This is a genomic window from Streptomyces sp. NPDC031049, from assembly GCF_055571015.1.
In genome coordinates this window covers 51186-166528 of sequence record NZ_JBVIGC010000014.1, presented here as the reverse complement: position 1 = coordinate 166528, position 115343 = coordinate 51186, and the positions used below count along the sequence as shown (strand labels likewise).

Below are 115343 nucleotides of genomic sequence, written 5' to 3'. Positions count from 1 at the left end.
ACACAGAGCAGGACGCCGAAGCCCGACGCACCCGGCAGGACACCGAACTCGCCGCGGGATACAACACGATCGCCACCACGCGGGACCTCACCTCCGGCGACCAGATCAGCTTCCGCCACCAGGTCACCGCAACCGACGTGGCCGACAGCCTCCTGCGGGGCGAGACGGCGCCCGCCGAGGGGGAGTGGGTGACCGTGAGGGGCACCGTCACCGCGGCCCCGAACCTGCGCGAACGCACGGACGAGCATGGCCAGCCTGTCGACCTGCACAGGGTCATCAGCCTGGACGACGCCACCTGGAGCGACCACCAGGGACGCAGCGGACCCGCGTCCTGGCTCCATGGGCCCGCTCCCCGGCACCAACTGCGGCGCCACGCCCGCATGCCTCACCTCCTGCAGGAACGAGCCACTGCATTCCTCAACCGGCTGCCCGACAGCCCGGCGCCGGACGGCGACGACGATCGCCGCCTGTTCAAGAAGGTGCGGCCCAGCGCCCCCTGGCGCCTGGCTCAGGACGCCCTCACCCGACTGGCCCAGGGCGCCAGCTACAGCGGCGATCCCTCCCAGGACCTGCACCTGATCGGTGACCTGCTCCGCGACTTCGACAAGCGCCTGAGGACCGGTTCTGGTTCCTATGCCCAGACACGGCAGCACGCGCGGCAGCTGGCCGACGACATCACCGCGGCCGCCGACCTGTACCCGCCCAGCGAGAGGGCTGCTCGGGGGCGCGGCCGCCACGGCTGGGACCTTGTCTACCCCTGGGAGCTGCAGCCTGGTGACGAGGTCTGGGCGGATGGCTTTGAGAGCTCCGCCTCGCAGCGCACCAGCAACGTCCACGGCCGCGTCACCGCACCAGGCAGCTTCACCGCCGCCAGCGACAGGCTGAGTGTCTTCCGCAGCTGGCACGGCAAGGGACGCAACTACACGCTCGCACACAGCATGAGCCGCCCGTTCAGTCAGGTGCTTGTGCCGCTGACCGGGCTGGTCGAGCGGGCGCCGCGGCCCCTGCGAATGCCAATGTCGCCCGACCGAGCGCACCAGCCCGCCCAAAAGAACCCTCCCGTCGCAGCCCCCGCACCTGCGATGCAACCGCAGACAGCACTGGCCGCTCAGGCGCAGTCCGGTGCCAGCCCCGCGGGCGAAGCACCCCCCAGCCCCGCCGCCGGGCCCGGCGAGGGCCAACGCAGCGACCACGACCAGCGGACCGCCGAGCTGCTCTCCGGGCGCGGCGCCGGCCCCGGCACTCCGCCGCCCCCCGCACCTGGCGGCAACGACGAGGCCGACCAGCCCGCCGAACAGCCAGGGGGCAAGCAGCCGCAGGCCAGGGCCTTCACCCACTTCAAGGAGATCAGCGCACCGCGCCGCGCCCTCAACCAAGCCGTCCGCGCAGTGGCACGCACCGGCCACTTCAAGGAGCGGGCATCCCAGAGCGGTCCCGAGACGGCGCTGAGCGACGCCCTCGCGACCTTCACCCGGGTCTCCCTGCGCGATCCCGCAGCCTTCCACGCGGCAGTCGAAGGCGTCCACGCGGCCGTCACCGCCGTGACCAACGCCTGGCGGGACACGACAGTGCCCGACGACGCCGCCCAGGCCCTGTCCGACCTGGTGCATGCAGCCGACTCCTTCACCGCCGCCTGGCGGGCCACCGCCACCTCGGACGCCTGGGAGACCCTGTTCGACGGCGCGCCGCGCCCCACCGGTGCGCAGGCACAGCCGGCGCCGGCCGCCGCTTCCGCGCCCACCGGCCCGGACGCTGAACCCCTGGCCGAGCCGGACGGCTTCGAGACCGCCGATTCCGCCGTGCCCGGCATCACCCTGGCCGAACAGCACGCCGCCCTCCGCGCCATGATCAATGACTTCGGCGCGCTCACCCCCGCTGCCCACCCGGCCGGATCCGGACTCGCCGCCTACGTGCGACGGATGGCCGACCCCGCCCAGATGAACGCCTGGCGCAACGAGCTGGTCGCCTCCGGCCGCGGCATCTGGATCGGCGGGTACAGCCGCGGCAAGGAACTGCGTGGCATCGCACGCCTTGACCCCGCCCCCGAAGGCATTTTGATCACCACTCAGGGGGCCGACGACCGGCCCGCGATGAGCATGGTGATGCGGTGGGAAGAACTCCCCGCCTGGCTGGACCTCGGCCTAAACGAGCAGACGCGCCGCGAACTCCTGGCCGCCGAGGATGCCCTGGCCGCCGCACCCGGAAATGAGGCGGCGCGCGCGCGACTCGGCCAGACCCAGCTGACGGTCTGGGACGCTCTGCAGGCCGCCGGGGCGCCCACCGCCGAAGCCCTCGCCGCCTCCTGGAACCGCTACCGCGCCCGCGACCCGAGGGCCGAAGCAGAGTCCCTGTTCGACCTGGAGCCCGCCACCCTCGCGGGCGGTCCCTACACCAGCCTGGAGGAGTTCACCCGCGCCACCGCAGACCTCATCAGCGAGGCCTGGGGGCTGCACGTCCACCCGCAGTGGTCCGCCGCCGATCCGCGCACCCGGCAGCTGCGCGAGGCGATCGCGGCCGTGCGGGCCTCCAGTACCACCATCCCCTCCGAAGCGGTCACCGCGGCATTGCGGCTGGCCCGGGCTGCCCAGCAGGCCACCGACCGCCTTGAGGACTTGCCCCGGGAGGTGCGGCCCACTCTTGCCACCTTCGCCGATAGTGCCCGACGGCACGCCGACCGTGTCGCCGCCACCGCGTGGGGCGAGGCGTGGCGGCAGGTGTTCCCCTCCGCGGCGGAACCCTGGAGCGAGGACCCGTTCCTGCTGCCCCGCCTCGGCTACCCCGACCCGCGCCCGATCACCACCGCGGGCCAGGCCATGGAGCCGCTGAGCGAGTACGAGGCCAACGGCAACCAGACCTACTCGCAGATCACCAACGCCGATCACCCTGACCGGCTGGCGTACGCGGTGCCGGGCACCGACGGGTTCACCGTGCTGGCGGCGCCGGGCATCTTCCACGGCCCTGCCTACACCCTGCGCACCCCCAACGACACGATCGTCGCCACGCTCGTGAAGGACCGCTCGGGCTGGCACACCGTGATGGGGGAGCACCTGCCCGGCCACACCGACCAGGCGCTCACCATCCTGCCCCCGCAGCCGTACGGGCAGGACCACTTCCACCACGCGGTCCTCAACGCGCTGCGCGTCTGGGCCGAGGAGGCCGCCCAGCCCCTGCCCGGCCACGCCACCTACCCCGATGCGATGCGCGTGTCCTGGGCCTTCGCCGAACTCGAGAAGTTCACCGCCGCACTGCGCACCGCCGGTCGCCACGTCTGGCCGCTCACCCACACCCAGCAGCCCACCCTCATCCGTGTCCTTGACGCACTGGACCAGGTGAAGGCGCACGAGCGGGCCCAGCTCGGCGACGAGCAGATTCGGACCAAGGCCGACGCCATCGAGTGCCTCGCCCCCGCCGTGGAAGCGCTGCGCACCCAGCTCGAGAACGAGCAGCAGCACTCCAGCGACCTGTATGGGCTGGTGCGGGTGCTGTCCGGACACGCACACGAGATGCCCGGACGTCTGCGCACCTTCGCCGGCAGCCGCACCACCTCCGCACCCGAACCTGCACCTGCTGCTGCGCCGACGCCCCAGACGGCGGCCCCAGCACCGGAGGCCACGATGACCACCACCCCCGTGCCCGGCGCGGGCTCAGAGGAAGCACCGGTGACGGAAGGCGGTTTGTGGGATCCCCACTACCCCGTTCCCGAGACGATCGCTCAACTGTGGAAGACGGCCCAGGCCCAGGGCTGGACCATGACCCGGAGCACCGACGACTCCGGCTACGGCAGCCAGCTCCTGAACGTCGAACTCGAAGCCCATACCGTGGTCGGCTACTGGCGCTTTAGCCTTGAGTGGCACCCGCGCAAGGGGCGGTTCCGCGCCGACAAGGAGCGGTCCTTCGCCGACTGGCCCGACGGACGCACCGGACGGCGCGGCGGCACCATCCATCCCACGGTCGCGGACGCGCTGAACGCCATGCAGCGCTACGCGGCGATTCCCGCACCCGTCGAGAAGCCCGGAGACCCCACCGAGCAGGCGGTTGCGGCCGAGGCGACGGCTGCCGCTCCGGCGGCCGCGGCCGACCAGCCGGAAGCCACGCAGCCGATGCTGGCCGGGGCCCCGAGCGCAGCCGCCGAGCCGGACACGAGCGTCGATCTGCCGTTCGACGCGCAGGAAGTCGCGGGCATGCCCGGCTACTGGTGGCGGCTGGAGCCGCCGCGCGAGGGCGACAGCGACGACGTCGAACGCATCACCGTGGGCCATGGCACCGAGCGGATCGGTCACGGGCACGGCCGCAAGGGCTCGGGCACGGACAAGGGGACGATCGTGGTCGGCACCGACTACATGCCTGGCGAGCGCACCCCGTCCGCCAGCGCCAAGAAGATCGCCCAACGTCACCAGGCCCTGCAGGAGGCCGCTCGCCTCACCGGGCCCCGGCCCGCTGAGACGGTGTGGGTCCACCACGAGCGGGAGCATGGAGAGGAGACCCGTACCTACGTCTTCGGTGTAGCCGAAGGGGACAAGGACGCCCTGGCAGCGCTGGAGGCCGAGGACTTCATCCGCATGCCCAGCGCCGGCGCATGGGTCCAGCGCAAGGGCACCCGCCCGGAGACGCGGGCCTACAAGACGGGCCGGTTCGTCCGCCGTATGCTCAAGCACGGCCGCTCCATCGCCGTCCACTACCACCGCGACGGCGCACCCGCCGACACCAACCTGCCCGAACTCGACGACGGCAGGGTCGGAGAACTCGCCGCCCTCACACAGACGGAGCGCAGGGACTGGAGCCCGATCGAGTTCCAGACCGGGGACCAGGTACTCCTGAAGGGCTCGCACAGCTGGTGGCACACCGTCACCGACGTCCAGCCCCGGCAGCTCACTGTCGAGCTGGAGACCGCCGTGTACGGCGATGTCCTGGCCCGCCGGCGGGGCCAGGACCTGCTCACTGCCGCCGACCCGGTCGGTGAGGTCACCACCGCCCGCCCCGGAACCTTCGACCTGCGCGGCAAGGCCCCCGAGGTCCTCGAAGCCGAACAGGCCCGGTTGGAGCTGCCGTTGGCCGACGACGCGCACGCTCCCTTCGTCGAAGCGCGCCGTGCCCAGATCGCGACCGAGCGGGAGCGGGTCTCGGGCAACCTTGCGGCCACGGAGAAGCGGCGGGCCCGCCTGCAGGCGGTCCTCACCAATCCCAATGCGCTCAAGGAGCACGGCGGGAAGCTGCTGGCCAACGAGTGGGGCGAGCCGCTCGGTGCCGTCGTCAAGAAGGAGTCCATCGAGAACCTGCCGCGCATGAAGAGCGCGTACAAGTGGTTCTTCATCGACCTGGACGGCAACCCCCTGTTCCCCCTGGACCGCAAGGGCGCGGCCCAGGGGGACGCGATCCGCCGCGAGGACCGTCTCAGTGCCAAGGCACCGGCCGGCTGGCGGCGCAGCAGCTGGAGCCAGGTGGAGCCCGGCACCGTCATCCGGCTGCCCGAGACCGCGGAGAAGGACCTGTCGCCGGAGAACTGGTCCCAGCCGCTCACCCTGATCGGCATGCACCGCGGGGCTGACGGCTCCCTCACGGTGGAGGGCACCCGCGACGGGCAGACAGTCCGGCACGAATTCAGCCGCGTCGATGCTCTGCCGGGCCCGGTGCGGGAGGCGATCGGAACATGGGCAGTGCGCCCCGAGACCGTCGTCGCCCGCGCCGCCCGCCCCGCGCTGATCGAGGCCCTGCGGCACACCCACACCAACGTGGTCCTCCCTGGCAGCAGCCTCGAACTCGCCGACGCACTCCGCGCCATCCGGCGTGCGGAGCAGGCGCTCGACGAACGGCCTACCCCTATCCCCGCCCTGCGCCAGCAGATCGCCACCGCCCGGGACGCTGCCGCCCGCCTGGCGGCCGATGCCGAGCGGACCGGGTGGCCCGAGGTCGCCAAGCGGGCACAGTCCGCCCACGCGGTGGCCCAGTACTGGGCCGATGCCTTCGAGGACGTCGAGACCACGGCCCAGCGACTGCAGGGAACCGGGACCGCCCCGGCACCGGAGCCCGAGCGCGCGCCGGAGCCTGCTGCAACCGCCCCTACCGCCGACCCGCAGCCCGCCGAGCAGGCGCCGGTCGGCCGGCCCTGGACGAAGATGCGCCGCGAGGACTTCGACAGCACCCTGGCACCGGCCGCACCGGAGAGCGGGGCCCTTCCGGTAGGCCAGCTGGACCTCGACGACTCCGAAGCCAACCCCCCGCGCGACGACAATCAGTCCGCGCAGGAGGCGGCAGAACCGGATCAGGGCACATCCGGGACGGCCGCAGAGTCGGGGACGCAGCCGGACGAGTCCGCTACCCGGGACGACCCGGCCCGAGACCTCCCGGATGACAGCCCGGTCTCGCTCTATGACGCCATGCGGCTCGGCGGCCAGGAGGTGGCCCGTGCCCTGATGGCACGCGTCACCGTAGGGGAGTTCGCGGCCGATGGAGAGTTTCTGCGCGCCCCGGTTCTGCTGGACGGCGAGGACATCGGCTCCGTCGTCACTCGCCCCGACGGCGGATACGCGGCCACCACCATCGAGAACTGGACGTCGAGGCATCCGTACGAGACGGTGTCTGGCGCGGTCGCCCAGGTTGTCCAGTCCTACGACGAGTGGGTCGCCACCGGCGCGGAGCGAGAGGCTCGTGCCCGCGAACTCGGGCTCGACCCGAGGGCTGCCGCGCCCGAGGGGGAACTGCCCGAGGGCGCCGTGCCCGTGCCTGGCTTCCCCGGCTACCACCAGGTCAGCGCCTACCCCGGCACCGTGGTGTACGGGCCGGGCAACCGGAAGATCGGCTCGGTCGAGAACCGCACCTACAACCAGGGCAAGCACAAGACCCTGTACGGCGACGACAGCCCCATCAAGGGGCACGACACCATCGAGCGTTCCGTCCGCCACCTGGTGGAAGTGCACGCCGAACTCAACGACCTGCCCAACGACCAGACGTGGCTGAACGTATGGATCGAGCACCACCCCGACCACACCCACGTGTGGGGGACCTCCGAGCAGTACCGCGAGCTCATCTTCGCGCTCGAGGTCGCCGGCGGTCCGCGCGGCTTCAACCGGCGCAACGTGGACGGGGCGCACCGTCAGCACGGCATGTACTGGCACGCAATGCCGAAGAACCTGACGTACGAGACCCGCACCGAGAAGGTCAACGCGTTGCGGGCGATGCTGTCGGCTCGCGGCCGCAAGATACCCGTCTTCGGGAGCCTTGAAGCCAAGCAAGCAGCCGAAGCCGCCGACAGAGCACAGACCGCTGCGCCGGCTCCCGCGGCACTTGGAAGGGCGGCCGGCGCCAGTGAGGAGGACGGCGCTGCACCGGCGGCACAGAGGGAGCGCCTCGCCCCGGTGCGCGGGCACTCTGGCCAGCTGGCCCAGGGCGAGGCTGCGCACGGCATGGCGATCGAGGCAATGGACATCGATGACCTCGACGAGACCCTCGATGCACTCAGGGACGCCACCGATCCGCTGTCGCTGGCCTACCGGCTGCGCGCGGAGCGGCGCCGCTGGGCTCTGCTGCGCCAGGAGGCCGAAGACTGGGTGCCGCAACCGCAGTATGACGCCCAGGGCAACCTGGTCGAGCCGTCCCGTGGGCAGATCCTGCGTGAACGAGCCGACGGCTACCGGCTCAACCCCAACGAGGCCCAAGGCGCCGTCACCAGCGTGGACGACCTACCGCCCGCGAAGCCCGGCGGGTACAGCGATGCCCGGTGGGCGGAGATCGTCGCGGCCGCCGCAGCGGCGGAGGCATTCCCGCCCACCGCTGAGCAGGACGTCATCATCGAGGCCGCGGCCCGGCGCGGCTTGGACCTGCGGGTGATGGCACTGGCCGGCACCGGCAAGTCCACCACCTTGAAGATGTTGTCGCGGCGCATGCCCGGCAAGCGCATCCTGTACCTCGCCTTCAACCGGTCGGTCGCCGACGAGGCGATAGAGGCGCAGCAGCGAGGCGAGTACAGCGCCAACCTCACCCCCACCACCGCGAACGCCTACGCCAACAGCATGGTTGACGAGGCCCTGCTGACCCGGCTGAACTGGCCGAAGCTCAACGAGCAGCAGATCGCCGACCGGATGCGCTGGCGCTCCCGGATCACGGCCGGAGGCGAGTCGCTGACCCCGCAGCGTGCCGCGTACCTGGCCAACCGGCTGCTGTCGGAATGGGTGAAGTCCGCAGACGACGACTTCGCTGTCCACCACCTGCCGGACGGCATCTCGCACAACCGGGATGCGATTTTCGCCGCGATCCGGCCCCTCGCGCGGGAGATGTGGGAGAACCTCACCGATCCGAAGGCCATCGACAAGGACCGCGATCTCCCGCTGTCCTTCGACCACACCGTCAAGATGTGGGCGCTCTCCGGCCGGGTCCCCGACACCGACGTGCTGATGTGGGACGAGGCACAGGACGTCAACCCGGTCATGGAGTCGATCGTGGCCAACGTCCGCGAAGCCGGCATCCAGGTCGTGGCGGTCGGCGACAGCAGCCAGGCCATCTACGGCTTCCGCGGAGCGACAGATGCCCTGGGGCGGATGCCTGCGGACGCGAGCTGCACGCTCACCCAGACCTTCCGGTTCGGCGATGCCGTCGCCGACATCGGGAACCGCTTCCTGCGCCTGGGCGGCACCCGCATGCGGCTGGCGGGCTGGGACCGCAAGTCCTCCCGCCTCGAAGAGATCGACCCGGGTGACGAGACGATGCTCATCGCCCGCACCAACGCGGGCGTGGTCCTCGGCGCCGTCGAAGGCCTGCGCGCGGGCCGCAAGGTCGCGGTGTCCGGGGGACTGGCTGACCTGCGTAAGTTCCTGGAAGCTGCGGAAGCGCTGCGCGAGGGTGAGCGCACCAGTCATCAGGAACTGGCCCGCTTCAACGGCATGGCCTGGGACGAGATCCTGGAGACCGCCGAGAGCGAGCCCGAGCTCAAGCAGCTCGACTCCATGTTCAAGCTGATGGAGCGGCACAGCGAGGAGCTCGACGCGCTGCTGGAGTCCGTGCGGATGCCGCGGCCGTTCGTCGAAGACGACGGCGAGCGCCTTCACGTCAAATTCGCCCACGGAGACGGCAACTTCCGGGCCACGAAGGAGTGGCTCAAGAGCAAGGGCGTCGGCTTCGGATGGGATGGCGAGGCCAAGCGGTGGAGCTTCCCGCCGCCCAGGAAGCCCGCCACCTCCGCGACCGAGGCACAGCGCTACCGGCTGCGCGAGCGGGTCGAGCAGTACATCACCGACCACTACACCGCCCCCGCCAGCGACAACGGCGGGCAGGTCGTCGACCAGTCCGCGTCGCATGACCTCCTGGTGTCCACCGCGCACAAGGCCAAGGGCATGGAGTCGCCGCGCGTCCGGATCGCCAGCGACTTCAGGGGCCCCAAGGAGAGCGCCAGCGGCGGCATCGACTGGGACACGATTCCCGAGGACGAGGAACTGCGCCTGGCCTACGTCGCGGTCACCCGCGCCACCGACATCCTGGATGCCGGCTCGCTCGGCTGGATCTTCGACGTCACCCGCGACGACGACCCGATGCAGGAGCCGGACGGCATCTACCGGCGCGCGTGGCAGGTCGACGACTTCGAGCCCGGCAGCCGCCTCACCTTCTGGAGCGAGGACGGAGAGAGCCTCCTCGACGGGCATGTCGCGGAGCGCGACGGCACCGCGCTGATCGTCCGCACCGAGGACGGCAGCACCCAGACAGTCGTCGCCGGTCAGCTCGTCCGCCGTGACGGGCAGGACGGCCCGCTGCTGCCCGTGGCCAGCGACGAGGAACTGGACGAGGCACTGGCCAGCGGCTTCGGCCCGCTGTCGGCACCGAGCCCGAGCGGCGCGGCCTCGCCGGACCCGCAGACCTCGCCCCGTCCTACCACCGCGCCTAACACCGGCGGCCAGGCACCGCATGCACCGAACACGCCGCCCGCTGCAGACGGCACCTGGGAGGAAGCCGCCGTGGACACACCGGACGCGGCCGAGCAGCAGGCTCAGACGGCGCCCACCATCGCAGATGGTACGCCGCAGACAGCCCCTGACCGGGAGACGTTCACCGCGCTCAAGCCGCCCGAGACCAGCGCTCTGACCCGGGCGGATGGCACCCTGTGGTGGGGCGGGAGGGCAGCCGGACGTAAGAAGGCGATCACGCAACCTGTCCTCGTCCGGCTGAAGTTCGGGCCGCGCGGCGTCGTCGACGTCGAAGACGCCGTCACTGGCACGCGCGTCGACCGCATCCGCACCGGAACACCGTTCTTCGCCGCCGCGCCACTCCTCAATGAGAAGCAGGAACAGCCGTCCCCCGCGGAGGCGCATGGCCAGGTCGCCGCCGCCGACCGGGAGCAGGGCTCCGCAGCGCCGCCTGTCGCCACCAGTGACGCCCCGGCTGCAGCCGAAGTCCCGGGCCGCGCCTCGACCGACGCGTCGGCGCAGTCGTTCAAGGTGATCGCCCGGGCCACGGACGCCGGCCGGCGCTGGGCCGTCGTGGACCGCGCCAGCGGGGACGTCGTCTGGATCCGCGACCAGGACCAGCACTCCGTCGAGGCCGTCTTCGCGGCCAAGGAAGACGCCGAACGCATCCGCCACCGCCTCGCAAGCGAGCCCGGGCTGCGTGTTCCCGCCCCTGAGCCGGCAACCACTGCCCGGGCAACGGGCGAGGCCCAGCGGCACCAGGCGGGCCCGGTCCTGGATCCAGTGCTGGGCACGGTCATTGCCAAGGACACCCGCGGCACCGACCAACTGGTGAAGGTCCAGGTCGGCGACGAAGCCAGCGGCCTGCGGGTCTACGTCGCCTGGAACCCCGTCGGCGCCGACCAGATCCAACTCCACCAATCGGTTTACCTCTCCGGCACCCTGGGCGCCGAGACCGCCTTCCACGGACGGCTCGAAACCCCCGTCGAGGGCGGCACCGTGGAAGGCGAAGCCGCCGCCCACGACCGCCGCCACATCACCCAGCCCACCCCCGAGGGCTGGATACCCGCAGACCCAAGCGCCCCGACCCTCGACGTGGGCCAGCAGGTCCGCATCCTCGACCCGCACCACCACGCGCACGCGGCCACCGACCAGCCGGGCACCCAGCAGCTCTACAGCACGGTCACCGTGGAGCTGGTCGAGGCCGGCACCAGCTTGTACGCCGGAACCAGCGCGGACGGCCGCGTCCTGGTCTTCACCCGCGACCAGGTCGTCGCGGTACCGGGCGCAGGCGCAGCCCAGCCGCAGCAGACCGCCCCGGCTCCGGCGCCGGTTGCCGAGCAGGATGCCGTCTCACGGGAGGTCTCCGCTGCCCTCCTCGCCACGCTGAGGAAGGACTACTCCTACGCCCAGCGGGCCGGCCGCTGGACGGTCGCCGATCTCGAGCCGCGCCCGGACGGCACCCGGGTCGAAGTCCTGCTGCGCAAGAGCGGTGAGTGGGCTCAGGCCGTCGAGGTCGGACCGCATACCCTGCGCGACGAACGCGGCCACTTCCACGGGCTCGAAGAGGTACTGGCCTGGCGGGACGCCACCCGGCTCGTCACCCTCCAGGACCGTCCCGAGCGCACCCCGCGCCCGGGCGCGGTGGCACCCGTGCTGGTGCAGGACCGCACGCCCAAGCCCCCGCTGTTCTCCAGCCCGCCGCAGAGCCTGAAATCCGCCGAGCTCGAGAGCCGGGCCACGGCCCTGGACCAGTGGCTCAACGCGTACGCGGCACAGGGCGACACCGCAGACAGTGTCCGCGCCGTTGCGCTGCGCGACGCCCTGCGTGCCGAGCTGGAGCAGCGCCGCCTGCGCCGGACGGATGCCGAACAGCTCGGCGGCATGGACGCCTTCCGCCAGGACCTGGCCGATCTCACCCTGGAGGCGGCCGACCCCAGTGGTGCCCGGGGCATTCTGCGCAACGGCACCCGGCTCGGCACCGTCGTGGCGAGCGCCGCGGGCTTCCACTTCGTCCCCGAAGGCCAGCTGGCCCTGGCCGAGGGCACCGCCTACGCCAGCCCCGAAGGTGCCGCGGTCGCGCTCAGCCGCTTCCTCGCCGGCATCCCCGAGAACCAGCCGTTGAAGGCGCCCGCAGGGCCCGCCCCGATTCCGGCGCCGCGCTTCCTCCTCACCCCAGAGGAGAAGAAGGCCGATCCCACGGCCGACTCCAACATGCTGCTCAAGGCCCACCTGAGCAGCGTCGTCCACTACAAGGCCGACCCGGACCAGCGCAGCCAGCAGATGATCGTCGAGCTGTGCCGCAAGCACGGCAAGACCGAGGCCGGAACCCACCTGAGCTCCGGCGGACGACTCGCGATCATCACCGTCGCCCCCGAACGCTACGAAGTGCGGGCACCGGACCGGCTCACCAAGGTTTTCGGGCCCTGGGGTGAGCAGATCAAGACCCGCGAGCGGGCCAACCGGATCGCGGACGCTCTGGAGAGCATCCGAGACGAACAGGGCCGCCCCTTCCCCTGGGACATGCCCAACCCCACCCTCCGGGCCCTGCCCATGAAGGCCCTGCACTGGAAGGACCAGCACGGCCACGACATCAAGCAGGCGATCCTGCACGCCCTGGTCACCCAGGGCCTCGACGAGCGGGACCGGCGTTACGCCAAGGAGTACTACCAGAGCACCGGCCGCCGCCTGACCGCGCCTGCTCCTCAGACCGCGCCCCGGCCCGCCCCCGAGCCGGCCGACCCCTCCATGCCCGCGCCGGGCAACTTCCTGATCACCACAGTGAAGAAGGTCCTCGGCGAGGTGGCAGCAGCCGACGGCACCTTCTGGTGGAAGGGCGAAGTCAACAACCCGCAGGCAACCCAACTGCGCTCCAACCTGGAACCCCTGGACGTCCCGATCCTGGTAAGGATCGAGGAATCCGCCGATGTGAAGGGCGCGAGCATCGGCTGGGTCCGGGTCCTGGATGCCGCCACCGGCAACCTGATCCAGAACATCCGCTCCACGAGTCACGTCATGGTTGCCACCCCGCTTGCACCCGCGACCCCGGCAGGGGAGACGGGCATGGTGCAGCGGCGCTTCGCCTCACTCGGCCAGGTCCGCACCCACCTGATGGCCGCGAAGATCCCGGGACTGAGCCCCGAGCGCCGCACCGAAGTGCGCAAGCTCGCCAAGGACCGCGAACTGGTGGAGCTCACCGACGACGGCCAGTTCGTCATCCGCCGGAACGACGAGACCTTCGAGGTGCTCCCCGCCGGCAGCGGCCTGCCCTTCGACGGCCTCCTGCCCGAAAACCTTTACCTGAGCCCCGAAGCCGCCCGCGACCTCGCCGTCACCCCCCAGCCGCTGGAGGGGCTGCCCTCCCTGGAAGAAGCACGCGACTTCGCCGGCCGCCTCACCGAGCTGCGGACCACCGACGGGGAGCCGATCGACTGGAGCGACCCGCAGCTCGGCACGCGCTTGTCCGCAGGTGAGTTTGTCCGCCTCAACCACACGGTCCTGGAGGAGCGCGCTCACCACGACCGCGCGCACGACAACGCCAACTCCCCCAGCGACGCCATGTGGCAGCTATTCGAGGACCAGCGCCAGCGCCCCGAGCACGACACCGCGACCATGCGCTGGGCGGACGCGCTCACCCCCGGCGACTGGGTATGGCTGCGGATTAACGACGAGGACAAGGCCTGGGAAGTCATCCAGCGCGCCGACACCGAGTTCGGCACCGTCGCGATCACCCTGGACGACGACAGCACCTGGCACCTGCCCCGCAACCTGCCCGTACAGCACCCGGGCCCGGACACCATCCTCGACGCAGACGGCGAGCCCATCGGCCTGCGCCTGGACGCCGACTTCGTCGTCAACGACGACGTCATCGAATTCGACCTCGATGCCGACGGCACACCGCTCGCGCCGAGCGGCACAGTGGGGACACCAGATGCCGGCACCCTCCGGATCCGCGGCCGCGCCATGGTGACCCACAACCACCCCCACGGCGCCGGCGAGCGGACGTACCTGATGGACGCCACGATCGTCAACGGGGCGGACATCCAGCCAGCCTCCGTCGAGTTGAAGGCCACGGCCTTCGAACTGCCCGAAACCGTCTACCGGCTCTCCCTGCGTGCGCCACTCGCACCGCAAGAGGCACAGCCGCGGCCCCCCGCCCTGGCCCGGCCGGCTCCTCAGCCGTACACCGCACCCGAGTCGGCACCACAGGCTGGGCCGGACGTGGGCGCGGAGCTGGAGGCGGAGCTGACAGCCGAGCTCAAGGCAGAGCTTGCATCCGAATTCGAGGCTGATGCCGACCAGGAGGTTGACTTCGAGGCGGAGCTCGCAGCTGTGCTGGGACTGGCTTCCGAGCTCGAAAACGAGGCCGCTGCGGATCTGGAGGCCGAGCCGGAACCGGAACATGAGCTGGTGGCCGACCCGGGGTACGAAGCCGATGATCTGGAGTCCGAGTACGAAGCAGACTTCGAACCGGAAACTGAGCTGTACGAGGAAGCCGAGGCGGAGCCGGAGCTGCAGGAGGAAGCCAAGCCGCAGAACGTGACGGAGCTGCCCACCAAGCTGTCCGAGGGCGAACAGCTGCGCCGCAGCCTGCTGCGGCTGTTCAACGCCCCGGACGCGCCCACCACGCCCACCGAGCACACGATCGTCGGCGGCGCGCCGCTGTACGTACGGGTCGCACAGAGTGCCCGGTACGGGCAGGTCGTGCAGTTCGGGTTCGATCCCAACGCCCCACGTGCGGCCGCGCAGTTCACGGCCGCCGAGCTCGAAGGCGCCTCCGGGGAACTGGTACTGCGAGGTGTGCTTGCCCGTCTTCCCGCATCCCAGCGTCAGCCGAGCCCGAAGGATCCCGGACCCATCGTCCCGGACCGGCTGCGCGAGGACCTCCTGCAGCTCATGGACGACCCGCACGCGCCCAGCGTGCCCACGCTCCAGAACACGATGAGCGCTCTGAACCTGTACGTCGCGGTGACCGGCCACCCGCAGCACGGGGACGTGCTGCGCTTCGGATTCGATGCCAAGGCGGCGCCCGCCGGCCTCTTCACCCGGGACGACCTCCTCGGTGCCACCAGCGCCAAGGTAGTGCAGATCGTGGAGCGTTATGGAGAAGCGTTCGTTCAAGATCGCCTCAACGCTGACCGTGCACGCCAACTCCGTGACCGCCTGCAGGCCGGAGCCCGCCAACGGCAGATACCCCAACCGTCTACCACTGCCGCGTGCTCCGGACGACCACAGCAGCCGCGCCCTGATGAGCCGGGACGCCCGGTCGCGCCGACCGTCTCCCCGACCCGGTGATCGGGGGCATGGACCGCCTGGGGGAATCGGCGACCAATTTTCCGGGCCGCGCATCCCCCCAGGCGGGAGGGGCACAGGGAGGCGGCGCCCTCGAACGCCCGTGATCCCTAGCGTCGAGAGGCACTCGATCTGCCCCAGGGACTGCAGGCGGCCCGGCCGCCACCCGTGATCGTCAACGAGGTGACGAATTGGCCACCGCCCCGGAGGAATTCCCGGTCCCGCCCCGCAGCGCAGCAGGCGGCTGGGGAGACGAGGACGCCCCCTCCACGCCTGACGCTGCCGCCGAAGGGTGGACGGACGCGGACGATGCGCCCCAGGTTCTTCCTACCGAGGCAGGAAGGGCCGTGGAGGAGGAACCTCCGTCGGGTCTGGCGGTGCCTGGCGAGGACCCGGGTTGGTCTGCTGCGCACGACGCTCCCCGGGTGCTGCCCCCTGAACAGACCGCCGGGGGAACCGCAGGTCCCGCCACCGTGAGCGGTGGCAGCGGTGCGTGGGCAGACGAGGACGTCCCCTCCGCTCTCGGTGCTGTTGCCGAGGGATGGGCGAGTCACGAGGATGCCCCGCGCGTGCTGGACACGGCGGCGACGCAGCAGGTGTCCCCCGCCGCAGGCTCAGCGGTTGGTTGGACGGGGGACGAGGAACCGCCGTCGGGCCTGGCCGTTGCCGATGAGGCTGGCCTCTGGTCTGCCTCGGACGACGTACCACGGGTCCTGGCATCCGAGTACGACGACGCAGGGGAAGCAGTCGGTCCCGCCGTGGGCACGACTGCCGCCGAAGCGTGGAGCCAGGGGGATGCGCCCTCCGCGTTTGGCGCTGTTGCCGAGGGATGGGCGAGCGACGACGACGCCCCGCGCGTCTTGGACATGTCCGTGCCTCGGACTGTTCGGGAAACCGGCTGGACGGCGAGCGAGGAACCTCCCTCCGGACTGGCACATGCTGATGCGCATCCGGGATGGTTGGCCACGGAGCATGCACCTCGCCCGCTGGCACCCGAGCACGACGCGGGTGAAGTAGTCGGTCCGGCCGCCCCGAGCAGTGGGGACGGCGGGTGGGGTGATGAGGACGCTCCCTCTGCCCTCAGCGCGATGGCCGAGGGAGGGGGGAGCGGTGATGACGCCCCACGCGTCCTGCAGAGACCCGCGACGGATCCTGCCGTCCCGGCTGCGCCAGGTCTGGGCTGGACAGCGGATCAAGAACCGCCGGCAGGGCTGGCGCTCCCCGACGCGGCCCCCGGTTGGTCTGCAGCCGACGATGCGCCTCGCGTTCTCGCACCCGGGCAGGACGGCGCGTGGGGTGACGAGGACGCCCCCTCTGCCCTCAGCGCGATGCCCGAGGGATGGGGGAGCGATGATGACGCCCCGCGTGTTCTGGACGCATCCACGGCGGCGCCGGCTTCCCCGAGCACACCCGATGCGGGGTGGACCGCGGAGGGAGAGGTGCCGTCCGGGTTGGCAGTCCCGGCACCGGCTGCGGGCTGGTCGGCAACGGACGACGTCCCGCGTGTCCTCGCACCTGAGCGCGACGCTGGGCAGGCCGACGGTTCAGCCGACACCACCAGCGGGGACGGGGCGTGGCAGGAGGATGCTCCGTCGGCGCTCGATGCCGTAGCCGCGGGCTGGTCCGCAGCCGACGATGCCCCCCGCGTTCTCGCACCCGGGGGGGACGCCGTGGCGGCGGACGGTCCAGCCGTCCGTCCCGGCGCAGACGGGGCCTGGGGTGATGAGGACGCGCCCTCGGCTCTTGGCGCTGTGGCCAATGGGTGGGCGAGTAGCCAGGACATACCGCGCGTCCTGGACCAGTCCGCCACGGAGACGACATCCCCGACTGCGCCTGGCCCTGGTTGGGCGGTGAGCGAGGAACCGCCGTCAGGCTTGACCGTTCCCGAGGTGGCCCCGGGGTGGTCCGCAGCAGACGATGCTCCTCGCGTTCTCGCGTCCGGGCATAACGCTGGGGAAACAGACGGTCCCGCCGTGACGAGCGGCCCGGGCGGCGCATGGAGTGACGAAGGCGCCCCCTCGGCTCTTAGCCCCGTGACCGCCGAGGGGTGGGGGAGTGACCAGGACGCCCCGCGCGTCCTCGACGCATCCCCAAAGGGGCCCTTCGCCCCGACGACGCCCGGCCCGGATTGGCCAGCGGGACAAGAGCCGCCGTCGGGGCTGGTGGTTCCGGACCCGGTTGCGGGCTGGTCCGCGACAGACGACGTTCCTCGGGTACTCGCGTTCGGGCAGGACGGCGGGGAAGTGGGCGGCCCCGCCGGCACGAACAGCGCGGGGGATGCTTGGGGTGAGGAGGACGCACCTTCGGCTCTTGGCGCTGTGGCCGAGGGGTGGGCGAGCGGCGAGGACGCGCCGCGTGTGTTGGACATGTCCGCTGCGGAGCCGGATTCCATGATTGCGGCCGGTTCCGGATGGACGGCGGAGGAGGAACCGCCGTCCGGGTTGGCCACCCCTGCATCAGCCCCGGGCAGGTCCGCAGACGACGACGTGTCTCGCGTCCCGGCCTCCGTACACAGACCTCCGAACGGACCCGAATACTCCAACCTGGCCGGTCAGGACCGGTCCATCGGCGCCCGCACTACAGCCCAGACGAATGGTCGTGCGGCCGCTGGGACTCCCCGAACCGCAGCGCACAGCCCTCGCAGCACTGGCAGCCAGGGCACGGACGCCGACGCACGCGGTGACCCAGACGCACCCGCCCGCACCACCGCGCCCGGGCCTGCCGACGGCGACATCCCCGGACCCAACATCCCCAGAAGTCGCCCCGCGCCACCTGACGCTGCCACAGCAGCCCCTTTGCCGACAGAAGAGGCGAAAGGGGAGGCCCCGCCCGCGCTCGAGGAACCGCCTAGGCATCCCACGACGGACGCGAGTAACGAGACGCCCCGCGCCTTCGACACCAAGCCGGATAGGCAGGGCACCGCGCCGAAGCAGCAAGCCGACGCCCAGCAGACGCAGTACACCACACCCATGTCCACAGGCACCGGGGAGGCGAGCGACGTGCCCTTGGCTCTGGGCCAGGGGGCGGAGAAATACGACGAAGAACGCCACATCGCAGCCCTCTTGGACGTAGCCGACCGAGCCTTCCGGTACGCGGACGAAGCAGCTGATGGGGCGCAGCGCGCTGCGTCGCGGTCCTCGACCCGCAACGAGGAGCGCTTGGAGAAGGTGATGCACGCCGCTCACGCCCACTGGCTTGATGCCGAGCGCCATCACGGCAGAGCGCGGGAGGCGCACGCCGACGGCCAGAAGTCGCGGCTGGAGTACCACGTGACCGAGGTGATCAGCGCAGCAGTGGAGACCCAGCGGGCGGCGGGCGTCGCCACTACCGCAGATGCCCTGAAGGAGGTTCTCGAAGGGCTCAAGCCCGCTACCGAGCAAGCCCGACTGGCGGAAGCGCGGGCACAGCTGGAGGCGGAGCTCGACGAGCTGAAGGCGGAGGAAGACAGGCAACTGACCGCTGTGACACGCATGGAGGCAGCCAGCCGTGAGCGGCTGCAACGCGTTCGGTGGCGTGCCGAGAGCGCGGTGCCCGAACTGGGCTGGTGGCCGGCACTCGCCCAGGACATGGCTCATGCGTACCAAGGTCGCCTGTGGCTGGACGAGACCGGCACCCCGCGTCTGCTGAAGAAGACTGCTGACAGTGGCGTCGTGGCAGGACGGAAGGTGAACGCTGATCGGGTTGCGATGCTGCGCGCGGCCGGGTTCCTGGTGACGGGTACGGACAGTGAGACCTCGACGCCCTTGCACCCCTCGGGCATGGGGCGAGAAGCGTTGTACCTCGCGACGCTGTATCCGGAGGGGCTGCACGCGGATGCACGCACCGCCTACGAGGTGCGGTATCAGGCGTCGCGTCGGCCGTGGATGAACAACGAGGAACGCAAGTCGGCGGCGCGGCGTCTGCCGCCCTTGGACCCCCACGCGATGCGGGCTGTCCGTGAGAAGCCGGTGCTCTTGGAGGATGACCAGGTCCCCCAGATCAGCACGGAGATTGTCGCCCGGCACGCGGACATGGCGGAGCTGGCGCAGCGGTTCGGGCGCTGGGCGGCGATGAGCCGTGGCGAGATGGTCGACGCCATCCAAGCCCCCGGCGCGGCTGGAGCCCAGGAGCCGGAAGCGTTTGCCGGCGGAGCGGGGCCGGATAACGTCGGTGAAGAGGAGCTTGCTCCTGCGGCGCCCTTGAGTGAACTGCCGCCGCCGGACCAGAACGCCCCACTGTCGGGCACAACCTCTTCTGCCATGTCTCCCGATGAGGCGAGCGAAGGTACACCTCCCACCGCTCAGGCCGGCCCGAGCGCCGAGAACAACCCACTCGTCCCCGACGAGACGCCCGCGCAACCTCTCAACCAGGAGTCCGGCGACCCAGCCGCGGAACCGGAGGGCTGGTCGGCCGACGTTCCCTCCGCCCTGACCGAGGCCTCCTCGGTCGCATCCGGGGACGACGAAGTCCCCGCAGCGCTCCCCGTAGCGCCTGGTTCGCAGGACGAGCCTGCCCCCGAACCGGCGGTCACCCCTGCTGTTCATGCTCTACCGGCTCCCGGCGAATCCGTCCCGGCCACTGGCCCGGCGCCGACCGCCGACGAGACTGGTGAGGAGGCCGAGGCACAGGCCACCGATTTCGAGGCACGCTGGCGCGAACGGCTTGCACAGAACGCAGCAGCAGGCGAAGCCCTTGGGATCGACCCGAGCGCGGGGGAGAGCTTCGAGGGGTACGCCGGCCGGCTCGACGGCGACTACGACATCACCCTGCCGAGCGGGCGGTACTGCTATCGCACACCAGGGTTTACCCGCAAGAAGTACAGCGTCCGGTACATCCCCGATCCGACCCGCGACTGGGAATCGAAGCAGATCGGAACAGTCAGCCGCGAGCGCGACATCATGCCCATGGTGCGCAAGCACGCCGCCAAGCATGCCGATCAGCGCGACCCGCTCACGGTCGAACTGAACGAGCACGAGCAAAAGGCCCTGGCCGACGTGGCCCGCGGGATCATCTCCCGCTCCCTGGGCGAGTGGTACCGCCACAACCCCGAGGGCAGGGGCAACGCGCCCACCTACGACCGGACGACACACGCCTTGTGGACGCTGAGCGCGCTCGGCCTCATCCAGGTCCCCCCCGCCCGGCCTGACCACCCCGACGACCGCTTCGCGCGGCTCTCCGAGCTCGGTGAGCAGCGATGGAACGGGCTGCACAGCAAGCCGCTCACCGACACGGTCCAGCCGGACATCCAGGGACAGACCGCACTGTTCGCCGCGCCAGGTTCGGCTACGACGCCAGCGCCCGACGACCAGGCCTCCGAGACGGTGGAAGCCTCCCCCTCAATGGGCGAAACGGACACGGCTCTTCCGCGGTACTCCAGGGAACGCCACCAAGCCCTCGCCGCAATCGCACGCGGCACGATCAGCGTGGTCGACGGCGTGTTCATGCAGACCAACCCGCGACGTCCCACCAAGCGGGCCCCCTCGCAAAAGTACATCCGCGATGTCCTGACCGAGGGGCTAGCAGAAGACGCAGGCGGACAGATCCGACTCTCCGAGCGAGGCTTCAGCTGGTACACCCACCACGAACTCACCCTGCCCGAAGTCCCTCGGGATATCGAAACCGTTGAGCAGGCGCCACTGCCGCCCATCGACTACGCGCCCCTGGGCGCCCTCCCGGTGCCCGAGGAGAGCGGGAGCGCCCCACTGCCACCCGCCCCCGCACCCCTTCGGGACGACTGGCACAAGACTGGCAGGCGGACCAAGAAGGAGATCGAGGAAACCTTCGCCATGGCGGCCGAGGCCGCCGCGCGGGCCGCCCAGTCGACCGCCCGTGACGTCGCGGACCTCACGGCGGGCCCGGACCGCACGTACTGGACCTACCAGTATCCGCTGGCCCAGTACGACGAGAACGCCGCAGCCGCTCTCGAGACGCTGACCGACCCCGTCGCCTTCGAGTACGCCGCCCGCGCCGTACTGAACCTGCGCGCCGCTCTGGAGGAGGCGGGAAAGGAAGCAGCCGACCACTACGTGAGCAACGTCCGCAACCCTCAGTGGAAGACCGCCAAGGGAGTACAGGCGGACGACCTCCACCATGTCCGTGTGCGTGGCATCGTCATCACCTACCTCGACGCCGTCCGTGACCACGCGACAAAGTACGGCCTGGACGCTGAAGCGATCGTCAACGTGCTGGAGGATGCGGCGGGTTGGGCGGGAGAGTTGGTCCCGCTCGGCAACAAGCAAGTCAAGTTCCCGCGGCTGCCCGCGGCGGAACATGTGGCCGAAGCCGCTCAGCATGTGGCCAACCAACTGAGGGCATACGCGCTGGGGGAGACAGACACGGTCGACACCGTGGCCGACCGCCGCGCGACCTGGCGCCTTCTCGAGCCCCGGCCCACCCCGCTCGCACCCACCGGTGAGGCACCCGGCCCGGTTCCCGGCGACAGGGCCCAGGTCGAGGCACCGGCACAACCCGTCCCGGCTGCGTCCGACCAGGTCCGCTCACCTGCTGGGCCGCCTGCGCCCGCACCAGCGGGAGACGGAGAGCCGCTCGATCCATCGGCTGTAGGGCCGCGACACACCGCCGTGGACCCGACGTCCCCCACCCGAGACGGCGCCGCCGGCAGCCAGACGGCAGCACCCCCTGCGGCTGGTGCGAGCACCAGCAGCCCGCAGCCCATCCGCCACGGCCAGGTCCAGCGGGAGCAACCCGCGCGCGAAGAAGACGCGCTGCCGCCGTTGGAGCCGGCACGCACTGACGACGCTGGCGCTCCTGAACCTGCCCTCGACGTCGCTCCGGCCGCCTCGAGCGAGGCCGCGACCGTGGTGGCGCAGGCGCCGGACAAACCGGCCCTGCCGGCGGCGGCCCCTCCAGATGCCGCCGCAGGACGCACGGCCGACAGCGCTCAGGAGCCCGGGCGCGCCGCAGCTGTGCCGGTCGAGGTCACCCCCACCGCCAGTGCAGCGGACGCGGAGCCACCCGGTGTCGATCACGCTGCCTCGGCAGAGCAGTCCGCGGATGAGGTCGACGGCCGGGCGCAGAGCACCGGCCCCGAAGGCGGTAGCAGCCCGCATCCCCAACCGGCCGCAGCGCGTCAGGAGGGCACCTTGGCCACCAGTGCACCGCCGAACTCCTCCGCAGTCGAGCAACCACTCGCCGCCGGCCCGCAGGCGGGCACCGAAACTGCCGCGCCCTACCCAGACGCCGCCGCGTACACGGCTGCCCACCGGGCTCTGCTGCGCGAGCTCGACCAGCACGAACAGTGGCTGTCGGACTCCCCGGCTGCCTCCCGGGCGGCAACGGCTCTGACCGACGTCGACACCCTCGGCGTGCCCGGCCTCACCGGCTTGCTCGCCTTGCAGGCCGTGCTGGGCGCAGACGCCAATGACAGCGGTCAACGCGTGCAGTTGGCACAGCGGTTGGGACACCACATCCATCGCGCGCAACTGACCCTGGCCGAAAACTTCCATGGCCAAGCGGCGCGGACGACCGACACGGCGAAGCTACGCGACTTGCACCAAAAGGCCTTCCAGGGGCAGTTCATCACCTTCGCCCAGCCGACCGAGGACGGCGAGATGGAGCTCGGCCAGTACATCCAGCACCGCGCCCAGAAGGTCGCCCCGCACCCCGACGGCACACCTGACTCGACCGAGCCGATGCACGAAACGGCACAGGAGCCCACCACGATGGCCGTGGACCCCGACGACGACATCCAGATGCCCGTATTCGAGCTTCCCGGCGAGATCCTCATGACCGCCGAGGAGGCGGCGCCGCGTCTGTTCGCCCAGGTGCAGGCCCAGCTGGCCGACGGCGGCGCTGAGGTCACGCTCCTGGCCCACATCCACGGCCGCCCGGTATACGCGCTGGTGAATCGCCCAGCCGAGACGCCCGTGCTCATGCTCGGGCTCACTGCCGTGGACGAAGCAGGCAGCGCGCGGGCCGTCGCCCTCCCGGCCGTCGACCTCGACGCGGTCGATGCGCAGACGCTGCTGGCCGCGGTGACCGCGTGGATGAACGCGAGTGACGGCGGCGGTCGGCCCGTCCTGGACTACATACCCACCACCCCTGCACGAGCTCCGAGCCAGCCGACACCCGCCGAAGCGCCCCAGGCGGCCCCCGGGCCCGCGGCCCTGGCGCCACCCGCGGCGGCGCCGGACACCGCTCAAGAGGCCGCCGTCCCGCCCGTTCCCCCGGCGAAGGAGCCCGTACCCGCCACCGGGGCGGCAGAGCACAAGGGCTCCGACGGCCCCGCCGCGCAGCCCGCAGCGCCCTCGCCCGCCGCCGAGGACCACCAGGCCGTGACGGAGCCGGAAACGGCAGCGGTCGAAACCGCGGCCGCCACCACCGAGACGGACGGGGAGGGACGCCAGGGCAAGGAGCACCCGGAGCAGGACAGCACCAGGCGGACGAGGCCCACCGCCACCCCAGCCGACCCTGTCGACCAGCTCACGGCACTGGCCCGCACTGCCCTCACCGACCTCGGTGTCACGCTGAAGGCAACCGGAGTCCTCATCGCCGAGCGCACCGTCGTGATTACTCTGGAGACCAGCGGAGATGCTGATCGTGACCGCGAGCTCGCGGAGAATCTCCGCCCCATCCTGCACGAGGCAGTACGCGCACACCCCGACAAGACCCTGGCCGCCTACCGCATCGACTTCCAGCACACCCCCCAGGGAGGCCAAGGCGCCCTGCAGGATGACTCTGGCGCTCAGATCGGTGTGCCGCGCGAGCGGCTGATCGCCGCCAACAGAGCGGCCGCCCAGATCTTCGCCGAGCGTCTACGCGACGATCCGAACGCCGAGCTGTCCCGTACCTACCTGACCGACGAACGCCGGCTCCCGGCCGATGTCCAGCAGGAGTGGGGCCTGGGTTACGCCCCCAGCGACCGCGGCGCCGGCCGCTGGGACCTGCTGACCCGCGAGCTGATGGCCCAGGGCTTCAGTGAAGAAGAACTCGTTCACGCAGGCCTCGCCACCACCAGCAGTCGCGGCACGCTCATCGACACGTTCACCGACCGGATCATGTTTCCGATCCACGACGAGAACCAGAACATCCTCGGCTTCAGCGGACGGCGCGTCGACCGGCCTGGCGAGACGGAAGAACAGGCCAAGGAACGCGGGGGACCGAAGTACCTCAACACGTCGAACGACGCGGAGCTCTTCAACAAGAGCGAACTGGTCTTCGGGCTCCACCATCCCGCCCAGGCCGAGGCCCTGGCCAGCAGCAGCGGGCCCCGGGTCAGTGTCGAGGGCTACCTCGACGTGATCGCTGTCGCGCGAGCGGCCGCCACCCTGCCGATCGAGCAGCGGCCCGTCGTCGGTGCCCCGATGGGCACCGCGTTCACCGAACGCCAGCTCACCACGCTGCGAGGCCTCGACCCCGACAATCCGCGCCCCCACATCATGTTCCTGGATGCGGACGACAGCGGCCGCAAGGTGCTGCTCGACAAATGGGACCTGCTGGTGAGGGCCGCAGGGCCCACCACGGTGACTACCGCACCGGATGCCAAGGACGCGGCGAAGCTGTGGGAAGACGGCATCGACGCCGGCGGTGACGGCGCCGCACCCGTGCTACTCGCCCTGGAACAGCGCCAGCCGCTCCTCGACGCCACGGTCGAAGCAGTCCTGGTGAAGAACGCCGACGAGCGCGAGCGAGCCAACCACGCCTTCGACTCCACCAGGTTCTTTCCGCGCACCCGGGCCATCGCAGCCGAGGCCGCCCGCTACATCCACCAGGCGGTCCAGGCCGAAGCCCCCGGTGACACAGTCGCGCTCGAGCAAGCCGCGCTCAGCTGGGCCAAGCGACTTGACCAGGAGTGGAAGATCCCCGGCCACATGACCGCCACAGCCGTGCTCCTCGGCCCCGGCAGGCACCACGAGGACTACGAGAACGAGGTCTACGAACAGGCCCTGGAACTGCTCGCCGCCGACCCCGAGGGCTACTTCGCGAACGACTCCCATGTCCGCAGCCGCCAGTCCGCCGCCGAGGCCACGTCCGTGCCCACCGCGGCAACCTCAGCCGAGGGCGCAGCATCCGCGCCGCCCCGGCCCGGGCAGTGGCCCACTGGGCGCGCCAGCGGCCCCGTCCCCCCGACCGCCTCTGCCGACGAACCGGCAGCCGAGCAGGAGCCGTTGGCGTTCAGCATGATCTTGTCCTCCCCGGTCGAGGGACGGCCAGAGGTCGAGTACACCGACCGCACGGCCGCGGCGTACGCCCTACACGTGGCCGTGCATGACCGCCTCGGTCAGCACACCATCGAGAGCCCCGAGCCCAACCGGCTGCCCGAGCCGCTGAAGCTGGGCACCGTCTACGGCGTCGATCTGAGCACTTCAGGAGACGACCAGACGAGCGACGACCCCACCGTGGTGGTGTGGCTCGGAACTGCTCGGTCCGACTCGCTGCGCATGTCGCACAGCCGCTTCGTGGCGATGAGCGGCCCGGAACTGCTCGCCGCCATCGAGTGGCGCGCCGCTCAGGCCGCCGGACTCCTCGGCACCCCCTTGAGCCAGACCTGGCGCACAGCGGTGCGCAGCATCCTGCCGGCCGCGTTCCCGGCCCAGCCCACCCCCGCCCAGCTCGCTGACCTCCTCGACACGATCGCCCAAGGCCCCGACGGCAACCAGGAGCACACCAGGCGCCGTGCCGAACAGGCCCTCTCCGCGTACACGGCCGGACACCCCGACCTGGCTCTGGACGTCCTGGCGGCCGACGATCACATCTGGGTCCTGCGCAACGACGGCTCCTGGACTCAGGAAGAGGCCACACAGCAGACCTGGGAGGAGCTCGACAACGGGTTCAGCCAGGAGGCAGTCGAACTCGCCGACATCACCCGCGCCGCCGCTGAACTTCCGCCCGCCGACGAGACACCGATGGCGGCCGATCTCACCGTCGCCCACCACAGTGCGCACGAAGCCCTCGCCGCCCTGCGCCCATACTCCATCGGCCTGCCCGGCACTCTCTACGAGAAAATCACCGACCTGGTGGCCCAGATGGATGCCGGCGAGCCCGCGATGCGCCGACTGCACGGCCCCGGCGGCGAACAGCTGATGAACCGGGCCAAGAGGTGCGTCGTCCGCATCCTCGAGGGACTCGCCACCGTCGCCTCCAAGATCCGGCTCACCGGCCTGGGTAACCGTCTGGAACGCACCGTTGCCCGCCTGCGCGGCCAAGACCCGGACGAGCACACTGTCCCGCGCGCGGTGCGTACCGACCGGCGCATGCAGGACCTCTCCCACATCGAGCGCGACCTCGAACGCCGTATGGCGTCCCCCACCACCACGCTCGCCGAGCGCGGTGAACTCCAGGAACAGTGGATCATCAACCGGGCACGCTGGCGTGCCCGCTACGAACAACTCGACGGCCAGCCTCCGGGCGGGGACTTCCTGCCCGACAACGGCCTGGTCGCGGGAGCCCCGCCCGTCCCGAACCTGATCGCCGCACACGAACTGCTGCTGGACCGGCTCGCCGTCCGCGTCGCCGAACTGCGCGACACCGACCCGCACACCGGCGAGGACGCCAACCCCTACGAGCCCACCGCCGACCTCCTCAGCGGTGTCGCATGGGCCTACCAGCAGCGTCTGATCGGCATCGTGCCCACCGGCGACGACCCGCAAGGTCCCATTTCCCCGGCCCAGTTGCGGCAGGCCGCCCTGACGGTCACCGCCCACCAGAACGCCTCCCCGCTCACCCTGCGGCGCACCATGAACGTCACCGCCGAGCGGGCCGACCGACTCCTGCACCGTCTGGAGGAGCGGCAGATCCTCGGCCCCTACCGGGCTGACGCACCGCGCACCGTCTTGGCCCGCGCCGCCGACATCGATACCCTCCTCGCCCGGCCGGCAACCCCGACCGGCCCCCGCACCCCACCCGCCGAAACCGCCCCCGCCCCGACCGCGAAAAGCCCCGCCCCTACATCGGCGGACGCTCCGCAGGCGGAGGTCGACGACCTCGTCATGGCCCGGCTCCGCGAACTCGTAAGCAAGATCATCGCCGACAAGGAGACGCGCAGCGTGACCAGTGGCGAGTCCGACCCGGACGACGGCGCCGCGCCTGCATCCCGTGTGCGCAAGAACCTGCGCAAGACCGCACACCAGGAAGCCGAAGGCAACGCCCTCGCCGCAGGTCAGTCCACCTCACTCGCACAAAGCCAGTCCTGACGCGGAGACCGTGATGACGACACCGACCCCACTGCAGACCGAACCGACTCCACCCGTTCCGAAGTTGTCCTCCGACGTGACTGCGGGCATGAACGCCGAAGCACTCGTACGCTACGCGCGCCTGGTCAATCTCCAGCACGGGATGCGCCGTGCCCGGGCGCTGGATGCCGCGGATGCGCCTCCAGAGGCGGGTCCCCGCGACCTGGCGGGCCTCGACGCAGCGATGGCTGCCGCGCAGGACAGCCAGGCCTTCTACTTCAGCCACCCCGACTGGCACGCCATACGCGACATCCGCCAGCAGGTCGACGACGTACTGGCACGCCTCAACGAACAGGCGGCGATCACTCCCCAGACCGCAGTCCAGGCCGCCAAGATCACCACGCTGGCGGCGAGCCTCATCGCCCGCCACGCCGCCAAGGTCAGCGCCCACCTCGACAAGTGGGAGCAGCGCAACACGGCAGGCGGACAGGCCATGCGCACCCTCACCCGAGTCGCTGAGGACCACGCGGCCCGGGCCTCCGGGCTCGACTCAGTAGAGGCCCTGGACAGTCCGCGGCTGCTGATTGCGCACGTCCACAAGCTCAACCGTGAGCTGCGTAGCGCCGAGCCGGACGACCCCGAGACGGACCTCGGCCTGGACGATGCGGACGACCCGGAGTTGGAGAGCGCGCTGTCCACCGGCGCCAAGACCGACCCGGAACTTGCCGAGGCGTCCCAGCTGATGGCCGCCCTGACTGAGATGGCAGGCCGGGCTCGGCGTGCCGGACACCGCCTCACCCTCGACGTGCGCCTGCACGGAATGGTGGAGACCGCTCAGCTCCGCGGCTTCGAGATGATCTCGGGTATCGCGCGGACCGTCATGCGACGCTACGACAACCAGGGCCAGGGCACCTCCGGACGCCGCAACATCGCCGCCATGGTCCTGCACTACGCAGAGCAGCGCCTGGAGCGCATGCGCGGCTCCCTCGGCGCGGAGGAGCAGCGGGACTTCGGCCACTACGAGGCGGAGCCGCCCGAGCGGTACCTGGACGCGCTCTTCGAAGAGTCACGCACGGCCGTCCAAGAGCTGCGAGCCAAGCACATCACCCCCCAGGACCGCACGGACGCGCAGATCCGTTTCCTCCTCGCTCAGAAGGAGATCGCCGCCGCCGGACCCGATGGCGACCCGGACTGGGGCACTCAGCCCCAATACTCACCCTTCGAGTACGTCGCCGGCATGAAGACCGACACTCCGGTGGAAACCCGCCTCGCCCTCATTGACGCACTGCGCCGCCGGGTAGAGAACAACCCCTTCCACCGAGACGCCCATTTCCTCAACAAGGTCGCTGACCGCTTCGCCCAGGAGATCGCTGGACCGCCCGAACTCACCGCCCGCGCCCTGGCAGCCGACCTCAGTGCCGACCAGGTCCGCGCCGTGGCTGCGCACCTGGTCGAGAAGGGAACGGTCGCCTCACCGCTCGCACTGAGCGAGACCGCCGAGCTGGACCTCACCCACGCGCAGGCGGAACGGGCCCTGGCCGTGCTCCAGGCCCTCAATATGGTCGGCCCGCCCAACGGTCTCAAGCCGCGCGAGACCCTGACCGTCTCTCGCAAAGACCTGCCCCCCCAACTGGAGTTGCTTGAGCAGCGCCTGCCGAATCTGCTCGAAATGCAGAAGGGCGCTGCGGCCATCTCCGCATCCGCAGCACCCGAGGCACCGGCACCAGCGCTGGCCGTGCAGCCGGAAGCCGTCCCGGCGCCCGAAGCCGCCGCCCCCTCACCGGCCCCCGTCGAGCCGGAACAGAACGTGGCACCGGCTGCACCCGCGTCATCTGCGCCCGCCGAGCCGGCCCCGGCGGCCAGGGCGCGCGCACTTCCGCGCCGGGACCGCACGGTCGAGCGGCGCCACCCGGGCAACCTCACGGCTCGGCCGGCGCCGCGAGCGGAGACCGCGAGCGACCAAGATCTCGCCAAGCTGTTCGAGGGCCAGGCGGACCGACTTCTGGAGGCGAGCCAGAAGCTGATGGCCGGGACCGAAGCCCGCGCGGCCGCCCATCCAGCACCCGCCGAGACCACGCCCGCCAAGAACCCCAACGCGGACGAAGCACAGCACCACGCCCAGCAACCCCAGCAGAACGTCGGCGTCGGCATCCGCTGACAGCCCACGTACGGAACCGGACACGGAGGGACGCCCCGAATGGCCCACGAACAGCACGCCGAGCACACGCGGCTGGCGCAGTTGCGCCAGCTCGACGAGCAACGCCGCACGCGAAAGGTCGCGGAGGACCTCCGGCTGAGGCAGCAAGAACGCCAGTACCAGGACGAAGCGGCCATGGCCGCGGCGCCTGCCGCCGAGGAGCAGCGCTACGCGCAGCTGCCCCGGCACTCCCACACCGGCATCCGCTGACCTGGGCGGCAGAGCCGCGCCCCCACCACACGGCTCTGCCCGGCCGCCCCCGTAGCTCGCGTACTCAGTTCAGAGAAGGGGGCCCCGCCGTGTGGCCGGGGCTCTTCGCTTGGTTCCCGTATCTGTGAGGAAGCAGCCCTCACTTACGGGGGCTGCCGTCCTGGTCAGGGGCGGTAGTCGGGGGATGCGACCCAGCGCGACATGGCCTCGTAGGCGTCGATCGATGGCACTGGGGTCGAACCGGCCGCACCGCTGTTGGATCAACTTGCCGAGCTGGTCGTAGGCGTGGGCCGCTCCGCGGGCGTCGCCGCTCTTGCCGAGCGCTTCGGCGGCGGCCGTGCGTTGCTGGATCTTGTCCGGGGTAAGGGGGTCGGTGGGCATGGGTGAACTCCCGGCGGTGGGTGTTGGCTCGTGTGTGGCCCGGTCAGGGCAGGAAATGCGTGTACGCGGCTCCGAAGATGCGGGTGAACTCGGTGTACATGGCGTCGGCCTTCTCTTCGGCGGCCAGAGCGCCGGGGCCGCTCGCGCCGAGGGGCGGGCCGCCGCCCTTCGGACGGTGCGGTGCGGGTCACCGTTGGGCCTCCGTCCCGAACACGATGAGGGCCCGGAAAGGCTAGACGGCTACTCCGGTACGTGCGATCGTCCGCCGGCGTGAGGGGCGGTCTGTGGAGGGTGTGGCGCCATGCGCTCATCTGCCGACCGCTGTAGGTCGTGGGCCTGGCTGAGGAGTTTGAGGAACGCCCCTCACCGGATGGCCTCTCCCCGCAGCTTGGCGACGATCGGGTACGCCGCGCTGTTGATCCAGTCGACCAGCCAGCGCACGGAGTGCTGCGCGTCGAGCGCGAGGCTGCGCCCGCTGATCACCATGGGCCCGAGAACTAGCCGGTGATCTCCCTGCGCACGGTCACCGTGGCGAGTACCTGGGGGCAGCGGTCATCGTCGGTAAACGCGTACCGGTCGTTCTTCCTCGTCGTGGTGCTCCAGTGTGACCCGCGTGAGGTCGGGGCGGTGGCGGACGTATCCGGGGGCCATGACCGGCGGTGTGGCGACGTGCCAGGCGGCGGCTGCGAACTCCGCCGGCGGGAGCGGGTGTCGGGCTCGTCGTACTCGTGGAACGAGTCGAGCCTGTCGGCGAGGTAGGCGCCGACTCGGGATTGCTCGTCGGTCGTTTGGTCCTTGTCGTCGGCATACGAGAGGAGGTACGGCGACCATGCGATGGTCACGGCTGGGGTGTCCTTCCTGTGGGTGGTATTGCTGCCCCCCGCTGACACCCGGCGCCGGTCAGCTCAGTGCATGACGTCCAACAGGGTGGCGATGATCCAGAGAGCGACGAGGATGCCGAGCAGTTTCAGGCCGCCGCCCGCGAACTCGCCCAAGCCGACTCGCTGAGCGTCCGAGACGAGTTCCTCACCGAACGGGGCCGCGCCGTCGTGGCGCGCGTTCCGGTGGTCGGCCTGGATCTCCTCTGCGTTCCTGCGCCCCATCCACGGCCATTCCTGCTGGCAGGTGCCGCACCTGTATCGCCACGCCATCCCAACTCCGTGTGTCGTTACCTGGGTTGGCTGAGACGGTACAGGGGTTCGGAGCGCGCGGAGACGGTTGCGCCGGTAGATGGGCCGGTAGATGGCGGGTAGACGAGGTAGATGAGATCCGTAGATGTGCAGGTCGGAGGCTTGTAGACGGGCTTAGTAGATGGCCCGAAGGGGCCCTGGGCGGGGGAGGAGAGGGGCGGCTTGAGAGCGGGCACGGCACACCCCCGCCGGGAGTGGTGGGCGGGGGTGGTGCCAGGTGGTTGGGAGGGGCGGTTAGGCGGCCTCGTCGGGGTGCTGGATGACTGCGAGATCGGGGGTGGTGGGGGCGCCCTCGTCGGGGGTGGTGAAGGGGGGTGCGCCGGGGGTCAGGTCGGGGACCTGGTGGACAGGTAGCCGGGGGGTGCGGCCGAGGTGTTTGTGAAGCCCGTCGTGGCGTACGCCGAGGGTCACATCCTTGCCGATTCGAAACTTCGTGACAGGGATGCCGTCGGCTTCCAGTTCCTTGCGCAAGCGGGTGACATCCCAATCGTGGATGGCAGCCCATTGGGGAGCCTTCTTGAGGCGAGTGAGGAGGTCAGCCAGGTGGACTCCGGCACGCTTGGGCTTGCCCTGGTAGGCGGCGGCTACGGCGTATTCAACGAGCACGGGGAGGCGGAGAACGGCGTCAGCGAGGCTGAGTGCCTGAAGCTTCTCCCCCGGCGTCTTTTCAAGATCGTTTTCGGTGGGGTTGTCGTCCACACCTTCCGCCGGCTGTTTGGTCAGGGTGGCTGTCTTCGGCGTCTGAGTGTCTGTCTGCGTGACCTGCTTCAGAACTGGCGCGACCATCAGGCCGAGCGACACCCAGGCGGCGGGGACCGTCAACCACAGCAGCGGAAGGCGCCCTGCGCCAACCAGGAACAGCATGGAGCATCCGAGGACGATGCAACCGCGGTTGAGCGGGCTGCCTCCTTGAGCGCGGATGAACGCGGACACGCCGTAGGAGATCACTCGGGGTGCGAACCCGATGCCTCGTGCGAGGTCGGCAGGGCCCGGGAGTTGCTGAACGACCAGCGTCCCGAGATCCTGCGGCGCCTCCTTCGTCGCCTTCTTCACTTCCTTCGTGCTGTTCTTGGCACTCATGCTGCCCCCGTCTTGATGAGGATGGCGCGGGCGATGGACGCGATGATGGTCGGCAGGATGGCGGCGATGCCTCCGGCGGCGGTGCACAGGCCGGAGAGGGCGAGGCCCATCCAGGCGCCCAGGGCGGGGCTGATGGACAGGTACAGGTACAGCACGAGCACGATGAGGGCGACACCGGCGACTCCGAACTGTCCCAGCCCGGCGCCGGAGAGGCCGTCGGCGGCGCCTTCGCCTGCGATGCCGATGGTGTCGGGGAGGATGTTCCACGCGGCCCCGGTGACACTGCACAGGGCGACGAAGAAGAAGGCCAGCCAGAACGCCTGACCGCTGTTCAGCTTCCGGCCGCCCTTGCCCTTCACGCCGAGGATGAGGATCAGGAGCAGCGCGACGGCAATGGCTCCCGAGCCGACGCCCGCGAGGATCTTCCCGCTGGTGCCGATCTGGGCGGCGGGGGCGGCGAGCATGGTGAACACGAACAATCTCTCCTTCAGGGGTTAGTGGGTGCCGTAGAACCAGCAGGCGAGCGCGGAGGCGCTGAGCGGGACTTGGACGAGGAGCCAGCGGGGCGACCACCACCACAACCAGCGCTGCGGGGGTGCCCACCAGTGGGCGGTGCGGATGTTGGCCCAGATGAGGGCGCCGACCGTGCCGAGACCGATAGCCCAGGGCAGCACCTCAGCCAGGGGGGTGCCTCCGGGGACGGTGGCGTTCTGGATCAGGTCGGGTCCGGACAGCCAGCCGATTTCACCGACGCCGAAGACCGCGGCCAAGCGGAACGCTACCGGCAACTTCATGCGGTCGCGGGGGGCGGTCGCCCACCAGCCCAGGGCCATACCGCTCATCGCGGCGAAGCTGGCCATGGCGTCGTTGCCGGTAGCGGCGGCGCTCATCCAGCCGTGCACGACGTCATCGAGCTGGAGGGTCCATCCGGCGAGCGCAGCGGACCCGTAGCGGTGGACGAAGTCGCGGCGTGCGGCCAGGTCGGCGAGTTGCTCGGCGGTGGGTTTCCACTGACGCGGCTGCCCAGACGGCTGCGTGCCGCTCTGCTTGCTCACCGGCTGCTGCGGCGCTGGAGACGGGGGTGCTGGGGGCTGGCGGGCGGAGGGCTCCTCGGCCTCCGCCTCGTCCGGCTCCAAGTGCTCGGGCTCGGGGATCTTCTGTACCTCGCCGTCGGCCGGCACGGTCAGAACGTGTCCGGTGTAGGTGTCGAGGTCCGCGTCCTGGTGCTTGTAGAGAGCATCCCACCAGGAAGGCTCGGCGTCGCGCGGCGCGGCCCTGGAAGCATCCGCGGCCGTCGGCTCATCCCCGATGACGCGCCACCAATCCGGGTCGCCGGCAGGCTCGTCGGGCCTGGGGCTCGGCACGGCCGGCGGCCTGCTCGGCATGGGCGGAATAACAGCCTCGGCCCCGCTCCCCCGAGGAGCTGCCTCACCCCCTTCTAGGGCGCTGACCTGGGCATCTACAGCATCTACAGGGCCATCTACAGGGGTTGCAGCTGCCTGTTCCGCCGGCTGCGGGCCGCCGCCAGCACCAGCTGACCCCGGGCTGGACTCCGGGCTGTTGTGTACCGGGACCTCGTCCGGCAGCGGCACGTGGAACGGATCGGACTGCTCTTCTGCGGTGGTCACGTGTCCTCCCTCCTCGGAGGCTCCGGTGATCCGCTCGCCTTTCAGGGCGAGGTGGATCATCATGCGGATGAACTTCTCGTCGTCGTCGATGTCTTCGCAGGCCAGCGGTGTCTTGTGATGCCTTTCGGCCGACTTGTGGGAGTCGGCCGAGAAGCGGGACGGCAGACGCGTGATGGTCTGGTCGGCAGGCTCAGCCATCCGCTGTGCCTCCGTCGTCGTCGTCCAGCGCCTCGGAGATCAACTTGCTCACCCATGCCTCCGACCTGCCGATGCTCTGTGCGAAGGCCCGCTGGGTCAGATCCGGATCGGCTTCCTTGGCGGCGAACCACTCGGCCGCACGCCTTGCCCGCTCGGCCTTGAACCGGTTGGGCCGCCCGACGACGGCATGAACGGCTTCACGCTTCCGGCCGCTGGCAGCCTGCGCGCGCATCGGGCGGCGTGAATTCGCGCCGTCGACGTTCACGCCTGCCGCGCCATGATTCACGGCTGGCGTTGGGCGCTCGTCAGCGTGTCCCTTCACGGTTTCGTCCGTCAGCGGTTTCACGGTGTCCTGCCACCCGTTCACGCCGACGGCTTCACGCTTTGCCGCGTCGTTCACGCGCAGCGTGAACGCCTGCTTCACGGTCCAGTCGGCGCGGTTCACGCCGACGCCTTCAGGCGTGAATTTACGGAGCTTCACGCTCGGCGCGAGTCCGTTCACGCTAGCTGTGACCTGCGGCTTCACGTTCTTCACGGCGTTCACGTGGGCCTGGTTCACCGGGGAAAGGCGTGAACTGGCGATGCCTTCGAACCTGTTCACGCTGTAGCGTGAAGCGCTCTTCCATGAACCGTTCACGGGGCCAGCCGTGAAGGCCGTGAAGGCGTGAACCGACGGGTTCACGTTCACGTCGGCACGCGGCTTCACGGTTCCCCGTTCACGATCGAGCGCTCGGTCCACGCCGGTCACGCCGTTCACGGCCTCTCGGTCGGAGCCCGGTTCCGCCCGCGTTCCCGGATTCACGCTGGACTCGACGGCACCGGCCCCGGCCGCGGGCGGAGAAGGAACGTTCACGCCCGGGCCGATGCTGGCGGCGGGCTGCGTGCCGGAGGCGATAGCGAGGGCGCCGGTGACGTGCGCCTCCAAGGCGCTGCCCTCGGCGGGGGCTTGTCCCGCCGGAGCCGCGAGTTCCTGGCCCTCGCTGAGCGGGACACCGTAGCGGGCGAACCGCAACGGCAGCAGCTCCTCGACCGGGGCCTTCCGCCTCCACGCACGCCCGAACCGGCTGCGCAGGCGAGCCTTATAGACCAGCCGCTCCTGCTCGAGCTTGATGACCTTGTCGTAGCTGCGCAGCTCCCACAGCTTCATCCGCCGCCAGAGCACGAAGGTCGGAGCGGGCGAGAGCAGCCACCGGATGAGGCGGACCGGCTCGATGTCCTGGCCCGCCGTGATGTTGGCCAGCCGACCGACCGCGTGCCGCGCGGCCTCAACGGCCACGACAAACAGCAGCGGGATCACGCCATGCATCCCAACGCCCAGAGGATCAGGCCAGGCGACGGCGCCGTTGAACGCGATGGTCGCGCCGGTCAACAGCCAGGCCGTGTGCCGCAGCAGCGGAAAGGGAATCCGCAACCACGTCACCAGCAGATCCAGGGCCAGCAGCACGACGATGCCCGCGTCGACCCCGATCGGGAAGACGTGCGCGAACGTTCCGAAGCCCTTACGGACGGCGAGGTCCCGCACGGCGGCGTATGAGCCGGCGAATCCGATGCCAGCAATCACGACCACGCCGCTGATGACGACGCCGACGATAACGCGCTGCGCTCTGTTCAGCTCAGGCCGCCGGGCCCCGGAGTTGGGGGTTGGCGGGGAAGTCGTCGTGGGCGGTCGGGGAGTGGTGTTCACCGTGCTTCTCCTGTGCGAGGCGGCTCCGGGAGACGGAGGCGCTGGGGGACTGCGGAGGGATGTCCTCCGTGGTGGGCTGGCCTTGGGCCTGACGCTCTTGTCACGCCGCCGTCGGCGACGAGACGGCCCGACTCCGTGTGCGTGGGAGCGGTGATCAGAGCTTGAGCAGCCGGAGGGTCTTGCTGATCGACTCCAGGAACAGGAGGAGGAACAGTGGGGCCGACACGGCCCCGTACCAGGGGTGCTGCCCCAGCAGGAACAGATAGGCGTCCACGGCGCTGGCCGTGCTGGCGTACGCCGTGACGAACGGGGCCGCAACGGTCACAGTGATCAGAACACCGAGTGCAGCCCGCACGGGGTGCTCCGGGGCGCGGTGCACGATCTGGACCGTCATGCCGAGCAGGATCGTCAGGCTGATCATTTGCGTCGTCTGCAGACCGACCGTGTACACGTCGGTCAGGTCCCAGCTCGCCGCGGTGCACGTCATCGTCCACACGATCGGCGGCCCCAGGACGAACGCGAATAGCGTGGAGCTTCTGGCGCTGTGTCCGCTGATGGTGAAGAGGAGTGCGGTCAGCGCGGCAACGGCCGCGCCCCAGGGCACCAAGGGCAGTGCGTGCATGGGTGCATGGGGTGGTGGTCCTTCCTCAGCTGGCCCTGGGGTCGCCGGGTCATGTTGTGTGCCATGGCTCTGCATCAGGCCCGCCTCCGGTGCCGGTCAGGCGACGCGGTCTAGGCAAAAGAGGCTCCTGGGCGACGCCTTGCGGCCGGTCAGCTGTTGGATTCCTTGGAGTCGTTGGTGGGGGCGGGTGGGGCGAGGATGGGGCTGCGGTGGGTGGCCCGGTAGGGGCAGGGCCCCCAGTGGAGGTGATGCGTGGTGCCCCGGGTGGCTTCCTCGCAGTCGGTGCGGGCGCAGGACCGGGCGACGATTCCGTCCCCCGAGCAGTCGCGGCACTCTTTGCTGAGGGCGATCTCGTAGAGATAGATGCGGAGTCGTCCGACGAACGCGTGGCCCTGCGCGCGGCCGTACTTGCCCTCGCTCAAGGCCAGCGTGGCCGCGTGTTCAGCGGCATGAGCCTGGGCGAGCAGCGCTGCGGCGCTGCGGTCGGATATGGGGGTGTTCTGCATGGTCGATCCCTTCGGCCGATGACTTCGGCCCATGTGCGGGTCAAAGGAGCAGGCCCGGCCGCGTTTGCTAATGCCGTCGCTAGGACAGCCGTTGGCAGACGGGCCGTGAGTGAGGCCGGGGCGCCGTGGGGAACGCACGGCGCACGACGCCCTGGCATGTCGGGTCTAGTTGGCGGACCGCCTTCCGGGCGTCATGTCGGGCGTGCGGATGCGCGCCTGGCTGCTTCGCTCCTGGGCGTCGGGACCAGCGTGCGGCCCGAGCTGAAGTAGGCGTCCCAGTTCATCTGCCGGACCAGCCGCAGGTGAGGAGCCCGCGACGAGGTGACCTGCTCACGGGGCACCGGGCCACGTCGACTGCCGGAGTTGAAGTAGGCGTCCCAGTCCCAGGCCATCAGCGGCCCCCGCTGGCGCGCTCGATCTGGTCGCGGCTGCGCCGGGCGACCGCGGCGCTTTCGGCGGCCTTGCGGATGCGTTCCATCCGTCGGGAAACGTCGGCGATAAGGTTCTTCATTGCTGCGTCCTCCAGGTTCGTCTGGTGGGTGCGTGGCATGCGGGCCGGTGTGTCCTCACCGGCCCGCGCCGGTCGTCCGGGCGGTGCGCTTCCCTGCGGGGTGGCCTGCCGGTCCGGGTGGCCGGGTCCGTGCCCGACCCCGATTCACGCGGGGTCGGGCACGGCACCTGGTGCTCCGCCTTCAGCGGGTCATCCGCCGCACGGGATCGGAACGTTGTCCTCGGTGTTGGCGTAGGCGTAGCGGACGAAGCCCTGGTAGGTGCCCCATCCACCGTGGCCGTCGCCGCGCGTGGTCTGCACCACCCACGCCAGGGTGGGGTCGTTGGGGTGGCAGCCGAGCACGGACGCCTCGTCCTTCTCCCCCATGAGGCCCTTGATGTGGCCCCCGGCGTCGCGGAAGTACAGACCGCCGGTGCCCGGCTTCGGGTGGAGGTCAACGGTGAACCCCTCGTACCCGACGTACGTCGGGTCGGCGGAGGCCGGAGCGGCGAACGGGAGCGCCATCAGACCGAGGGCTGCGGCGGTGCCCGTGGCAACCGCCACCCGGCGTCGGGTGCGGCGCTGCGAGGCGGGATGGGGCTTGTCGGGCTCGGCGATGCCGAAGTAGGCGCGGACAGTCATGGGTCGATCTCCCGTGGTGCTTGCCGAATACGGATGGGATGTGCGGGTGGGGCCAGGCGGGCGTGGGCCTGGCCCGGCTCGCGTGTGAGTACGCGCGAGCCCGGGGCGCAGCGGCGGGCTCCTGGGGGTGGGCCATGAGCGGTGGCAGGGAAGGCGGGCGGGTACGATAGGGCTCAAGCGCTGGTGTTCCGCGCCCGGATGCGGGCGGCACGGCGCTTCATCGCGCGGCGGTCGTCCTCACTGAGGCCGCCCCAGACGCCGGAGTCCTGTCCGAACTCCAGGGCCCACTGCAGGCACGTCTCCATGACGGGGCAGCGGCGGCAGACGGACTTGGCCTCCTCGATCTGCAGGAGCGCGGGGCCGGTGTTACCGATGGGGAAGAAGAGATCGGGGTCTTCCTCGCGGCAGGCGGCGCGGTGTCGCCAGTCCATGAAGTACCTCCAAGGTGGGGTGAAGTCAGCTGTCGTCCGGCGCGCAAAGAGGCGCCGGGCGGGGGACGGGTGGTGCGGTGCACGTGGTGTGCGGTCGGCGGGGTGGCGGGGCCACCAGCAGCCGAGGCCGTCGACGCGCACCGAGTTGAGCGGCTCGGGGGCACCGGCGACGTTGGTTGCTGGTTCGTGCGCGGCTATGCCGCGCGGTGATCTCTGGACGCGAGGCTGCTTCTCCCAGGGAGATCCGCCCGGGCGTCGTCGCAGTGTCAAGGTCGGTCGCGTCGTTCTTTTGAGCCGGTTGCGCGGTACGTCGTGGGCGTGCACCCCTTCTCGGCCGGCTGGTCTCCACTCGCCCAGCCAGCGGGCCACGCCTCTCGATGGCGTGGTCACGGCTGTCGTGCGTGCGGTGGATCGCGCTGTGCAGTTGTTGGACGTTGTCGGCGTTGCCGCAGGACATCCGCGGGTCGTCCGACGTGGTGGTGCAGCCGCCTGCCGGCGTGGTGCCGCATCCCGTACTGCTCGTGGGGCGGTCTGCGCTGGAGGCGGGGAACCGCAACCGCCGCACCAGACACGCGTGCTGCGCCTGGATGAACAGGCGGAACACACGGGCACAGGCGGCAGTCGTGCAGCCCCTGGGTGCTGGGCTGCTTAGTGCCGATCACAGCTAAGCAGAAGTTCCGTAAGGAACTCAATAGGTTCCGTAAGGAACTTTTCTGGGTTCACGCGCCCGAGTCTTCTGGCTTCGTCACGAGCCGTTCCGCCCCGTACGATCAGGGTCCGACGGGAGAGCTGGGAGGAGCGGTATGGCTGACGCCGCGTCGAGCGCGCAGCGCGTGTTCGTGGACATCGCTGACCAGCTCCGGTCGGACATCGCGCAGGGCATCTACGCCGACGGTCAGCGATTGCCCGGCGAGGATGAGCTCGCAGCGCACTTCGGGGTGGCGAGCCGGACCATCAACCGCGCGGTCGACCTCCTCAAGAACGACGGACACGCCATCGGCCGGCGCGGATCCGGTGTGTACGCGCAGACCCCGCTGGCGATCAGGTACGAGCCGTGTCCTGATCCCGCCGAGCCCCAGGGCAGGGCAGGTGCCTGGGACGCGGGTGAGCCCCGGGCTTTCGACATCGACCTGATCGGTGTCTCCTCCGAGCAACCGCCGGCGGGCGTCGCATCCGTACTGGGACTCGATGCGAATCAGGGGCCCCTGACCTGGAAGGCGCGGTTTTCCGTCCAGGGCCGGCCTGTGATGCTGACGCGCACGTTCGTTCCTGCCAAGCTGGTCCCCGCAACCTGTGGGGCCAAGGACGACGCCTCCCCTCGCCGGTTGACCGTCCTGCTGTCCGACCTCGGGCTTTCTCCCGCGGAGGGCGTGGTGGAAACCCGGGGCAGGGCTCCCTCCGGAGAGGAGTGCGATCTTCTCGAGATCCCTGTCGGACGCTTCGTGCTCGACTCTCGCGTGACCGTCTGGGACGCGCAGAAACGCGCGCTGGCCGTCGAGCAGACCGTGATGGACACCGCTGCCTTCGTGGTGGCCCATTCCATCAACCTGGGCGAGGCCAGGTAGCGGGCCCCGAGCCCAATCCCGTTCACCATCGACGGACGTCCGGCCGCCCACGCGGCCAACGTCCCCGGCAAATCTCCGCTCGGGCGCTGCGAATGGCATCCCGCGCAACGCCTGCACGTCCTTCGCTCCCGCCTGCTGCATCGCGTAGCAAGCACCTCCCTGTTGGGGATGCCCAGGTGCCCCGCACGCCAGCACCCGCTCAACGGACAGCCCGACGACGTTGCCTTCGACGTCGAGGGCCCCACCAACCACCATGCAGGGAAGGGTTGCAGCGCCTTTTGACAATCAACCGCCGTGCGGAGACCTGATGTTGACGAGGGTGCGCATTGCGGGAGAGGTGGCGTAGGCTGCCCGTCGGAAAGATCTCTCCAGGAGAGACGCCCCCGGCCTTGAGCAAGCACGGGGAGCTGCAGCCGGGATCGCTGATCGATGCCCCTGCTGGCCGCCACCTCCACCACTCAGAGCCAGGTGACGACATGCTCAACTCCCAGCAGCACGTGGGCCGTTTTAGGGCAGGCACGCCTGCCCTAAAACGGCCCACGTGCTGCTGGGTGCAGCCTTTGCTCCCAAGAGGGAGGGGCGGAAGTGAAGTAGTCGCGAAAAGTGGCGGCGCCCTGACGGGCGCTCCGCCCTGCGGCCGGGCCAGGTATTGGCGTACCTGAACTCCGGCCCGTCCGTCACCGCTCGGCAGCCTTCTGGGCGAGAACGTCAGCCAGGAACGCGGGTGCCTCGTCGCCGAGCATCCGATGCAGCGTCACCAGACTGGTGATCGCGGTGTCGGCGACTTCCTCCTGAACATCACGCCACGTATGACTTCGTCCCTTTCTGGGGTTGGTGCCCCAGGCGCCGACCACGGCCTGCGCGGACTTGCCGACCTCCTCGGAAAGCTTGAGGACCTGCAGCGTCCACTGCTGCTCCGGGGTCATCCCTCGATCTGAGTCCAGGCTGGTGAAGTGGTTGGCAAGCTGGCCGATTACGTCCCACACCGGCAGGCTCGGCGGATCTGCTTCCAACGGGCGCTCCTTGGAAGGTCGTCGATGTGGTGGCCGTTGCCGGCCGTCGGAGGGGGATCAGAACGTCAGATGCCGTAAGGCCCCGGGCGCGGGTGTGGTGTCCAAGCGCGTGAACCACTCGGTGGCGAGGATCCGCTGCCGGGCGTCGGCGGTGAGGCCGGACAGGAGGGCCGGCAGAGGACGCTGGCTCTCGACCTGGCCGTTGGAGAAGGCTGCCGAGTTCACCGACGCCCGACTCCGGGTGCGTGGCCACGTACATCAGCGTGGGCGCCGGCTAGGCACGGCTGGGAGAGCGGTAGGCCTGGAAGTGGGCGGGCGGGTGGTCGAGCGGCAGCTCCGGCCTCCAGGCGGTCAGGCACTGGGCACTCGGCACGAACAGCGGGCCGGGCAGCGCGTCCAGGGGCCAGAACCGCCAGGAGCCGATTGCCTCCTCGCGCTGCTCCGGGACGCCGGTCCACCGGGTGACGACGACGGGTACCGTCACCCGGACGACGTCGCCGACCCGGTCCAGGATCGTGCCCAGCACCCCTGCGTCGCCGGGATCCGCCACGAGACCGGTTTCCTCAGCAAGTTCACGGATGGCGGCCTCGGCGAAGTTCTCGCCCGGCTCGACGCTTCCGCCGGCGAGCTCCCACGTACGGCGCCGGGTCCGGCCGAGCAGAACTCCGTCCATGCCGTGGACGATCACGCCCACGCCTACCGCCGCGTGCGGCGGTGGCGGTGCGCTGGTGCGGGGGCGGGACGGTACGCGGTTCGGGCGGCGGGCGGCGTACAGCCGGTAGGAGACGTGGTTATGCGGCTTGTCGGAGTCGATCGCGGTGACCGCCTCCATGGTGAGGCCGTGCTGGACCAGGAGGTCCTCCCACAGCTGCGGGCTGAGGACCCACATGTCGACGGGGTGGTCGTCGGTGGTGCCGGGCAGTCGCAGGGTCTCGGACCGCGGAGCGACCTCGGCCGACGGCCCGATACCGGCCGAGTTGGTGTGCAGCGCGGAGAAGAGCAGCTGGCCGCCCGGTTTGAGGCCGTTGGCCAGGACGGGCAGCAGCCTGTCGGGGTCCAGGTAGGGGACGGAGCAGACGGAGTAGATCAGGTCGTACGGGGCGGCGTCGCGCAGGTGGGCCACGGCGTCGGCGCACACCAAGCGCAGGCCCGGGGTGTCGGGGTAGCGGGTGGCGGCGCGCTGGTGCTGGGCGAGGGAGGCGTCGACGCCAGTGACGTCGGCGCCCCGGGCGGCGAGGTAGGCGGCGTGCCGGCCGAGGCCGCTGCCCAGGTCGAGCGCGCGGAGCCCGGCCACGTCGCCGAAGACCTCGATGCCGGGGCCGGTGCCGGGGATGCCCCAGTCCCACCGTTCCAGCTCGGGCAGCTGCAGCCGCCTGGCGAGTTGGTGGTTGCCGTAGGTGTTCCAGGTCACGACGGTGTCCTGCTCGGTGGTCACCGGTCCTCCATCAGATCGCGGGGGTGGGGGGTCAGGGGCGCAGGGCGTAGCAGCGCAGGACATCGAGGTCGGCGGTGCGTACGACGGACCAGCCGGTCGTGAGCAGCTCCGCGTCCGTGGGCGGGATCCCGAGGGCGAGCGGGGCCGGGTCGGTGGCAGCGGGGCGGCGCCCAGCGATCTCGGCGACGACCCAGAAGGTCCCGCCCGGGACGAGGAGGCGGCGAACGCGGTCGAGGAAGGCCGCCTTGTCGTCGATCCACCGGAAGACGAGGCGGCAGGTGATCACCGCGTACGCCGGCTCCGGCAGGGCGCCGAGGTCGTCAGTGGTGAAGTCCATGCACTGCCAGACCGGCACGCGGCCGGGCCCAAGGTCCTGGGCCGCGGCCAGCGCCACGGCGCTGGGGGAGCAGTCGATGCCGGTCGCGCGGTAGCCGAGCTGGGTGAGGTGCCGGCTGAGCGAGCCGTCGCCGCATCCGATGTCGAGGGCCGGGCGGCCGCGGCCGGCGCCGAGATGCTTCTCGAGCAGCCGGTTCTCGCTGTTGTCGAGCTGCCGGTAGCGGCGGCCCTGGAACCAGAGCGGCTCCCAGTAGGCCGCGGCCGCGGTGGACACGGTGGTCATGAAGGGGCTCCTTCGCGGGGGTGTGGCACTGCCGTACGGGCGGGGATCGTCCGCAGCGCGCGGATGGGGGAGGCCAGCAGCAGGACGACGGGTACGACCTGGAGGAGCGCGCCGATGGCGAGGGTGGCCCGGACGTCGAGGAGGAGGACCAGGCCGCCGGCGGTAGCGGCGGCGAGCGGACGGGCCCCCGCGGTGAGTGTGGTGCTCGCGGACTGCATCCGGCCCTGGAAGGCAGGGTCGCACACGGCCTGACGCAGGGACCGCTGACTGGTCCCCGACGCCGTCGCCCAGAACAGCTGCACCGCCAGCGTGGCGGTCAGGACGGTCTGCCACCGCAGGCCGGGCCCGGCGCACAGCAGGGGCACCTGGGTGAGGGGGCTGACCGCGAAGCCCACGGTGATCGTGGGCCCGATGCCGATACGGGCGGCGATCGTCGGCGCGAGCAAGGCGCCGGCCACGCCGCCGGCGCCACCGGCGCCCATGATCACGCCGAACGCGGACGGGGAGGCTCCCAGCCGGTCGAGGAGGTAGTACGCCCAGTAGGTATTCATGATCGCCAGGCCGAAGGACAGCGTCGACAGGGCGGCGATCACGGTGCGGATCATGGGCCGCCGGGCCACATAGCGCACTCCGTCGGCGATGTCCCGCACCAGGCCGGTGCGAGCGCGCGGCGCGGTGGCGGTCTCAGGAACGCGCATGCGCCAGAGGACCACGGCGGAGGCGAGAAAGGACAGGGCGTCAGCGAGGACCGAGCGGGCGGGGCCGACGGCACCGACCAGCGCGGCCCCGGCGTTGGTGCCGGCGCTGTCGGCCACGGAGGACGCGGCGCCCAGCTTCGAGTTCGCGTCGTGGAGCTGGTCCGGATTGACGAGGGCCGGCAGCAGGCTGATCGCCGCGGCTTCGTGCACCACCTTGGCCGCGCCGAGCACGATCGCGACCGCACACAGCTGTCCGACCGTGAGCGCCTCGGCGAGGGCCGCGGCCGGAATGCTCACCAGCGCGCCGGCCGCCGCCACGTCCGACGCGATCAGCTGGGGCCGTTTGGGGTGCCGGTCGGACAGGGCCCCGGCCCACAGCGCGAACGCGTTCGGGAGCTGTCCGAGGAACGCGAACATGGCGACCTCGGTGGTGGAGGCGCGCAGCTCCAGCACGGCCAGCGCGGGCAGGGCGACGGTGCTCACCGCCGCCCCCGACAGGCTCACGGCCTCGGCTGCGAGCAGGAACCGAAAGGCCGGAGCACTCCACGCGGTCGCCCGCTGCGGGGCCGTGACGGTATCCGTCACCGGGCTTCGCCCCTGGCCGCCGGGCCCGGGAGAACGGCGGCCCGCTGAATCCGATGCCCGACAAGGCGTGCGGCTTCGGAGAGCGGATACCAGCCTGCGCCCGTGACCTCGGACTCCTGAATCTGGCCGACGTCCGCGTTCCGCGTCGTGAACGCGTATCCGAAGTCGAGGTGGTGGTGCTCCGGCTCGCCCTTCGCCGGGCGGGCCGGAACCCGGCCGTACTCGATGTAGACCGGCGCACGGGACGCGGGGACGACCTGTTGCGGATCGACCCCGGTCTCCTCAGCCAGCTCGCGCAGCGCGGCGTCGAGCAAGGTGGCATCGAACGGTTCGAGGTGACCGCCCGGCTGCAACAGGATCTCGTAAGCCCGATGCTGCACGAGGAGAATCTCCGTACCGGCACGGACCAGCAGCGCCCCGACGGTGACGTGCATCGGAAAGTCGTGCCGGGAGGTGCAGCCACCCCGGGCCAAGAGCCGCAACGGTTCGGACAGTGGCGTCGCCTCGTCGGGGTACCTCTGGAGGTAGGCGGCCAGTTCCTGGGTGATGTCCGCTGGTCTGATCAACCAGGCGTCGGACTCGCCGCCAGGCCCGGCGGAGGGCGGGGCAGGCTGGTGCGGCTCCACGTGGGTCACGGCTTCTCCATGTTCGACGGCTGCGGGGCGGCCAGGGCACGAGCCCGGCCGGCGGGATCCGGCCCGGCCCAGGGAGCCTGCGGAGAAGGCCACCTCGTGAGCACGGTTCCTGTGCGGGCTGGAGATCACGCGATGTCGCCCGCTTCGCCACCGCCGGTGCGCTGCTGGAGTTCCCAGAGGGACCGGAACAGGCCCGGCTCCCGGGTGAGCTGCGCATAGGTCCCCTCCTGCACCAGGTGTCCCTGGTCGAGGACGACGATCCGGTCGGCCACGGCGACGTTGGCGAGGCGGTGCGTGATCAGGAGGATGGCCCGGTCCTTGGCCAGTTCCCGCAGTCCGGTGAAGATGTGGTGCTCGGCTCGGGCGTCGAGGGCGGCCGTGGGCTCGTCCATCACCAGCAGGGCCGCCTCGCGGTGGAAGGCCCGGGTGAGCACGACGCGCTGCCACTGGCCACCGGACAGCTGCTGGCCGCCGAACCACTCGGAGGTCAACAGGGTGTCGAGGCCGGAGCGGAGAGCGGGCAGCATGTCGGCGGCTCCGGATGCCTCACAGGCCGCCAGGACGGCGGCGTCACCGGTGCCGCCCTGCCCGAAGGTGATGTTGTCCCGCAGGGTCAGCGGCAGGTACGTGTACCGCTGTGGGGCCAGGGCGACGTGCTTCCACGCCTTCCAGGGCTCCATTTCGGTCGTGGTCGTGTGGTCCCAGGCCACCTCGCCGGAGGTGGGCAGGAGAAGGCCGCAGATCAGCCGGGACAGCGTGGACTTCCCCGATCCGTTCTCTCCCACCAGCGCCACGATCTCCCCGCGCCGTACCTGCAGCGACACCCCGCTCAGACTGTCCCGCTCGGCGCCGTCGTAGCGGTAGGTGACGTCACGGACCTCGAACCGCTCCGGGGCCGCGGACAGCGTCTTCCTCCCGCGCGAGCCAGCCATGGCCTGGCCGTGGGCGTTGTCGAGGAAGTTCTGCCAGTCCTGCACGTACCAGCCGGTGCGCACCAGCCGGGCGCCGCCGTTGATGATGCCGCGGACGGATCCGGTAGCCGTCTGGAGGGCGAAGACCGCGCCGCCTCCGGCCGCCAGGTCCATACGCCCAGAGGCCAGGAGCCACAGCAGCGCAGCCCACACCGCGGCCGAGGCCACCCCGCCAGCGGCCGCGCCCGCCAGGCCCATCCACGCGCCCGTGTCCGCGGCCTTGCGTTCGGCGGCGTTGACCGAGGCGGCGAGCCGCCGGTACCGGCCGAGGAGGAACGGGCCGGCCAGGCAGGCGCGCATCTCCTCGCTGGACTCCATGTAGGCCATGTGCCAGCGCAGCTTGTGGAGCATCCGGCGCCGACCCGAGGTCGCCAGACCGGCCAGGTACACCACGCGGGCGGCTCGCACGTAGGCGGCTGCCTGGGGCAGGCACGCCAGCAGCAGCAAGGGGAGGAGGATCGGGTGGATCACGGTGAGGACGGTGGCTCCGGCCGCGAGGGTCGCGGTGGCGGCCAGCACGTCCTGGGCTTCCTCCACGAGGTCGGGGGTGACCTGGGAGCCGCGGTCGGCGATGTCGTAGAAGTCGTTGTAGCCGGGCTGATTGTTCGCGGCGAGCTCGGCGCCGAGCGCCGCCTCGATCATGGTGAGCTCCGCGGCCCGGGCCAGGAAGGGCCGCAGCCGCCCGGTCAGCCACGTCACCGTGATGCCCAGCAGAGCGCGAAGGCCGGTCGCCGCGGCGATGATGGCCAGCTGCGGGGCCGCATCCCACAGCCGGTCGGAGATGTCGCCGGAAGAGATCAGCGCGGTCAGGGTCCCGGTGATGGCCAGCAGGCCCAGGGCCGCGAGCACACCGGTGCCGACCTGGCAGGCCAGCAGGCCGGCCGTCGCGACCCGGTCGACCCGCCAGGCCATCTTCAACGACCTCAGCACCAGCGCGGGCAGGCGCCGCGCCATTGTGACGGTCGTCATCTGCGCGCCGGCCTGAAGCCGGGAGGTGTCCCGGTATAGGAACTCCTCGTCCTGCGGCGTGCTCACAGCGCCTTCCGGAGGACTCGCCTCCGCTACGTTCTCGCCCTGCTGCGCGGATGTATTGCCCGTGCTCAAGCTGTCCCCCCGATCGTCGGTCACGGCTGGTCCGTGATGCTCAACGAGCTGGCCGAGATATCGAACTGGTGTGTTTCAGTCGCTCCGGATTTCCCGAGATAGAGCGGGTGGCGGCGTGTGGAAGATGCATGGACCCGTCCGGCGCAACGGGTCCGCGGAGCCGCAGGGTTGGCCGAATCGCCGAGGTTCGCACCGGCGAGCGGATGTGGCCCGGCGGGCTGGCCGCAGCAACGCCGCAATGGCCGCGCACCGCCGCACGGGGTCGATATCGTGGTGCCGGTGCGGATGATGGATGCCGAGTTCGGTTCCACGACCTTCGTGGTCGTCGATGTGGAGATGCGCTGCCAGCCCGGCGGCCTTGTTCCGGCGGCCGTAGCCGCCCTCGCTCTCAGCGGGGCGGACTTCCAGCCCTTGTGGCGGGTGCACCAGGAGATCCGCGAGGAGCTTCACTCCTCCTGGAAGAAGCCGCGGCCGCCTCGACTGCCTCACGAACTCCCAGAGGGGTCCGCGGGACTCGCCCTGCGGGAGATCGAGCGGCATGTCACGGCTCAGCCGCATCGGATCGTCGCCGCGCTGGGCTTCATCGAGGCCTCGCTGCTGCACACCGAGCGGGCCGCGTGCCCGCGTCTGGCCTCCCTCACCCGCTGGGACGCGGTGGAGCTCGCTCGAACCGCCTGTCCCGGCGTCGAGGGAGGGTTCGAGGAGCTCGCCGGGTATCTGGGTGTGCGGCTGCCGCCGGGACCCCGGCCCGCCACCCAGGAGGCCTGGGCGGTTGCCCAGGTGTTTCGACACGCGGTCGAGCGCGGTGCGGCTGCGGGCCGGTGGTCGACCTTCGCTCAGCTGGAGGAGATCGCCGGGACCGCGGCGAAGCCGGTCGAGGAGAAGTACCTTCCGCCGCCCACGGTCCAGGGCTCGCTGTTCGACTGACGGCCCCGGTTCCGCCCAGGGCCCCGGGGTCGAGCCGGTCATGCCCGGCGTGCGACGACGATGCATCGCGTGCTGTCGCCGGTGAGAGGGCTGCCGTCATACCCGCCGAACGTGCCGTGAACCGTGAACCCGGCTTCGGCGAGGGCCGTTCGGAGGTCCTCTGGGGTGTAGAGGCGCGAGGAGCTGTGGAACGGTTCGACGTGGCCGTCCTCGTAGCGGGTGGACATGCGGCTGTTGAGCCGGGCGGTCGCCGGGTCCCAGGTGGTGTGCACGGTGGTCGTCGCCTCGGGACCTTTCAGGATCCGGGTGCCCACCTTGGTCGTGGCGCTGTTGGGCGGGAAGTGATCCATCCCCAGGAGGGCGCCGGGCCGCAGGATACGGGCGGCCTCCTTCAACACGGCGAGGTCTTCCTCGGGGGTGTCGAGGAACCCGAAGCTCCGCAGCATTAAGACGGCGTCGGCCGAGGCGTTGCGGAAGGGCAGCGCCCGGACGTCGGCGTGTACGAAACGGGGGCGCCGGCCGTTGGCGCCTGCCGACGAGGCGGCGTGCGCGAGCATGTCGGGGGACAGGTCCACCCCGACGGTGCGGTGGAAGCCGCGCCGGGTGAATTCGTGCGTGTGACGGCCGAAGGCGCAGCACAGGTCGAGGATCGCCTGGCTTGGCTGAAGGCCCATGTGGTGGATGAAGAAGCCGACACTGCGGCGGGTCTTGGCGTGGTTGTGGTGGCTGTAGCGCTGGTGGGGGCCGCGGCCACGGTAGTTGGTGATCCACCAAGGTTCTTGATCGGCTACGGCTTGGGCGCGGGGCATGGCACTCCGGGGGCGCGAGAGGACGGGACGGTGGAGCTCTGGCTGGCCCGCGCGGCGACGGGGCCGGGCACCACGGGGACGAGCAGGCCTTCACGGACGGCGAGGACTCGCATGCCGGCCTCCAGTGCGGACGTGATGCCGTCCGGCGCGTCGTCGACGGCCAGGCACCGGGAGGGCGCTCGCCCGATCAGCCGGGCGGCCTCCAGGTACGCGTCGGGGGCCGGCTTCCCGCGCGCCACCGATTCGGCCGTCACCACGACCGGCAGGAGCCCGCCGAGGTCGAGCCGGTCGATGACGGGGTGGATGAGGACTCCGGCCGCGGCGGAGGCGACGGCCCGCGGCAGACCCAGAGCCTCGGCCCGCCGCAGCAGGTTCATCGTGCTGTCGATCAGCCGAGGCGGCGGACCGTCGAGTAGCAGGCGCCGGCTGGCGGGCACGATCTCCTCGACCGGGAGCGTACGCGGGCCCGCGAGGCAGGTGATGACCTCGCGGATGGGCAGCCCGCAGTTCAGGGCGTACCACTGCGGGTCGACGTTCACGCCGTACGGGGCGAGGGCTTGCTGGAGCGCGCTCAGCCGGATCTGGGCGTTGTCGACGACGGTGCCGTCCCAGTCGACGACGACGCCGTCGACGTCCTGGAGCAGCTCGTCCACCGTGGGGCCGGCCGCCGGGACGGGCTGCGGCGGGGGGTTCGCGGTCATCGTCCCTCCGCCCAGCTCTTGGCCTCGCGCTGGATGGTTTCGGCGAAGCGGTGCAGGTCGGCCTCGGTGGTGTGCTGCTGGAGGGGGATGGCCAGCATCCGGTCCACGGCTTGGGCGGCGCGCGGGCAGTCGGCCGGGCGCAGGTCCTGGCAGGCCGGGTGCTGGTGTGCCGCCCGGAGCCGGTAGGTGCCGACGGAGTTGGCGACCCCGACCTCGGCCAGGCGGGTGCTGAAGTCTCGGGGGCGGTCGAGATCGACGCGCCACAGGGCGCTGTACCCGTTGGGGGCGTCGTCGGGAGCAGGGGCGTGCACGGTGAGCCCCGGGGTGTCGCCGACGAGGTCGTAGAGCTGGCGGGCCTGCTCGCGGCGCCGGGCCACGGCTTGGTCCAGGGCCTTCAGATTGTGCCGGGCGAGCGCGGCGAGGGGTTCGGCCAGGCGGTAGTTCATCCCGCGTCGGCTGGCGGCCGGTGCGCCGGGGGCGGGGGTGAGCCAGTGCGTACGGTACGCGGCGGCGCGGGCGGCGAGGGTGTCGTCGTCGGTGAGGAGGTAGCCGCCCTCCCCGCAGGAGATGATCTTGCCGTCCTTGAGGGAGAAGCAGCCGATGCTGCCGACCGTGCCGGCCGTGCGCCCCCGAGTGGTGCTGCCCTGGGCCTGGCAGGCGTCCTCCACGACGTGCAGGCCGGCCGACTGCGCGTGCGCGGCGAGGTCGATCAGGCCGTCGGTCCGTCCGGCGAGGTGGACGGGGACGATCGCGCGGGTGCGCTCGGTGGTCTTGGCGGCCACGTCGGCCAGGTCCATGCCGCGCCCGTCCTCGACGACGTCGACGAAGACCGGACGGGCGCCGGTGGCGGTCACGGCGGACACCGTCATGATCACGGCGGCGGCGGGGAGGAGGACCTCGTCGCCGGGGCCGACGCCGCAGGCGACCAGCGCGGTGTGCAGCGCCGCTGTGCCGGAGGAGACCGCGATGGCGTGCCGGACGCCGTGGACGGTGGCGAGTTCGGCTTCCAGGGCGGCGGCCTCGGCGCGGCCGGCCGGGTCCGGCATGCGGTCGATGGACGCCTTGAACGCGTCCAGGGCGTGGGAGGTCGTCGTCACGCGGGGCTCCCGGAGGTCGTGGTGCCCAGCACCCGGTCGAAGTCCATCAGGGGCCACATGTTCACGCAGTCGACGCTGAACAGGGCGCAGTCGCTGCCGCAGCCGGAGGGCTTGCCGAACAGTTCGGCCGCGTCGGCGCCCTTGATGGTGCGGTGGCGCTCGGTGGGTGTGGCGGCCATCTTCAGGGAGGACGGGCAGTCCCAGAGCGAGCCGTCGGGCTCGGCGAAGTACAGGGTGTCCCCGCCGAAGCAGCCCTCGACGGCTCCGGTGAGGTGGTGGATGGCGGAGGCGACCTGGCCGGGGTAGGTCCGGGGCGGGAGCTGGAGGGGGAGGTCGGCGGCGTAGAGACGGTCAAACTGTTCCGACAGGACGGGGAGTTCGGCGTCGGTGAGGACCAGGGTGTCGTAGAGGCTGTGTCCCTCGGGCAGGGCGACGGGCTGGGGCACGGCGTAGTCGCAGCCGAGGTCGGCGGCCAGCTGCGGCACGCCGAGGACGTCCGGCAGGTTGAGCTTGGTGATGACGGTGTAGAGGCCGACGCGGGGCCGGGCCTGCGGGCCGCGGGCGGCCAGCAGGGCCTTGATGCCGCTGACGACGCCCTCCCAGCCGTCGCCGTCCTTGCGGGGCGGGCGCCAGGTGTCGTTGTAGTCGGGGTCGGTGGAGTCCAGCGAGACGGAGAAGCCGTCCACTCCCAGCTCCACCAGGCGGCGGGCCATGTCCGGCTGGTTCAGGGCCACGCCGCTGGTGCACACCACGACCTCGAGTCCTCCGCCCTTGAGGATCTCGATGAGGTCGAGGATGGGCCGCCACGTGAGCGGCTCGCCGCCGGCGAGGAAGACCCGTCGTACGGCCGAACCGGCTAGGGTGCGGGCGAAGGCCATCACCTGCTCGGTGGGCAGGTCGTGGGGCGAGAAGTGCGACAGCAGGCCGGGGGTCTTGTCGACGCGCTGCTCGTCGAGCCAGGTGAAGTAGCAGGGCTTGCACTGGTGCGAGCCGCAGTAGGAACGCAGCGCCCACAGCAGGCTGGCGGTCCTCGGTATCGCGGTCATGGTCTTTCCTCACGTAGTCGGAGCGGGGCGGCCGCGCGCGGGCGGCCGCCGCTGCTCGGTCGGCTGGTTCGACGGGTGGTCAGCCGTGCCAGGGGTTGTCGGGGCTCTGCAGGAGCCGTACGCGGGCGTGCTGGGTGGCGAACTCGTCGGCGCGGGTGTGCCGCTGCTTCCACAGCACGGCGAGCCAGCGCAAGGCACAGGTGCGCTGGGCGGCGAGGAAGAGGTGGCGGTTGGCGGGGGTGATGCCGAGGTCGGGCAGGAGCGTGATCCAGGTGCTGTCGGGGATCTCACGGGCGCTGATGTGTTCGATCAGGTCGGCGGCGTCGAAGTGGACGGTGCTGTGCCCGCTGTACTCGAAGTCGACGCAGGGGCTGGAGGCTTCGTCGCGCAGCCAGTTGTTGAGGTTGGAGTCGCCTCGGGAGAGCACGGCCGGGGCGGAGGTGTCGTCGACGAGCTCGGCGTCGCCGCTGGCGTGCCAGGCGGTGAGCAGGGCGCGCATGTTGGCGGTCAGCGGGTCGTCCTCGTGGCCGGCGAGGAGTTCGGGCCAGCTGCCGGTCAGGCGCAGCATGTAGTGGGAGCCGGAGTCGATGCGCTCCAGTTCGGCCATCAGCCCGGACAGGGGCACGGCGTGGAGGCGCTCGGTGGTCTGGGCCAGGCCCTTGAGGGCGGCTTCGCGGTCGGGGCTCTCCAGCAGTGGCGTGCCCTTCAGCAGCGTCATGCCGATGGCGGGGACCTCGTCGTGCTGGTCGAGCCACAGCGGGCGGGGGACGTCGTCGGCCTGGTGCTCGGCGAGCAGGGTCAGGGCTGCCCACTCGCGGTCCACGCGCCGGCGGTGGTTGCCTTTGGCGTAGAGCTTGACGCAGATGGGCCCGGCCTCGGGGTCGTCCCAGGCGTAGACGTGGTTCTGGAAGCCGCCGGTGAGCGGGCGCAGCCCGTGGCCGGCGAGCACTTCCTTGAGTCGGGTCTCGCTGCCGGTGCGGGCGCCGCGCAGGTCGGCGAGGAGCTCGGCGGGCGGGGCGAGGCGCGTGGGGTGCATGCGGGGTACTCCGTGACGTCTGGTGTCGGCGGTACGGGAAGGACGGGTCGGTTCGCTCTACTGCATGGAAGAACTGTGTTCGGCCGGGGCGGGTATCGGGACGCGTTCGGCGATCGCGTCGACGACGGCCTGGTGGACCTGGTCAGGTGTGAGTCCGAGGACGTCGACGGTGACCAGACCGGGGTCGTCGGCGGCGAGGTGGCCGTAGGCGTCGTGGACGTGGCGCAGGAAGGCGTGCTGCTCGGCGGTGTAGGGCTGGCCCTCACGGCGGGCGGCCTGGGCGATGGCCTCGTCGGCCGGCAGGCGCAGCCACACGGCCACGTCGGCTGGCGGGCCGGACATCGCGGAGACGGACCGCAGCCACCCGATGCCGTCCGCAGGCCGGCCGGGGTGTTTCTGCAGGAGGGTGGCGAGGCTGTACGACTGGATGGTGTGGATGCCGCGGTCCTCGATGATCGTCTGCCCGGCCGTGAGGGCGGGGGCGATGTGCGTGGCGACGGTGTTGGTGCGGATCGCGGTGGCGAGCATCGTGTCGGTGACGATGTTGCCGTGCCGGGAGAAGGGGTCCCCGCTGGCGAAGAGGTCCAGGAGCGTGCTGCCCAGGGAGTCCTCGGTGCGGGTCAGGTTGTCAGGCAGGTAGTTGACCGGCACCTGCTCGCGGGTGAGGTGGTCGGCAAGGAGCCGGGACTGCGTGGTCTTCCCGGCGCCGGGAAGACCCTCGAACGCGATCAGCATGCCGGGCTCCCCGCTGTGGCCGCCCACGGGGTGCCCGTGGTGGTGGCCGCGACGATGTCGAGAACGGCGTCGCGCAGGCCGGGCGCCGTCGCGATGGTGGTGAGCGAGTCGGGGGTGTGCGGGCTGCCGTCGGTGTCCATGACGACGGCGCCGGCCTCGCGGGCGAGGACGACGCCCGCGGCCATGTCCCAGTCGTGGTTGCCCAGGGTAATGGTGGCGTCGAGGGTACCGTCGGCGACGAAGGCCAGATCCGCGGCGGCGGACCCGAGCATGCGCACGCGCTGGGCCTTCTCGGCGAGGTGGGCCTGGATGGCGAGGCCGACGCGGTTGCGCTCGGGGCCGTCGGGGCCCGTTCCGTAGTCGCCGATGGCGATCATCGCCTCGGACAGCGTGCTGGTGCCGGCGGCGCTGATGCGCTGGCCGTCGCGGAAGGCGCCCAGGCCCTGGGCTGCCCAGTAGCGGCGGCCGATCAGGGGCAGGTGGATGACGCCGAGGACGGGCACACCGTGGTGGACGAGGGCGAGGGAGATCCCGCACAGCGGCAGGCCGCGGATGAAGTTCGCGGTGCCGTCGACCGGGTCGATGATCCAGTGGGTGTCGGCGTCGGTGTCACCGCCCTCCTCCTCGCCGACGAATCCGATGCCGGGGGCCCCGTCCAGGAGGGACTTGTGGGCCTCGCGTTCGATGGCGAGATCGACGTTGGTGACCATGTCGCGGTCGCCCTTGGCGGTGATCAGGTCCGGTGTGAGGTCGCGCAGCTGCTGCTCGGCCCGTTCGGTGACCGAGCGGGCGAGGTCGAGCAGCGCCGGAAGTTCGGGGCTCATGCGGTGAGGGCTCCCTTCGGGGCGGTTCGGGTGGGCGGGTGCTCGGCCATCAGGTAGGCCAGGGCGGTACGGGTGCAGTCCGGGACGGGGGCGCTGGTGTCCAGGCGCAGCGCGGGGACGGTGATCGGCTCCGCGGAGGCCTTGAGCCGTCGGTAGAGGTCGGGGTCGCGGTTGGCGGCCGGGTGGGTGCCCGCCTGCACGTCTCGGGCAAGGCGGGCGGCGGCGACGTCGTCGCGGCAGACGCATTCGATGATGCGCAGCGGCCGGCCGGTCTCCTTGGCCAGCCGCTGCACGTCCTCGACCTGGTAGCGGCGTGAGCAGGTGCGTCCGTCGAGGACCACGGCCGCGTCCGGGTGTTCGTCGAGGTGCCGTCCGGCCGTCAGGTGCGTGACGTGGACGCAGAAGTCGTCCTGCTCCCGGGTGTAGGCGACCAGGTGCGGGCCGAACAGCGCGTCGCGGATCCGGTCCTTGTCGAGCAGCAGGGTCTTCGGGCCGAGTGCGCGGGTCAGTTCCCGGCCGAGGGTGGTCTTGCCAGTCCCGGGCAGGCCGGCCAGTTGCACGATCACCGGGCGACCTCCCCTCGGCCCGGCCCGCCGCCGGCCACCGGCGGCGGGCCGGGAGCCAGGTCGGACAGGTGGCTGTGCAGCACCGCCCATCCTGCGCGGAGCGGCTCCGAAACCGCCGCCACGGCTTCGCGCGAGGAGCCCGGGGTGGCCAGGGCGAGGCGGGCGGCGTCGGCCAGACCGGACCAGCGCGGGCGTGCGGCGAGACGGGCGAGAGCGTGCGCCAGGGCGTCCGCCCGGGCGAGCACGGGCAACGCCTCTCCGCCGTCGCCTTCGGCCTCGGTCCGGGCAAGAGCCGCCCGTACGTCCGCCGGGTCGGCGGTGTGGCCCAGGCTGGTGGTGATGTCGATGCTCACGGTGGGCGTCAGCGCGTCTCCGGTGGTCCGCCGGCGCGTGTGCGCACCGCGGCCCGGCTGCGTGAAGCCGAGCTCGGCCAGCACGTCCAGGGCCGCGTCCCGGTCGGCGGCGTCGACCAGGAGGTCGATGTCGGTGAACTGCCGGAGCCCGCCGGGCGGGTACAGGGCGGTGTCGTACGCGAGTCCGTTCAGCACCGCGACGGGCACGTCCCGGCCGGTGAGCGCCCGCACGATTCGGACGGCTTCGCCGCGGTGGAGCCGGTTGTGCAGCGTATTGGCGCGCACGATCTGGCCGAGGACGGAGCGCATCGGACGCGACAGTCCCGCGTCCGCGGGGCCGCCCAGGAGACGGTGGGCCAGCAGGCAGACCAGCTTGGCGTCGATCGCCGCCTCCAGCACCGCGCCGAGCGGGACGGAAGCCGGCGAGGACGGGCGGATGTCCGGCCGGGGATCACACAGCCACCGCAGAACGGCTGCGGCCGGCCCGTCCCCCAGGGGCAGCGGCAGCGTCACGGCGGTGGGCATGGCGGGGGCGTTCACCCGTGCACCTCCGCTCCCGTGCCGAGGAGGCGGCCGACGGCGTCGGCGAGGGCGGCCGGGTCGGCACCGGCGTGGATCCGGTAGCAGGGCAGTTCGGCCAGGGCGTCGACCACGCGGCTCAGGTTGCCGTCGGTGATGGCCGGGTCCGGTGCGGGCCACAGCCAGTGGTTGATGTGGGAGCTGGGCCCGCGGCCGGGGTCGGTCATGAACAGGCGCGTGTGCAGCAGCTTGTCGCGGGCCTCGGCGCCCGAGACCGGCTCGACGCTCACCGTGGTCCGCTCGGGGTCGAGCCGGGGGAAGAGCAGCATGGCCGGGCGGATCGAGCCGAGAACCTGGCCGTCGCCGGACAGCAGCCGGTCGAAGTCCCACGGCTCGATGGGCACCTTGGGCCGGCTCGACCACCGCTGTTCGGCGGGCACCATGCGCTGGGCCTCGGGGACGAGGCCAGCCAGGTGCGGCAGAGCGGCCAGTGTGCCGATACCGGCCCGCAGCCGCGCGGGCCACACGTACCCGGCGAGCCCGCCCTCTTCCTCGGCACGGAGCAGCAGCCGGTCGTTGGTGACGTAGTCGGCACCGAGGCGGTGCAGGCCGGCGAGCAGGGTGGTGGTCTTGCCGCGGCCGCGGTGTCCGGCGATGACGACGCCGCGCCCGCCCAGAGAGAAGGCCGCGGTGTGCGCGTAGACCGCGCCGTTTTCCAGGAGCTGGGCGGTGATGGCCTGCCGGGGCAGCCGGGCCGCCCAGTGCAGCGCCGCCGCCTCCTTCGCGCAGCGCACGGTGATCGTCGCCTGCTGGGTGTCGGTCACGATCATGGTGCGCAGCGCCTCCACCCAGAAGGCGCGGCCGCCGGGCCGCGCGAGGACGGCGGCCATCAGGCGGGGCCCGATCTCGACCATGGGCGCGTCGGCGAAGCCCTCGACCTTCTCGTACGCCGGGCCGCCGTCGACCAGGAGGTCGATCTGCCAGCGCGCGAAGGACGGGCCGGTCTGCTCGTAGGCGTACAGGGTGCCCGTGGCATGGGTGAAGGCAGCCTTCGAGTCGGTGCGCAGGCAGACGCTGGCCTCGGCCTGAGTGAACGTGGTCTCCCAGAGACCGTCCGGCTGCCGGGCGGGGACCTGGTCGGTGGCGGGGGCCGTCACGGGCGGTCTCCTCCCGGCCGGGCCTGCGCCTGGGGCAGGTGCGTGCGGGCCGCGTCCACCAGCCGGGACATCCGCTCGGCGCAGGCGGAGGTGTGGAGGGCGACGAGGCCGTCGGGGCCGACCGCCTCGCGCAACCACGCCGGCTCGACGGCCCGCACACCGCGCCCCCAGTGGTCGCGACCGCGCCGGGACCCGGTGAGGGTGAAGCCGGTCCCGGCCCGGATCGCGGTGATCTCCACTGGCGCGCTGGAGCGGTACTTGACCTCGGCGTGCTGGGCGGCGTGCCGGCTGGTGTGCTGCTGCTCGGTGCCGGGCAAGTCGGTGTAGATGTTGAACACGGTGGCGGGGCCCTCCAGGACCGAGGTCTGGTGCCAGGCGCCGAACGGCACGGCGACCAGGTCGCCGGGCCCGCACGCCTGCCAGTTCAGCACCGGGCTGCCGGACGGGCCGTGCCAGGCGGTGATCATCAGCACCCGCCCGGACAGAATCTCGAACACCTCGAGCTGGGCCGGGGTGTTCCAGTGGCCGATCGAGCGGTTGAGTTCGCCACCGGGCAGCCGGCCGGACCGGTAGACGCAGAGGTCGGCGAACCACTCGGCGCCCAGGGCCCGGGTGGGCGGGAGGATGTCGCGGTGCGCGGTGTAGAGCACCGGGTCACTCCCTCCCTCGCAGGCGGCGCGGGCGGCGCCGGGGTCGGCCAGGTAGCAGGCCGGCGCCCCGTTCGCCGCGGTGGCCAGCAGGTCGGACAGGTGCCGGTCCACGCCGTCGCCCGCAGCGCTCAGGAGGGCCGTGCCCGCGGCGGGGCCGGGGCCGGTGGCCAGGTCAGTCATGGGAAACACTCCGTGAGATCAGCTCCGCCAAGGCCGCGCGGCACGAGGAGACCAGCAGGTCCGGCAGCTCGGCGAGATCGGCGAAGTCGGGGACGTGGGGCCGGGAAGCCTCGCGGCGGGGGTTGTAGTGGATGGCCCGGCACCCGGCGCCCAGGGCACCGTCCACATCGGTGAGCAGGTCGTCGCCGACGTGGACGACGCGACCGGGCGGCATGACGGCCCGCTCGGCGACGGTGGCGAACACCTCGGGTCGGGGCTTGGCCACTCCCAAGTCACAGGAGAACAGCAGGTCGTCGAACCGGTCGAGCAGGCCGAGATCGGACAGCAGCAGCCGGTGGACGTCCGGCGGCGTGGCCAGGGTGTTGGACGTCAGCACCAGGCGCCCGCCCGCGGCCTTGATCGCGTCCAGGGCCTCGCGCGCCCCGGGGATCGGCTGCGGGCAGGCCCGCAGCACCGCGTGCGTGTGCACCGCGAGCAGCAGCTTCAGCAGATCGGGCGCATCCCGGTCGATGCCGAGCTCGTCGAGCACCGCCCCGACCTGAGCCTCGACGTTGGGTTGCCCTCCGGCCGTCCGCTGCTGGTGCGCCGCCTCGGCCCGGGTGCGCCCCACGATCTCGCTCAGCTTCTCCGGCTCCGGGCGGTGGCCGTAGGCGTGAAGGACGCGGTCGAACTCCGTGATCCGCCAGGCGTCTGCGGCCTTCCGATCCCCGTGGGTGATGAGGGTGCCCCACAGGTCGAGGCTGACCGTCCACCCCGCCAGGGGAAGCCCGGAGCAGGTCACCGGGCACCTCCGTGCGGACGCGTGGAGGTGGGCTGGCTCCGGATCCACGCGGCGATCGCGGCCGGGTCGTCGCTGCCGAACAGCAGGGAGCCCGCCACGACGCCGGTGGCACCGGCGGCGACGAGGTCGGGCACCGTGTGCTCGCGGATCCCGCCGTCGGCCAGGAGCGGGATGTCCGTACCGCGCCGGTCGAGGATCTGGCGGATGACCCGCATGCGGTCCAAGGCCTCGGGGACCATGCCGGTGCCCTTGGTACCCAGCGGGGTGCCCACCATGGTGACGGCGTCGACGGATTCGAGGAGGTCCTCGACGTTCTCAGGGGCCAGGTCGAGGGTGAGCGCGAGACCGGCCGCCTGGCCTCCGGCCCGGATACGGCCGATCGCCTCCAGCGCTCCGTCGGCTTCGGCGTGGACGGTGATCAGGTTCGCGCCGGCGCCGGCGAACGCCGCGGCCAGCTCGGCCGGACGGTGCGCCATCAGGTGGACGTGGAACGGAACCTCGGTGCGGGGGCGCAGGGTACGGACCAGGTCGGGGAAGAAGATCGCGTCGGGGGTGAAGGAGGTGTCGGAGGCGTCGATGTGGAAGGAGTCGGCGTACGGGCCGATCCGCTCGACCTCGGCGGTTAGCGCGCCCAGGTCGGCGGACCACAAGGAGGCGTCGATGATCGTCCGCTCGCGCGGGCGGTCGGTCAGGAAGAACACAGGGCACTCATCTCGTCGAGGTCGCGGGGACGGGGTACGGGCAGCGGGGCGCAGAGCCGGCCGGTGATCGCGGCGGCCATCTCGGCGGCCACCTCCGGTGCCTCGCGCAGGTCCACCCGGATGGGCAGGACGCGGGGGTGGTGGACGTCGAGCACCCGCCGGTAGGCCGCCGAGTAGCGGGGGAGGAACAGCAGGCGCTCGATCGCGGCGGGGTTGCCGCCTCCCCGGCCGCGGGCGATGGCGCGTTCGCGGGCCAGCGGCCAGGGGGTGTTGAGGAAGACGGCCAGGTCGGGGTGGAGGAACCAGGGCGCCACGATGTCGAGCAGACGCTGCAGGGTCTCGTCAGCGGGCGGGTCGGGCTGGGTCTCGGTCAGGACGGTCAGGGCCCAGGCGATCTTGGAGTAGACGCCGTGGTCGATGATGACGACGTCGTGCTCGGCCAGGGCCGGCTCGTAGAAGGTCTGGTGCTGGTGAGCTTCGCGGCACAGGCGCAGCAGGACGTCGACGGTGGCGTGGTGGGCGCGTGCGTAGCCGCCGGCGCCGGTGCGGGAACGCAGGGGCTGGGCTTCGAGGACCTCGGAGAGCCGGCCGATCGTGCCGGGGCGTGGCCCGTAGTGGAGGACGGCCACCGTGAAGCCCGCGGCCCGCAGCTGTTCCCCGGCCAGTTCGGCGGCCGTGGTCTTGCCCGCGCCCCAGACTCCTTCGGTGCTGACCAGGAGACCGCGCGGGCCGTCGAGCCGCCACACAGGGGCGCGGCCGGCGGACGGGCCGGGCGGGCCGGCCAAGGTGGCGGGTACGGGGGCGGCATGGTGCGGGGGGCCGACGGCGCTGCCTTGCGTGCCGGGGCGCATCGGGTCTCCTCTCCGAGTGGTTGATGGACGGGATGCGGTGAGGTCAGGTGCGGGCGGTCAGGGAAGGCAGCCAGTCGAAGTCGACGGCCGAGTCGCGGGTCGGCTCGTACTCCAGGCCGATCCAGCCGTCGTAGCCGGAGGCGACGATGCGCGAGAAGAAGTCCGGGTAGTCGAGGACCCCGGAGCCGGGGCGCCCGCGTCCGGGGGTGTCCGCGATCTGGAAGTGCACGATGCGCCCGGCGTGGCGCTTCAGCAGGTCGGGGATGTCCTCACCGTTGCGGCCGTGGTGGTACAGGTCGCACAGGAACCCGGTGTTCGACAGGCCCGCGGCGTCATTCACGCGGTCGGCCATGGCGACCGTCGCGTCGGCGTTGCCGAGCGGGTAGTCGGGGGCCTCCTGGCGGCTGATGGTCTCCAGGACGACCGACGCCCCCACCTGGTGGGCGGCGCGGGCCGCCAGGACCAGGCTCTCCAGGGCGAGCTCGTCCTGAGCGCCGGGGTCGGTGTCCGGCTGCCGGTTGCCGTAGAGGGCGTTCAGGACGCGGCAGCCGGTCCGGTCGGCGAAGGCGACGGTGGTGGCGATGCTGTCGCGGAACTCGACCGCGCGGCCGGGTACGGACAGCAGTCCGCGGTCGCCGGCGCGCATGTCGCCCTCGATGAAGTTCATCGCGACCAGCTGCAGGCCGGCGTCGCTCAGGGCGCGGGACAGGGCGTCGACGTCGCGGTCGGCCGGAACGGGGGAGTCGAAGGGCCACCAGATCTCGGCGACCGTGAATCCCGCGGCGGCCGCGGCGGCGGGGCGCTCCAGGAGCGGCAGGTGGCCGTAGAGCATGGACAGGTTCGCGGCGAAGTTCAGGGTGCCGGTGTTCATCGTGGGCGGGTCTCCGTCCGGTGGTTGCACGGCGAGCCGCCGCGCAGGTCTGGGGGAAGGGATGGGCGAGCTGTGCGGTCAGGTAGGGGCGCCGACCGTCTTCAAGGCGGCGAAGAACTCCTCGGCCCGGTGCTCGGGGTAGGTGCCGTCGCGCATGGCCCGCAGGTAGTAGCTCTGCACGCGCTCCCACTCCCACGGGTTGGCGGCGAACTCGCCGGTGATCTGGTTGTTGGCCAGGGCGATCCAGCGGCGAAGGCAGCTGGAGCAGCGCCCGCAGTGCACGCGCCGCCCGCTCGGTTCGAAGCAGGACAGGGTGGCCAGCAGGTCTCGTACGGGCAGACCGGCCTCGACGTACCAGCGCACGATGTCGGTCTTGGTCATGTCCCAGAACGGGCTGTCGACCCTGATCGGGCGGCCGGCGAACTCCGAGAGCACTTCGCTCATCCGCGCGAAGGCGTCGGGGCTCTTGTCGAGCGTGTGGTCACCTCTGACGCCGACGCACCAGATGGTGTCCGCCTCGTAGTTGGAGGCGAGCATCGCGAAGTAGATGTTGCGGAACGGGATGAGCGGGCGGGTGTCCCAGGCGGACAGGTCCAGCGCGGTGCTGACCGTGAGGTCGATGCCGCACCGCTCGGCGAGCTCGCGCACGCACTCCAGCTCGGCTTCGCGGAAGTGGTGGCGGATGTCGAAGTACACCGCGGGCGGTTTGCCCAGGTAGTGCCAGGCCGGGAAGGAGTCCAGGCCTGCGGAGTACAGAAGGATCGACTTGCCCTCGTCGCTCATCGGGTCCTCCCCTTTCAGCTCTGGTCGCGTTCGGACGGGGAGGCCGCGCCCTGTTCGGGCACCGGGTCGTCTCCAGCCGTCGGGATGGTCGCGGGGGCGGGGGCCTTCGGCCCGTTCTCCGTCTCCCAGGGGAAGATCACCCAGGTGTCGGTGTGCTCGGCGATGTAGTTGATGCGCTCCTCGGGGGCGGCCGGGCCAGGCCAGTTGGAGCGGTTGACGGTCAGCACCGCAGTGCGCAGCCGCCGGACGCCGAGCGCCTCGACCATCCGGCGGGTGCGCTCCAGCGTCGCTCCGCTGCCGGCGATGTCGTCGACCAGCAGGACGTCCCGCCCGGCCAGGTCGCCGAGGGAGGCGGGGTTCTTGGTGGCCGGGGCGCTGGTCTTGGCCGCGTTGACGCCGTCCGTCTCGGTGTGCGTGACCTCGATCGTCCGGACATCGCGGATGCCAAGCTGATGGGCGATCATCACGGCCGGGATCATGCCGCCGCGCATGATCCCGACGACGGTTTCCGGCAGGCCGTCGCCGCTCGCCTGCTCGGCGAGGTCGCGGGTGAAAGCCTCGATACCGCTCCAGGCCAGCCATATGGGCGCCGGTGTGGTGACGGGCGGGGTGGATGTGGTGGTCACGGAAGCTGCTCCTCAGGGTGGACGCCCGGCGCGCTGGGCACGCGGACCTGGTGCCAGGCGGGCAGGAAGCGGTCGACGATCAGGGCCCAGACGCGGTGGACCTCGGGCTGAACGCCAGCGGGGACGGTCATCTCCACCTCGGCCGCGCCGACGGCGCCGGGGAGGTGGTGGGCGGCGAGGGCGTGCCGGCCGCGGTCACGCAGCTGCACGGTCAGCCACACCCCCGGCGCCGTCCCGGGCAGGTCCACGGTGACCCGCAGGGCCTGGCCGGGTACGAGCTCGTTCGGCGTGTGAAGGCGGACGGCCGCGTGGGCGGGCGTGGTGGGACGGTCTGCCACCAGGCCGCAGCGCGGGCAGGCCACGCGGATCCGCTCCACGGCAGCGGGCACGGGCCCGCACCACACGGTCCGTTCCAGCGGGCCGCGGCAGTATCCGCACCGACCGGCGCCCGTCGGCCCGTGGGCCGGGGTATGGGCGGCGGTCGCGGCGTCGGTGAACTGGTCGAGCATGCCGAAGCGGGAGCGCTCGCTCATCTCGGACAGGGCCTTGGCCCAGCCGGCGGCGTGCCGGCCGAGTGCATCGGGCAGGCCGGGCAGGGGACCGTACCCGGCGCGCAGCGACTTCTGGACGAGGTGCAGCGCGGCGAGGGCGCTCTCCCGGGCGGCTTCGCGATGACGCCGCATCACCTTGAGCCCTTCGACCACGCGAGTCTTGGGGCGGTCGGCCGCCATTGCCCCGGCACGCAGGTTGTCCTCGAACAGAGCGCCGGCGTCGAGGGAGGCCAGCCAGCCGGTCAGCTCGGTGCGCACCCCGAGCGCCGCCCCGCGCCCGTCGGCGACGGCCACCAGGTCCTCGGGTTCGTGCCAGATCCCGTCCCGGGTCAGCAGCCCCGGCGGCCCGCCGGGGCCGGGGAGGGTGAGGAAGGCCGGGCGCCGGCCGGGCCAGGGGGCGAGGACCGGCGCATTGCCGGGCGCGGGTGGTAGAGCGAAGGTCTGCTCGGGGTCACCGAGCAGAAGGTATCCGCTCGCCCGCCCTGCGGTGTCGTTGAGGTCGGCGGTGACGGCGCCAGCCGGGCGGGCAGCGGCGAGCAACCGGCCGGTCAGGCGCGGCTCGACGTGCACGGGCAGGTCCTGGTGCACCATCCCGATCACCGCGGCCGGATGCCCTTCCAGCGCAGCGTGGGCGAGAGACACGCTGGAGGGGTAGTGCTCGTGCGGGTCGAGGATGAGCGCGGTGCACACGAACAGCGCGAGCGTCCGGCACGCCAGGTCACGCAGCAGCAGCGGGGTGAGCGCGCCACCCGCCCGGCACCGCTCCGGGGTGCAGCCGCCCGGCACCGGCTCGCCCGAGACAGCGAGTTCCCGATCCCCGGTCAGCCCGCACACGCTGTAGGGGCCGAGAAGGGCGTGCGATCCGGAGCCGTGGGCCTCCACCACGGCGGTGCGCCACCGGCCGCCGACGCCGATGTCCAGGGCGGTGCGCTCGTCGAGGTGCCGCCCGGTGCGGGCGGTGCCGGTGAGCCCGTCGAGCAGTACATCGGGCTCCTCGTGCTCCGGGGTGTGGGCGGCGAGGACCTTGGCGAGCGAGAAGGCGACGCCCGGAAGGTCGATGCCGGTCAGCAACCCCACGCGCACCGAGCGCTCGGACCAGGTGTGCAGGAGAGGGGTCAGAGCGGCCAGTGAGCATTCGCCGGCCGGGGCGGTGAGCAGCACGCTGCCGCCGTCCGCGACCGGCACCGTGCCAGCGCCGCTCAGCTCGTCGACCGGTACGAAGCCGCGGCCCAGAACTCGGGCGGCGCGCCGGGCGAGCGGGCCCGCGGAGCCAACGCCGACCACGAGGCGTTCGCCGGCCGGGCCGGGCGCGTGGGCGAGGGGCGGCTGGGCGCCGTAGAAGGTGACCACGTTCGCCCAGCGGGCGGCCCGCTGTGGGTCGGCCGGCCGCAGCAGCGCGATCCGCCCGTCGTCCAGGTGCTCGCCCCAGGAGGTGAGGTCGTCGGCCCAGCAGAATCCGTTGGGCAGCTCTGGGTCCGTGACCGGGTCGGGGGTGGTCATCCGCGGTGTTCTCCCTTCGTGTCCGGCGTGGGTGCGGGCAGGGTGATGCCGCACGCGGCGAGGTCGGCGATGAGCCCGGGGACGGAGACGAAGTCGACCGCCTGCAGCCCGACACGCCGGGCTGCGATGACGTTGGCGTGGTTGTCGTCGGCGAAGAAGATCTCTCCGGCGGCCACGCCCATGGCCTCGATGGCCAGCCGGTAGGCCACCGGGGAAGGCTTGATCACGCCGAGGTCCGCCGAGTTGATCAACGTGTCGAACGCGTCGAACCCGAGACGGGCCAGATCCGCCTCCAGCCCGCTGGTGTTGTTGGTGAAGATGCCGACGGGGATGCCCTGGGCGCGGACGGCCTTAAGGACGGCCACCGCGTCCTCATCCAGCTCCCCGGGATCTTGCGCCCACACGTCCACGGCGGCCCCCGCGTCGGGACCGAACTCGGCCACGAGTTCGCCCCGGACGGCCTCCAGCCAGTCCTGGTGGGTGTAGACGCCGTAGTTGGCCAGCGCGAACGCATCCTTGTAGGCGATGCGGCGCAGCGTGCCCGGCGGCAGGCCGACCGCCTTCTCCGCTTCGGCACGGCCGTTGCCGCGGAAATGCAGAAGGACTCCCCCCAGGTCGAACAGGGCGGCGCGCACGCGCGTGCTCATGACGGCTCCCGGGCGGCGGAAGCCAGCGCGCGGCCGAGGAACGCGGGCGTCGGCTGGGCGGTGAAGTGCGTGAGCGGGATCTCGAGACCGAAGGTCTCGTTGATGCGGTGCAGGAGCTCCACGCACGCCAGAGAGTCCCCACCGCAGGAGAAGAAGTCGGTCGTCGCGGTGGTCGGCTCGGTGCCGGTGGCTTGCCGCCACCACACCCGGATCATGTCCGGCAGCTCCACGGGCGGGCCGTCCCCGGCTGCTGCCGGGGCGATCTCGTCCGGGTCGGCGGCCGGACCGGCGCCGGACAAGGCCAGGGCGGCGATCGCCTGCACATCGGGTTTGCCGTACCCGGTCAATGGGAGCGAGGGGTGAAGGTGGATGCGGGCGGGGACGGCCGTCGAGGGAAGCAGACCGGCCAGGTGCGCGCGCAGTGCGCCCTCGGTGATCCGGCCGCCGGGGACAGCCGCGTGCAGGGCGAGGACGTCCCGGCCCTCGGCCGGCTCGGCGAGCGCCGCCGCCGCGGTCACACCGTCGAGGGCCAGCGCGGCGGCTTCGACTTCCTCCGGCTCCAGGCGCACGCCACCGAGGTTGAGCTGCCGGTCGATCCGGCCCGCGTACACCAGCTGGCCGTCCGGGCGCCGCCAGGCCCGGTCGCCGGTCCGGTACACGCGTACCGCCCGGCCGCCGATCGTGAGCGTGGGGAAGGCGTGGGCCGTACGGTCAGGCAGGCCCGCGTAACCGTCGGCCAGTCCGACACCGGCGAGGTGCAGGTGACCGGGCTGCCCGTCGGGCACGGGCTGGTCGTGCTCGTCGAGGAGGAAGTCCTCCACCCCGGGCACCGGCCGGCCGAGCAGAGCGGGCTGGTCGTCGGCCGTGATGTGCGGTGCGACGTGGGTGGCAATGGTCGCCTCGGTCGGACCGTACGCGTTCGCGACCTGGTGCCGGCCGATCCAGTAGGCGAAGCGGGCCGGGTCCAGCGCCTCGCCGCCGACGACGAGCAGCCGCAGCTCGGGCAGCGTCACCTCCGGTAAGGCCGCGAGCATGGTCGGGGTCAGCGTGGCCACGGTGACCTGTTCTGCGGCGAGCCACCGGACCAGTCCGATCCCGGGAACCCGCTGACGGCCGTGCGGCATGCACAGCGTTCCGCCAACGGTCAGGGCCAGCAGGGTCTCCCAGAGCACGACGTCGACCGAGGCCGCGGCCAACTGCGCGATCCGGTCCTCCGCCGTGATCCGGTACAGATCGGCGAAGGCGGTGATCCGGTGGGCCAGACCGCTGTGGGGGAGCACCACGGGTTTCGGTGCGCCCGTCGAACCGGAGGTGTGCAGGATGCACGCAGTCCGGCCGCCAGCAGCCGCGGCGTACTCCGCGCGCGGTCCGGGCAGGTGACCCGCCTCCGGGAAGGTGACGGCCGGTATGTCCTCGGGCCACCAGCTCGGAATCGCCCCGCCGCTGTGAACCAGGAGGTCCGCACTGCCAGCCAGCAGGCGGAGCCGGGCCGGCGGGTGGTCGAGGTTGACCGGCACCGCCGCCGCCCCGGCCCGCCAGATGCCCAGCAGGCATCCCACCCAGTCGGCGCCCGACGCCAAGCCGATCGCGACCCGCAGCTCTCCGCCGCTACGGGCGGCAGCCGAGACGACGGCGGCCACCCCGCCCGCCCGCTGCCACAGCTCCCCGTAGGTCACCCTCTCGTCCGCCGAGCGCACAGCGCAGGCGTGGCCGCGGGCCTCAACCTGCCCGGCGACTGCGGACAGCACGGAGCCTGCCGCAGGGCCGGTCGGCGTCTCGGCGCGCGGAAGTGTGTCTTCCGCAGCCGGTGACGTGGACATCAGCTCACCTCCTTCCTGGTCTGCTTGCCGGTTCGCGTTCAGGCCGCGTTCCACTGGGCCGCGGCGAGGAACTGCTGGTTGAGCACCGGGTCGGTACCGAACCGGCCTCCGGTGTGCAGCGTGGTGGTGCGGGAGGCCTCCATCCGTACGCCGCGCATGCTCATGCACAGGTGCAGCCCTCGTACGGCGACGGCGACGTCCTTGCGCCCGATCACGCCGGTGAGGTACTCGGCGACCTGCTTGGTGAAGCGTTCCTGGACCTGGAGACGCCCCGCGAAGTGCGCGGCGATACGTCCGAACTTCGACAGGCCAACCACCTCGCCGTCGGGCACATATCCGGCCGTGACCTGCAAGTTCATGGGCAGCATGTGGTGCTCGCAGAGCGCCCACACGCCCATGCCGCCCACGATGACCAGCTGGTCGCTCAGCAGGGGCTCGCTGAAGCAGGTGACCGACGTGGCATCGTCCGGGGACAGGAAGTCGCTCCACCAGGCCGCGACGCGCTCGGGGGTGCCGATGAGCCCCTCGCGGGCGGGATCCTCTCCCAGCGCGATCAGGAGCTGGGAGATCAGGTCGGCGACCCGGACGGTGTCGACGTTCCCGGCGGGCCGGCCGGGAACGGGAAGGGCGGCGCCCAGAGGGATCTCGGGGCTGGCCGTGGAGGTCGTCATGGGCTTCTCTCGCTTCCGGGGACTGGGGAACGGAGGGGACGGAACGGGAGATCAGCGGCCTCGTGCGTCTGCGAAGGCGAGCACGTGCAGCCGGGTGGTGAGATGCCAGTGCCGGGCCGCGACCGCGTCCGCGAGAACCCGGGTCGTGGCCGTGATCGCGTCGGCGGTGGTGCCCTCGGGCATCACCCACACCGGTGCGAGCCGGTAGGCGTCGGCGAGCTCGGCGATGCGGTCGAGGTCGCCCGCTGAAGACGCGACGAACTTGAAGGCCGCCCTCCCAGACGCCACGAACGCCTCCAGCGCGACGGGCACCACGCTCTTCGCTTCGTCCATGCCGAAGCTGGCGATCTTGGGCGAAACGTTGAAGCCGACCCCGTCGACCAGCAGCTCGGGCACCGGCGCGATGGTGCCGTTCGTCTCGAACTCCACCCGCTTCCCGGCTGCCAGGAGCGTCTCGACGAGCGGCACCAGGCCCGCATGCTGGAACAGCGGCTCCCCGCCGGTGATCACGACCAGCTCCACCGGCGAGGACATGGCCCAGGTCACGAGGTCGGCCACCGTCTGCTTCGTCGCTTCCTTGCGGGGGTCGAACTGGGACCAGTCCCACGTGTACTTCGTGTCGCACTTGGTGCAGCTGAGATTGCACCGGGACAGGCGGATGAACAGGGCGGGGTGCCCACAGCTCGGGCCCTCGCCCTGGAAAGTCGGAACCTCAACGCCGAAGCGCTCCGCCACGATCAGGTGCACCGCGGTCAGGTCAACGCCGACCGGCCTGGAGGCGGTCACTGTGCCGCCACGTCAAAGCGGGCCCAGCTGCTCGACGTCTCGCGGACGACGACGGCGACCAGGCGGCCGGGGATCGTCGGCTGAACGTTCTGGATAAACCAGCCGGCGAGGAACTGGGCCAGCCGCTCCGAGGTCGGCTCGAAGGGCAGGATCTCGTGCAGGTTGCGGTGGTCCAGCTCAGCGTCCAGGAACGTCTTGAACGGGGCGAGCGCGCCGAAGTCCGTGACGAAGCCGGGCCCCTCCAGAGCGGGGGCGGTCAAGATGACCTCCACCTCGTAGCTGTGGCCGTGCTGGCGCGCGCACTTGTGGTCAGGCGGCAGCCCGGGGAGGCGGTGCCCGGCCTCGAGGTCGAACTTCTTGCCGATGGTGAAGCCACCGGCCGGAAGCGGAACGGAACCGAGGTCCATGATCACCCTTCGTGAGTCGCGTGGTGGGCGGCTCCAGCCGCCAGAGGAATTCCCACAGAGCCAGGTCCAGCAGGGGCGGGCTCTCGCGCACAGGGGCGCCGTGAAGACGCGGAGCCGAGGTGATGCGCCACAGCGACCGAGAGATCGCCGGAGTGATCGAGTGTCGACCAACTGTGCGCCCCGCCACAGAGGTTGGCGGGAGTCCCGCGGGAGTCCCGCCGCCTGCGGCAGTACGCTCAGGCTGGGCCTGCCTGATTGGATTTCGTCGTGGACGAGGATGAGCGCATACCCCACCCGCTGGCCGCGGTTCGCATCGCGCGCGGGTTCAACCGTGTGGAGTTCGCCGAGGCGATACACGGCGCTGCTCGCCGCCGCGGACTTCGCTCCGGCGTCGACAAGGCCCGGGTGCGCAAGTGGGAGGTCAACGGCGTACGGCCCGATGCCGTCTCCCAGACCTACATCGCGGAAGTCCTGGGCATCCCGGCCGGTGACGTCGACCCTGCTGCCTGGCCCGCCTGGCTTCCCCGCGTCGACCAGGGTGTCGTGCCGCTCGGCCCCGCCAACATCGTGCCCGCTCTGCGAGAGGCCCTGCACACCATGGACCGCCGAACCCTCCTCAGCGCCATCCCCGGATCCGCGCTCGTCATCCTGGCCGGAAGCTGGGCCGGAACCCAGCCCGCAGCCCTCGCCGCCGTCCCCTCCCGCCCGGGCGCCGCGGTGGGCGAAGACGTCGTAGGCCTGCTGGAGGAGACCAGCGCCCGCCTCAACACACTGGCCACCGAACAGCGCCAGCACATCGCGCCGCTCTACGACGCCCACCTTGCCCACGTCACCGACCTGATCGAGGAGCAGCGCTACACGCGCCCCCTGGGAGTACGCCTGCACAAGCTCGCCGCGAGCCTCTCCCAGACGGTCGCCTGGATCCGCTTCGACCATGGCCAGCATGGCGCCGCGAGCCGGTACTGGATCGCTGGGCTGCACAACGCTCACGCCGGCGACGACCAGGACATGGGCGCGGCCCTCCTCAGCGACCTCGCCTACCAGGCCTCCTGGCGGCACGACCCCACCACCGCCGCCGGCATCCTCACCAAGGCCCTCAGCCGTACCACCCACCCCGCCGCCGGCTCGCTGCTGCACCTGCGACTGGCACGCGCCCAAGCCGCGCGCGGCGAACGCAGCGCCACCCTGCGCTCCCTGAACGCGGCAGAACGCCTGCTCAACGCCGGGGACACAGACGACACCCCCGCCTGGTGCTCCTGGATGTCGACCGCCGACCTCGCCGTCGACTCGGGCCGCTGCCTGCTCGACCTCGGCGACACCACACAGGCACACCGCCTCATCGCCGAGGGCCAAGCGCTCCTGCCGGCCAGCCGCGACAAGACGCGCGGGGTCTTCCTTGCATACCGGGCGCAGGGCCAGCTCAGCCGTCGCGAACCAGAAGCAGCAGCCGCCGACGCCCTCGAAGCGCTCCACCTGGCCGAACGGATCGGGGCCCCGCGATGCGTTCAGCTCGTCCGCGATCTCGCCCCCGCCTTCACCCCCTACCGCACGGCGCAGGGCGTGCCTGAACTGCTGCACGCCGTTGCGTAACCCGGGCCGGCCCCGCAGGGCCGCCCAGATGCGCACGGCATTGGCCACGGTGTCCATCGACAGGTAGCCGCCGTGGCGACTACCCCCAGCGGGCACCGCAAGGAGTACGGGGCCGTTCACCTTCACACCACCCGCGCAGTCGAGAAAGCCAGCCAGATTGGGCGCGGGAGCGGCAGACAGGCGGACGCGCGTGACCTGGTGGCCGTCCGGGGTGCGACCGGAGCCGAGGACGTGCCAGCCGAGGTCGCGCAGGTGCTCCAAGGGCCGGTTTTCGGTTCCGCCGGATGCGGTTCGTCGGTCCGGGGCCTCGTACACGCAGTCGATGCCGGTGCGGGCCGCGTAGTCGGCGAGCCAGAGCGTCATCAGCCATCCGGCTCGGTCGGCGGGGCCCGGCGCGGTGTGGGCCAGTGAGACCTTCAGGGTGCGGGCCGGGTCGTCGTCGGCCCCCGGCCACAGGTCCGGCTGCCGGTGCAGGAGGAGGCAGCCGACGAGGATTTCGTCTCCCCCACCTTCCTCATACAGGCCGACCGCCTCCGTACGGTGGTCCCGGAACGCGGTGACGTGGAGGGCCGGCGCGTCGTGGCCGCGTCGGCTGAGCCACAGGTTGCGGTCCTGGACGAGAGCGGCAGCTACTTGACGCTCCGCTGCCGTCACGACCGGCCGCATCTCGTACACCCATGTGGCCCGGCCGTCGCGGTCATCCTGGGCGCTCACGTGGGCGGTGGCGTCGGAGGTCATGGTGTTCATCGCGCTGCTCCAGCGGGTTCAGCCATGGTGTGCTCAGCGACGGCGTCGTCGCCGCGGAGGATGTTCCAGGCGTGGCTCAAGCCGACGAGGTGAACCTCGTTGGAGGCGCCTGCCTTGGCGACGATGGCGTCGATCTCCGCCCGCACGTCGTCGGCGCGTACCCCGATCGCCTGGCCGATGGCGGCGTTGAGGGTGTGCTCGGCGATCGCCCGGATGACCTGACGGTCGTGCTCGGTGAATTCCGGTGCCGGCCCGGTGGTGGAGGGCGGCGATACCTCCCCGGCCGTGAGCAGGGCGTGGGTGAGGACGGCGCGCGAGGAGCTCGGGCGGTCGAGCTTCTTTCGGGCAGCGGCGAGGTGGCTGGCCACCGTGAACGGGGCCAGGTTGACCTGCCGCGCGATGAGTTGGTTGGAAGCACCGTAGACGAGTCGTGCGGCGACGCGGCGCTGGTCGTGGGTGAGGAAGGCGGGCGTGGGCGGAGTGTCGGTGGTGGTCATTTCGGGTTCCTGGTGGGATACGTGATCAGCCCGAGGCCGGGTTCGCGCGTGTCCTGGACGCGGCGGGCGGGCCGAGGCGGACGGGCAGGGAGACCTGGCCGTTGGAGATGAAGCTGGGCAGCGGCACGAGGTCGTCGGCGGGCACGGCGAGCTGAAGGTCGGGGAAGCGGGCGAAGAGCGCGTCGAGGGCGATGCGTGCCTCGATGTTGCGAGTTCGGCGCCCAGGCACATGTGGGGGCCGTGGCCGAAGGCGAGGTGCTCGTGTGCGGTGGCGCGGCTGATGTCGAAGCGGTCGGCGTCGGGGCCGTGGACGCCTGGGGCGCGGCCGGCGGCAGCGTAATTGATCACCATGGCGTCGCCTTGCTGGAAGGTGATGCTGGCGGGTTCGTCGGTGACGTCGTGCACGGCGAAGCGCATGATGATCGCCGCGATGGGCGCTTCCAGGCGCAGCGCTTCGTCGATGACCTGCTCCCAGGTGGTCCGCCCGGAGCGGACCTGGTCGAGCTGGCCGGGGTGGGTGAGCAGGTTGGTGACGTCGTGGTCGAGGAGGTTGACGGTTGACTCGTGGCCCGCGCCGATGAGGAGGACGAAGCTGTCGGCGAACTCCTGGTCACTGAGCTCGCCCAGCGCGTTGGCGGCGACGAGGGTGCTGGTCACGTCGTCGCCAGGCGTCTCGCGCTTGCGGTCTACGAGCTGCCCGATCAGCTCGTAGACGCGCCGGCCGGCCGCGGCGGCGTCCTGGGGAGTGGCGTTGGTGACGAAGAGGGCTCCGACAGCGTCACGGAAGTCGTCGTGCGGGTCATCGCGCCACCGCGGCAGCGTTGAGTGGGCGAAGGCCGCCTCCACGCCGGCGCACCGTCGGGCCGCCGCGGCGACGTACGCCTCCACCTCCACGACGTCGGCAGCGGTCACGGCGTCGAGCCTCCCGGCGGCTGGGGTGCCGTGCAGAACCGTGATCGTGTCCAGCACCCTCCAGCCGGACCTGGTGAAGAGCTCGCCGGCGCCGTCCCGGTCGACAGGTACGTCCGTGGTCACCAGCGGCCACTCAACCGCGTCCACCACCTTCTGCAGCAGCTGCCGTCCCATACCGGCTCGGCGCACCGAGGGTGCGACGACCGGGCCCGCGCCTCGCCAGGCTCCGGGCGCCGCACAGCAGACCACCCGGTCCCCTCCCTCCCGTTCAGGGCCACCACGATCAAGAGGGTGAGGTGCCTTATGTCCCTCATCCGGTAGGCCTTTCCGCACCCTTGGAGGGTGCTGATGGGGCCGGAGGAGCCCAGACGACCCTCAGGTGCTGGTGGTCATTGCCGGTGGGCCCATCGGTGACGATTGCAACGCCACATGTCGCGCTCCCCGGCCACATCGCCTGACTAGGCGCAGCCAAGGCCCTCTGCTTCGTCGGCTGCGGCGGTGTACTCGTCGTCGAGAATGCGGTGAAACGACCGGTCCCGGCGGTCCCCAGCCTCTTCCTCACGGAAGGACCCGAAGGCCTTCCAGTACGCCCGGACCTTTTCCCGTGCCATGATGGCTTCGGCTTGGACGCGCAGCGTGGTCCGGTCCAGCAGCCCCACGCGGTACTTCACAGCAAGAAAGCTGATCATCCGATTGCAGTGCACCAACGCTCCGAACTCATCGGGCTTCGTGCCGTCCGGTGCCCAGAGGTGTCTCTGCTCAGAATCAGTGGCGATGTCGGCCAGCAAACGCTGATGCAGCTCCGCCGCCTTCATGGCGAGCTGCTGGCGGTGCCGCCGTTCGGCAAGGTATGTCCCTGCTGCCCCGACAACGGAGGCGACAAGGAGGGCGCGGGCGGGGTTCATCAGCGGCCTTTCGCGAAGATGGGGCAGGGTCAGCAAGGCGGTCGCAGGATGGAGCAGCCGAGTAGGGCACACGATCACGAGTAGCTCCGGTCACTGCCTGAAGCGCGTGGGCGCGGAAGCTGAGGGACGACGCATTCGATCAGCGCCGTCAGTCCGGGGCGCTGCGTAGCTGGCAGTTCCAGGCGGGCCACCTGCTCACCGTCCGCGCGCCTGCCGAATCCCCGGACCACCCATCCCAGGTCCTCCAGGTACGTGAGGCACTTCGCCACCGGGTCTAGGTGAAGCTCACGCCGTGCCAGCACTTCAGTGCGCACACACGGCAGGTGGAGGCGTGCGGTGTAGTCGGAGGCCCACAGAGTGATGAGCCGAAGGACGTCGTTGCTGTATCCCGGCAGGGCGTCGGCGTGTCCGAGAAACAAGGACTCGCCTGTGGCAGGGGCGCCCCAGTGCCGGAGGTCAGGGCGCAGTGCCGTGCAGGCGAGCAGGACCTCGTCCTCGAACAGGCCCTGGACCTCCTCTTGGGTCAGTTCCTCAGCGGAGGGGAAGCGGTGAGGAGCATGGCCAGTCATGCCGTGTGCGTTGAGCCAGCGCAGGCGGTTTTCGATGAGGGCGGCGGCCTCTGCCTTCTCGGCGTCTGTGAGCAACGGACGCACTTCATACGGAGCTGCCAGGGGGGCCGACGGCTCAGGCCTAGGTGGCGGTGACGAGGCGATACCAGTCATCGCCGCGCTCCTTCCGACACGGCGTTGCCGTCGCTGGCGTGGAGCAAACCCCATCCATGCGCCCGGACGATGAGGTCGACGGTGCTGGCTGCACCAGTCTTCTGGAGCAGCTTGTCGAGCGCATCCCGAAGGTCGGTAGTCGGGATGCGGGCAGCGCGCACAATGTCGCCGTCCGTGCTCTTCTCGGCGATGGCCGTCAGGAGAGCCTGTTCATGTGCGTCAAGGGCCGGGGCCGGTGCGTCCACTGCCGGTGGCGTGGCCTGCTTGGAGGCGAGCAGGCAGTGCACGATGACCGGTGGTTTGCAGCGGGGCGGGCAGTGCAGCCGGCTGCGGATCTCGCGGACGTGCTGGCGGACGGTTGCGGTCGACATGTCCATCTTGATCGCGATGTCGGGGTGCGCGAGGCCGTTCACCAGGTGCTGGGCGATGCTCTGCTGAGTGGGCGTAAGGGGGGTGATGGGGGCAGTGGGCGTCATTTCGTCAGTCCAATGTGTGCGGGGCAGCGGAGTTGAGGGTGAGGTGGTAGGCCGCGCGGACGGCAGCGCCCAGGCAGGCTGCTCGCCAGGTTTGCTCCCAGCCGTCCGCGGGACGGTCAGCCATGGCGGTGACGGCGGTCTGCCGTAGGACGGCTACCGCGTCGGGACTTTCGGGGTACCGGTGGGCGGCCTGGGTGACGAAATCTGCCGCTGCGGTGGTCAAAGTGATCGTCAGGGCATCGACCTCGTCAGAGGCGGGGATGAAGCGCTTGGACCACCACGTGTGCGATTGCTGGCACGCCGCCAACACGGCCGGCAGAGCTGGCGTCGCCCCTAGCTCTGCCTTATGGCGGAGTCCGCGGACGAGCTCGTCGAGGTCCGGCGGGGCGGCCACGGTGAAGGGCGGGGCGGGCCGGACGACACTACGTGTGCGATGGCGGAAGACGAGTACCTGCTCGTCGTTCAGCATGCGCAGGGCTTGTACGACATCGGGGGCCGAGGAGACGAGGTTACGGGCGAGCGTTGACACCGTCGGCATGGCACGTCCGGCCGGGTAGACCCCTTCCCGGATGAGATGGCGCAGCCAGGCGGCGATCTGCTGGGGATGACCTTCCCGCATGGCACGGCAGGCCACGCGGACCCGTCCGGACGGGCTGATGATGACCAGACCCTCTTGATGAAGATCCCGCAGTGCCAGCTCGACTCGGTCAACGGTGGGGGCGCCGACCTCCTCAGCGATGCGTCGCACGCCGAGCAGGGAACCGGGCGGGTAGGCGCCGTCGGCGATGGCACGGCGCAGCTGATCGGCGAGAGCAGCGACGCTGGGACCTGGCCGTTCGGCCTCCAGCAGGGCACGCAGCAGTGAGCGGGCCGCGCTGATGAGCATGACCAGGTCAGGCTTGAACGCTGGCTGGGCGTCTGGCTTGCGAGCGTCGTCAATGAGACCTTGCCACCGAGCCTGGTCCGCTGGGGAGTGACGCGCCTCGAGCTGCCGCTGCTCGGCTAACGGCAGCCAGGGTGCCACGGCTGCCCAGACGGCCTCGCGGTGGCGGTCGGTACGGGCCTCGGTGCATCCGGTGAACCGGGAGGTCAGATGATGCAGGGATTGCGCCGCGGACCGCAATTCCTGGTAACGCGGCTGGCTGTCTACGAATACCTGGAGCGTCGTCATGCTGGCCGATGGGCTCATGCCGCGCTCTGAGCAGTCGGCTCGATGGCCGGCAGGCCGGTGTTCGGTGCCGGTGTGCCGTTGGCAGGCCAGGCCTGGCTCTGACAGGGCAGCGTTGTGAGGCAAGGCACGGTCGTCTTCCTTCTCAGTGTCGTTGGCGATCGAAGAGGCGTGGCGCCGCTGGCTTCCGCGGGGGACGAGAGCCGGCGGCAGGGCCCGTGCGCGGCAAGGAGCTAGGGGGTGTCGCGCACGGGAGTTCATGCCGCGGTGGGATCGGCGCTTGCCCAGGCTGCGTCTGCGGCATGCTGTTCGGACCACTGGACCTGGGGTTCGTCCAAGGCGGCTTCGGCGAGGCGTATGCGCTGCACTTCCCCAGTCCCCGCGGGTGGGTAGGTGTGCTGGATGTCGCGCCACAGTCGCTGCAGCGGGTAGTCGGCGTCGAAGGCCCGGGCGCCGTGCAGTTCCATGGCGTCCTGAACGCTCGCCACAGCCCACTGGTGGCCCAGGTACTTGGCGTTGATCAGCTCGGCGTCGCAAGGCACGCCGTGGTCGAGGAGATGCACAGCCTGGTAGGCCAGGATCCGCGCGGCGCGCATGCGAGCTTCCATGGTGCCGATGCGGTCGCGCAGCACGGGCAGGTCGGACAGGGCGGCCTGGTAGCGGGGGCGGGCCTTGAGGTAGGACGTCGTGGTCCCCACTGCGGCCTCGTGGATGCCGAGGCTGACCGCGGCCAGGTTGGGTCTGCCGTAGAGAATGCTGCTGCACTGCGCCACGCTCAGGCCCTGGCCGACCTCCCCGATGATTGCGCTCTCTGGGACGCGCACCCGGTCGAGGTCGACTTGGCCGGCGGCGAAGCCGTGCAGGCCGAGGCCCGGCCGATGGGCAGCGAGCGCCAGCCCCTTGCGGTCGGCTTCCACGAAGAACACCGTCAGGGCCTGCGAGGTGCTCACGCCTGGGTCGGCGGTGCGGGCGACGACGAGGTGGGCTCCGGCGAGGTGGCTGTTGCCGATGTGGACCTTCCTGCCGGTGATCACCCACTCTTGGCCCGAGCGCTCGGCGGTGGTCTCGATGCCGCCGATGTGCCCGCCAGCGGACGGTTCGGTCACGGCGATCGACAGCAGCAGCGAGCCGTCCGCGACCTGGGGAAGCCACCGCGATTTCTGCTCGTAGGAGGCGAAGTGCAACAGGCCGCCGACAGGGATCAGACTGGCCTGCAGGATAGCTGCGGCAGCCGCCGAGACGCGCGCGATGCGGTGGATCAAGATGGTTTTGGCGACGTGACCGGCGCTCAAACCGCCAAAAGTCTTTGGCACGGTGACGCTGAACCAGCTCCTGCTGCCCATGAGTTTCGCGACCGTCTGTTCCACACGTCCTGGGTCGGCTTCCATGCGCGCGGCGCGCGGCGCGACGTGCTCGGTGGCGAACGCGTCGGCCTCCTGCCACAGCAGCTCGTGGCGAGGCGTGAGGTAGGGGCGCAGCGCTGGGGGTGGCGGGGTGGTCATGGTCGTCTCCCTCTCCCTGGGCGGTGGTCGCACGGTGGGCGGCCGGGGATCCTTGAAGCGATTCCCGGGTGGGGGGTGGCGATCGGCTCAGCGGGTGATGTGGCGCATCACTTGGTTGCCGGTGTCGATGACGATGTCTTTCAGTCGGCGGGCGTCGCTTAGGGGGCGCTGTTCAGGGTCGATGACGCACACGGTGCCCAGCACGGTGCCGTCGGGGTAGATGAGGGGGGCGCCGAAGTAGGCGCGGATGCCGACGGCGTCGACGACGTGATTGCCGCTGAATCGCGGGCTGGCATGCACATCGGGCAGAGGAAGCGCCTTTCGACGGTTGACGACCTCGGGGCACCAGCCGTGCTCGCGGCTCATGGTGCGGCCGACGACGACGTACCCGCTGTCGGCGGGGGGCTGGTGCAGGCCGATGAACGTCTGCTCCTGGAGGAAGAGGTTGACGAAGCCGTAGTGGAAGCCGGTCCGGTGGGCCATATCGTGGGCGAACTCGTCGAAGACCTCGTTCGCCTCGGTGGGCATACCCAGGCGCCGGATCAGCTCGTACCGGCTGTCCAGTTCGCTCGACTGTGGCAGGGGCGGATGGCTGCACGGCGAGCCGGGCCGCGTGGAGGAGCGGGGGAGAGGTGGCGTGGGCCGGTCAGGTTGCGGGTGCTGCGAGGTCATGAGGCGTCCTGGAGAGCCGTAGGTGAATGGTGGTGGTTGCCGTCCGTCGGCGTGCTGGTGAGGGCGTGCTCGACGAGGGTCAGCAGGACGCCGGCGACATGGTTGGGATCGCGGGCGTCGCAGGTGACCACCGGCACGCCTGCGGTGAGTCCGAGGGCGGTGCGCACTTGGTCAGGGTGGTAGCGGTATGCGCCGTCGAACTGGTTGACGGCGACGACGAAAGGCAACCTGAGGTCCTCGAAGAAGCTGACGGCGGTGAAGCTGCTGGGCAGGCGCCGGGTGTCGACCAGGACGACCGCGCCGACGGCGCCGCGGGCCAGGTCGTACCAGAGGTCAATGAACCGGTCCTGGCCCGGCGTGCCGAACAGCAGCAGTTCCATGGGAAGGGGCGCAGGGAGAGTGAGACGGCCGAAGTCGAACGCGACCGTGGTGGTCTGTTTCGCCTCAACACCCCAGAGGCTGTCCACCTCCGTGCTGGCCCTGGTCAGGTACTCCTCGGTGGTCAGGGGAGGGATCTCACTGACGGCTCCCACGGCCGTGGTCTTGCCCACGCCGAAGCCGCCGGCAATCACGATCTTCAGTACGGTCGGCGAACCGTCGGCCGGCGGCTGGGACCGGTGCTGCGCGGCGAGGTCAGCCTGCCTGGGGGTAAGCCTTGGCATCGGGCCACTTCCTTCTCAGGCCCGCGGCGAGGGCCGCGAGCAGTTGCTCGGTAGGACGCGAGTCCGCACCGTCCTGGCCGAGGGGGCCGACGTGAGAGGCCGTGACGGGGACGACGAGGGCGTGGGCGTCCAGGAGGTCGGAGATGAGGATCTTCACCGCTGTGACGGGGCGGGCGAGGTGAGCGGCCAGTTCCGCCACCGACCGGCGATGCTCCTGGCACAGGGTGACGATCTGCTGGCACTCCTCCGCCTGTGCGGGACCGGGCCGCCCGGGCCCTGGCTCCAGCACCGTCTCCAGGCCCAGCAGGTGCCGCGGACGGGTGCGACCGCCGGTCAGCGTGTACGTCCGGACGAACGCCGCCGTGTCCGGCGTGTCGGGGTACTCGCTCACCGGGCTTCGTCGCCCGGGGTGACGCGAACGGGGATGTCCATGTACGGGGCGAACCTGCCCACCAGCCGGCCCATCTCGTAACCAACGGTCCCGGCGTCTGCGTCGGCCGTGGTGACCACGGTAAGAATGGTGTCCACGACACCGCGCGTGTTGCCAGGCTGGTTAGGGAACGCCAATGTGGACCCGGCTGTTTGCACGAAGAACAGGCAGTCGTCGCGCTCGATGATGACCTGCTTCGCCGGCCTCTTCTGGTGGGTCGGCCCCGTAATGCTCGCCGCGAGGGAAGCCACGCCGCAGATCCCGGCAGACAGCTCGTCCGCCCAGTCCTTGTCGACGTTGCTGTCCAGCAGTTGCAGGCCGTCCCGGGACAGCAGCACCGCGTGCGTGACGCCAGTGACGTCCTCGACGAACTTCTGCAGTAGCCACGCAAGTTGGTTCTGGTGGTCCGTTGCCTGGTCGGAAGTGTGCTGGCCGTCGGTGATGCTCGAGTCGGGGGTGGAAGTCATAAGAGTCGCTCCAGAAGCGAGGGACGGGCCGAAGCCGAGCTGGCCCGAGAGTGGGAAACGGGAAGGGCCGGGCATGCGTCAGGTGCCGGAAGGCGGTTCACCGGTGGCGGCTCGGGCGCCACTGTGGAAGGCGGCGGCGAGCCCGGGTGTCGCCGCCGTGGCTGGTGGCTGCTCCCGTTGGCTCAGCGGCTGGTACGAGCCAGGCCGCCGTCTGCGTCGGGGCAGCTCCGGAGCAGCGTCCGGTGCCTGCCGAGGGGCGGTTGGTGCGGCATGCTCCGGCCGGGTTGCCGAGCGGCCGTTCTGGGCCATCGGAGCCGCCTGCGGCGGGGCGGAGTTGGGGGGCCGTGGAGTCGCCCGGCGGACGGCATCCGCTGTGCTGGTCGGCGTCATCGTGACGAGAAGCCGACCCGGGATAATCACGATGGCTGTGGTGCCTCCGAACGCGTTGTCTTGCAGGCGGACGGAGAGACCATGTCGCTGAGCGATCTTCGCGGCGACCAGCAGGCCCACCTGCCCAGCTCGGACCTGGCTGCTGACGTCGACCTCGTCTGGCCTGGCCAGCAGGTGATTCATGCGCTCGCGGGTTTGCGGGTGCATGGGGATCGCGCGGTCCTCCACCTCGATCGCAAGACCGGCTGGCACCTGCTGGGCCCGGACATCCACCTTTGTCGTCGGGTCAGAGCACTCGCAGGCGTTCTCGATCAGCTCGGCCAGGAGGTGCGTCAGGTCCGGTCCCACGTGTCCGGGCAGGCCGAGCTCAGCCCCGACGCGACCCGGGGCGACCACGACGCGCCGGTATTGGACCACCTCGGAGACCGCTCCACGCAGCACGGGGGTCACCGCCACCGCCTGACGCAGACTGCGCAGCGACTGCCCGCCTAGCACTGCTGTACTCTCCACCTGACGGCGAACTCGTGTCACGAGGTGGTCGATCTCGAAGATCTTGTGCAGCAGGTCCGGATCGTCCGTCAGCTTCTCCAGCTCGCTGAGCGCTTCTAGCGCCCTACCGACCAGGGCGTGTTCACGCTGGGCCAAACGGCGGAGGACTTCCAGCAGGACGCTGGACTGCGACTCGTCGTGGACTCGCACCAGGGAAGCGACGGCCTGCAACTGGAGGGCACTCAAGGTCGCCTCGATGCCGGCGGCCACACCGGTGCTCAGCGGCTGCTGCGCCTCGGGCAGTGGGGGACGTGCGCCGCGGCACAGCTCGTCCGCTGACCACAGCACGGACTTCTCGACCGCTTCCACCACCCCGGCAAGCCGGGAAATTTCCGCCGCATGAGCTTCCACCGCCGCCTGAGCCTCGCTGGCCATGGCACGAAGTGACGTGGCAGCAGTGCCCATAAGGCGCGCTGCCATGACCGTCACCCCAGCCATCCCGCAGGCCAGGCCGGCCACAAGCCAGACGCGGGGTAGACCCGTCGGCCAGGCCATCAGAGCGGCACCTAGCAGCGCCGCACTGCATAGCAGCGGCAGCACCACGGCCCGACGGACGTGGCCAAGCGGGACCTTGTCGATCTGTGAAGGCCGTCGTCTACGGTGACCGGGCGCTGGTGGCCGCGTGGGGGACAGGCTGTCCGACATCAAGATCCTCGACAGTCAAAAGCGGGCGGCGGACTGGGTGAGCTGAGTGACCAGTTCTCTTCGCACGAGCGGTGCACGTCGCGGCCACGCAGAGGCAGGTGCGGGTGCCGGATGCTCAGCCGGACAGGCGAGCGCAGTGTCGGCCGAGAGCTGGTCCAGGAGTCGGGCGCTCTGGATCAGGCCCTTGTGGCTGAAGGCCTGCGGGAAGTTGCCGAGCTGGCGCTGACGCTCGGGGTCGTACTCCTCGGCGAGGAGCCCGAGATCGCTGCGCAGGGCGAGGATTCGTTCGAACAGTGCCCGAGCTTCGTCCAGGCGGCCGGTCAGGGCGAGGGCGTCAACGAGCCAGAAGGAGCAGAGGATGAAGGTGCCTTCGTCGCCGGACAGTCCGTCCATTCCGGTGCGGTGCCCGGCGGTCGGGTACCGCCGCACGAGCCCGTCGGCGGTGGCCAGCTCGCGGCGCACGGCATCGACGGTGCCGACGACGCGTGGATCGTCAGGCGGAAGGAAACCGACCCGCGGAATCAGCAGAAGGGCGGCGTCCAGGTCGTGGGACCTGTAGGACTGGGTGAAGGTGTTGCGGACCGGATCGAAGCCCTTGCTGCAGACCTCGCGGTGGATCTCATCCCGAAGGGCGGTCAGAGCCTCAATGTCGGCGTTGAGGGCTCCGTCCTCGGCCAGACGGATCGTCCGGTCGACCGCTACCCACGCCATTACCTTCGAATGCACGAAGTGCCGGCGAGGCCCGCGGATCTCCCAGATCCCTTCGTCCGGCTCACGCCAACGATGCGCCAGATGCTCGATGAGGCGCTCGTGCAGCTGAGTAGTGTCCGCGCAGCGCGCGACGCCGCTCTTCTGCGCAAGGTACAGGGTCTCGATCACCTCGCCGTACACGTCGAGTTGGAACTGGTCGGCGGCGCCGTTGCCGACACGCACAGGAGTCGACCCCTCGTACCCGGGGAGCCAGGGCAGCTCGCGCTCCTGCAGATCGCGCTCCCCGGTGATCCCGTACATGATCTGCAGGTGTTCAGGGTCGCCGGCCACCGCCCGCAGCAGCCACCGCCGCCATGTCTGTGCCTCGTGCCGGTATCCGGTCCCCAGGAGGGCAGCCAAGGTCATGGAGGCGTCACGCAGCCAAGTGAAGCGGTAGTCCCAGTTCCGTTGGCCGCCGATCTCCTCGGGCAGCGACGTGGTGGGCGCCGCGACGATCCCGCCGCTCGGCCCGTAGGTCATCGACTTCAGCGTGATCAGGGACCGGATGACGGCCTCACGATGCGGACCCTCGTAGGTGCACTGGCTCACCCAGTCCTGCCAGAACGCAAGCGTCTCGGCCAGCGCAGCTTCGGGGTTCGGAACCTGCGGAGCTGCTTCGTGAGACGGGCTCCAGCTCAGCGCGAACGACACCACCTGTCCCGCTGTGACCGTAAATGTGCTGACGATCGCCCCATCCTTCTCGGTCTGGTCCACTTCGCTGTCCAGCCACAAAGTGTCTGCGCCGGCCACGGCGAGCATCCGGCCGTCCGTCCTGAAGATCCAAGGGCAGACACGGCCGTAGCCCGGTCGCGGACGCATGGACGAGACCATCGACATCTCGCCGGACAGGCCCTCGACGACCCGGATGACCTGGGGAGCCCCATCGCGCGGCGGCATGAAGTCGGTGACGCGTGCTGCACCCGCCGCGGTGCGCCAAACCGATTCCAGGACCAGCGAATCGCCGCGGTAGCGACGCTCGGCGACGGCCTCAGGTTCAGGTCGGCGGGAGGCTGAGACCGGAGCTAACTGCCAGGCACCGTGCTCTTGAGTGCCGAGTAAGCCAGCCAGAGCGGCCGGCGAGTCGAAGCGAGGAAGGCATAGCCAGTTGACGCTGCCGTCCCGGCAGACCAGGGCGGCGGTCTGCATGTCTCCGATGAGGGCGTAGTCCTCGATGCGCGCACGACGGGCAGGCGAGGCGAGCGGCGGCGTAGTCATGAGGTGCGGTCTCCAGGCGAGGCGAGGATGGCGTAGGCATGAGAGTGGTCTAGGCGCGGGTGCAGGACCGGGCGGCGCCAGCAGGCGGTGCTTACTGGCTCGCCCTCGTCCAGCGCGGTCCACGCGCCGATCAGGTCCCGGATCTGTTGCCTGGTCCGGGGTTTGAAGACGATGCCGGCCCGGGCGTAGTGGGCCGAGAGATCGGCCATTGTGTCCGAGGCCGCGTCCGTGGTTGCGTGGGTCAGTGAGAGAACAGAGCCCGGCGGGAGCCAGCCCTTCAACGCCGCCAGGGCGGTGCGGACCAACTCGTCGCTGATCCACGGCAGGACGTCATGCAACAGGAGCCCGACCGGACGGCTGCGGTCCAGTTGCGCGACCGGGTCGGCGGCGAGCAGGACGGGCATGTCGTTAATGTCCGCTTGAAGCACCGCTGTGCCATGGCGCTCGGCCAGTCTCATCCTCGCGTGGGCCGCGACGACGGGGTCGTGGTCGACGTAGACGATGCGCCGCACATGGTCGGGTAAGGAGGCGTGGTCGTCGTGCGGCAGACCACAGCCCAGGTCGATGACCTGGTCGATGCCAAGCCCCCGGGCGAAGAATGTAAGGATCCGGGAGCCGTGCGTGCGGTTGATGCGCACGCTGGCCGGCAGCCAGGGGGCGACGGCAAGGAGCTCCTGGGCCAACTCCCGGTCGACGCTGTAGTTGTGAGTCCCGCCGTCGAGATGGTCCTGGACGCGCGCGACACTCGGCGTAGTGAAGTGGTCTGCGGGGAGCCTTGATGTCATGTCTGCACCTCCATGCCTCGGAGCGCGCGCCCAGGGCATCGGGTCTTCCAGCCCTCGCCATCGGTCTGATGCCGGGCACCGATGCCTCGAAGAGCCGCCCGGAGGCACTCCTCAGGGGGCAGCAAGGTGTCCACGACGATCTTCGGGCCCGGGACCGCAGATGCCGGCTCGCCACTCCATTCAACGGGCCGTTCCGCGGGGGTCCGGGCCCGGCCACGTGCCACCTCATCGGGACAGACGCATTCGACGATGTGCAGCGCTTCCCCGATGCCGGCGGCGAAGCGATGCAGGGCACGGACTTCGCGGGTCCGGGTAAGGGGACGGCCGTCGAGCACGACTGTGGCCCCGGGACTGGTCTCGAGGTGCCACACGGTGGCCTGGAGGAGGAACTCGTACAGCCTGTCGCTCTGCTCCGGTGAAGGCGTGACCGGTCTGGGGAACAGCGCCCGCCGCAGTTCGGCCTTGTCGAGCAGGACCGCGGGGATGGCTTTGGCCAGTGCCTGCGCCAGAGTCGTCTTTCCGGTCCATGGGCGGCCGCCTACGGCGACGATCATCAGCTCTCCTGTCCGCACTCGGATCACACACTCGCCCGGTCAGGTCACACACTCGCCTGGTCAGGCCAACTGAGGCAGCCGACCAGCGGGCTCAGGGCATCCGAAGAACGCCCAGACGCCTTTGCCTGAGATGTCTCCTCGGCTCGCCCTTGGGGCTGCCGTCCAGCCGTCCGCCATAGCGCTGACCAGGGTCAGTCCTCGGCCGGTCGTCGCGTTCACCGAGGGCCGGATGTTCACGAGCGGCACCTTGGCGGAGTTGTCCGTCACCAGCACCCCCAGGGCGGTCCCCGGCCTGAAGGCGAGTGCGACCCCAACGTGCTCGCTTTCGCCCATTGGCCGCGTCCGGGCGTGCACGACTGCGTTGGTCACCAGCTCACTGGTGGTGAGGACCACCCGGTCGATGAAGCCGTCGGCCTCGAGCAGCCCCCACGCCCTGAGCTGCTCGCGCACGAAGCGCCGGGCGTCGCGTACGGCGCCGGCCTTGCTCTCGAGCTGGACCGCGGCGCGCTCGGTCCCGTCCCTGAGCGCCAGCACCGCCAGAAACTGCCGGTTCGTCAAGGACGTCATCGCTCACACTCCCGGTTCTGGTGGCGGGCGCCGCCATCCAGAACAACTGAGTGGACTGCGGCGCTCGTGGGCTCAACGGCCGGGCGTGAGGAGCCTCGGCTGTCGAGCAGCTTGTCGGGCGGTTCGAGACCGGCATGATTCGCCGCCGAGCCGACGACGGACAACCGTCATCGATTGCTGATCAGTGACTTGGGCATAGCCAAGTCACTGATCTGACCACTGATCCGTCAACAAGTCACTGTTCTTCGCGTGGAGTCGACGGTTCCCTCACTACTCTGTCTGTGGAGCGCATCAGGTGAAGGAGGTCTCATGGACCGTGCTTCGCACCGCCCGTCCTGCGCGAAGCGGCTACGGCGAGAGGGCGCAAGTCGCGGGGAGTCCGTACACGAGATCGCCGAGACGATTCACGCCCACTGCTCCGTGTCCCCGCTGCGGGCTCAGCGCCTGGCCCGCGGCCTAACCCTCAAGGAAGCCGCCGACGGGCTGAACGCGCTCGGAAAGGGACGTGCTGCCGCTCCCCGGGCGGACGGAGATCAGTTGGGGCACTGGGAGACCGGCCGTCAACCGCGCCCGGCCACGATCGGATTGCTGTGCGAGTTCTACGCGTGCACGCCCCAGGACCTGGGGTTCGCAAGCACCTCAGCTGCAGTCCCGCGTCCATCCAACGATCTCGTTTTGGCAGGGCAGCCATCCTCCATATCCGCAGCGGCGCGGACGTCGATTGCCGCTGCGTCCCTTGAGCAGCAAGTCGACGCAGCCCGACGCTCGGTGGACCGCACTCTCGCGACGGGCACAGTCACCGCAACCCAGCTGGACCTTCTCGACGAGCAGGTGCTCTGGGCTCGCGAACAGTACGTCTACACACCGCCAGCGCCGATGCTCCAGGTGCTCCTCGGCCACCTGACAGAGGTCGAGGACCTGGCCGCGCACCGGCAGCCGGCCACCGTGCAAGTCCGGCTTTCCGAGCTGACCGCCATGCTCGCCACCCTGATCGCCGACGCGCTCATGAAACTCGGCCACCTGGCCAGGTCCCAGTCCTGGTACGCGACAGCGCGCAACGCGGCAGACGACAGCGGAAACGCCGAGCTGCGGGCGCGGGTGCGGGCACAGGCCGCGATGCTCCCGTACTACTACGGGCCGCTGGAGGCCGCCGTCAGTCTTTCAAGAGAGGCGCGCATTCTCTGCCGCGGCCGTCCCGGGGCCACCGCCGCCTTCGCCTCGGCCGCCGAGGCCCGCGCCCTTGCGAAGCTGGGCGACTCAGAAGGCGCGGAGGCCGCACTGCGCTCCGCAAGGGTCGCGTTTGAACAGAGCAGGGTCGGAGGCACCGCCGACAACGATGCCTTCGGCTTCCCCGAGCGACGCTTCCGGCTGTACGAAAGCGGAACCCTCACCGCCCTCGGCCGTACGAGCCAAGCGCGGCGTGTACAAGAGGAAGCGCTCCACCTCTATCCGGCGAAGACCGGCATCGACCCGGCGCTCCTCAACTTCGAGGCCGCCATCTGCCTCGCGCGAGATCGCAGCCCGACCGAGGCGTGTCAGCTGGCCGCGGCCACCTTCCTGCGAATCGTCCCCGATCACCGCACATCCATCGTGGAAAAGCGGGCCCGCGCAGTCATTGAAGCCCTTCCACCGGCGATACAGAGCGGCCGGGGAGCCCGCGAGCTCCGCGAGATCCTGGCACTTCCTCCCGGACCGATGTGACAGCACCACGGGTAGTCGGCCAGCCTGGACCCCATGACAGAAGCGGCGCCGGCTCCCGGCGGTTACGACGAGTCCGAGATGCAGCAAGTCCTCAAGCGCGGATGCCTGGCCGTCGGCCTCGACAGCTCCAACGCACGCCTCCTTCGAGGACACACCAACGCGGTCATACTTCTTGAGAAAGAGCAGGTCGTTGTCAAGATTGCTCGCAAAGGATCCAGCATCGATGACGTGGCGCGCACGGCCGCGTTCGTTCGCTGGCTCATGGACTCCGGCTTCCCGACGGTGCCTCTTCACCCTGTCGACCAACCGGTCGTCATCGACGGGCACGCCATCACCTTCTGGACCTATCTACCACAGCCGGATAACCCGGTCACCGCGGCACAGCTAGCCCAGCCACTGCACGCGCTTCACGCGCTGTCCACGCCACCCGTAGCCCTGCCTGACCACGACAACCTCGCAGCGATCCGCCAGTCCCTCGCAGCGATCACGTGCCTCTCAAGAAAAGCACTGCTGTTCCTGACCGAACTCACGGAACATCTGGAATCGGAACTGCGCTCCGTGGAGTTCGCCATGCCGGTAGGGATTATCCAGGGAGACCCCCAACACCGAAATGCCCTCCACGCCGGCAACGGGAGAGCCGTCCTCTGTGACTGGGACACCGTGGCCGTCGGACAGCCCGAGTGGGATCTCGTCACCGTTGAAGTCCACTGCCGACGCTTCGGCCACGGCCAACAGCACTACGCTGCCTTCGCCGACGCATATGGGTGGGACGTCACCCGGTGGCCGGGCTTTCGCCCCTTGGCAGCGATCCGCGAACTCCGGATGATCACAACGAACGCCCGCAAGGTCCACCATGCGCCCGGGAGTCTGGCGGAGGTCGAGCGGCGGGTAGAAGGCCTGCGCCGTCAGGACACCCAGCTTCAGTGGAACATCCTCTGAGCTCCCATGCCAACAGACCGCTTGCCACCGAAAGCCGCTGCGACTGCCCAGAAGCGCATCTCTGCGCTCGATTGCAGCGGGCACAGCTGCCTGACTGACTTCGGCCGCCCCGACCAATCCGCCGAGACGTTCGCCGACGTCCGCAGCGTCCTCGGCCCGGACGAGATCCGAACCCGCGCCCAGTTCATCTCCCGGGCCGCCGCCCAGATGCAAGCTGGCGAGGCCGGTTCCATCACCGGACAGGAAGTCCTCACGCTCGTCGAGGGAGCGCGCTCCGCATGCTTGGACGACAACCTCACCGCGATGCTCTCTGAAGCCCGCCGCTGCTCCTCGGCTGCACCCGCCCAGGAACTATTGGAGGGGAGGATCCGCCCTGTTCCAAGTGATCAACCAGAGGTATCTGAGATCATCGATGATCTTGACCAACGAACGTCGGGATCGCCGACTGGGCTGGCGCCTTCGGCGACGCCACGGTCGCCGCCGCGATGCTCGACCGGCTCCTGCACCGGGGCGCGGTCGCCGGCATCGACGGCCGCTCCTACCGGCTGCGCGCCCACCAGAACCAGCCCGAAGCCACCCGAGCCGGGGTGCACGCACGTGTCTCCTGACAACGTCCCCGACACCACCGGGGTCGCGTCCGAGATGGCCGCCGCTGCCCGGTCTGCCAGACCGTCCTCACTGTCACCACCGCCACCAGCCGCCAGATCCTTTGCTCACCCACCTGCAAAGAGAGCCCGTGGGTCAGTACATCTAGACCACGTCGAGCTGGGCTAGGGCCAGGCCGCGGGCGTGGTCGCAGGCGCCGAGCAGGTGGATCTTCCGCCCCTTGGCCTTGGCCGCTTCGCGCAGGCTCTTGCCGTCGACCGCCACTGCGCGCATCCGGCCGTCGGTGCTGACGCGCCTGTCGGCCGGCCAGTTCAGCGCGTCACCATCGATGCGGCCCAGCAGCCGCCGTACTGTCGTTTCCGCAGGAGGCACCGCTTCGGGAACAGCGCATCGGGCCGCCGCGACTGCACCGGCCCGACCTGGGGCGGCCAAACCAGCGCCCACGTCACCCGCACCAACGGGAACAGCAGCCGGAAGGACACGGCCTCTGACCCGCCGCTCGGCCGTGGCTCACCGCCTCGAAAGGCGGGTCAATGAGACAGACGCCAGTCTTGCGGGGGCGCATCAGGGAGGAGGTCAGCACCGCGAGCCGCCAAGAGGACCCGACGAACCGGCCGGGAACGACGCATCCGCGGAGGCGAGCCATCGCCGACCCGGCGCGTGCACCCGCCGGCATCCACGGACGAATAGCCGGAGCCCTCGGCCTGGTACTCCCGAACCGGTGTGGCACCGGCACCCTGCCCTCTATCGTGGTTACAGAAGGTGAAGGGGGCGGGCGTGATGCGCGATACCAGGCTGGTGCAGACGGCCGTCATCGGTGATGAGCACTCCGATGTCCCGGTCGTCCTGCCTCCCGAGGCGATCGAGCTCGATGCCTTCCGCCACGCCCACGAGAGCGACACCTTCTGGTGCGGTGTGCTGCTGGGCGGCTGCGGCGCCCAGCTTGCGACCAAGCTCTACATCGATCGTCAGTGTCACTTTCAACATTTCCCGCAGCCGAACGGCATGCCGAACACCTGCCGCCGGCCGGCCGTGGGCGAATCCAGCGCGGACCACCTGTACGTGAAGTCGGCGATGTCCCGGTCGCTGCTGGATCACGGTCGCGCCGCACGCTTCCGCTTCCCGCAGCCGATCGGTTCCCTGGTCGATGTGGACCTGGAGGACGGCACCTCCTTGCGCATCCACATGGACGGCTCCGTCCGGCCCGACTGGGACGACACCGATCGGACCGTGGTCCTTGGGCCCGGCGCAGTGCCGGACCCGGACCGGCTGGCGGGCTGCCCGTACGTCTACCGGGTGCGGTGCGACAGCGACGGCGCCACCCGCCGGGTCTGGATCGGGACCCAGAGCCTTGCCCACCCCACCGACTGGGTCCCGCTCAGCGAGTGCACCTGGAGCGACGAGGGTCTGCTCACGCCCACCGCGGCCCGTCTCTTGCGCACCCGTACCGCTGGCTCGGGACGGGCCGCTGCCGTGTCCGGGCCTGCCGCACACACCGGGGTACTGCCGGAGAGCGTGGTGACTTTTGTCCGCGGCCTGGAGGCCGCGCAGCGGACCGGAACGGTGGAGCACGTGCGCCAGCTGTGCGCCGGCAGCGACTCCTTGCTGCAACGCCTCACCCCGCCGGTACGCAGCGAGGCGGAGAGGGCCCTGGCGGAGGCGCGCGCGTGGCTGGCCACGCACGAGGAGTACCAGCGCCGCCTGTTCGCCGAGCTCGAGGCGGCTGTCCGTGAGCGGCGCGCCTGGGACGCACGCTCGCGCCTGCAGCAGGCCGCCGCGTTGACCCGGCGCGGCGCCAGCGCCTCGGAGCAGCGTGTGCTCGCGACCGCCCGCGCCTACCTGCGCGGGCAGGACTACGTCGACGAACCCCGCGCCACAGCGGCGTACCGGCGGGAGGTGTACCACACGCCAGCGGCGCCGGCCCCGAGGAAGCCGCGTCCGGCCGCGCAGCAGAAGTCGAAGGCGCAGCGGCGCCAGGAGGCGGCCGCTGAGGCACGCCACCTGCTCAAGCGCCTGCGCCGGGAAGAGCGCCTCCTGCCCCCCGCCGAGCTGAAGAGGCTGGTCGGCAAGCTCCGGCGCGCGGCGCAGTCCGCGAGCGACGCCCTTGAGCCCAAGGACCGTCTGGCGGTCGCGAAGTGGGAGCGCAAGGCGGAGCGGCAGCAGCGGGCGCTGAGCACCCGGGGTTCGTCGCGTACGGATAGGGCAAGATCGGCCAGGGACCGGGACCGCCCCGCGCGCACGCAGCTCGACCCGCTGGCGGACGCGGTCCGGGCGATCCTGCAGAAGGCCGCGTCGACGGGGGCCACCGTCACCTGGGGCCAGATCCGCCAGCAGCTACCGCCAGGTCTGCCGGCCCTGAAGCGCAGCGAGCAGACGGCGCTGCTGATACGCATCGACCGCAGCCGCGACAGCACCGCCCCTCTGCTATCCGCGCTGGTCACCGGCGCCGACCACGACATGCACCCGGCCTACCCCCGCATTGCGGCCGCCCTGGGCCGGCCACCGGTGAACGGTCACCTGGCAGCCCTGGCCCAGTGGGCGGTGGAAATCTCCCGGTTCCAGCGCAGCCCGGCGAAGTAGAGACGCTGCGAGCCGCCACCACACGTGCAGTACCAGGCGCGGGCTTGCTGGCTGCGCCGAATCGGGTGGCCGTCGGCATCCCGGCGCGCGATCATGGCAAGGAGCCGCACGCCTGGGAGGAAACGACCATGTCCAGGAATACTCCGGCCCGTCGACTTGAGCCCGGCCCGGACCGCGGCAAGCTCGCCCAGGGCCTGAAGACGAAGTACGAACGGAAGTCGATCAGGGCCCTGGCGAAGAAGACGGACCGCTCCTACAGCGGAGTGCACCGCCTGCTGGAAGAAGCCGGGGCGCCCTTCCACTCCCGGGCGGCGCGCCCCGCCGCACGGAGTCCTGACACCACAGGGCCGGCCGCGCGCCGACGTGCCGCTCTCCAGGCGCGTGCCGGGCGGCACCGGGCTGTGGACGGTTGTTTGCGCGGCGGAGCACACTGGATCCATGACCGCCGCACCGCCGACTCCGCAGCATCTGTACCGCAAGCTGGCCATCCAGTGGATCGCCACCGGGACACTCAGCAGCGGGGCGGCGGCCGTGGCCCTCGGCGGGTCGCCTGCCGTGATCGGCCTGACCGGCGGGGCCTCGTTGGGGACACTGAGCCTGCTCGCCGTGCTGGTCCGACGCCGTGCCGTGGCCCGCCTCGCCACGCGGCTCGAGGCCGCGTTCGGCGCCGGCTACGCCTCGGGCATCGCGGATGCCGTGCTGATGCACGTCGTCGCCTACGAAGCCGCCGCCTTCCCCCTTACCGCCCCCGACGCGGTGTCGGCCGAGGAGCGTGCCGCGCGCCGCAATGCCGCCTACCACGCCGCCGCGGCCGCCAACCTCCCGCACCCGGTCCGCGAAGCAACGGCGACCGCCCTGGAGGTCCTCGACTCCGGTGATGCCCGCCGAGCCCGTCAGGCCATGGACGGGCTCGCGCAGGCCGTACGTGCGACGCACACCCTGGGCACACGACCCGCCGCGCGCAAGCCGCTGTCCCGCGACTGAACCACGTCAGGCGACCCTGGCGGCCGTCACATCGGCGCCCCAACCAGGTGGGCGGTGCCGTCCGCCAGCTGCATCTGTGTGCGAGAGGCCGGTTTGCTGGTCCTCAGCGGGCTGGGTCCACCCCAGGGGGCTTTTCCGCCTTGGGCCGGGGACCACGCTGGGTGCAGCGGTGGGCGCCAGGAACGCCGGAGGGCACTACGCAGCCTCGGGTTTGGTCGGGCCACCGCAGCTCACGCCGGGCGGCCCGGCCTCGATGATCTTCCTGCGGTAGGCGGGATCGGTACCCCAGACGGTGCGGGACTTGGCCTGGTGGTAGCCGTTGGTGCACTCGCCGAGCCACGAGCGCCCGATCCGATCAATGCCGCGTGACCAGGCGTCATGCCACAGGTAGGGGCCCGCCGCCGCGTCCTCCTCATCTCCAAAGGCCGACTCCCAGCCGGTCCACAGCGCGGTCAGTTCGGCCACCACGGCGCCGTGCTCCCACCAGCAGGCATGAGGAAGCTGCTCGGTGGTCAGCTCGTAGGTGTCCGCCATGCGGATCACCCACGCAGTGAACTCGCCCCACAGCTCGGCGCGTTCCCCCTCCTTGACCTTGTGCCACACGACGGGCGCGCCGCGGACGCGAGCGCTGTCACTGCCGCCGTCCTCACCGGTAGCACCCTGCTTCGCCGCGCCCCGTACTGCACCGGCGTCCTCAAGCCGGGCCAGGCGTGCGGCGAAGCCGGTGAGCTCGCCGTTGATGGACTCCAGCGCGTCGAAGAGCGGGCCGAGGGGATCAGGCACGAGACATCGCCTTTCGCGCCAGGCGGCCCCGCGCCGCGCGCACGGTCGCGGCGGCGGACGGAGAGCTCACCAATCGCGGGGGCCGGGTCGGAGCCTGGCCCTGGACGGTGTCTTCGAGCCGGGCCAGGCGTGCGGCGAAGCCGGTGAGCCCGCCGTTGATGGACTCCACCGCCTCGAAGAGCGGGCGCAGTGGGTCGTTGTCCCGGCGGGCAGGGGGCGCGGACGCGACGGAGACAGTCTCTTCGAGGTGCCTCAGGCGGTTGAACACCTGACGTTGCTCGTTGTTGAAGGCATCCAGGGCATCGAGGACAGCATCGACGAGAGAGCCGAACGGATCGTCGCCCTCACGGGAGTGACGCGGTTGTTCGGAGTCCGGGGCCGAGCAGGCCTCCAGGCGAGCGACGCGGCGTGTGAGGCTGGACAGCCTGCCGCGCATGGACTGCAGAACGATCAGGGACCACTCAGTTGCTGGAAACATGGCTGTTCACCTTCTTCAGGGCCTCCTTGGTGGCTTCGCTGATCTCCTTGGCGCGCGGGCCTTCGTGGATCCGTTCGAACTTGACCCGCGTGACGGGCGTTCGGCGGTGCACGACCAGGCCTTCGCGCTCCTTGATCTGCCGGATGTCACCGGGCTCGAGCACGGCCCGGCGCCGGGTGGAGATGCTGATGGAGGCGCGGTCTCCGTCGTCGCTGATCGATTCGGTGTCCTCTTCGAACTCGCCGGCGAGCTGGGAGTAGGTCTTGAGCTCCTGCTCGTCCGAGACACCACCCAAGATCACCTTGATGGTCGCAGCAGCGAACATCTTCCTGACACCCAGTTCCCCCCATCTCTCGTGCGCCTGGGCGAGGTTCTGCAACACGCCGACCATGAAGATGTTCTGCGAGCCGGAGACCGACATCAGGCTCGGGATCTGCGGCAGCGGAGCCACGTTGGCCAACTCGTCTCCGAGCAGAGCAAACGGTGGGTCGAGGCGGCCGTTGGGCATCCGGGCCGCGATCACCTTGGCGGTGTCGAGGATGGCCCGCGAGAACGCCGCCAGGATGGGTGCCAGCGAGCTGCCCTCGTCCTCCTCGCCGATGAGGAAGAGAGTGCCGCCCTCAGTGAGCCAATTCGTGATGGAGAAGTTCTTCTCGTCGCGGGCGGACTTGCCGAAGATCGCGGCGACCTTCTGGTCGTACAGGGCTAGGATGCTCTGCTCGGCGGTGCGCCAGCTTGCCGACCTCTCCTCGGGGGCCGCGGCGTGCTGAGCGGCCAGGGCCCGGGCGAGGTTCTCCTGGCCGTGGGCGGCCAGGATGTCCACGGGCTGCCGCTCGGTGGGGGCGGTGGCCCAGCGCAGGATGTCCATGCCGCTCAGCCCGTCGAGTGCCGCCGCATGGAGCCAGCACGTCATAAGCATTTGCGCATTCATGACAAAATATCCACCGTTCTTGGTGCCTTCGTCCGACTTCGCGGTGCCGGTGAGGGTCTCGGCGCGCTTGCGGGCGACAGTGAAGTCCTCGCAGCCGTCCGTGATGGCCCACTGCAGTTGCAGCGGCCAGTTGGACAGGCCCGTCGGGTCGAGCACCATGACCGGCCCGTACTTCTCGCGGCTCTTGGCCGTCGCGTACAAGACGTCCGTTTTTGAGGACGTGGCGAGCACACTGCCGGGGAAGTCCAAGATCCACGGCATAATCAGCTGCGAGGTCTTGCCCTCTCGGGGAGGGGCAACGATCAGCACGGTTTCCTCGAACGGGATGTACAGCTTCACGCCGGTCGGGATCGCGGTGCCGCAGAACACGGCGACTTCGCTCACCGGCACGTCCGTCACCCGGGGCGGCGCACTGGAGCGCCACGGCATCGCCTTGGAGGGTGCGACTGCCTTGGCGAGGGAGGGCCGGGGTGTGGCCAGGCTCGGGCGCAGGGCCCCGAGCCTGGACAGGGCCTTGGCCTCGCCCATGGCCTCCTGCAACTGGGCGCTCGTGGCCAGGCCGTCGGTGCCCTCGCCCCGCGTCGTACGCCAGCGCCGCCATCCGGCGCGGGCCCCCCAGCAGGTGCCGGCCGCCGCGGCGAGAAGCGGCGGGTAGAAGGCGAACGGCCCGCCCACGCCGGATCCGGCCGGGTAGGCGTCCTGCGGATGCAGGGGGTTGGTGGCCAGCGCGGGAATGGCGGCCGCGGTCTCGTTCCACGACACCGTTGCGGCCGAGGCGTGCGCGAGCAGGCCGGAGAGGACGGCGGCCACCCACGCCCAGAGGGTGAGAGCAACTGCGGTGATGCACAGGGCGATCCACCAGGCGTCCTTGTAGACGTGCAGGCGGTTGCCCGAGTGCGGGGTGACGACTTTGACCACTACCGAGCACCCCCACCTGCGGATATCGAGGCAGAGGCGGCCGCGTCGCCCCTTCTGCGGAGCGCCGCTGCCGTGCAGGGGCGGGCGGACGGCTCGGCGGACAGGGCCGCGGCGTGCCGGGCCGGTGCGCGGGCGGTGAGGTTCCAGAGAGACATCAGGCGGCGCTCTTTCGCATCGAGATGAGCGGTGCCGCGGGCGCCTGGCTTTCGGAGGCGGCCTCGGTCATCTTGCGGTTGGTATTGGTCAGCTCCGACTCGGTCGCGCTGCGGATGTGCTCCACCAGATGCATCCGGTTGCCCACCTGCCACACGGCTCGTCCCGGAGAGCAGCGGCTGGCACCGTCGACCAGCGCCTCACGCGCCCAGTCGGGCAGTTGCAGGTAGTCCGCAGTGATGTCGGCTTCGGCCTTGTCCATGTGGTAGAGCACCCGTGTGGCGGTCAGTTTCAAGATCGCCGCCGCTTCGGGTGCCTCGTCGACCATCAGGTCGCCGAGGTGGTGCAGGATTGCCCAGAAGGAGAGGCCGAGGCGCCGTCCGTACCGGACGAACTCCTCGAAGAGCCTGGCCACGGGTCGGTGGGACAGGATGTGCCACGCCTCTTCGACGATCAAGGTGCGCTTGACGCTGTCGCCAGGCTTGATCCACGCGTAGCGCAGCCACGGGCCGATCACGCTCATCAGCAGAGGCATGGCCTCGCCTTCACGCGGCAGGCCCGTGAGGTCGAAGACGATAAGCCGCGCGTCCAGGTCGATTCCCGGCGTGGTGGGCCCGTTGAACAGCCCGGCCAAGTCCCGTGTCGGACTGCACAGTTGATCCATCGCGAGGCTGGCCGGCTGGCCCCACTCGACCATGTCCTCGACGCCGACCTGGCGTCGGCCGAGCATGGCCGGCTCAGGGTTGGTCAGGGCGTCGTGGATGTCGGACAGCACCGCGACCCGCTCCTCGGCCGCGGCCCGCACCTGCGCGGCCGCGTGGGCGACCGAGAGGGAAAACTCGCTTTCGCTGCTCAGCGGCCCGCCGATGATCTCCACCATCGAGCAGAGGATCTTGAACTGGTACTGAGAGGGAATCCGTGGATCCAGCGGGTTGAGCCGCACTCCCTCGCCGTCCTCACCGCCGTACACCAGGCGGATCGGGGTGACGCCGAGGGCGCGGGCGATACTGTCCCACTCACCCACCCCGTCCTCCCCCTGCGCGTCCAGAATGCAGAAGGAGCGGTCGCGGAAGCGCAACTGCCGCAGCACGTAGCACTTTTCGAGCGAGGACTTACCGAACCCGGACTTGCCGAGGACGAGTGCGTGACCGCTGGGAAGACGTTCGCGGGCGGAGGGGTCGTAGAGGATGAACGGGTCGTAGATGTAGGCCTTGCCCGAGTAGATCTCCCGACCGATGATCACGCCCCTCGGGTCCGAGGACGGGGCGCCGACCGCGGGGTACAGGCCGGACGCGGTGGCGGTGGTGGTGCGCAGGGCGCGCCGTCTGGTCTGGGACTGGCGGCGTATGAGTTCGAGCATGGCGCCTCAGTCCTTCAGCAGTCCGGTGACCATGGGCAGGGTGTTGGCGAAGGCGCGGTACTGCTCGGAGTCACACCACTCCAGCGCCAGCTGGCTCTTGACCGCGGCCGCCCGCACCGTGTTGCGGTGCTGCACGAGCAATTCGGGGTCAGGTGCGGTGACGGTGACCCAGCCGGTCAGCCTCACGCCGGCCGCGCCGTTGGCGAGGTCGTGCATGGTGGAGGCGGACGCCCCCAGCTCACGCTCCTCGCGCGGGTCGACGATCTTCCCGGGATGGTTGTCGGCCTGCCCGGCCTCGTTGGTGACGTCCGCCATTGCGTCCTCGAGGGCCTTGTCAGCAGGCATGAGCCGCATCGTGATCCCGACCGTCAGGATCACGTCGGAGACATACAGCAGCAGCGGAGCCATGAAGTTGATACCGACCGGCAACACGGGGAACTGTTTGATCCACGCGGTGCTCGTGTACCAGGGATCCGCGCCCTCCCAGCTGCGGGCCGCCATGCGCGTGGGCTCCCGCGCGTCCATCTCGGCCGGCCAGCAGCTCGTGCGGTCCATGCCGCGGGTGTCGTTGATCCAGTGGTCGGGCGCGTAGGCGTGGTGGATCAACGAGGCGAGTGCGGGCTCGTCGAGGTTGCGCACCCAGCGCAGCTGCGCGCCGCCCAACCCGCGGATGAACTGCTCGATCTCCTTGCCGAGGACCTCACCGTACCCGTCGTGCAGGGTCTTGTATGTTAGGGCCTCGGCTGACAGTTCCTGGGTGTAGGGGATGCCCAGCACCAGAAACAGCCTGCGATCCTCGGCGTAGACCGACACCATGTCGACCAACTGGTCGTAGGAGTCGCTCAGCCAGGACGGGGCGGCCGGATCCCGGCGTGCGGCGGCGTCGTGGGCGTGCGCGTTGGGGTCGGTGGGCAGCAACCGTGCCAGCCACTGCACATATTCGATGCGACCGCCGCTCTCTGCGGTCTCCTTGAGCAGATACTCGTAGGCGGAAATCAGCGCTTCTTTGTCCGCGCCGTCCAACCCGCCGAAGTTCTTGGCTCCTTCGACCTCGATGCAGGTCACGAACATGCCCTCGGTGGGCTGGAGCAGGACGGCGATGTCGCCGTACGCCGTTCTCGCCGTGATCCACTCCAGGGAGTCGGGCACGCCCACCGGCTGGGCCACCGGCAGGGGTGTGCCGTCCCGGCGGCGCCCGGCCAGCGGGGCCATCGACTTGTACAGGAGATTGCCGTCGCGCAGCAGCCGGCGGTGCGAGCGGCGGATCTCGTACCAGCGCAGGAGCGTGCGGCCCTTGTAGGGGGCCATCGTGACGTAGATGCACGTTCCGGCAGCCCCGACCGCTCCGATGATCTTCAGAGGGACCCCAGGCAGGCCTGCCAGCAGGCCGACGGCCAGGACGGCCCCGCCGAGCAGCACCAACTGCTCGTCCATCTCGAAGCGACGCCCCAGCAGACCGCGCGGCCGCGGTCGGGGGAAGCTGAAGACGCGGTCCATCGCGACTCCTTTCTCCATGTGTGAAGGGGAGGGGGAGGGCTGCCGCTAGCTCGCGGGCGGCGGGGGCGGAGGAGCGGGGGCCGGTGGCGGGGGAGCATCACCGGCCTGTCGGGGCGGGCGCGGGGGAGCACCTCCGCCCTGTCGGGGCGGGGGCGGGGGAGCGGGGGCCGGTGGCGGGGAAGCACCCCCCGGCCTGGAGCCGGGAGCGCTGGGACGCGGGGGCGGAGCAGGTGCCGGCCGACGGGCTCCGCCACCGCCGCCGGATCCGACGCGGCCGCCGGCACGCGGACTGCTGCCCGGCCCACCAGGGCTCCTGCCCCCACCAGGGCTCCTGCCCTTGCCGGGGCCGCCTTTCTGCCCACCGCTTTGCGGCCCACCTCCCTGCTGGCCGCCGCCTCCACCGTCTCCGAGGGCGTTGCTGGCGCCGTCCTTGACAGCCTGGACGGTCTGGTCGCGGACCTGGTCGCCGACTTCCTTGCCAACCGACGCGATGGCGGCAGGCGGCGCGGCCTTGGCTGCCGTGCCCATGGCGGCACCGGTTCCGCCGCCACCGGCTCCACGGCCAGCGGAGCCCTTGGACGCGGCCTGGGTCTTCATGTCGTCATGCTTCGCCTTCACCGCCTTGGCTCGCTGGCCCGCCTCGTCCTTGACCTGGGCCATGGCCTGGATCTCGTCACCGACCAAGGGCAGCCACTTCGCAATCTGGAAGGGCATGAACAGGGCGATGAACAACAACGCCATGAAAGTGATGCAGGTGCCGATGGCCTGCGGGATAGTTATGCGGTTGCCGCTGTCGGCGACGCCGTCCAGCAGGGCGCCTGCCAGGGCGAGGGCCAGATAGATGCCCAACTTGCTCGCGATGATTCCGCCCATGATCCCGACCCACTTACGAGTGTGCCCCCACAGGTCCTTGTCGACCAGACCGGCGAAGACCAACGGGCCGAAGATGAGCCCGAGCAGAATCAGCGCGTTGCGCACCATCAGCATGAGCCACAGGCCGAACACCGCCAGCAGAATCATCAGGGCGATCGGAATAGCAATGACAGCCCCGACCCCGGGCATCAGAACGGAAAGAGCGGCCAGTGCAGTGAAGATGAACAGCCCGCCGACGAATACCTCAGCGATGTAGTCACCGAGAATCGTCTCTGCCGCACTGTCGATAAAATCGACAGTGTAAGCCACGGCCAGCGGCATGAAAGCCGCAACGGTCACGGACATCAGCAGATAGCCGACATTCTCCATAGCGGCCTGGGCGACGGGCACACCGCGGACCACCCGCTTCACCACCGATATCAGCCACTGGACCATGGTGAAGACGGCGGCGAGAGCGAATACGAGACCGTAGAGGCGAATGAAGCCGGGGTTTCCCCAGTCGATTTCCATCATGACTAGTCCCCCTTGCTCTTCTTCGTGCCCTTGTTGGATTCCCCGACTTTCTTTCCAGTGAGCTCCTCGCCAAAAGCAGAGAACATTCCCTTGGTCCCGGCTCGCAACTTGTTTTCCATATAGCCAAGCGGGTCCGAAGCGAAGTCAAGGGTGGAGTCGATGGTCTTCGCAACATCGAGAACTTCGGTATTCTCGTCAGCCCAAATGACTCCCTGTGCTGCCTTCTTGCATACGTACTTGCCTCCGGGGAGGCTGCACGGATTGGGCAGAGCCTCGGCCGGGGAGGCGGCAGGACCGAAGACGTTGGTTGCGAGCGCGATTGTCAGTGCGACGGCCGCCGGTCCGATGCGGTGGCGCCGGAGGAAGGAATCAGCCTGCATAGCGGGGCGCCTCGAACTCCTGATTGGCCAGGCGCATGTCCTCGGTGGAGGAAGCGGACTGGTCAGGAGCAACCAGCGGGGTTGGGCCGTCCGCGAGGTCGATCGTTGCGACCTTCCAGTCGCCCTCCTGCCACTGCAGGATGAGCGTGTAGGTCGACCAGGAACCGCTGACCGGCATCTTCGACTTCTCGGTGGGGACCCCGACGACCTCGCTCATCCAAACCTTGACCGTCGCGGTGTCCTCGGAGTAGGAGCGGATGCTGGTGCCGAGCGAGGCGGCCCGCATCACCATGTCCGGCGCGCTCTGCTCAGTTACCCCCAGAGAAGCCATGAGGCCTTTGGCCATCTGGTCGTCCTGCGCCCGTTGGGTGGCCAGGGCGGAGGACGTCATCATCGTCTTGAGGACCTGGTGGCGCAGCCCCTCGTCGGTGAAGTAGCCCGGCGCAGAGCGGGCCATCTGGTAGTTGACCGCGGCGGCCGCAGCGCCGTCCTTGGTGCGCGGATAGCCCACCGGGACGCCGTTTTTGACGGACTTGGCCTTGACTCCAGGTCCGCTGCCGCCGGCCCGGGAGGTGGGAGTGGAGTCGGCGGGCGTCTCGGCGCTTCTCTTTTCGCCCCCCTTCCCGTCCCCGCCGAACAGGGTCAGCGCCATCCCGAGCGCCAGCACGACGCCGAAGATGATCGCGCCGATCTTCACCCTGCGCCACGGCGAGGCTGCCTCGGTGCCGGGGGACTCCGGCGCCTTCGCCGTCAGGGTCCGGGTCCCGGTCTGCTTCTGCTTGCCGGCCATTAGATTCCAAACCCGTAGACGATGCCGAAGAGAGTTGACATGGAGGCGACCGCGAACAGGCCGAGAAGGGAGCTTGCGACCATCGTCTGCCCCTTCTTCGTCTCCATCGTGTTGTGCTGCTGATTTCCGACCCGGATATGAACTGCGCCGACAATGGCGCTTCCGAGCAGGAAGAGAACGGCACCGGCCATCACCACACCGACGATTATTTTCGCCTTGGTTCCGATCGCGCCGAATACCGCCCAGTCGGGCTTAATTCCGTCCGTGATGCTGCCTATGTCGCCGTCTGCGGCGAGCTGCATCACCTGCTGTGTTACCTGCACGAATCCCTCCCAGGCCACGAAAGCCTGCCCCAGTCCGCGTGAAGAACCTGGACAACTGGTCATCGACAGCAAGGGATTCCACGCGTCGCGCCGAACACGTCCAGTCGAATACTGAGAGACGGCCAAAACGCCTCTCCGGAGGACGCGTTGACGCACCCGCAATCCAGTGCCTTAGTATTCATCGCAAGTTGTCGGTTCCTTGCTGCTTTCACTCGGCGCAGACGCTAGCCGCGCATTGCGCAGCTATGTAGAGACGCATTCGCAGCCCTGGGACGCCCGACTAATCGGGCTCACCCCATGGCACGGGAATTGCGGTTTCCGTCCCTCGTGGCGGGATCCGCACCGACGACTGGGGATCGAGATATGAGCAAAGCCATCGGCATCGCCGGGGGTGGGATAGCGGCGATGTGTGCTGGAGCGCTCTGCCTGCCGCTGATGCTGGGCGTCGGCGACACGGACGACGGACCGAAGTGGGAAGACTCCTGCACACCCACCAACTCGGCGATGCAGGTGACCAGCAAAGGGCAGGAAATTCCGGCCGCCGAACCCGGGGCGCAGGTCACGGTGCCCTTGAACCCCCAGGGCAAACAGCAGAGCGTCAACTGGACGGAGGAACAGCGGCGCAACGCCAGTGTGATCACCAACGTCGCACGCAGCCGCGGCCTGCCGCCCCGCGCCGCAGTGATCGGCGTAGCCACTGCGATCCAGGAGTCGATGCTCAGGAACATCCGGCACGGCGACCGCGACTCCCAAGGTCTCTTTCAGCAGCGCCCCTCACAGGGCTGGGGCACCGTGGCGCAGATCACCGACCCGATCTATGCGAGCAACGCCTTCTTCTCGCGCCTCGCCAAGGTCGACAAGTGGCAGGTCAAGCCGCTCACCCAGGCCGCCCAGAACGTCCAGCGCAGCGGCTTCCCTGACGCGTACGCCAAATGGGAGAAGGCCGCCGGCGAACTCGTGGTCAAGAGCTGGGGCAAGAAGGCCGTGCTTACGAGCACCTCCGGGTGCGACGCCGTCGAGAACGCCGCCAACTCCACCGACGCCAAGGGCAAGGGGGCATGGGCGCTGCCCGTGGAAAACTCCCGCGTCACCACCCCCTACAAGGCCGGCGGCGGCATGTGGTCCTCCGGCAGCCACACCGGCATCGACTTCCCCGTCGCCACCGGCACCCGCGTCCAGGCCGTCGGCACCGGCACCGTCGTCGAAGCCGGATGGGGCGGCGCGTACGGCAACAACGTCGTCATCAAGATGAGCGACGGCAAGTACACGCAGTACGCGCATCTCTCCAAGATCACCGTCAGCAATGGGCAAACCGTCAAGGCCCGTCAGCAGATCGGCTTCTCCGGCGCCACCGGCAACGTATCCGGCCCGCACCTGCACTTCGAAGCCCGCACCGGACCTGCCTACGGATCCGACATCAACCCCAGCGCCTATCTCCGCAGCCACGGACTCTCGCTCTGACCTTTGAAGGAGGGGGCCCGCCGCACCACGCCGCGGGCCGCACACCATGAACACCAGCACCCGCTACCAGGTCCACATCAGCCCCGACGGCCAGCTCTGCATCGACAGCGAACCCCAGGTCGTTCCCGACGGGGTCGACCCTTCGCAGGTCGTCATCCAGGTCCTCCACATCGAAGCAGCCGGCAGCGGCATGCCGGTCCTCGTCCAGGTCCAGGACGACCGCACCAACTCCCGGTTTAGCATGCAGGTCATGCCCGACGGCACCACCCAGGCCCCGGGCACCCCGGCTCCCCCTGCAGGTCTTCAACCGGTGGCGACCGGGCCGCAACAGCAGGCGAGCAGTCTCTTCGACCGGCTCGCCGCCGCCCAGGCCGCCGGCCGCGCCCACGACTTCGACACCGCCATACCGGCCGCTGACGCCATCCTGCAGCAGCTCACCGCCGAGCAGGGCGACACGGCGGCGGCGACTCTCGAGGCGGCGCAGTTCCGCTCGGACCTGGCCTACCTGAGCGGCGAGTATGCCTTCGCCACCGCCTCGTGGACCTGGCTCGCCCTCGCCTGGTTCGACCGGCTCGGACCGGGCAAGCGCCGCACCCAGGTGGCGGCGCAAAACGCCGCCCAGGCATGGATGCGACTACCCCTGCACGAGGCAGGGCCCCTGGCCTCCGACCTGGTCAGCATGCTCTTGGAGGTGGCGGCCCCGGAGCGCACCGCAACCATGCGTTCACAGATCGCCGAGCGGCTCGGACAACCGAGCAACTAGGGTCCGTCTTCAAAGATCATCCGGGCGGTAGATCATGGTGTCGTGGTACGTCGTCATGAACTCACTGACCAGGAGTGGGAGTTACTCGCTCCGCTGATACCCCGGGCTGCGACAGGGCGGCCGCGTGTGGAGGACCGGCAGGTCATCAACGGGATGGTCTACAAGATCCGCACTGGGATCTCCTGGCGTGACCTGCCGGAACGTTACGGGCCGTGGAAGACCGTGTACACCCGCTTCCGCCGTTACGCCCTGGACGGGGTGTTCACCCAAGCCCTGCAGCACATCCAAGCCCACGCCGACGCGGCCGGCGACCTCGACTGGCTGGTCCAGATCGACTCGACCATCGTCCGCGCCCACCAGCATGCCGCCGCCACCGGCCGAAAAGGGGGCGGCATCGGCAGGACGAACCGGACGATCACGCCCTCGGCCGATCCCGAGGCGGATTCACCACCAAGATTCATGTCTCCTGCGATGGCAAGGGCCGCCCGCTCGCGATCCTGGTGACGCCCGGCCAACGGCACGACAGTGTCTGCGCACGCCCTCTGCTGGAACGGATCCGTGTTCCCCGCACCGGCCCGGGCCGACCGCGGTGCTGGCCCGACCAGGTCATCGCAGACAAGGCTTACAGCTCCCGCGGCTTCCGTGCCTACCTGCGGAAGCGCGGCATTGCGCACACCATCCCCGAGAAGACCGACCAGCGACGGCACCGGCTGAGGCGCGGTGGCTACGGCGGCCGACCGCCGGCGTTCGACCGGGAGACCTACCGGCATCGAGCGCTGCTTCAACCGGCTCAAGGGCTTCCGCGGCATCGCCACCAGATACGAGAAGACCGCCACTTCCTGCGAAGCGGCGGTCACCCTCGCATCGTTCCTACTATGGGCAAGATCCGTTTGAAGACGGACCCTAGTTGCAGCACACGCGCAGTCGGGCCTTGACAACCTAACAACATCAACCAACTGCTACAGTCGACTGTCGTGAGCACAACAACGCTAGACGCGCAAGAGGCGCGACGACAGAGGAGGCAGAACATGCGAAGCCCGATGGTGTTCTTCCAGGGCGTCTTCGCGCTCGGCTTCGTCGTCATGCTGATGGTCACCGGGCTGATGTATGTCGCCCACGACGGCCCGAGCGTCGAGCTGGCACAGTCCGTTGGCCTGCTCCTGCTGTTCCTCGGCCTGCTTCTGGTCACGGAGCGGCGTATGACCGGGCGCTGGTTCAGGTGGTCGCGCCGCTGACGCCGGCCCTCCCGTCCGCAGGCAGCCCGAACACCTGCCCACAGTTGCGCATGCCCGTACTTGGACCCCGACGACGCCCCGCCCTGCGGCGGGACGTCGTCGTTTTGTCTCTCCCTCATGCCGGACACCGTGCTCGTGGCCGTACCGGTCGGCGTTCGGGCATACAGTGTTCCGAGGACCCGGCGGACAAGGGGGAACTGTGAACACGGCGGCCTGGCTCAAGTACGGGTCCCGGCACCTCCCATGGCGCCGCCCCGTCGCGGCCGCTGCTCAGACCATCGCCTCCTGGAACGCCGTGACGCGCCTGCAGACCCGCACCGCCTCGGAGCCGGTGGACGGCATCCACCAGATCCGGGATCATTGACACAGCAGCGTCCCGGTGGCACGGGGGAGGACCACCGGGACGGCAACCCCAGACTAAGCACTTCCGTTCACCTACGCGCGGGAATCACGGGAATTGACCAGATGCGGCTACTGCAGCCGACGAGCCATCACATGGTGACGCGGCCCCCGGGGGGCCCTGCCCCAGCGGCCTCAGTTTCGTACGTTGGTAAACTCCTTGACGCACCTCTTCTGCAACCGGAGTACAGGGCGGACCGACGAGGCCCAGCGACCGACACGTAGGAGAACACCAAGAGTCGGGCATGCAGGCGATCACGGCTGGATGGCGCAGCGACCGGGCACCGAACCCCCGTGCGCCGACGGATACGACCTTCAGCGGCGCGGGCAGCGGGTGTCACGGGCCGACAGGATGCGCCGCTTCGCAGGCGACGCACTGTTCGGGCTGCTCGCCGAGGCCTGGCGTCGGTCAGGCCCGCGGGGCAGGTCTCGGCGAGGACCTGCTACGCGACGTCCTGGTCCACCTACACACCATGGCTGGCGCCCTCACCCGCCCTCCGGGTACTGAAGAGTGGTGCCGACGCCGGCCGGGGGATTGTCAGTGCCCCGTGTCAGCATGGCGACCATGACGAAGACGCAGGTGGGGGCGGCCGGACGGCTGCTGCGCGAGCTGACCGGGGCCGGTGCGGACGCGGTGCACGCCGACAGCGCATCCTCGGCGCGCCGTATCGCTTGCCGGAAGATCTCCATCTCCGACTCGACGACCGACCGCTCCAGCGGGGAGAGCTGGAACCACGGGGTGGACTCTTGGCCGGCGCTCTCGAGGAACGCCCGGCGGGTCTCGTAGAAGTGCCGGGTCAGGTTCGGCGGGAGCATCGTGCGCGTGGGCATGGATCGCGGGGTTCATGTCTTGGGGAACGTCAACGGCGGATTCTGTGACACCCCTCCCTGGTGGCCCTGTCGATGCCGCTATTGCCGGGATGGTTGTCCTCTGACACCTCAATGCCTGGTTACAGCGGTCCCCTACGTCCCAGAGACTCGAGGATCTGCAGCGCGTTCTGGACCTCGGGAGGGTGTTCGGGCTTGTTGCGCATACGCCGCCACCAAGCTGCGGTGGCTCTCCCCGCCCTCCGGTGGATTTCCCACTTTGCAGGGATGTACCGAAGGTCTTTGCGGCACGCTGTCAAGAACTCAGCGTTCATCTTCCTGAGGGCTTCGCTGAAGTGCTCCGTGTTCCTCCCGTCTTCCACCGTCCTCGCGTAGTGCTTCAGCGCATGCTCCAGACACGTCGCGACGTTCAGGACGGCCATGGGGGCCACCATGTTCAGCTCGGCCACGGCTGCATCCACTCGCCGGAGGACGTGCATCTGCTGGGGCAGGAACTCCATGTCCAGCTGCGCGCGTACCCGTTCCCTCTTACGGCGCGGCACCCTCCGCTCTAAGTGCTCCTGGCGAAGCTCCAACTCGTAGATCAGGGTGTAAAGGGCGGTCGTCGCAGCAAGGAAGTTGAGGTACGCGTCCCGCCGTTCATCTCGACTTCCGATCTTGATCAGAGTCACCCTCGGGCGGCGGACGTATGCGGTTGCGGCTTGGCCAGCGAGGCCGGTCCCTGCGCGGAGAACACCGTCGGCGGTAAGGGCAGTCAGAGGGTCCACGCCTTGAGTAACGCCTGTAGACCGTTTGCAGGTTCCACCGGGAGGCCGCCAAGTCCCGGTTGGGGGCCTGCGAAGGGGCGATGCCCGCCGATGCCTGAGCGAAGCGAAGGCATCGGAACTCTTGCTTGATTGTGGTGCTTGATCTTCTTACTAAAGGTGCCTGATCTACCGGGACCCGGTCCACCGGCGGCCGTCTCACCGGAAGCCGGATTTTCAGGCCCCGGTGACCGGCGCCTGAAAGTCAGGCCCCGGTCTGACCTGCGGGGGCAACGAAAAGACCGGCCCCGAAGTGCTCGGGACCGGTCTGTCGGCGGGGGCGGTTCGGTCAGCGTTCGCGTGCCAGGCGGGCCGTCCGCTGCTGCTGCCAGATCAGCTTCGTGGTGACGCCGGCGTGCTCGGCGATCTTCTCGCCGCTCCAGCCGTACGGCTCTTCCGAGAGGGCCAGGGCCGCTTCCCGCATGAACACCACCGCGGCGGCCCGGCGGGCGCGCGCTGCGGCGACGATGCGCGCCAGCCGCGGCAGTTCCTCGGCGGCGTTGTCGATCCGCTGGATGCCGGCTTCCTCAGCGACCTGGGCAAGCTCCTCGGCCGAGAGGCGACCCGGGACCGGCCGCAGCTCGTGGGCCTGGTTGATCCACTCCTCGCGGGCCCCGCCCATGCCCCTGTTCACGCGGTGGTGGATGGTCAGGTCGTCCTGGGCGCCGCAGCGCACGCAGGCGCCGCCGTCCCGGTCGTAGACGATCGCCTTCACCACGTCGGTGGGGCCGGTCCGTCGTCGTGCCACGGCGCTGGTCTCCTCATCTGCCCCGGGCGCCGGACCGCGGTGTTCACGGCCCCGATCGGGCGCGCCCTGCGGGGCGAGGCGGGAAGAGTGGACGAGGCACGCTCTTTGTGTCGCGCTCCGGGAACCAGCCTCGGGCGTCCCTCGCGATATCTGAAGCCTCGCGGCCGGTCATGCGCCCCCTCGTGTCGTCGTGCGCCGAGGGATGCGAGCCAGCGGAAAAGTTATGGTCGGTTTGTCGCCGGACGATCCCGGCGTGGACGCAAACTCCCTGGTGAGAGCCGTGCCGTGCCCGCAAGACAGCCGTTACGTGCGTACATGACCTGCGTCACCTACGCGCGTAGCACGTACGCTGCGGCGCGAACCGTGACATGGACGCGGGACACCACAGGAAAGGGCCTGCCCATCGGTCTGGCAGGAGCGCGGGCAGGCCCCGAGAGCCGCGAAAGGCCCCAGATGACAGTATTCATCGACGCCAAGGCCATTCTCATCCTGGTCGTGGCAACACTCGTAGCCGCAGCGGTCTACCGCTGGAGTCAGCGGCCGACAACCCCTGGCGGCCCGAAAACGCCTGGTGACCTTGCAGGAGCGGTCGGGGCATGGGCGGCAATGGTGGCGGCCTTGGGCCTCCTGCTGTCGTACTCGCCGGAGCCGGGCAAGGACACAGCCCCGCCAGCAACGACACCATCCGGCTCGGCGAGCCCCAGCCCAATGAAGTAGCCGGAACGGCGCCGCAGGTCCAGGCGGACGGCTCGACGCGGAGTACGATCTCGCCCCTGTTCACCGTCCTGTCGGGGCTGAGGACGACGACTGAACCGTGCGGCGCAGCCGGAGGCGGCACAGCTCGGCGTACTCGGCCTTGGCCTCCACGCCCACGGAGTCGAAGCCCTCCAGACGGGCGGCCTCCAGGGTGGTGCCGGTACCGGCGAACGGGTCCAGGACGAGCCCGCCGGCCGGGGTGAGCAGCCGGACCAGCCACCGCATCAGCGCCACGGGCTTCATCGTGGGGTGCACGGTGCCGTCCGGCAGGCGCGGCCGCTCGCTGGTGGGGGCCTTGGCCTGGTAGCGGAACGCCGGGTAGAAGCGGGAGACGCCGCCGGAGTCAGCGCCCCGAACTGGCTTGCACACGGTCTGCCCCTTGAAGGCGCCGTAGACGTCGCGGAACTTGTCCGAGCCGCGGCGGCGGGGGTTCGCGCCGGAGGTAAGCAGCCCCGACTGGCCGTCCAGCTCGGCGACCGGGCAGCTGGGGGCGCAGCCGTCCGCGCAGCCGTCGACCAGCCAGCCGGCTGCGTCGACGGCCCAGGCGTGCGACAGCAGCAGGTTCGTCGGCCAGCGTCCTTCTGGGTCGCCGGGCGGGGTCTTGCACGCCGCGGTGTTCATCGCCCCGGTGCCGTGCTCCAGGACGTTGGAGGCGACCGTGCCCTCGAGGGGCTTCCGCGCGAGCACGATCGGCTCATGGCCAGGCTTGAGGGCGGTGTTCCAGCCGTCCCAGCACGCGGCCTCCGGGGTGGCAGGGGCGGTCACGTCGAATGTGTCGGACTGGAGCTGGGGGAACACCCCGGAACCGGCGCGGGCGCGGTGCCCCTTGCCGATGACCTCCCGCTCGTCCCAGGCCTCGCCGGGCGTGTTCTTCCGCCCGTTCAGCTCGTGCACCAGGTCCTCGAGGCCGGCCGGGGCCTCGAACCCCATCTCCGCCTGCAACCGCTCCCACTGCTCGACGGTCGGCACGGAGGCGGACCGGCGCTGCGTGGTCCAGTGCTGCGCCATGCCGTTGAACCCGAACAGGGCGTCGATCTGGGAGTTGGACCAGCCGACGGAGTCCCGCAGCCGGGCGAACTCGGCGGTGAACCGGCGGCGGGCGGGGTCCGCAGGTGGGCGAGGGCGTCAGCGTGGTGCACGACCGGCTCAGGCCCGGTCAGCTCCTCCGCGGGTATCAGGGCTTCCTGCCCGGCGGGGGCGAGAGCTGTTGCCGCCACGGGGTCTCCGTCCTGCCCCGCGCGTCGGGCCGGCCGGGAGCGGCAGCCGCGGGGGGACGGCGGGAGCGAGCCGGGACGATAGGCGCCGCCCGGAGGGCTTACGTCTCCTCGACCGCTGCCGCTTCCCAGAGAGTGCGCGCCATGTTGTCCGTGCCGCGGGACGTGCGGGGTCGGCTCGCACAGTTCCAGCCGCGCCGCGGGCGACGTTGCGCAACCACCCGCCATCCGGCACCGCAGAGACTGGCCCCCGACTCACCTTCCTGGGTGTAGGTGATCAGCCGCGTGTATCCCAGCGCCTTCGCTGCCCGCCAGGCAGCGCCGTACAGCAGGCTGTTCGCGTTGCGCACGCCGTCCGTCGCGGTCCTGGTGACCCCGAGCGTCTGGCCGTCGTCGAAATGCCGGGCGACGGGGCGGCCCACCATGGCGACCGCCCGCAGCACGCCATCCTCGTCAGCCGCCCCGACCGTGAACACCGCCCCGGCGGGGGCTTGTGGTGTCGATGCCACTGAGCAACGAACTCCTTCGCGTCCTTCTGCCGGACCGGCACCAGGTGCAGCCGTGTCGCCCATCTCATGTTGCGCCACCAGGGCTCTTGCCCAGCTTGACAGCGCCTGCCGGCGCCCCCGTGCTCCTACGGCGCACACACCCGATCGAGTGACGGCGGCTCGGCAGGTGATTACGCGAACGGGATCCGGCTGAGGCGGCAAGAGGAACGGGAACATCACGGACACAGTGGCCCACCCGGCACACCGCCCCGGCGGCATGCTGCTCACCTCCGGCCGAGCTGCCGCGGGTTCCGTTTGCCCGTCGGCGGCTTCGTTGTGATGGCCGTCTCCGTAGCTGATGACGAAGCGGACCGGATCAGGAGGGTTGGCCGTATACGCCGGCGGGAGTCATGAGCCGAGTCCCATAGTCACGCTCGCGACAGGAACGACCAGCGAGTTGGTGCCCGTCGCCAGTCCAACGCTGCTGGCCATGACTCGACTGTTCGGCGTGACCATACGATCTGAGGCAACGACGAGTCGCTCCGGCCGGTGGGGGCACAGAGGCCGGAACAAAAAGAGTGTAGGTTCTCGCGACCCCTGTCATCTGCCGCGCTTCTGACCTCGACGGTTCTGGGGCTTCTCACGCCATGTCATGTGCTGGATTCCCAGCGCCGTGTCATTTTCCTGGCTCGACCGGCCAAAACGGCGACTCCGCCGCCCAAGAAGAGGTTCACCGGACGGTCAGGAGCTCCAGCTGTAGAGGCCGCCGCCCGTGGTCACCGCAGACGCCGCAAGCCGGGACATTCCCTGCAGGACCGCCAGCAGATCATCGTCGGTCATTTCGTCCCCGTCGGCGGCCCTGAGCCTCGCGGTCCAGCGATCTGCCAGCTCCTCCAGCTCAACGGAGGTGGCGTCGGCCAAGGCCCGGATCAACCGCGGCGGCAAAGCGAGCACCTCAATGCCATCGTTCAAGGGGGCAGTGACCCACTCCGGCCACGGCCATGCAAGGAGCTGCTCGATCGGCGGGACCGCGGCAGAGGGCTCCTCGAAGTACATGTCCCATTCCGCGATGGCACTGTCCGGCTCTATGAAACGGCAGGCCACAGACTCAAACGCCGGACCAGGTCCCTGTCGGTGCGTCGCAGCGGCACTCTCGTCGTCCGGAGCGAGGAAGAACACGATGTCGTGGGCCATCTCAGCATGGTGGCAGCCTGCCGAGCTGAGTGCCGGCGGCGGGTATTGCGACCAGTGACCATGCTGCTCTTTCACCCGCTGCCATCGGTCTGTCATAGGCGCCTGCCATAGTGCCGCCGTGGACAACGACTCCTTCTGGAAGATCATCGAGGAATGCCGGGAGAAGGCTCACGGCAGGGCTGAGCGGCTGGCGTGGTTGAAGGACGAGCTCGCGCGAGGGCCCGTGAAGGAGATCGTGGGGTTCCAGGTTTGCCTTGACCGTCTGTGTGAGCAGGCGTTCACCTGTGATCTTTGGGCTGCCGCCGAAAGGATCTTCGGCGGCTGGTGCTCGGATGACGGCTTCTGCTACTTCCGTCTGTGGGCAGTCGGTTTGGGCCGGGCCACGTTCGAGCGAGCTGTCCAGGATCCCGACACTCTGGCCGAAGCCCCTGAAGTAAGGCGCTTGGCCGGCCGACCACGAGGTGGGTGGGGTGATCACTGGCCGGAGTGGGAGGAACTGGACTATGTCGCGGCCGAGGCCTACGAACAGGCGACCCAGGTGTCCGACGAGTTCGCCACCTTCTATGAGGCCGTGGACGCTCTCCAGAGTGACGACGAATTGGTTCGAGACCCGCTCGGGAAGCGCTGGGACGTGCGAGATGAGGTCGAGGCGTCGCGCAGGCTGCCCCAGCTGAGTTCCAGGTTCCCGATCACGATGCAACCCTGAGCTGGCGGGAGGGTCTCCCGCCGGTCAGTTTCCCTCCGTTCTCTGAAGCGGGGTAGGGCTGGCGGCCTGGTCTGGAAGGGTTTGTTGATTGCTCTCTTCGCTCGCCTCCCCAGTGCCGTGAGCCGCATGGGACGTCCGCGGACAGCTCGTCCTCGCTGCCGGAGCGGTAGCCCGTCAGCGTCTCCCGAACATGCTCGGCTCGCTCCAGGACGTCCTTCTTCTCGTCCTTGGTCAGCCGGTTCAGCACCACGGCCGCGAGGTCCTCGTCATCGGTGGAAGACGGGCCCGCACTGTCGTGGATCAGCTCGGCGCGGTCCGAGGTCAGCAGCTCACGCAGCGACATGCGAGCCAGCCTGTCGCGCCCGTCCTTGAGGACGACCTGCATGCCCGTGGCCAGGCTGGCGAACTCCACGACCTCGACCGTCTCGCCGTCCAGCCGGAAGTGCGTCCCGACCCCGAGCCTGGTTCCGGCCCCGTTCATGCGGCCGTCCGCAGCATGTGCGCCGAGCTCAGCGGCCGGTCCAGCGCGGTCGTCACATGCCCAGACCACAACAGGTGCAGTACCGCCGACTTCACCAGCGGCCGAGGACACTGCGGGAGCAGCCGGAAAGCATCCCCCAGCGACATCCCATCCAGATCCGCAACCCGCAGCGCGGACACCAGATCCGGGTCGAACAGCCAGGCGCGGCGGTAGCCGGCGAGGAACCGGACATTCTCCAGCACGAACGGATCCGGTTCACTCCACACCTCGTACTGCCACCCGCGAGAAGTAACCGCCTCCCGCGTCCAAGCGAACGTGAACGCGATCTCCGGCTTCTCAAGCCGGTGACGCGGTTTGACGTCCACGACCACCGGCCCGTCATCCGTCACCAGCAGATAGTCTGGGATGTGCTTGCGAACCTTGCCGTCCACGTCGGCCTTGAGCATGAACGGCTGGGCGATGATGTGCCGCACCTCCGGGGCAAAGTCGGCGAACAGCAGCCGCCCCAGCTCCAGCCGCGACTCGTAGATCACGTGGTCGCCCACTGTCGCCGACCAGTACGTGCCCGAATAGTGCTGCTGCCCCTTGTACCAGCGGAACATCCGCCACGGCCGGGCCTCCCGCAGCAGCCCGAGTGGCACCGTTGGCCACTCCAGGTCCTCCACCACGGACTCGTCACCACGCCGGACACTCAGCCATACCGGCGCGGCCGCCGCTGTACCCATCGGACCACCAACCCCGCGTTTCTCGAGGCGGCCCCTCTGGCCGCGTAACGCCAGGGTCCTGCCCCGGTCACGCGCACAGACGCTGACCGGAGCGGTCCTGTACACAAAGAGGGGAACTACTCGCTCACGGGGCATGAATCCCATCCCCCTGTCCTTTTGGCCACGCGGTGGACATCGCCGGTGGGAAAAGGACACGGGATCTGGGATCCCACAAAGAGAGACCAGCCATACCTGCGCCGGTAAGAGCGCAGAATTACACATGCTCAACTCGTCGGATGAGCTCTGGAGATGGCTGGTCTCGAGATCCAGTTAAGCACACAATTCGGGACGGCGGTCAAGACGCCTACGCCCACCCGCTCGCGATGGAGTCCCACCGGCGACCTGCCGAAGGCCACTCGCGAGCCTGATTCCCGCCGGGTGGGACACACGAAGAGGAATCCGCGCTCTGCGCACTCACCCCTTGGACCGCACCCCGGATCCGGCTTGTTGGCCGGTGGATCACGGCGCAGTCTGCCTGGAGTCCACCGTCCTCGTCCGAACGGAGCCGACCATGGCCGAGCCCGGCAGCCCCACAGTTACCTGGGCCGAACGCATGGAGCTCCTCAAGGACTCGGCGCAGCAGAGGGTCTTGAACACACCGATGCCGCCTGCCGCCATGCAGCAGCTCATCTCCGAGGAGAAGGCCGATATGCTCGGCCGGTTCGAGGGCAGCCCGGTGCGCTACATGAGCCGGTGGTGGCGGCGCAACGAAGCTGGCTGGGTGGCGCTCGACGAGGCCGCATCCGCTCAACTCGACCTACACGCCGAGCGATACCGGGCCGCGACCGCGGCAGCCGGCACACCTCCCGAGCCGGACGCGGAAGTCGGCGCGACAACGCCCGCCCAGCCCGAGGCGGGGACAGCGTGAACAACGCACAGTACGGGGCGCCGCAGCACGAGCTCAACGTCCTCAGCAGCCTGCTGCGCGATGGCTCCGCGGCGTACCAACTCGTCGATTGGAACCGCAGCGGCGGGCCCCAGTACTGGCTCAGGCCCGACCACTTCCAGACAACCTGGCTCAGCGACGCCTACGAGGCACTGCTGCCCGAGGGGCTCGCCGACATCGAGCAGCGGCTACAGGACTATCCGGGCGCCGATCGGGCACAGGTGGCTGCCGACGCCCTCACCGCCCGGATGATGACTCTCTACCAGCAACGCGCCGCGGCGGGAGATGCCAACGCACAGTGGGCCGTCAACCAGGGGTACTACACCCACTCAGAATTCTGGGCAGGCATCCACGGCACCTTCCGCCAGCTGGCACAGCCCACCTGGCCAGCGAACCCCGAGCACGCCCGCCACGACGCCTACGTCACCGCCCGCGCAGCCCAGCACCCCTGCACCACCGAGAACGTCCCATTCGAACTGACCCGCCCACGGGGCTACGACAATGACGCGCGCTCTCGGGAACTGACGGTCATCGGGGCGATCCTCAGCGACCAGACACGAGCCCAGCAATTCCGGTATTCCCCACAGAGCCCCGACGCATCGCCCTACTGGCTCCAGCCGCAGGACTTCGGCGACCCTGCGACTGCCGAGATCTGGGACGCCCTCGTCACGGGCCCGGACCCCGCTATCGCGCTGCCGGCGGCCTCCGACCCCAACCTCACACCGCAACAGCGGGCCGCAGCGATGATCAAGCACATCACCACACGCCTGACCTACAACGACCACCACCGCTCCACCGGCGACCCAGCGGCCAAGGCCCGCCTGGACGCCAACGTCAACCAGACCATCGGCGCCTGGCTGGCCTACGCGAGCTCCCCGGACTTCCGACCAGATCCCAACGCCCCGGATTTCCGCCCAAACCCCGACCACGCCGCTCGGTACGCGGTCACCTTCATACTCGAGCCGAGCATTCCCGCCGCCGTCGAGGATCTGGCAGGTCGTGTCCGTGACTACGGACTGTCCGACGCCTCCCTGGGCCAGATCGGCCTCGAGCTCAGCACGACCGAGTACGCCCTGGACCAACTTGCCGAGCGCCTCGACAACGCCCCCCGCACCCTCGCCGGGTACAGCACACCGGACCAGACCGCAACGCCCGCACCCGAGCAGAGCGAGGGACAACCGAGCTACACCTCTCTGCCCACCGAACGCCGAGTCCTGATCTCGCTCATGCAGGATCCAAGCCAGCTGCACCAGGACGGCCCCACCCGCTCCCTTCGCGAACAGGACTTCACCCAACCCGAGCACCGCTACCTCTACAAGGCCATCCAGTCACTGACTCCGGATGCCGCCCAAGACCGTTGGCTACTGAACAACCAGGCCCAGCAACTGGCCCGATATGACGGGGCTCCGCCGCTGGACTTCCAGGAACTCGACAACATCGGACTGGCGGCGCGCACAGTGAAAGTCGACCCCGCCGGCCAGGGGGCCAGCCACCTCGTCACCATGACGGTTCGCCGCACCGCACGCGACGCCAGCACCGCGGTCGAGGCGGCCGCGCGGGAGACGCTCGACCCACGCGCCCTCATCGACCAGGGCCGCGAGCAGTTCCAGCAGGCAACCCGCGAGGCTCTGCGCTACCACGAGCAGTCCGTGCCGGAGCCCACCCACTACAACACTCAGCAGGCGCACGTCGCGTGACCTCGACCGCCGCAACCAACGGAGCGCCCCGTGGCTGCTGACGAATCCGATACCCCAGGGGCGGGGGGGGGGGGGGCCCCCCCCCCGGGGGGGGAAGGAACCCAAACCACCACATGAGTTATCTCGGAGCACTCCCCC

94 protein-coding genes and 3 pseudogenes (1 of these 97 only partly in view) are annotated in these 115343 nt (G+C 70.3%); 21 read left to right on the top strand and 76 right to left on the bottom strand.

The annotated features are described in order from the left end of the window. The 4 genes from ACZ45Q_RS23795 to ACZ45Q_RS23780 form a co-directional block, all read left to right on the top strand. A protein-coding gene (locus tag ACZ45Q_RS23795; RefSeq protein WP_468264725.1) for a UvrD-helicase domain-containing protein crosses the window boundary here: on the top strand, positions 1–15182 show its 3' portion. Its footprint begins 15655 nt before the window's first position; only the last 15182 of its 30837 coding nucleotides appear in the window; its start codon lies beyond the left edge, outside the window; the stop codon is at positions 15180–15182. A gap of 2966 nt (positions 15183–18148) precedes the next feature. Further along, complete coding sequence (locus ACZ45Q_RS23790) at positions 18149–27310, top strand: toprim domain-containing protein (protein WP_468264724.1); 9162 nt, start codon at positions 18149–18151, stop codon at positions 27308–27310. An 88-nt stretch (positions 27311–27398) separates the two neighbouring features. After that, positions 27399–29447, top strand: a complete 2049-nt coding sequence (locus ACZ45Q_RS23785) for a hypothetical protein (RefSeq protein WP_468264722.1) — start codon at positions 27399–27401, stop codon at positions 29445–29447. Between the two features lie 39 nt (positions 29448–29486). Continuing rightward, positions 29487–29696 carry a hypothetical protein gene (locus ACZ45Q_RS23780; protein WP_468264720.1) on the top strand — a complete coding sequence of 70 codons (210 nt, stop codon included), beginning with the start codon at positions 29487–29489 and terminating at the stop codon, positions 29694–29696. Positions 29697–30440: 744 nt separating this feature from the next. Here ACZ45Q_RS23780 and ACZ45Q_RS23775 read toward each other — a convergent pair. From ACZ45Q_RS23775 to ACZ45Q_RS23720, 12 genes are all read right to left on the bottom strand, one after another. After that, positions 30441–30563: a hypothetical protein gene (locus ACZ45Q_RS23775; protein ID WP_468264718.1), complete on the bottom strand. Its 123-nt coding sequence runs from the start codon at positions 30561–30563 to the stop codon at positions 30441–30443. 11 nt (positions 30564–30574) lie between these two features. Beyond that, positions 30575–30919 carry a hypothetical protein gene (locus ACZ45Q_RS23770; RefSeq protein ID WP_468264716.1) on the bottom strand — a complete coding sequence of 115 codons (345 nt, stop codon included), beginning with the start codon at positions 30917–30919 and terminating at the stop codon, positions 30575–30577. A 63-nt stretch (positions 30920–30982) separates the two neighbouring features. Next, entirely contained in the window at positions 30983–31180 is a 198-nt protein-coding gene (locus ACZ45Q_RS23765) for a hypothetical protein (RefSeq protein WP_468264714.1), read from the bottom strand. Between the two features lie 321 nt (positions 31181–31501). Further along, entirely contained in the window at positions 31502–32347 is an 846-nt protein-coding gene (locus ACZ45Q_RS23760) for a hypothetical protein (RefSeq protein ID WP_468264712.1), read from the bottom strand. Then, the gene (locus tag ACZ45Q_RS23755) at positions 32344–32820 is read right to left on the bottom strand and encodes a hypothetical protein (protein ID WP_468264710.1); all 477 of its coding nucleotides are present in this window, start codon (positions 32818–32820) and stop codon (positions 32344–32346) included. Before ACZ45Q_RS23755 ends, ACZ45Q_RS23760 begins: the two co-directional genes overlap by 4 nt. A gap of 21 nt (positions 32821–32841) precedes the next feature. Continuing rightward, positions 32842–34173, bottom strand: coding sequence for a hypothetical protein (locus ACZ45Q_RS23750; protein ID WP_468264708.1), 1332 nt, complete (start codon positions 34171–34173; stop codon positions 32842–32844). Continuing rightward, positions 34166–35785 carry a DUF2637 domain-containing protein gene (locus tag ACZ45Q_RS23745; RefSeq protein WP_468264828.1) on the bottom strand — a complete coding sequence of 540 codons (1620 nt, stop codon included), beginning with the start codon at positions 35783–35785 and terminating at the stop codon, positions 34166–34168. Before ACZ45Q_RS23745 ends, ACZ45Q_RS23750 begins: the two co-directional genes overlap by 8 nt. 226 nt (positions 35786–36011) lie before the next feature. Next, positions 36012–36479 carry a hypothetical protein gene (locus tag ACZ45Q_RS23740; protein ID WP_468264706.1) on the bottom strand — a complete coding sequence of 156 codons (468 nt, stop codon included), beginning with the start codon at positions 36477–36479 and terminating at the stop codon, positions 36012–36014. 149 nt (positions 36480–36628) lie between these two features. Further along, positions 36629–36985 carry a hypothetical protein gene (locus tag ACZ45Q_RS23735; RefSeq protein ID WP_468264704.1) on the bottom strand — a complete coding sequence of 119 codons (357 nt, stop codon included), beginning with the start codon at positions 36983–36985 and terminating at the stop codon, positions 36629–36631. A gap of 391 nt (positions 36986–37376) precedes the next feature. Continuing rightward, complete coding sequence (locus tag ACZ45Q_RS23730) at positions 37377–37535, bottom strand: hypothetical protein (RefSeq protein WP_468264702.1); 159 nt, start codon at positions 37533–37535, stop codon at positions 37377–37379. Positions 37536–37685: 150 nt separating this feature from the next. Beyond that, on the bottom strand, positions 37686–38117 hold the full coding sequence (locus ACZ45Q_RS23725) for a hypothetical protein (RefSeq protein ID WP_468264700.1): 432 nt from the start codon (positions 38115–38117) through the stop codon (positions 37686–37688). A gap of 173 nt (positions 38118–38290) precedes the next feature. Next, positions 38291–38548, bottom strand: coding sequence for a WhiB family transcriptional regulator (locus ACZ45Q_RS23720; RefSeq protein ID WP_468264698.1), 258 nt, complete (start codon positions 38546–38548; stop codon positions 38291–38293). A gap of 803 nt (positions 38549–39351) precedes the next feature. Between ACZ45Q_RS23720 and ACZ45Q_RS23715 the strand changes: the two genes are divergently transcribed. After that, a complete protein-coding gene (locus tag ACZ45Q_RS23715; RefSeq protein WP_468264696.1) occupies positions 39352–40113 on the top strand; it encodes a GntR family transcriptional regulator in 762 nt (253 codons plus the stop codon). 677 nt (positions 40114–40790) lie between these two features. Here the strand turns inward: ACZ45Q_RS23715 and ACZ45Q_RS23710 are convergent. The 7 genes from ACZ45Q_RS23710 to ACZ45Q_RS23680 all read right to left on the bottom strand — a co-directional run bounded on the left by ACZ45Q_RS23710 (position 40791) and on the right by ACZ45Q_RS23680 (position 47104). Beyond that, positions 40791–41126, bottom strand: a complete 336-nt coding sequence (locus ACZ45Q_RS23710) for a MazG-like family protein (RefSeq protein ID WP_468264694.1) — start codon at positions 41124–41126, stop codon at positions 40791–40793. Between the two features lie 57 nt (positions 41127–41183). Beyond that, positions 41184–41351: a hypothetical protein gene (locus ACZ45Q_RS23705; RefSeq protein ID WP_468264692.1), complete on the bottom strand. Its 168-nt coding sequence runs from the start codon at positions 41349–41351 to the stop codon at positions 41184–41186. Between the two features lie 49 nt (positions 41352–41400). After that, positions 41401–42561, bottom strand: coding sequence for a bifunctional class I SAM-dependent methyltransferase/NUDIX hydrolase (locus tag ACZ45Q_RS23700; RefSeq protein WP_468264690.1), 1161 nt, complete (start codon positions 42559–42561; stop codon positions 41401–41403). Positions 42562–42592: 31 nt separating this feature from the next. Continuing rightward, positions 42593–43180, bottom strand: coding sequence for a class I SAM-dependent methyltransferase (locus ACZ45Q_RS23695; protein WP_468264688.1), 588 nt, complete (start codon positions 43178–43180; stop codon positions 42593–42595). After that, positions 43177–44463, bottom strand: a complete 1287-nt coding sequence (locus ACZ45Q_RS23690; RefSeq protein ID WP_468264686.1) for an MFS transporter — start codon at positions 44461–44463, stop codon at positions 43177–43179. Before ACZ45Q_RS23690 ends, ACZ45Q_RS23695 begins: the two co-directional genes overlap by 4 nt. Beyond that, the gene (locus tag ACZ45Q_RS23685) at positions 44460–45098 is read right to left on the bottom strand and encodes an NUDIX hydrolase (protein ID WP_468264684.1); all 639 of its coding nucleotides are present in this window, start codon (positions 45096–45098) and stop codon (positions 44460–44462) included. The genes ACZ45Q_RS23690 and ACZ45Q_RS23685 overlap by 4 nt, the downstream gene beginning before the upstream one ends. Positions 45099–45223: 125 nt before the next feature. Beyond that, the gene (locus ACZ45Q_RS23680; RefSeq protein WP_468264682.1) at positions 45224–47104 is read right to left on the bottom strand and encodes an ATP-binding cassette domain-containing protein; all 1881 of its coding nucleotides are present in this window, start codon (positions 47102–47104) and stop codon (positions 45224–45226) included. A 348-nt stretch (positions 47105–47452) separates the two neighbouring features. Between ACZ45Q_RS23680 and ACZ45Q_RS23675 the strand changes: the two genes are divergently transcribed. Continuing rightward, positions 47453–48100, top strand: coding sequence for a hypothetical protein (locus tag ACZ45Q_RS23675; protein WP_468264680.1), 648 nt, complete (start codon positions 47453–47455; stop codon positions 48098–48100). Between the two features lie 38 nt (positions 48101–48138). On the opposite strand, the gene ACZ45Q_RS23670 is transcribed toward ACZ45Q_RS23675, so the two are convergent. From ACZ45Q_RS23670 to ACZ45Q_RS23560, 23 genes are all read right to left on the bottom strand, one after another. After that, the gene (locus ACZ45Q_RS23670; protein ID WP_468264678.1) at positions 48139–48909 is read right to left on the bottom strand and encodes a class I SAM-dependent methyltransferase; all 771 of its coding nucleotides are present in this window, start codon (positions 48907–48909) and stop codon (positions 48139–48141) included. Beyond that, positions 48888–49610, bottom strand: a complete 723-nt coding sequence (locus ACZ45Q_RS23665; RefSeq protein WP_468264676.1) for an HAD family hydrolase — start codon at positions 49608–49610, stop codon at positions 48888–48890. Before ACZ45Q_RS23665 ends, ACZ45Q_RS23670 begins: the two co-directional genes overlap by 22 nt. Next, entirely contained in the window at positions 49607–50707 is a 1101-nt protein-coding gene (locus tag ACZ45Q_RS23660) for a DegT/DnrJ/EryC1/StrS family aminotransferase (protein ID WP_468264674.1), read from the bottom strand. The genes ACZ45Q_RS23665 and ACZ45Q_RS23660 overlap by 4 nt, the downstream gene beginning before the upstream one ends. After that, positions 50704–51753, bottom strand: a complete 1050-nt coding sequence (locus ACZ45Q_RS23655; RefSeq protein ID WP_468264672.1) for a radical SAM protein — start codon at positions 51751–51753, stop codon at positions 50704–50706. The genes ACZ45Q_RS23660 and ACZ45Q_RS23655 overlap by 4 nt, the downstream gene beginning before the upstream one ends. 79 nt (positions 51754–51832) lie before the next feature. Further along, positions 51833–52789: an aminoglycoside phosphotransferase family protein gene (locus ACZ45Q_RS23650; RefSeq protein WP_468264670.1), complete on the bottom strand. Its 957-nt coding sequence runs from the start codon at positions 52787–52789 to the stop codon at positions 51833–51835. 57 nt (positions 52790–52846) lie between these two features. Then, positions 52847–53524 (bottom strand): dTMP kinase, encoded by a 678-nt coding sequence (locus ACZ45Q_RS23645; protein WP_468264668.1) that lies wholly within the window; start codon positions 53522–53524, stop codon positions 52847–52849. Further along, entirely contained in the window at positions 53518–54348 is an 831-nt protein-coding gene (locus tag ACZ45Q_RS23640; protein ID WP_468264666.1) for an inositol monophosphatase family protein, read from the bottom strand. The genes ACZ45Q_RS23645 and ACZ45Q_RS23640 overlap by 7 nt, the downstream gene beginning before the upstream one ends. Continuing rightward, positions 54345–54914, bottom strand: a complete 570-nt coding sequence (locus tag ACZ45Q_RS23635; RefSeq protein ID WP_468264664.1) for a P-loop nucleotide/nucleoside kinase family protein — start codon at positions 54912–54914, stop codon at positions 54345–54347. The genes ACZ45Q_RS23640 and ACZ45Q_RS23635 overlap by 4 nt, the downstream gene beginning before the upstream one ends. Next, on the bottom strand, positions 54911–55807 hold the full coding sequence (locus ACZ45Q_RS23630) for a nucleotidyltransferase family protein (RefSeq protein WP_468264662.1): 897 nt from the start codon (positions 55805–55807) through the stop codon (positions 54911–54913). The genes ACZ45Q_RS23635 and ACZ45Q_RS23630 overlap by 4 nt, the downstream gene beginning before the upstream one ends. Further along, positions 55804–56943 carry a hypothetical protein gene (locus ACZ45Q_RS23625; protein WP_468264660.1) on the bottom strand — a complete coding sequence of 380 codons (1140 nt, stop codon included), beginning with the start codon at positions 56941–56943 and terminating at the stop codon, positions 55804–55806. Before ACZ45Q_RS23625 ends, ACZ45Q_RS23630 begins: the two co-directional genes overlap by 4 nt. Next, positions 56940–57773, bottom strand: coding sequence for a hypothetical protein (locus tag ACZ45Q_RS23620; RefSeq protein WP_468264658.1), 834 nt, complete (start codon positions 57771–57773; stop codon positions 56940–56942). Before ACZ45Q_RS23620 ends, ACZ45Q_RS23625 begins: the two co-directional genes overlap by 4 nt. After that, positions 57766–58554: an HAD family hydrolase gene (locus ACZ45Q_RS23615; RefSeq protein ID WP_468264656.1), complete on the bottom strand. Its 789-nt coding sequence runs from the start codon at positions 58552–58554 to the stop codon at positions 57766–57768. Before ACZ45Q_RS23615 ends, ACZ45Q_RS23620 begins: the two co-directional genes overlap by 8 nt. Continuing rightward, a complete protein-coding gene (locus ACZ45Q_RS23610; protein WP_468264654.1) occupies positions 58551–59255 on the bottom strand; it encodes a ribulose-phosphate 3-epimerase in 705 nt (234 codons plus the stop codon). Before ACZ45Q_RS23610 ends, ACZ45Q_RS23615 begins: the two co-directional genes overlap by 4 nt. Next, entirely contained in the window at positions 59243–60106 is an 864-nt protein-coding gene (locus ACZ45Q_RS23605) for a dTMP kinase (RefSeq protein ID WP_468264652.1), read from the bottom strand. Before ACZ45Q_RS23605 ends, ACZ45Q_RS23610 begins: the two co-directional genes overlap by 13 nt. A gap of 43 nt (positions 60107–60149) precedes the next feature. Continuing rightward, a complete protein-coding gene (locus ACZ45Q_RS23600) occupies positions 60150–60977 on the bottom strand; it encodes a hydroxypyruvate isomerase family protein (RefSeq protein ID WP_468264650.1) in 828 nt (275 codons plus the stop codon). 78 nt (positions 60978–61055) lie between these two features. Continuing rightward, the gene (locus ACZ45Q_RS23595; protein ID WP_468264648.1) at positions 61056–61760 is read right to left on the bottom strand and encodes a 7-cyano-7-deazaguanine synthase; all 705 of its coding nucleotides are present in this window, start codon (positions 61758–61760) and stop codon (positions 61056–61058) included. Positions 61761–61774: 14 nt separating this feature from the next. After that, the gene (locus ACZ45Q_RS23590) at positions 61775–62386 is read right to left on the bottom strand and encodes a phosphoribosyltransferase (RefSeq protein ID WP_468264646.1); all 612 of its coding nucleotides are present in this window, start codon (positions 62384–62386) and stop codon (positions 61775–61777) included. After that, the gene (locus ACZ45Q_RS23585; protein WP_468264644.1) at positions 62383–64437 is read right to left on the bottom strand and encodes a hypothetical protein; all 2055 of its coding nucleotides are present in this window, start codon (positions 64435–64437) and stop codon (positions 62383–62385) included. The genes ACZ45Q_RS23590 and ACZ45Q_RS23585 overlap by 4 nt, the downstream gene beginning before the upstream one ends. Continuing rightward, positions 64434–65084, bottom strand: a complete 651-nt coding sequence (locus ACZ45Q_RS23580; protein WP_468264642.1) for an HAD family hydrolase — start codon at positions 65082–65084, stop codon at positions 64434–64436. The genes ACZ45Q_RS23585 and ACZ45Q_RS23580 overlap by 4 nt, the downstream gene beginning before the upstream one ends. Next, positions 65081–66904, bottom strand: a complete 1824-nt coding sequence (locus ACZ45Q_RS23575; protein ID WP_468264640.1) for a non-ribosomal peptide synthetase — start codon at positions 66902–66904, stop codon at positions 65081–65083. The genes ACZ45Q_RS23580 and ACZ45Q_RS23575 overlap by 4 nt, the downstream gene beginning before the upstream one ends. Positions 66905–66942: 38 nt before the next feature. Further along, positions 66943–67575 carry a GTP cyclohydrolase I gene (folE, locus tag ACZ45Q_RS23570; protein WP_468264638.1) on the bottom strand — a complete coding sequence of 211 codons (633 nt, stop codon included), beginning with the start codon at positions 67573–67575 and terminating at the stop codon, positions 66943–66945. Between the two features lie 51 nt (positions 67576–67626). After that, positions 67627–68361 carry a 7-carboxy-7-deazaguanine synthase QueE gene (locus ACZ45Q_RS23565; RefSeq protein ID WP_468264636.1) on the bottom strand — a complete coding sequence of 245 codons (735 nt, stop codon included), beginning with the start codon at positions 68359–68361 and terminating at the stop codon, positions 67627–67629. Then, positions 68358–68768 (bottom strand): 6-pyruvoyl trahydropterin synthase family protein, encoded by a 411-nt coding sequence (locus ACZ45Q_RS23560; RefSeq protein WP_468264826.1) that lies wholly within the window; start codon positions 68766–68768, stop codon positions 68358–68360. The genes ACZ45Q_RS23565 and ACZ45Q_RS23560 overlap by 4 nt, the downstream gene beginning before the upstream one ends. 267 nt (positions 68769–69035) lie before the next feature. Between ACZ45Q_RS23560 and ACZ45Q_RS23555 the strand changes: the two genes are divergently transcribed. After that, positions 69036–70358 (top strand): XRE family transcriptional regulator, encoded by a 1323-nt coding sequence (locus tag ACZ45Q_RS23555; protein ID WP_468264634.1) that lies wholly within the window; start codon positions 69036–69038, stop codon positions 70356–70358. Positions 70359–70409: 51 nt separating this feature from the next. Here the strand turns inward: ACZ45Q_RS23555 and ACZ45Q_RS23550 are convergent. The 16 genes and pseudogenes from ACZ45Q_RS23550 to ACZ45Q_RS23475 form a co-directional block, all read right to left on the bottom strand. Further along, a pseudogene (locus ACZ45Q_RS23550) lies at positions 70410–70721 on the bottom strand (hypothetical protein); the annotation flags it as partial. Between the two features lie 380 nt (positions 70722–71101). After that, positions 71102–72688 carry a cytochrome P450 gene (locus tag ACZ45Q_RS23545; protein ID WP_468264632.1) on the bottom strand — a complete coding sequence of 529 codons (1587 nt, stop codon included), beginning with the start codon at positions 72686–72688 and terminating at the stop codon, positions 71102–71104. Between the two features lie 284 nt (positions 72689–72972). Further along, positions 72973–73455: a DUF6082 family protein gene (locus ACZ45Q_RS23540; protein WP_468264630.1), complete on the bottom strand. Its 483-nt coding sequence runs from the start codon at positions 73453–73455 to the stop codon at positions 72973–72975. Positions 73456–73493: 38 nt separating this feature from the next. Further along, complete coding sequence (locus ACZ45Q_RS23535) at positions 73494–74072, bottom strand: hypothetical protein (protein ID WP_468264824.1); 579 nt, start codon at positions 74070–74072, stop codon at positions 73494–73496. A 65-nt stretch (positions 74073–74137) separates the two neighbouring features. Then, positions 74138–74617 carry a LuxR C-terminal-related transcriptional regulator gene (locus ACZ45Q_RS23530; RefSeq protein ID WP_468264628.1) on the bottom strand — a complete coding sequence of 160 codons (480 nt, stop codon included), beginning with the start codon at positions 74615–74617 and terminating at the stop codon, positions 74138–74140. A 4-nt stretch (positions 74618–74621) separates the two neighbouring features. Further along, the gene (locus tag ACZ45Q_RS23525) at positions 74622–75788 is read right to left on the bottom strand and encodes a GntR family transcriptional regulator (RefSeq protein WP_468264626.1); all 1167 of its coding nucleotides are present in this window, start codon (positions 75786–75788) and stop codon (positions 74622–74624) included. A 254-nt stretch (positions 75789–76042) separates the two neighbouring features. Then, positions 76043–77287 (bottom strand): acyl-CoA dehydrogenase family protein, encoded by a 1245-nt coding sequence (locus tag ACZ45Q_RS23520; RefSeq protein ID WP_468264624.1) that lies wholly within the window; start codon positions 77285–77287, stop codon positions 76043–76045. A gap of 87 nt (positions 77288–77374) precedes the next feature. Then, complete coding sequence (locus ACZ45Q_RS23515; RefSeq protein WP_468264622.1) at positions 77375–77959, bottom strand: GAF domain-containing protein; 585 nt, start codon at positions 77957–77959, stop codon at positions 77375–77377. Continuing rightward, a complete protein-coding gene (locus ACZ45Q_RS23510) occupies positions 77956–78621 on the bottom strand; it encodes a GTP-binding protein (RefSeq protein ID WP_468264620.1) in 666 nt (221 codons plus the stop codon). The genes ACZ45Q_RS23515 and ACZ45Q_RS23510 overlap by 4 nt, the downstream gene beginning before the upstream one ends. Further along, positions 78593–79012 (bottom strand): DUF742 domain-containing protein, encoded by a 420-nt coding sequence (locus ACZ45Q_RS23505; RefSeq protein ID WP_468264618.1) that lies wholly within the window; start codon positions 79010–79012, stop codon positions 78593–78595. Before ACZ45Q_RS23505 ends, ACZ45Q_RS23510 begins: the two co-directional genes overlap by 29 nt. Beyond that, positions 79009–79518, bottom strand: coding sequence for a roadblock/LC7 domain-containing protein (locus ACZ45Q_RS23500; protein WP_468264616.1), 510 nt, complete (start codon positions 79516–79518; stop codon positions 79009–79011). Before ACZ45Q_RS23500 ends, ACZ45Q_RS23505 begins: the two co-directional genes overlap by 4 nt. Positions 79519–79596: 78 nt before the next feature. Continuing rightward, positions 79597–81102, bottom strand: coding sequence for a sensor histidine kinase (locus ACZ45Q_RS23495; protein ID WP_468264614.1), 1506 nt, complete (start codon positions 81100–81102; stop codon positions 79597–79599). A gap of 15 nt (positions 81103–81117) precedes the next feature. Further along, a complete protein-coding gene (locus ACZ45Q_RS23490) occupies positions 81118–83067 on the bottom strand; it encodes a glycoside hydrolase family 15 protein (RefSeq protein WP_468264612.1) in 1950 nt (649 codons plus the stop codon). After that, entirely contained in the window at positions 83064–83852 is a 789-nt protein-coding gene (locus ACZ45Q_RS23485) for an SAM-dependent methyltransferase (protein WP_468264610.1), read from the bottom strand. Before ACZ45Q_RS23485 ends, ACZ45Q_RS23490 begins: the two co-directional genes overlap by 4 nt. Then, positions 83849–84406 (bottom strand): P-loop nucleotide/nucleoside kinase family protein, encoded by a 558-nt coding sequence (locus ACZ45Q_RS23480; RefSeq protein ID WP_468264608.1) that lies wholly within the window; start codon positions 84404–84406, stop codon positions 83849–83851. Before ACZ45Q_RS23480 ends, ACZ45Q_RS23485 begins: the two co-directional genes overlap by 4 nt. 60 nt (positions 84407–84466) lie before the next feature. After that, the gene (locus ACZ45Q_RS23475; protein WP_468264606.1) at positions 84467–84973 is read right to left on the bottom strand and encodes an ATP-binding protein; all 507 of its coding nucleotides are present in this window, start codon (positions 84971–84973) and stop codon (positions 84467–84469) included. A gap of 309 nt (positions 84974–85282) precedes the next feature. Between ACZ45Q_RS23475 and ACZ45Q_RS23470 the strand changes: the two genes are divergently transcribed. The 3 genes from ACZ45Q_RS23470 to ACZ45Q_RS23460 all read left to right on the top strand — a co-directional run bounded on the left by ACZ45Q_RS23470 (position 85283) and on the right by ACZ45Q_RS23460 (position 88221). Further along, positions 85283–86674, top strand: coding sequence for a helix-turn-helix domain-containing protein (locus tag ACZ45Q_RS23470; RefSeq protein WP_468264604.1), 1392 nt, complete (start codon positions 85283–85285; stop codon positions 86672–86674). 33 nt (positions 86675–86707) lie between these two features. Further along, positions 86708–87613, top strand: a complete 906-nt coding sequence (locus ACZ45Q_RS23465) for a phosphotransferase (protein ID WP_468264602.1) — start codon at positions 86708–86710, stop codon at positions 87611–87613. 485 nt (positions 87614–88098) lie between these two features. Next, positions 88099–88221: a hypothetical protein gene (locus tag ACZ45Q_RS23460; RefSeq protein ID WP_468264600.1), complete on the top strand. Its 123-nt coding sequence runs from the start codon at positions 88099–88101 to the stop codon at positions 88219–88221. A gap of 142 nt (positions 88222–88363) precedes the next feature. Here the strand turns inward: ACZ45Q_RS23460 and ACZ45Q_RS23455 are convergent, their stop codons facing one another. Then, positions 88364–88492: a hypothetical protein gene (locus ACZ45Q_RS23455; protein ID WP_468264598.1), complete on the bottom strand. Its 129-nt coding sequence runs from the start codon at positions 88490–88492 to the stop codon at positions 88364–88366. A gap of 504 nt (positions 88493–88996) precedes the next feature. Here ACZ45Q_RS23455 and ACZ45Q_RS23450 point away from each other — a divergent pair. The 3 genes and pseudogenes from ACZ45Q_RS23450 (at position 88997) to ACZ45Q_RS23440 (ending at position 91783) form a co-directional block, all read left to right on the top strand. Beyond that, positions 88997–90799 (top strand): hypothetical protein, encoded by a 1803-nt coding sequence (locus ACZ45Q_RS23450; protein WP_468264596.1) that lies wholly within the window; start codon positions 88997–88999, stop codon positions 90797–90799. A 128-nt stretch (positions 90800–90927) separates the two neighbouring features. Then, a pseudogene (locus ACZ45Q_RS23445) lies at positions 90928–91098 on the top strand (helix-turn-helix domain-containing protein); the annotation flags it as partial. Positions 91099–91237: 139 nt separating this feature from the next. Continuing rightward, complete coding sequence (locus ACZ45Q_RS23440) at positions 91238–91783, top strand: hypothetical protein (protein ID WP_468264594.1); 546 nt, start codon at positions 91238–91240, stop codon at positions 91781–91783. Between the two features lie 195 nt (positions 91784–91978). On the opposite strand, the gene ACZ45Q_RS23435 is transcribed toward ACZ45Q_RS23440, so the two are convergent. The 9 genes from ACZ45Q_RS23435 to ACZ45Q_RS23395 form a co-directional block, all read right to left on the bottom strand. Next, positions 91979–92566, bottom strand: a complete 588-nt coding sequence (locus tag ACZ45Q_RS23435) for a hypothetical protein (RefSeq protein WP_468264592.1) — start codon at positions 92564–92566, stop codon at positions 91979–91981. After that, positions 92559–93044, bottom strand: coding sequence for a hypothetical protein (locus tag ACZ45Q_RS23430; RefSeq protein ID WP_468264590.1), 486 nt, complete (start codon positions 93042–93044; stop codon positions 92559–92561). Before ACZ45Q_RS23430 ends, ACZ45Q_RS23435 begins: the two co-directional genes overlap by 8 nt. Next, entirely contained in the window at positions 93028–94893 is a 1866-nt protein-coding gene (locus ACZ45Q_RS23425; protein ID WP_468264588.1) for a type IV secretory system conjugative DNA transfer family protein, read from the bottom strand. The genes ACZ45Q_RS23430 and ACZ45Q_RS23425 overlap by 17 nt, the downstream gene beginning before the upstream one ends. 154 nt (positions 94894–95047) lie before the next feature. Continuing rightward, positions 95048–96406, bottom strand: a complete 1359-nt coding sequence (locus ACZ45Q_RS23420) for an ATP/GTP-binding protein (RefSeq protein ID WP_468264586.1) — start codon at positions 96404–96406, stop codon at positions 95048–95050. A gap of 6 nt (positions 96407–96412) precedes the next feature. Continuing rightward, positions 96413–97903 (bottom strand): SCO6880 family protein, encoded by a 1491-nt coding sequence (locus tag ACZ45Q_RS23415; protein WP_468264584.1) that lies wholly within the window; start codon positions 97901–97903, stop codon positions 96413–96415. A gap of 45 nt (positions 97904–97948) precedes the next feature. Next, complete coding sequence (locus ACZ45Q_RS23410) at positions 97949–99289, bottom strand: hypothetical protein (protein ID WP_468264582.1); 1341 nt, start codon at positions 99287–99289, stop codon at positions 97949–97951. Between the two features lie 2 nt (positions 99290–99291). Then, positions 99292–99669 carry a hypothetical protein gene (locus tag ACZ45Q_RS23405; RefSeq protein ID WP_468264580.1) on the bottom strand — a complete coding sequence of 126 codons (378 nt, stop codon included), beginning with the start codon at positions 99667–99669 and terminating at the stop codon, positions 99292–99294. Continuing rightward, complete coding sequence (locus tag ACZ45Q_RS23400) at positions 99659–100459, bottom strand: DUF8175 domain-containg protein (RefSeq protein WP_468264578.1); 801 nt, start codon at positions 100457–100459, stop codon at positions 99659–99661. The genes ACZ45Q_RS23405 and ACZ45Q_RS23400 overlap by 11 nt, the downstream gene beginning before the upstream one ends. Continuing rightward, complete coding sequence (locus tag ACZ45Q_RS23395) at positions 100459–100782, bottom strand: hypothetical protein (protein ID WP_350716760.1); 324 nt, start codon at positions 100780–100782, stop codon at positions 100459–100461. Before ACZ45Q_RS23395 ends, ACZ45Q_RS23400 begins: the two co-directional genes overlap by 1 nt. Before the next feature lie 363 nt (positions 100783–101145). Here ACZ45Q_RS23395 and ACZ45Q_RS23390 point away from each other — a divergent pair, with 363 nt between their 5' ends. The 5 genes and pseudogenes from ACZ45Q_RS23390 to ACZ45Q_RS23370 all read left to right on the top strand — a co-directional run bounded on the left by ACZ45Q_RS23390 (position 101146) and on the right by ACZ45Q_RS23370 (position 104605). Next, the gene (locus ACZ45Q_RS23390) at positions 101146–102243 is read left to right on the top strand and encodes a M23 family metallopeptidase (RefSeq protein ID WP_468264576.1); all 1098 of its coding nucleotides are present in this window, start codon (positions 101146–101148) and stop codon (positions 102241–102243) included. A 46-nt stretch (positions 102244–102289) separates the two neighbouring features. Then, positions 102290–103006, top strand: coding sequence for a hypothetical protein (locus ACZ45Q_RS23385; protein WP_468264574.1), 717 nt, complete (start codon positions 102290–102292; stop codon positions 103004–103006). 42 nt (positions 103007–103048) lie between these two features. Then, positions 103049–103900 (top strand): annotated as a pseudogene (locus ACZ45Q_RS23380) (IS5 family transposase). Between the two features lie 134 nt (positions 103901–104034). Beyond that, positions 104035–104241, top strand: coding sequence for a hypothetical protein (locus ACZ45Q_RS23375; RefSeq protein ID WP_468264572.1), 207 nt, complete (start codon positions 104035–104037; stop codon positions 104239–104241). 199 nt (positions 104242–104440) lie between these two features. Continuing rightward, entirely contained in the window at positions 104441–104605 is a 165-nt protein-coding gene (locus ACZ45Q_RS23370; RefSeq protein WP_468264570.1) for a hypothetical protein, read from the top strand. Positions 104606–105126: 521 nt separating this feature from the next. Here the strand turns inward: ACZ45Q_RS23370 and ACZ45Q_RS23365 are convergent. The 6 genes from ACZ45Q_RS23365 to ACZ45Q_RS23340 all read right to left on the bottom strand — a co-directional run bounded on the left by ACZ45Q_RS23365 (position 105127) and on the right by ACZ45Q_RS23340 (position 110671). Next, positions 105127–105471 (bottom strand): hypothetical protein, encoded by a 345-nt coding sequence (locus ACZ45Q_RS23365; RefSeq protein ID WP_468264568.1) that lies wholly within the window; start codon positions 105469–105471, stop codon positions 105127–105129. Between the two features lie 119 nt (positions 105472–105590). Then, positions 105591–106235, bottom strand: coding sequence for a hypothetical protein (locus ACZ45Q_RS23360; protein ID WP_468264566.1), 645 nt, complete (start codon positions 106233–106235; stop codon positions 105591–105593). Positions 106236–106560: 325 nt separating this feature from the next. Next, positions 106561–107019 carry an HNH endonuclease gene (locus tag ACZ45Q_RS23355; RefSeq protein ID WP_468264564.1) on the bottom strand — a complete coding sequence of 153 codons (459 nt, stop codon included), beginning with the start codon at positions 107017–107019 and terminating at the stop codon, positions 106561–106563. A 777-nt stretch (positions 107020–107796) separates the two neighbouring features. Continuing rightward, positions 107797–108783 carry a DNA methyltransferase gene (locus ACZ45Q_RS23350; protein WP_468264562.1) on the bottom strand — a complete coding sequence of 329 codons (987 nt, stop codon included), beginning with the start codon at positions 108781–108783 and terminating at the stop codon, positions 107797–107799. A gap of 307 nt (positions 108784–109090) precedes the next feature. Next, on the bottom strand, positions 109091–109498 hold the full coding sequence (locus ACZ45Q_RS23345; protein ID WP_468264560.1) for an XF1762 family protein: 408 nt from the start codon (positions 109496–109498) through the stop codon (positions 109091–109093). Positions 109499–110218: 720 nt separating this feature from the next. After that, positions 110219–110671: a hypothetical protein gene (locus tag ACZ45Q_RS23340; RefSeq protein WP_468264558.1), complete on the bottom strand. Its 453-nt coding sequence runs from the start codon at positions 110669–110671 to the stop codon at positions 110219–110221. A gap of 118 nt (positions 110672–110789) precedes the next feature. On the opposite strand from ACZ45Q_RS23340, the gene ACZ45Q_RS23335 reads away from it, so the two are divergent. After that, positions 110790–111377 carry a DUF4240 domain-containing protein gene (locus tag ACZ45Q_RS23335; protein WP_468264556.1) on the top strand — a complete coding sequence of 196 codons (588 nt, stop codon included), beginning with the start codon at positions 110790–110792 and terminating at the stop codon, positions 111375–111377. Here ACZ45Q_RS23335 and ACZ45Q_RS23330 read toward each other — a convergent pair. Together ACZ45Q_RS23330 and ACZ45Q_RS23325 are read right to left on the bottom strand one after the other, a co-directional pair. Next, positions 111361–111858: a hypothetical protein gene (locus tag ACZ45Q_RS23330; RefSeq protein ID WP_468264554.1), complete on the bottom strand. Its 498-nt coding sequence runs from the start codon at positions 111856–111858 to the stop codon at positions 111361–111363. The genes ACZ45Q_RS23335 and ACZ45Q_RS23330 overlap by 17 nt on opposite strands. After that, positions 111855–112526, bottom strand: coding sequence for a TnsA-like heteromeric transposase endonuclease subunit (locus tag ACZ45Q_RS23325; protein ID WP_468264552.1), 672 nt, complete (start codon positions 112524–112526; stop codon positions 111855–111857). The genes ACZ45Q_RS23330 and ACZ45Q_RS23325 overlap by 4 nt, the downstream gene beginning before the upstream one ends. A 607-nt stretch (positions 112527–113133) precedes the next feature. Here ACZ45Q_RS23325 and ACZ45Q_RS23320 point away from each other — a divergent pair. Next, positions 113134–113490, top strand: coding sequence for a hypothetical protein (locus ACZ45Q_RS23320; protein ID WP_468264550.1), 357 nt, complete (start codon positions 113134–113136; stop codon positions 113488–113490). After that, positions 113487–115205, top strand: a complete 1719-nt coding sequence (locus ACZ45Q_RS23315; RefSeq protein WP_468264548.1) for a DnaB-like helicase N-terminal domain-containing protein — start codon at positions 113487–113489, stop codon at positions 115203–115205. Before ACZ45Q_RS23320 ends, ACZ45Q_RS23315 begins: the two co-directional genes overlap by 4 nt. The last annotated feature ends 138 nt before the right edge of the window (positions 115206–115343 follow it).

Bases quoted from the DNA above. Each gene is read 5' to 3' on its own strand.
- ACZ45Q_RS23790 (WP_468264724.1), top strand. From the start codon at position 18,149: ATGTCCACAGGCACCGGGGAGGCGAGCGACGTGCCCTTGGCTCTGGGC.
- ACZ45Q_RS23785 (WP_468264722.1), top strand. From the start codon at position 27,399: ATGAACGCCGAAGCACTCGTACGCTACGCGCGCCTGGTCAATCTCCAG.
- ACZ45Q_RS23780 (WP_468264720.1), top strand. From the start codon at position 29,487: ATGGCCCACGAACAGCACGCCGAGCACACGCGGCTGGCGCAGTTGCGC.
- ACZ45Q_RS23775 (WP_468264718.1), bottom strand. From the start codon at position 30,563: ATGGTGATCAGCGGGCGCAGCCTCGCGCTCGACGCGCAGCACTCCGTG.
- ACZ45Q_RS23765 (WP_468264714.1), bottom strand. From the start codon at position 31,180: ATGGGGCGCAGGAACGCAGAGGAGATCCAGGCCGACCACCGGAACGCG.
- ACZ45Q_RS23760 (WP_468264712.1), bottom strand. From the start codon at position 32,347: ATGAGTGCCAAGAACAGCACGAAGGAAGTGAAGAAGGCGACGAAGGAG.
- ACZ45Q_RS23750 (WP_468264708.1), bottom strand. From the start codon at position 34,173: ATGGCTGAGCCTGCCGACCAGACCATCACGCGTCTGCCGTCCCGCTTC.
- ACZ45Q_RS23740 (WP_468264706.1), bottom strand. From the start codon at position 36,479: ATGCACGCACTGCCCTTGGTGCCCTGGGGCGCGGCCGTTGCCGCGCTG.
- ACZ45Q_RS23735 (WP_468264704.1), bottom strand. From the start codon at position 36,985: ATGCAGAACACCCCCATATCCGACCGCAGCGCCGCAGCGCTGCTCGCC.
- ACZ45Q_RS23730 (WP_468264702.1), bottom strand. From the start codon at position 37,535: ATGCCACGCACCCACCAGACGAACCTGGAGGACGCAGCAATGAAGAAC.
- ACZ45Q_RS23725 (WP_468264700.1), bottom strand. From the start codon at position 38,117: ATGACTGTCCGCGCCTACTTCGGCATCGCCGAGCCCGACAAGCCCCAT.
- ACZ45Q_RS23720 (WP_468264698.1), bottom strand. From the start codon at position 38,548: ATGGACTGGCGACACCGCGCCGCCTGCCGCGAGGAAGACCCCGATCTC.
- ACZ45Q_RS23715 (WP_468264696.1), top strand. From the start codon at position 39,352: ATGGCTGACGCCGCGTCGAGCGCGCAGCGCGTGTTCGTGGACATCGCT.
- ACZ45Q_RS23695 (WP_468264688.1), bottom strand. From the start codon at position 43,180: ATGACCACCGTGTCCACCGCGGCCGCGGCCTACTGGGAGCCGCTCTGG.
- ACZ45Q_RS23670 (WP_468264678.1), bottom strand. From the start codon at position 48,909: ATGCCCCGCGCCCAAGCCGTAGCCGATCAAGAACCTTGGTGGATCACC.
- ACZ45Q_RS23665 (WP_468264676.1), bottom strand. From the start codon at position 49,610: ATGACCGCGAACCCCCCGCCGCAGCCCGTCCCGGCGGCCGGCCCCACG.
- ACZ45Q_RS23655 (WP_468264672.1), bottom strand. From the start codon at position 51,753: ATGACCGCGATACCGAGGACCGCCAGCCTGCTGTGGGCGCTGCGTTCC.
- ACZ45Q_RS23650 (WP_468264670.1), bottom strand. From the start codon at position 52,789: ATGCACCCCACGCGCCTCGCCCCGCCCGCCGAGCTCCTCGCCGACCTG.
- ACZ45Q_RS23645 (WP_468264668.1), bottom strand. From the start codon at position 53,524: ATGCTGATCGCGTTCGAGGGTCTTCCCGGCGCCGGGAAGACCACGCAG.
- ACZ45Q_RS23640 (WP_468264666.1), bottom strand. From the start codon at position 54,348: ATGAGCCCCGAACTTCCGGCGCTGCTCGACCTCGCCCGCTCGGTCACC.
- ACZ45Q_RS23620 (WP_468264658.1), bottom strand. From the start codon at position 57,773: ATGACTGACCTGGCCACCGGCCCCGGCCCCGCCGCGGGCACGGCCCTC.
- ACZ45Q_RS23605 (WP_468264652.1), bottom strand. From the start codon at position 60,106: ATGCGCCCCGGCACGCAAGGCAGCGCCGTCGGCCCCCCGCACCATGCC.
- ACZ45Q_RS23600 (WP_468264650.1), bottom strand. From the start codon at position 60,977: ATGAACACCGGCACCCTGAACTTCGCCGCGAACCTGTCCATGCTCTAC.
- ACZ45Q_RS23595 (WP_468264648.1), bottom strand. From the start codon at position 61,760: ATGAGCGACGAGGGCAAGTCGATCCTTCTGTACTCCGCAGGCCTGGAC.
- ACZ45Q_RS23585 (WP_468264644.1), bottom strand. From the start codon at position 64,437: ATGACCACCCCCGACCCGGTCACGGACCCAGAGCTGCCCAACGGATTC.
- ACZ45Q_RS23580 (WP_468264642.1), bottom strand. From the start codon at position 65,084: ATGAGCACGCGCGTGCGCGCCGCCCTGTTCGACCTGGGGGGAGTCCTT.
- ACZ45Q_RS23575 (WP_468264640.1), bottom strand. From the start codon at position 66,904: ATGTCCACGTCACCGGCTGCGGAAGACACACTTCCGCGCGCCGAGACG.
- folE (WP_468264638.1), bottom strand. From the start codon at position 67,575: ATGACGACCTCCACGGCCAGCCCCGAGATCCCTCTGGGCGCCGCCCTT.
- ACZ45Q_RS23560 (WP_468264826.1), bottom strand. From the start codon at position 68,768: ATGGACCTCGGTTCCGTTCCGCTTCCGGCCGGTGGCTTCACCATCGGC.
- ACZ45Q_RS23545 (WP_468264632.1), bottom strand. From the start codon at position 72,688: ATGGGACGGCAGCTGCTGCAGAAGGTGGTGGACGCGGTTGAGTGGCCG.
- ACZ45Q_RS23530 (WP_468264628.1), bottom strand. From the start codon at position 74,617: ATGACGCCCACTGCCCCCATCACCCCCCTTACGCCCACTCAGCAGAGC.
- ACZ45Q_RS23525 (WP_468264626.1), bottom strand. From the start codon at position 75,788: ATGACGACGCTCCAGGTATTCGTAGACAGCCAGCCGCGTTACCAGGAA.
- ACZ45Q_RS23520 (WP_468264624.1), bottom strand. From the start codon at position 77,287: ATGACCACCCCGCCACCCCCAGCGCTGCGCCCCTACCTCACGCCTCGC.
- ACZ45Q_RS23515 (WP_468264622.1), bottom strand. From the start codon at position 77,959: ATGACCTCGCAGCACCCGCAACCTGACCGGCCCACGCCACCTCTCCCC.
- ACZ45Q_RS23510 (WP_468264620.1), bottom strand. From the start codon at position 78,621: ATGCCAAGGCTTACCCCCAGGCAGGCTGACCTCGCCGCGCAGCACCGG.
- ACZ45Q_RS23500 (WP_468264616.1), bottom strand. From the start codon at position 79,518: ATGACTTCCACCCCCGACTCGAGCATCACCGACGGCCAGCACACTTCC.
- ACZ45Q_RS23495 (WP_468264614.1), bottom strand. From the start codon at position 81,102: ATGTCGGACAGCCTGTCCCCCACGCGGCCACCAGCGCCCGGTCACCGT.
- ACZ45Q_RS23490 (WP_468264612.1), bottom strand. From the start codon at position 83,067: ATGACTACGCCGCCGCTCGCCTCGCCTGCCCGTCGTGCGCGCATCGAG.
- ACZ45Q_RS23485 (WP_468264610.1), bottom strand. From the start codon at position 83,852: ATGACATCAAGGCTCCCCGCAGACCACTTCACTACGCCGAGTGTCGCG.
- ACZ45Q_RS23480 (WP_468264608.1), bottom strand. From the start codon at position 84,406: ATGATCGTCGCCGTAGGCGGCCGCCCATGGACCGGAAAGACGACTCTG.
- ACZ45Q_RS23475 (WP_468264606.1), bottom strand. From the start codon at position 84,973: ATGACGTCCTTGACGAACCGGCAGTTTCTGGCGGTGCTGGCGCTCAGG.
- ACZ45Q_RS23470 (WP_468264604.1), top strand. From the start codon at position 85,283: ATGGACCGTGCTTCGCACCGCCCGTCCTGCGCGAAGCGGCTACGGCGA.
- ACZ45Q_RS23465 (WP_468264602.1), top strand. From the start codon at position 86,708: ATGACAGAAGCGGCGCCGGCTCCCGGCGGTTACGACGAGTCCGAGATG.
- ACZ45Q_RS23460 (WP_468264600.1), top strand. From the start codon at position 88,099: ATGCTCGACCGGCTCCTGCACCGGGGCGCGGTCGCCGGCATCGACGGC.
- ACZ45Q_RS23455 (WP_468264598.1), bottom strand. From the start codon at position 88,492: ATGCGCGCAGTGGCGGTCGACGGCAAGAGCCTGCGCGAAGCGGCCAAG.
- ACZ45Q_RS23440 (WP_468264594.1), top strand. From the start codon at position 91,238: ATGACCGCCGCACCGCCGACTCCGCAGCATCTGTACCGCAAGCTGGCC.
- ACZ45Q_RS23430 (WP_468264590.1), bottom strand. From the start codon at position 93,044: ATGTTTCCAGCAACTGAGTGGTCCCTGATCGTTCTGCAGTCCATGCGC.
- ACZ45Q_RS23420 (WP_468264586.1), bottom strand. From the start codon at position 96,406: ATGCTCGAACTCATACGCCGCCAGTCCCAGACCAGACGGCGCGCCCTG.
- ACZ45Q_RS23415 (WP_468264584.1), bottom strand. From the start codon at position 97,903: ATGGACCGCGTCTTCAGCTTCCCCCGACCGCGGCCGCGCGGTCTGCTG.
- ACZ45Q_RS23410 (WP_468264582.1), bottom strand. From the start codon at position 99,289: ATGATGGAAATCGACTGGGGAAACCCCGGCTTCATTCGCCTCTACGGT.
- ACZ45Q_RS23405 (WP_468264580.1), bottom strand. From the start codon at position 99,669: ATGCAGGCTGATTCCTTCCTCCGGCGCCACCGCATCGGACCGGCGGCC.
- ACZ45Q_RS23400 (WP_468264578.1), bottom strand. From the start codon at position 100,459: ATGGCCGGCAAGCAGAAGCAGACCGGGACCCGGACCCTGACGGCGAAG.
- ACZ45Q_RS23390 (WP_468264576.1), top strand. From the start codon at position 101,146: ATGAGCAAAGCCATCGGCATCGCCGGGGGTGGGATAGCGGCGATGTGT.
- ACZ45Q_RS23385 (WP_468264574.1), top strand. From the start codon at position 102,290: ATGAACACCAGCACCCGCTACCAGGTCCACATCAGCCCCGACGGCCAG.
- ACZ45Q_RS23375 (WP_468264572.1), top strand. From the start codon at position 104,035: ATGCGAAGCCCGATGGTGTTCTTCCAGGGCGTCTTCGCGCTCGGCTTC.
- ACZ45Q_RS23365 (WP_468264568.1), bottom strand. From the start codon at position 105,471: ATGCCCACGCGCACGATGCTCCCGCCGAACCTGACCCGGCACTTCTAC.
- ACZ45Q_RS23350 (WP_468264562.1), bottom strand. From the start codon at position 108,783: ATGGCGCAGCACTGGACCACGCAGCGCCGGTCCGCCTCCGTGCCGACC.
- ACZ45Q_RS23340 (WP_468264558.1), bottom strand. From the start codon at position 110,671: ATGGCCCACGACATCGTGTTCTTCCTCGCTCCGGACGACGAGAGTGCC.
- ACZ45Q_RS23330 (WP_468264554.1), bottom strand. From the start codon at position 111,858: ATGAACGGGGCCGGAACCAGGCTCGGGGTCGGGACGCACTTCCGGCTG.
- ACZ45Q_RS23320 (WP_468264550.1), top strand. From the start codon at position 113,134: ATGGCCGAGCCCGGCAGCCCCACAGTTACCTGGGCCGAACGCATGGAG.